The organism is Terrabacter sp. P2_E3 (genome assembly GCF_056403915.1).
In genome coordinates, this window is the sequence record NZ_JBFUEN010000010.1 from 1 (window position 1) to 113046 (window position 113046).

A 113046-nucleotide genomic window follows, 5' to 3' on the forward strand; every position below is an offset into this window, starting at 1 on the left:
TCAGCGGTAGAGGGCTACGACGATGAGGGTCTGGGCCACGTGGTAGGTCACGATGACCGTGAGCGGCGCCCAGCGGCGCTCGTGGACGAAGCGGTCGTGCCCGAGCACGGTGTCGGAGACGACGAAGACCAGACACCCCAGGAGCAGCAGCCAGTCGCCCGTCCCCGCCGCGACGAGCACGAGCACGAAGAGGACGAGCTGGTAGACGAACACCGGCCCCTTCTGCGGCCCGGAGTGGCGCACGATGTCCCGGCCGGCCTTCGCGTGGAGGACCGCCAGGAAGGGCACGGCCACGAGGACCGGCCACGGGAAGCCCTCCGCCCGCACCGTCTCGAGGATGGCCCAGACGTAGGCCAGGTGGGCCACGAGGAAGGCCCCCAGGCCGACGAGGAAGCGGGTCTCCGTCGCGTGCAGCAGCGCGACGTCGCCGATGAGGCAGAACGCGAGCGCCACGATGACGGTCAGCAGCGGCGGTGAGCCCGGCACCCGTCCTTCCCAGTAGAGCGACCACGCCAGCCCCATGAGGAGCAGCACGACGAGCGGCTTGGTGATGCGCTCGACGAGGTGGTCGCCGCGCAGGACGGAGCCCCAGTTGATGAGCGCCGTCACCCCGAGCGCCACGCTGGTAACCCACAGATGGGTGGTCACGGACCCACATTCCCAGCCGCGGCTCAGGTTCGCCGCGCAGACACGCTGCGGACGTCCACCACCTGTCGAGACGAATCGGCGTTCGTCCAGTTCTCTGCCAGACTCGTCCAATGCCCATGCGCAAGTTCCAGCACACGGTGACCGCCGACGACACGTCCGCCCAGGTCGGCAGCGGTGACCTCGACGTCCTCGCGACCCCGCGCCTGATCACGTGGTGCGAGAACGCCGCGTTCCAGGTCTGCAAGCAGAACATCGACGCCGACCACACGACCGTCGGCACCATGGTGAGGCTCGAGCACGTGAAGGGCAGCGCGGTCGGCTCCGAGATCACCGTGCTGTGCGCCGAGCCGATCAACGACGGACGCCGCCTCGTCTGCCACGTGACCGTCAAGGACTCCGACGGCGAGGAGATCGCCAAGGGCGAGTTCCACCGTGCCGTCGTCGACCCGGACCGCTTCATGAGCAAGTGCCAGCGGGTCCACTGACCCGCAGCCACCTCCCAGCCGCGGTTGCCACGATGACCGCGTGACGTCCGGACTGCTCGGTGCGCTCCTCGCAGCGCTCGCGTACGGCGCGGCCACCGTGCTCCAGGCCGTGGGCGTACGCCGGGTCTCCGCGCTGCCTCCCGGCACCTCCCTGCGCGAGCGGGTGCGGGCCGGCCGGCCGTATGCCGTGGGCCTCGCCCTCGACGGCGTCGGTTTCCTCGCGTCCGTGGCCGCCTTGCGCACGCTGCCGCTCTTCCTCGTCGAGTCCGCGGTCGCCTCGTCGGTCGCCGTCACCGCGGTGCTCTCGGTCGTCGTGCTCGGCATGCGTCTCGGGAGGGCCGAGGTCGTCGCGCTGCTCGTCGTCGTTGCCGGGCTCACCGGGCTCGCCCTGACCGCGGAAGCCGGACCGGCCGTGCGCCCCGGGCCCGGCGCGACCTGGTGGCTCCTCGCAGCAGCCGCGGTCGTCGCCCTGCTGCTGGTCGTCGGGACCGTCGACCACGACCGACGACGGGGGGCCGTCGTCCTCAGCGTCGGCGCGGGCCTCGGCTTCGGAGGCGTCGGCGTGGCGGCCCGACTGCTCGAGGTCCCCCCGTCGGCCTGGCAGCTCGCCACGGACGGAGTCGCCTGGGCCCTCGTCGGCCACGCCGTGCTGGCGACCGTCGCCTACGGTCTGGCCCTGGCCCGCGGCCGGGTCACGACCGTCGCGGCCCTGACGTTCGCCACCGAGACGGTCGTCCCCGCCCTCCTCGGGGTGCTCCTCCTCGGCGACCGCGTCGCGCCCGGGCAGGGTCCCGTCGCCGCGCTCGCCTTCGTCGCCACGCTCGGCGGCTGCATCGCCCTGGCCGGTCGCGCCGAGCCCCCGGGCCCCGCCCGCCGGGACCCGGGCGACGACGCGAGCGGCCCGGCCGCCGTGCCCGACGTGTCCCGGCAGCGCTGACCTGCGGTCACCGACGCCGCAGGCGCTCCATCTCGGTCTCGATCTGTTCCTCGGTCGGCGCATCGACGACGTAGGCGTCCACGGCGTTCGCCACGACGCCGATGCCCCAGCCGGCGATCGGGAAGACCGGCCAGAAGAAGCCTGCCCCGGTCATGGCCCAGATCAGGACGAGCATCCCGTTGACGAGCACGTAGATGAGCAGATGGACGCGGAAGTCGGCCTTCTTCTTGAGCCTGCCGAGCGCTCTGCCGCGCAGATCGACCTCCGTCACAGCGCGGTCGATCGTCGGATCGGGCTCATCGTGGTGGGGTTCGACCGGAAGCTGGTTCGCGGTCATGGTCGTCACCGCTCCTTCGCGGGCCGCCGCGCAGGAACTCTGCGCAGCTCCCTGCTTCCAGCGTAGGCCGGACCCGAGCGGCCGGCCGGCGAGCGTGCGGGACGTCACCGTCGCACACGGCCTGCGGGGCTCACGAGCGGTCAGAGCACGTAGGCGTCGCCGTCGCGGTGGAAGCCCAGGCTCTCGTAGTACGGCTCGACCATGTCCGGCGGTGTCAGCACCCGCCGGAACCCGCGCCGTCGGAACGGCCCCTCGGGACCGAAGACGAACTCCCCCGGCGTGACGTCGCGGTGGCGCGGCGTCACCCAGTCGAGCAGCAGCTGCGCCGTGTGCTGGCCGGCGTCGCGCATGAGGACGACCCCGACCGTCTCGTCGCCGCGGAGCACGAGGTAGGACGGGTCCCCCGCGAACGGGTCGTGCACGAACGCCGGGTTGTAGCGCCGGATGTCACCCTCGTGCACCCGCAGCACGTGCCGCAGGTAGGTGTCGTCTCCGGCGACCTCGAGCACCTCGTAGACGCCGGAGTCGTGCTTCTCACGCGACATGCGCGCGAGGTAGTAGACGTTGATGCCGGCGAGCACGACGTTGAGCCCGACCATCGGCCAGACGTGGTTGACCGCGTTGTAGGCGATGAGGACGACGCACCCGACGAGGTTGATGATCCTGAGCCGGCGCAGCTGCGTCTGCAGCAGCGACCAGACGAGGATCGCCGACCCGATCCAGCCGACGGCCTCGAGCCACCAGGTACCCATGGGCGCGACCCTAGCGCCCGGGGCGACCCGGCCGGCCGGGATTCAGGGTGGTCCGCGTCGTCCGGACGCGGACCACCCCGAGGCCGCGGCTCAGGCGTCGGGCGCGACGAACTGCGGCAGCACCGCCTCGAACCGGGAGTCGAGGGTGAGCGACGGGAGGACCTGCCCCTGCTTCTGCGCGTCGGCCGCGACCGACGCGCCCCACGACGAGGCGCGCAGCCGCTGGTCGGGCGTGCCGTGGTGGCCGGCGCTCGTGAACGCGCAGTCACCCACCTGGTAGAAGGACTGCTCGGCCTCGAGGACGCGCCTGGTGTTGAGGGCGAGGCCCCGCTTGTGGGTGACGAAGTACGTCCCGAAGGCGTCGGCCATCAGCTCGGTGCGACGGGTCGCCTCCGGGCCGGTCAGCGGCGAGGCGAAGAGGTTCTTGTCGTACTGCACGTGGTGGCCGTACTCGTGGCCGAGGACGGCGCGTGGCCCGACGTCGCCGACACCGATGGCGCCGAGCGCGTCGAGCATCCCGTCACCGAAGATCAGCTTGTCCGGCAGCGAGGAGATGACCGGGTCGGGGTCGCCCACCCCGCTGAAGGCGAACGCGTTGAGGGTGAAGATCGGGCTGGCCCCGCCGTCGAGGCCGGGGTCGGACGTGACGACGTCGACGACGATCGCCGCGAGCTCGGCCGCATGGGCCTCGGAGACGCCGTAGAGCACACCGATCAGACGGGCGAGCCGGGCGGGGTCACGCATGACGTCGCCGTGCATCGCCATGAGCTGGATGTCGGTGCCGTCGGTGTCCCAGAACTTCTGGGCCGCCCGGAACGAGCTCGTCAGCTCGTTGCGCGAGTCCTTCGTCAGGGCGTAGGCCGGGTCGCCCGTCGACCCGAAGAGCAGGGCGTCGTAGGTCGGGAAGTCGAAGCCGCCGAGCATTGAGAGCACGAACAGGCTCGACGGGTCGATGCGGGCCACGACCCCGTCGACGTACGCGTCGAGCCGGGTCGGCGCGCACTGGTAGTGCGTCGGGTCGATGGCGCGCCCCAGTGCGTCCTGGGCCGCGGACGGCTCCACACCGAACCTCTCGAGGGCGCTCACCTCCCGGGCCCGCCAGTCGGCGGGCAGGTGCGCCCGTGCCGCGGCGAGCAGCGCGGACGCCCTCGGGTCGGTCGTCGTGCCCGAGACGTAGTCGTAGGTCTGGCCGTCGGCGGCGACGGACGCCGAGACGCTCCGGCTCTGGGCCTGGGCAGCGGGAGCCGCCGTGGCGACCGCCGCCCCGGTGGCCCCCGAGATGGCCAGCGACGTGACGAGAGCGATCGTCCTGGTCGTGGTCCTGCGCACGTGAGAGCTCCTTCGTGTCGTGCCCCGGCCCGGTGCCGGGGCGACGCGCCCATCATCACCGCCGGGGCCGACACCGGCCCCCGAAACACCGCATATCCGGGTGAACGGCGCGATGCGTCTCACCCCGCGGGAGCGTCGTCCCCGCCCGGGGTCTCGGCCGCCTCGTGCCCGACGAGCTTGAGTCCGACGACCGCGGCGACGATCCCGACGAGCAGGACCACCTTGACGGCGGAGAACGCCTCCCCGCCCGTCGTCATCGCCCACGTCACGGTGAGCGCGGCCCCGAGACCCGTCCACACGGCATACGCCGTCCCGATGGGGATGGTGCGCACGGCGTGCGCGAGCCCGACCATGCTGAGCGCGCCCGCGACGAGGAAGACGACCGCCGGGACGGGGCGCGAGAGCCCCTCGGACGCGGCGAGCGCCGAGGCCCACACCGCCTCGAGGACGGCGCTGACGAGCAGGACGACCCACGGCATCACGCCACCGCCTTGAGGCCGGCGACGCACGCGACGAGCACGACCAGGAGGGCGACCCGGGCACCACCGAGGCGCTCCTCGCCGCGGGCGACCGCGAGCAGGACGGTGCCGACGGCGCCGATCCCGACCCACACGGCATACGCCGTGCCGGTGGGCAGGGCGGTCATGGCCCACGCGAGGCCGACCATGCTGAGCACGAGGGAGACGGCGAAGAGGACGGTCGGCCGCGGACGGCGGAAACCGCCGGACGCGGCGAGCGCGGTGGCCCAGACGGCCTCCAGCGCGCCGGACAGGATGAGGACGAGCCAGTGCACGGCGTTCCGATCTGGCCGTCTTGTCGCTGTGCGGGTACGGCTCCCTCGTCCGCGAGCGCGGCTCGCGCTCACCGACGATTCTACCGAAGGGGCGCGTCCGGGTCGAAACGACGTATCAGGAGCACCAGCCCGGCGTACTGTCGAGTGCAGGCGCGCTCCTGCGAACAGAGGATCGCCATGAGCCGTGACTATCTCGACTTCGACGTCGCCGTCACCCGTGAGGGCCAGGGGTATGCCGCTCACGTCCTCGCCTCGCCCGCGGGCGAGGCGTCGGCCCCCTTCACGCTCCCGTTCGCCGCCACGGACCTCGCCCAGTTCATGATCGCGGTGGGACCGCCGCGGGTGTCCTCGAGGCGACTCGTGCCCGCCGAGGCGCGCGTCGTCGACGTCAAGGAGTACGGCCGCCGGCTCGGTGACGCTCTGCTGTCGGGCGATGTCGGGCGGGCCTTCCGCGAGAGCCTGACGACCGCCACCGGCCAGGGCAGGGACCTGCGGCTGCGGCTGCGGCTCGACGCCGTGCCGGACCTCGACCCGGTGCCGTGGGAGTACCTCTACGACTCGAGGCTCGGTCGCTTCCTCACGCTCTCGCAGGAGACGCCGATCGTCCGTCTGCTCGACTCGCTCGAGCGCCCACCGGTGGTCCACGTCGATGCGCCCCTGCGCGTCCTCGTCATGATCTCGAGCCCGAGCGACATGCCCGAGCTCGCCGTGGACCGCGAGCGAGAGCTGCTCACGGCGACGACCGGCGACCTCGTCAAGAGCGGCCGCCTCAGCGTGACGGTCCTCGAGGACGCGACCCTGACCGGCCTCCAGCGCGCCCTGCTCGACGACTTCCACGTCTTCCACTTCATCGGCCACGGCGGCTTCGACCAGCAGGCCCAGGAGGGCGTCCTCGTCCTCGAGCGCGAGGACGGCACGGCGCACCGGGTCTCCGGAGCGCGGCTCGGGACGCTGCTCCACGACGCCCGGACCATGCAGCTCGCCGTCCTCAACGCGTGCGAGGGCGCACGGACGTCGGGACGCGACGCGTTCTCCGGCGTCGGCCAGGCCCTCGTACGCCAGGGTCTGCCGGCGGTCGTCGCGATGCAGACCGAGATCTCCGACCGGGCCGCTCTCGTCTTTAGCCACGAGTTCTACTACTTCCTCACCCGCGGACTGGGCATCGACGCCGCGATCTGCGAGGTGCGCAAGGCGATGGCCGTCTCCGACGAGGCCTCGGAGTGGGGCACCGCCGTGCTGCTGCGGTCGGGCGCCGACCAGCCCTTCTCGTTCACGACGAGCGCCACCGCCGCGACCGAGCGGCCCGACAGCCGGCTCGAGTCCCTCTACGACGCCGCGAAGGGCGCGTTGCTGGCCCGCGCCCCCGCGACAGCCCTCCCGCTGCTCGAGCAGATCGCCGCCGAACATCCCGACTACGAGGACGTCACCCAGCTGCTCGAGCGGGTGCGGCCCGAGGCCGTGCCCGCCGACGACGGCCTCACGGGGCGGCCTCGCCGCGACCCCGTGCCGCTCACCCAGCCGATCCCGCAGCCGGATACCCAGCCCGACACCCAGCCCGACACCCAGCCCGACACCCAGCCCGACACCCAGCCCGACACCCAGCCCGACACCCAGCCCGACACCCAGCCCGACACCCAGCTGGACACGCGACGGGTGGCCCGTCCCGAGCCGCAGCCGGACCCTCGGCCGGACCGGCGGGGGGACGACGCGCCCCCACCACCCGACCCGCACCCCCGCCGCAGGGGCAACGGCTTCGTCCGCAGCCTCATCGGGCTCGTCGTCCTCTTCGGGCTCTTCTGGCTCGGCGCGACCCAGGTCCCGAAGTGGTTCAAGGGGGCCACGGCCGCCGTCACGAGCGCCTGCGGCCCTGCGCCCGCGGCCGCGAACGCCCCGGCGACGACGTTCGTCGCCGGGTGCGCCACGAGGACACCGGCCATCGACGGTGACTTCGCCGACTGGGACGGCGTGCCCACGGCCCCGATCCCGCACGTCGTCGCCCAGGTGGGCACGCCCCAGCCCGAGTTCGGCGGCGACTGGCAGGTCGTCTGGGACAGCGGCGCGCTCTACCTGCGCGTGCACGTCGTCGACCCGGACATCCGCAGCGTCAACCTCGCCACCCCCGGTGCCTGGTTCAACGGCGACGGCTTCTCCTTCGAGTTCGGCCCGGACGCCCGGAGCCTCGACCCGAAGGCCACGACGCGACGCGGCCAGGACGTCCACGTCATGGTGGGACTGTCCCGTGACGCCCCGACGTCCGGCGTCGCCTCGATCAACCCGGCCGGCCGCGGCACCTTCACCACCGGCACACGCCACCCCGAGATCACCGTCGGGCGGGCCGACACGCTGACCGGCTACGACCTCGAGGCCCGGGTGCCGTGGTCGGCCCTCCAGCTCAGGAAGGCTCCGGTCCGCGGCTCCGTCTTCTCCATGAACGTCAACCTCAGCGACGCGACGAGCGCCCCGGCCACGTGGAGGCTGCGCACCATGAAGAGCACGAATGCCGCCCGCACCGCCGACACGCAGGGCTTCCCGCACGGCTGGCAGACGATCACCCTCGCCGACGCGGCCTCCTGAGACGGCCGCCTCAGATGGCCGGACGCCTGCTCGCCCTCCTCGTCGGGATCGACGCCTACCCGACACCGATCCCGCCCCTGTCGGGCTGCGTCAACGACGTCACCGGCTTCGCCGACGTCCTGCGCGACCGCGTCGGCGAGGACGCCCTCGACCTCGTCGTGCTCACCGACGGCCAGGCCACGCGGGCGGCCGTGACCAGCCGACTCAGCGAGCACCTCGGCCGCGCGGGCGCCCAGGACGTCGCGCTCTTCTACTACAGCGGGCACGGTTCGCAGCAGACGACCCCCGAGGAGCTCTGGTCCATCGAGCCCGACCACCGCAACGAGACCCTCGTGTGTGTCGACAGCCGCTCTCCCGGCAGCTGGGACCTCGCCGACAAGGAGCTCGCGGCCCTGCTCGACTCGATCTCGGCGACCGGCTGCCACACGCTCGTCGTGCTCGACTGCTGCCACTCGGGTGACGGCACCCGGGACGCCGACGAGGTGGTGCGCCTCGCGCCCCCTGACCCGCGACCCCGACCCGCGTCGACGTTCGTGGGGCTCGGCGACGCGACGGCCGGCGCACCCACCCGGAGCGCTGCGCGCTGGACACCCGCAGGCCGTCACGTCCTGCTCGCGGCCTGCCGGTCGTCCGAGAAGGCGAAGGAGGTCACCGTGCTCGGCCGCCAGCGCGGCGCCCTGTCGGCGGCGCTCGAGGCCGCCCTGCTCGGCAGCGACGGGCGCCCCTCCTACCGCGACGTCCTGCGGATGGTGACCGCCGACGTGACGAACCGGGTCACCGACCAGCACCCGCAGGTCGAGACCGCCGACGCGACCGAGCTCGACCGACCCTTCCTCGGCGGCGCGATCCCTGCCACACCGAGGCCGCTCACCCTGAGCCGGCTGCCCGACGGCTGGTCCATCGACTCTGGCGCCGTCCACGGCGTGCCCGAGCCCATCGGTGACGACACGACCGAACTGGCCGTCTACCCGCTGACCGGCGAGACGTCCGGGTCGCCGCTCGCCACCGCGCTCGTCACGAGGGTCCTGCCCGACCGCAGCCTCGTCCGCCTGACGCCCGCGCTCGACGAGGCGTACGTCTACCGCGCCGTCGTCACGTCGATCCCACTGGCGCCGCTGCGCGTCGGGGTCGTCGGCGACGCCGCGGGGACGGCGGCGCTCCGGACCGCCGCCGACGCCGCGGACGAGACGCTCGTCGACCTCGTCGAGGGTGCGGGGGACGGCGACGGCCCTGCGGACCTCCTCGTCGAAGCCACCCCCGACGGCTTCGTCATCACCCGTCCCGGCGTCACGCGCCCCCTCGTGCCCGTCGTCGCGGGCGAGGCCCGCGAGGAGCGCACCATCCTCGCCCTCGAGCGCGTGGCCCGCTGGCTGCGCCTCTCCGCACTCACGAACCCCGCCACGCGCCTGCCCGACGCCGCCGTCCGCGTCGAGGTGGACGCGGGCACCGGGACCGTCAGTGCGGGCGGCACCCTGCCGATCGCGTATGCCGGCACGGACGCGCCCCGCTTCACCGTCCGTCTCGCGAACACCACGTCCACCCCCCTCTGGGCGGCGCTCCTCGACCTCACCGAGACCTACGGCATCTTCACCGACGCGTTCCCGGCCGGATCGGTGGCGCTCGGCCCCGGCGAGGCGACGAGCGTCGACCTCGTCGGCCAGGTCGACGACGCGCTGTGGGAGGCGGGCACCGTGTCGTTGCGCGACCAGCTCATGGTCGTGACGAGCACGCTCGAGTTCGACCCGAGATCGCTCGAGCAGGAGGAGCTCGACGTCAGCGCCGTGCCGGCGGCCGGGACGACGAGGAGCGCCGACGAGCCGCCGGCCCTGCGCTCCAACCTCGAGCGCGTGCTCGGCGGCACCCGGACGCGGCGCCTGGGGCCGCGCACCGCATCGGCGGCCGTGGCCGACTGGCGCACCGACTCGGTCTTCGTCGTCACGACCCGCCCACGCGAATGAACTCGCACCCGGGACGGAAGAAGGGCCAGACGGCGTTCCGTCTGGCCCTTCTTCGTTGGGTGGAGCTGAGGGGACTCGAACCCCTGACCCCCTGCATGCCATGCAGGTGCGCTACCAGCTGCGCCACAGCCCCTTGCGGGTGTCACCTCGTCGAAGCGACTGCGTAACCATAGCGGGTCTCCGGCCGAGAGCCAAAATCGGGGGCGGCCTTTCGGGTCAGACGTTCCAGGGCCCCAAGTTCCAGCCGCTGATGCGCCACCGGGTCACCTCGGAGAAGCTCTTGCCGGCCTCGACGAGCTCGATCCAGTGGCAGTTGTCGAGCCCGCGGAACACGGCGTCCGACACGTCCTGGTCGAGCCCCACGAGGGCGCTGGCCGCGACGCGTGCGGACACTCCGTGGGCCACGACGACGGCGGTCTCGCCGGGGAGCAGCTCCCGGGCGACGTCGCGCAGCGCGGCGCCGGCACGCTCGGCCACCTGCGCCCGGGTCTCGCCCGTGACCCCGCGAGGGGTGTCCTCCCCCCGGTCGAGGGCGGCGATGACGTCCGGGTAGCGCTCACGCACCTCGTCGGCGTGCATGCCCTGCCACTCCCCGACGTGCACCTCACGCAGGCGGGCGTCGAGACGCACCTCGCGGCCCGTCAACCCCGCGATGGCGTCGGCCGTCGAGGCCGCACGCCGGAGGTCGCTCGACACGATGAGTGCCGGCGCGTAGGCGGCGAGGTGCGGGGCCGCGGCCTCCACCTGCTCGTGGCCGCGGTCGGACAGCTCGGTGTCCTTGTGGCCCTGCCAGACGCGGGCTGCGTTGTCGACCGTCTCGGCGTGCCGGACGATGACGATGCGGCGCGGCCCGACGGGGGGCACGGACCCGGCTGCGGTCACGCCTGGTCGACCTCGTCGACCTCGTCGCTCCCATCGTCGGCTCCCGGACGGGCCGGCGCCTCCACCGTGGAGAGGTCGATCTCGGGGCAGTCCTTCCAGAGGCGCTCCAGCGCGTAGTACTCGCGCTCCTCCTCGTGCTGGACGTGGACGATGATGTCGCCGAAGTCGATGAGGACCCAGCGGCCCTCGCGCTCGCCCTCGCGGCGGATCGGCTTGCTGCCCAGCTCACGCAGCCGGTCCTCGACCTCGTCGACGATGGCGCCGACCTGCCGCTCGGACGGTGCGGAGGCGATGACGAACACGTCGGTGAGCGGCATCTGCTCGCTCACGTCGATGGCCATCACCTTCTCGGCGAGCTTCTCCTCGGAGGCCAGGGCGGCCACCTTCGCGAGCTGGATCGAATGGTCTGCTGCGGTCACGAATCTCCTCGGGGCGGTGCCGACGACAGGTGCGTCGGCACGGTGCCTGCGCTCGCCAGGTCGGCGGCATACAAGCGGTACTTGTTGATGTACTGGACGACCCCGTCGGGCACGAGGTACCAGACCGGGGCGCCGTCGGCGACGCGCGCCCGGCAGTCGGTGGAGCTGATCGCCATGGCCGGCACCTCCTGCAGCGTGACCCGGTCCTCGGGCAGCCCCTTGTCGGACAGCTCGTGGCCGGGACGGGTGACGCCGATGAAGTGGGCCAGTTCGAAGAGGTGCTCGGCGTCCTTCCAGGACAGGATCTCGGCCAGGGCGTCGGCGCCGGTGATGAAGAACAGCTCGTCGTCGGGCCGCTCGGTCCTGATGTCGCGCAGGGTGTCGATCGTGAACGTCGGCCCGGGCCGGTCGATGTCGACCCTGCTGACGGTGAAGCGCGGGTTGGAGGCCGTCGCGATGACGGTCATGAGGTAGCGGTCCTCGGCGGGCGAGACGTGACGGTCCGCCTTCTGCCACGGCTGACCCGTGGGGACGAAGACGACCTCGTCGAGGTCGAAGCGCGACTGGACCTCACTGGCGGCCACGAGGTGGCCGTGGTGGATCGGGTCGAACGTCCCGCCCATGACGCCGAGGCGCATGGTCAGTGGTGGGCCCCGTCGGATCCGCTCGTGCTGCCGTGCGTGCCCTCACCCCGGCGCGGCGACTGCACCTTGTAGGCGGTGTTGCGGAAGCTCCACGTGACGGCGAGCGCCACGAGGAACAGCGAGAAGGTGATGAAGAAGTAGGCGATCACCGGCATGGGAAGCTCGCGGGCGGCTTCCTCCCCCTCGGTGACGAGTGCGAGGACACGATCAGACATGCGCCCAGCCTAGCGCCCGCCCGCCCCGGCCGACGCAGCGCGTGCCCACCGGGGTCGTATGCCGTCCGCCCTGCTCACTCGGCACGCGGCGCCGCCTCCCCGCTCGGGACGGGCGCCTGCGCCTCCGCGCGTCGCAGCCAGTCGTGCCCGACCGTCGCGAACGGCTCGTCGCCGGCCACGACGGCCGCGTGGACGAGGTCGCGCCACCGTTCGGCGAGGGCGACGACCTCCTCCGGGTAGTCGAGCTCGACCTGGTGCTGCGCGAACTCGTCCTCGTCGTCGACGTAGAGGTGACCGTCGCGGGTCAGCACGACGTCGAGGTCGAGGTCCACCATCGTCACCTCCCACTCCGGTCCGCCGTCGGCGGCCTCGCGGCGCTGCCAGACCGGATCGGTGGTCATGTCGACGTAGACGTTGATCTCGCGGTGGGCCGGGTAGAAGCCCACGACGAACGCCCCCTCGTGCGGCACGAGGGAGACCCAGCCGCTCGACTCGACGAACTCGACACCGGGACGCACGCACCGCGTGCCGACCGGTGCGTACCACCAGTGACCGTGCTCGTCGGACCCGAGATAGCGACCGTCCCACTCCCAGTGGCGGCCACCGCCCCACTTCGTGAAGCGCCCGGCGACGGCCGTGCCGGGCTCGAGCCCGCCCGGCGGCATACCTCGTCGGGACGGACGGTCGGCGGCGGCAGAGGTCACGCCCGGCACGCTACCGGCGCCGCGGCGGGCGTGCAGCGCACGAGCAGGGACGTGCAGGGGACGTGCAGGTACAGCACGCGCACAGCGAGGTGACAGGCACAGCCCATCCGCGGCCGTACCCTAGAACCCATGGTTCCCGAGTTGTCCGTGGTCATCCCGATGTACAACGAGGAGGAGGTGCTCCCCCTCCTCGTCGAGCGGCTCCGACCGCTCCTCGACGGCATGGGCACCACCTACGAGGTCGTCGCCGTCGACGACGGCAGCAAGGACCTGACGGCCGCGCTGCTCCAGCGCTACCACCGCGAGTGGTCCCAGCTGCGCGTCGTGCGCCTGCGCGCCAACGCCGGGCACCAGGCCGCGATCTCCGCCGGCCTCGTCAGCGCCCTCGGCGACTACGTCGTCACGATCGACGCCGACCTGCAGGACCCGCCCGAGATCATCCCGCAGATGCTCGCGGCCGCGAAGGACGACGGCGTCGACGTCGTCTACGGCGTGCGCAACGACCGCTCGACCGACACGTGGTTCAAGCGGGCCTCGGCCCAGGCGTTCTACAAGCTCATCGGCCTGATGTCGCAGACCTCGGCCCACGCCGACGCCGGCGACTACCGCCTCATGTCGCGCGCCACCGTCGACGCGGTCAACAGCCTCCCCGAGCACAACCGCGTCCTTCGCTTCATCGTGCCGGCCCTCAACTTCCCGTCCGACACGGTCGAGTACAAGCGCGAGGAGCGCGCGGCCGGGGACTCGAAGTACCCGCTGATCAAGATGATCAAGCTCTCGCTCGACTCGCTGACCGGCTTCTCGACGGCGCCGTTGCGGCTCGCGACGTTCGCCGGCTTCGGTGGTGCGGTCCTCGCCGTGCTGCTCGTCCTCTACACGCTGATCTCCCGGTCGCAGGGCCACACCGTCGCCGGTTGGACCTCGACCGTCGCCATCGTCGCGGGCGTCGGCGCCGTCCAGCTGGTCTGCGTCGGCATCCTCGGCGAGTACATCGGCCGGATGTACGGCCACATGCAGGGCCGCCCGACCTACTTCATCGCCTACGACTCGATGACGACCGACATCGGCGCGCACGGTCCGACCGACACTCCCCTGCCGGCTCAGCCGAGCGGGGAACACATCCTCACGACGTCGGACGAGTCGGAGACCGACACCGTGACGCTGCTCGACCCGACAGCCGACCCCACGCCCCAGCCCACGCCGCAGCCCACGCCCCAGCCCACGCCCCAGCCGGCGTCGCAGCCGATGCGCACTCAGCTGCGCGGCTGAGCGCGCACGAGGAGGCTGACGCCGGGCAGGCCGCCGACGGGCAGGTAGCGCTCGGCGGTGATGATCGTGCGCAGCCCGAAGTTGACGACCGGGTGGAGGTTCTCGAGGTCCGAGCCCGAGCTCGTCCGGCGGCGCATCGCCACGACGGGACGCAGCAGCACGTTCCACGACCGCACGTCGGTGACGTCGAAGCCGCCGCGGTCGAGCAGGTCGAGCAGGCCCTCGCGGGTGTAGCGGCGTACGTGGTCGACGGCCTCGTCGTGCTCGGACCACAGCTTCGGGTCGGCCGGCACGGCCAAGAGGTAGGTGCCGGTCGGCTTGAGCACACGGCGCACCTCGGCCACCGCGGCGTCGTCGTCCTCGAGGTGCTCGAGCAGGTCGAAGGCCATGACAAGGTCGAGCGAGTCGTCCGCGAGCGGCAGCCGGGTCGCGTCGCCGCGCAGCGTCGCGAGCCCTCGACCGTGCGCCACCTCCGCGCCGTCCGAGCCGTACTCGAGGGCGACGGCGTCCCAGCCGTGCTCGCGCAGGACACGGGTGTTGCCCCCGCCCGCGGCGCCGATGTCGAGGGCACGTCCGGGCACCAGCCCCGAGATGGCCTTGGCCAGGAGGTGACGCCGCTCGCGGTACCACCAGTGGTCGTCCTCCAGCTCAGCAAGCTTGCGGACCTCGGTGCCTTCCATGGTGCGCCATCATGCCACCCGGGGTCGGGGGCTGCGCCGGCACCCGTCAGCGCGTGTGGCCGTCGCCCTCGACGATCCACTTCGTCGTCGTCAGCTCGGGCAGGGCCATCGGCCCGCGGGCGTGCAGCTTCTGCGTCGAGATGCCGATCTCGGCGCCGAAACCGAACTCCCCGCCGTCGGTGAAACGGGTGCTGGCGTTGACCATGACCGCCGCCGCGTCGACCTCCGCGGTGAAGCGCCGGGCCGCCGCCCGGTCCTCCGTGACGATCGCCTCGGTGTGTCCGGTGCCGAACCGACGGATCCGGTCCATCGCCTCGTCGAGGTCGTCGACGACGGCCACGCTCATCTCGAGGCCGTGCCACTCGGTGCCGAAGTCGGCCTCGCTCGCGATGGCGTATGCCGCCCCGGCCGCCTCGGCGTACGGCGTGACCTCGGGTGCCACGTGCAGTCGCACGCCGGCCCCCGCGAGGTCGGTGAGCGCCTTGGGCAGGAAGTCGTCGGCGACGTCACGGTGGACGAGGAGCGACTCGGCCGCGTTGCAGACGCTGGGGCGGTGGGTCTTGGCGTTGAGCGTGATGGCCCGGGCCTTGTCGAGGTCGGCGGCCCGATCGACGTAGACGTGGCACACCCCGACGCCGGTCTCGATGACGGGGACCGTCGACTCGCGGACCACCGTCTCGATGAGGTCGGCCCCGCCGCGCGGGATGACGAGGTCGACGTGGCCGCGCGCCGTCATGAGGGCCCGCGCCGCGTCGCGGCCTCCCTCCTCGAGCAGGGTCACGGCGTCGACCGGGAGGCCCTGCTCGGCGAGCGATCCGCGCATCGCCTCGACGAGCGCGTGGTTGCTGCTCGCCGCGGCCGACCCGCCGCGCAGGAGGACCGCGTTGCCGGACTTGAGGGCGAGGCCGGCCGCGTCGACGGTGACGTTGGGCCGCGCCTCGTAGATCATCCCGATGACGCCCATCGGCACGCGCACCTGGCGGATCTGCAGCCCGTTGGCGAGGGTCGACCCACGGACGATCTCTCCGACGGGGTCGGGCAGGGCCGCGACGTCGCGCAGGGCCTGCGCAACGGCAGCCACGCGGGTCTCGTCGAGGCGCAGCCGGTCCTGGAGGCTCTCGCTCATCCCCGTGGCTCGACCACGCTCGATGTCCTCGGCGTTGGCCTCGATGACCGCGGGTGCGGCGGCGTCGACGGCGTCCGCGAGCAGCAGCAGGGCCGCGTCCTTCTCGGCACGGGACATGAGGGCGAGCCGTCGTGAGGCGGTGCGGGCGCGCTCCGCCAGGGCCGTCACGTGCTCGACGACGGCGGGGTCGATCGTCTGGGACATGCCTCCAGCGTAGGTCGTCGCGCACCCGGACGACCGACCGTCTCCGGGGGCTGGACCGGAGGTCCGCGACGGACAGCCCTGCGTGGTCCCACGGCCCGTCACTAGAGTTCGAGGTGTGTCGCCCCACTCCGTCATCAGCACCGCTCGACGGCTCGTCGTCAAGGTCGGCTCCAGCTCGCTGACCGGCGTCGACGGCGGCATCGACCACGGCCGGCTCGTGGCTCTGGCGAACGCCTTGGCGCACAAGCACCTCGACGGCACCCAGATCGTCCTCGTCAGCTCCGGTGCCATCGCCGCCGGCATCCACCCGCTCGGCCTGAGCGCCCGACCCCGTGACCTCGCGACCCAGCAGGCAGCCGCCTCGGTCGGCCAGGGCGCCCTGCTCGCCGGCTACACGCAGGCGTTCGCCGGACACGACATCACCGTCGGTCAGGTGCTGCTCACTGCCGACGACGTCACGCGACGTACGCACTACGCGAACGCCCGACGCACGCTCGAGCGGCTCCTCGACCTCGGCGTGCTGCCGATCGTCAACGAGAACGACACCGTCGCCACGAGCGAGATCCGCTTCGGCGACAACGACCGGCTCGCCGCCCTCGTCGCCCATCTCATCGACGCCGACGCGCTCGTGCTCCTCTCCGACGTCGACGCCCTCTACGACGGGCCCCCGAGCCGCCCCGGGGCCCAGCGCATCCCGGTCGTCCGCGGCCCGCAGGACCTCGTCGGCGTCGAGATCGGGGGCAGCGGCTCGAAGGTGGGGACGGGTGGCATGACGACGAAGATCGAGGCGGCCCGGATCGCGACCGCCGCGGGCGTGATCACCACGGTCACGGCCGCGGACCGGGTCACCCAGGTGCTCGCCGGCGAGGACGTCGGCACCTTGTTCCTGCCGATCGGAGTCCGCGGACGGTCGAGACGGCTCTGGCTCGAGCACGCGACGACCGCGCGCGGGCGGCTCATCATCGACGACGGCGCCGTCACGGCCTTGGTCCAGCGCAAGAAGTCGCTGCTCCCCGCCGGCATCACGGCCGTCGAGGGCACCTTCCACGACGGAGACCCCGTCGACGTGTGCTCTCCCGACGGCACCGCGATCGCCCGCGGTCTCGTCAACTACAGCTCGTCCGAGCTCCCGTCCTTGCTGGGACGGTCGACGAGGGAGCTCGCCCGCGAGCTCGGCCCGGAGTACGAGCGGGAGGTCATCCACCGCGACGACCTCGTCGTCATCTGACGACGAGCACCAAGGCGCTCCGTCACGGTCCGCCCGAGCGGTAGCGCCGGCCGGTGCAGGCGCGGCCGACGGTCCGGGGACGCCCCCACCCGTCGGCTGCCCATCCGCGCGGTGGCGCAGGCGCCCGCTCGTGCGCGGCATCGAACCCTCCTGTCCGTGGCCGCACCCCGGACGCGCGAGTGGCCGCGCACGCCCCYGGCGGGGGCGGCCCCGCCCCCGCGCCCGCGCACCTCCATCTCGGCGTACTTCGCCGCGTTGTACTCACGGCTCGTGACGGTCCCGATGTAGCCGAGGACGAAGCCGAGCGGGATCGAGATGATGCCCGGGTTGTCGAGCGGGAACCAGTGGAAGTCGACCCCCTGGAGCATCGACGGGCTCTTCTTCGTCAGCGGGTCGATCGGCTTGCCGGAGACGACCGGGCTGAAGATGATCAGCGTGATGGCGCTGATGAGGCCGCCGTAGATGCTCCACAGCGCACCCCTGGTGTTGAACCGCTTCCAGAAGAGCGAGTAGAGGATCGTCGGCAGGTTCGCGCTCGCGGCGATGGCGAAGGCCAGCGCCACGAGGAAGGCGATGTTCTGGCCGAGGGCGAAGATGCCGCCGATGATGGCGATGGCGCCGAGGACGAGCGCTGCGATGCGCGCGACCTTGACCTCCTCCTCGGGGGTGGCGGTGCCCTTCTTGACGACCGTGTTGTAGATGTCGTGCGAGAGGGAGGCGCTCGCGGTGATGGTCAGGCCGGCGACGACCGCGAGGATCGTCGCGAAGGCGACCGCCGAGATGATCCCGAGCAGGATCTCGCCGCCGAGCTCGAAGGCGAGCAGCGGGGCGGCGGAGTTGACGCCACCGGGTGCGGCCTTGATGGCAGCGGCGCCGACGAGGTCGGCCGCCCCGAAGCCGAGGATGAGCGTGAAGATGTAGAAGATGCCGATGAGCCAGATCGCCCAGACGACGGAGCGACGGGCCTCACGTGAGGTCGGGACCGTGTAGAAGCGCATGAGGACGTGCGGCAGGCCGGCCGTGCCGAGGACGAGCGCCATCGACAGGGAGATGAAGTCGACGGGGTTCTTGTACTGCAGACCCGGCTGGAGCAGGTCCTTGCCGCCGGCCTCCTGCGACGTGGCCGTCGCCTCGCCGAGCAGGTTCGACAGGCTGAGGCCGAACTTGGCGAGGACCCAGAACGTCATGATCGCCGCGCCGATGATGAGCAGCACGGCCTTGATGATCTGCACCCAGGTCGTGCCCTTCATGCCGCCGAAGATGACGTAGAAGATCATGAGGATGCCGACGACGACGATGACGAGCCGCTGGCCGACCGCCCCTTCGATGCCGAGCAGGAGGGCCACGAGGCCACCGGCCCCCGCCATCTGGGCGAGCAGGTAGAAGAACGACACGACGAGCGTCGAGATGGCCGCGGCGATGCGGACCGGGCGCTGGCGCAGCCGGAAGCTGAGCACGTCGGCCATCGTGTACTTGCCGACGTTGCGGAGCAGCTCGGCCACGAGCAGCAGGGCGACGAGCCACGCCACGAGGAAGCCGATGGAGTAGAGGAACCCGTCGTAGCCGTTGATGGCGATGGCGCCGGCGATGCCGAGGAACGAGGCCGCCGACAGGTAGTCACCGGCGATGGCGATGCCGTTCTGACGGCCGGTGAAGGCACGTCCACCCGCGTAGTACTCCGCGGCGCTGCGGTTGTTGCGCGACGCCCGGATGACGATGGCGAGGGTGACGACGACGAAGAGGGCGAAGATGCCGATGTTGATCGCCGGGTTGCCGACCGTCGTCGCCGCGGGGACCAGGGACGGGGCGGAGGTGAGGAGCGCGCTCACTGCTGCACTCCCATCTTCTGGGCGAGGGCTTCGGCCTCGGGATCGAAGACGCGGTCGGCCCAGCGGGCGTAGACCATCGTGATCGTGAAGGTCGAGACGAACTGGAGGAGGCCGAGGATCAGGCCCCACGTGATGTTGCCGAGGACCCGCGTCCCCATGAAGTCCTTCGCGAAGACGGACAGCAGGACGTAGAGGAAGTACCACGCGAGGAACAACGCGGTCAGCGGGAAGACGAACCTGCGGAACTTGCTGCGCAGCTGGTCGAACTCGGGCGAGTTCTGCATGGCGACGTTGGGATCGTCGACCACGCGCTCTGGAGCCTCTTTGCTCACTGGGCCACCTCCGGGGCGGTTGGGTCGTGCCTGGGTGCTGGGCGTTCAGCGCGGTCCTGCCGCCGCCGCTCCCCCGGACGGTCCCGTGGTGACGTCGACGCCCCTGTCGCTCCGCGCTGCCGGCACAGGGCCGGCGAGAGCCAAGGTAGGAGCCCGCGCCGTGCCCCGGCAGGCGCAGCGTGGGCGGCATCGCCCAGCGGCGCAGACGGCTCGCCGTGCGCGGGATCAGCTGCGACGAGCGGTCGTCCCGGGGCGACGAACGGTCTCCCCCGTGCTGCCGTATGCCGGGTGCTGCGTCCCGTCGGACGCCCCCTCCGCGGTCGGCGGGCGCCGGTACCAGCGCTCGGGGTGGAACGAGCCCCGGTTGAGGTCGACGTTCTCGGGGGCGTGCAGCCGGACCATCGTCTGCGCGACGTGCTCCGGGGTGCTCGAGCGGGTGGCCAGCGACACGAGCACCATCGTCGCGAAGGCCAACGGCACGCTGACGGCCGCGGGCTGGGTGAGGACGACGCCGAACCAGCCACCGGTGGCGATGCCGAACGTCGTCGTGACGACGGCTCCCATCGAGAGAGCGCCCCCGACGACGAGGCCCGAGATCGCCCCACGCGAGGTGAGCCCCCGCCACCAGATCCCGAGGAGGAGCATCGGGCAGAACGTCGACGCGGCCACCGCGAAGGTCAGCTCGACCGCGTGGGCCACGGGGACGCCGGCCGAGACGACGGTGAGCACGAGCGCGCCGGCCACGACCGCGACCGTCGTCAGGCGGAAGGTGCGGATGCCCTGGCGGTGCCCGGCGCCCCAGCGCACGAGGTCCTGGCTCACGACGCCGGCGACCGACACGACGAGGCCGGTCGACGTCGACAGGAACGCGGCGAACGCCCCCGCGGCGAGGACGGCGGTGAGGCCCTCTGCGACCGGGCCGTCGAAGAGCCGGCTCGGCAGCTCGAGCACGACCGAGTCGGCGCGGCCCGCGGCGACGAGGTCGGAGGCGACGTAGCGCCCGATGACGCCGTAGACGACGGGCAGCAGGTAGAAGCCGGAGAGGAGCACGAGGACCGCGAGCGTCGTCCGCCGCGCGGCCCGGCCGTCGGGGTTGGTGTAGAAGCGGACGACGACGTGGGGAAGGCCCATCGTCCCGAAGAAGGTCGCCAGGACGAGGGAGTACGTCAGGTAGAGGGCGTGGTCACCCTGGAGCGGCTCGACCCAGTCGGTGACGAACACCGCGCCGGCGGCGGGGTCGTCGCTGCGTTCGCCGACCGCGCCGAGCAGGAGGAAGAGGGGCGTCAGCAGGGCGAGCAGCTTGAGCCAGTAGTGGAAGGCCTGCACGAGGGTGACGCTCCGCATGCCGCCGGGGAGGACGTTGAGACAGACGACGACGGCGACGGCGAGCTGCCCGACCCACGACGGCGCCCCGGTCAGGGTGCGCAGCGTCAGGCCCGCGCCCTGGAACTGAGGGATGAGGTAGAGCAGGCCGATCGCGACGACGAGCAGGCTCGACGCCCGGCGGGCGACGACGGACTCGAGGCGCAGCTGGGCGAAGTCGGGCAGCGTGTAGGCCCCCGACCGGCGCAGGGGCGCCGCGACGAACACGAGCAGCAGGAGGTAGCCCGCGGTCCAGCCGATCGGCAGCCAGAGCATGTCGACGCCACGCGCGAGGATGAGCCCGGCGACCCCGAGGAACGATGCGGCAGAGAGGTACTCACCGCTGATGGCCGAGGCGTTGAGCACCGGGCTGACGCCGCGGGAGGCGACGTAGAAGTCGCTCATGGTCCGCGAGAGCCGCAGCCCGAACGCGCCGACCGCGAGGGACGCGATCGAGACGAGGACGACGGCGACGATGCTCGCGGCGTTGTTCACCGGTGACGCACCCGGGTCACCGGCCGTCGAGCAGGTCGCTGAACGTGGCCTCGTTGCGCTCGGACCGCCGCACGTAGAACGCGCCGAGGCCGATGATCTCGGCGAACGCGACGACCGTGAGCAGGATCCACGGCAGCGGCACCCCGAGCAGGTTGATCCCGGCAAGGCCGGGGACGGCCGTGAAGAGCAGTGGCAGCAACCCGAGCGTCAAGGCGAGCACGAGCAGGACGCCGAGGGCGAGGCGGAGCTGGCTGCGCATGAGCGAGGTGATGTAGACCTCGCCGAGCCGGGTCTGCTCGTCGATCTCGGATGCGATCGAGACGTTGCGGGTGCGCGCGGCCGACGTGCGGGGGCTCGTGACGCGGACCCGCGCTCGGGGGGCCTCGGGCGTCATGACCCACCGCGCCCGAGCGGCTGGGCACGTCGCACGAGCAGGTCGCGCAGCGCACGCGTGTGGCGCCGGCTCACGACGAGCTCGTGGCCACCGACGACGACGGTCGTGCGCCCGCCCTCGGTGCGCCACTCGGTGATGTGGCCGAGCGCGACGAGCGAGGACCGGTGGATGCGGACGAACCCCGCCTCGCGCCACTGGTCGGCGAGGGTGGTGAGCGGCACCCGGACGAGGTGGCTCTCGCTCGCCGTGTGCAGGCGGGCGTAGTCGCCCTGCGCCTCGACGTAGAGGACGTCGGAACGCGCCACGAGCCGGCTCACCCCGGCCAGCTCGACGACGATGGTCTCGTCGCCCGTCGCCGCGGACGTCTCACGCCCGTGGATCTGCCGGACGACGCGGCGCACCGCCTGGTCGAGCCTCTCGTCGCGCACCGGCTTGAGGACGTAGTCGACGACGTTGAGCTCGAACGCGTCGACCGCATGCTGCTCGTGGGCGGTGACGAAGACGATCGGGGGCTGGGTCGTGAAGCGCGACAGCACCCGCGCGAGGTCGAGGCCGCTGAGGCCCGGCATCTGCACGTCCATGAAGATCGCGTCGACCTGCCCTTCGTGGAGCACGCGCAGCGCCGCCTCCCCCGACCCGGCCGGCACGACTTGGCGCACGCACTCGTGGCGGCCGAGCATCCACGTGAGCTCGTCGAGGGCGGGTGCCTCGTCGTCGACGGCCAGCACCCGCAGCAGGGGCGCGAGCTCGGTGTCCGGGGTCGTGGTCACACGTGCACCCCCGGACGGAACTTCGGCAGCCGGACGACGACCTTGGTGCCGGCGCCGGGCGCCGTCTCGACGACGAGACCGTAGTCGTCGCCGAAGGCGGTGCGCAGGCGCTCGTCGACGTTGGCGAGGCCCACGGAGTCGCTGCCCGGGTCGCCCGCGAGGACCCGGCGCACCCGCTCTGGGTCCTCGCCGACGCCGTTGTCCTCGATCGTCACGACGCACTCGTGGTCGGCGTCCTGCGCGAGGATGCTGATCTCACCGCTGCCTGCCCGGCCCTCGATGCCGTGCTGCACGGCGTTCTCGACGAGTGGCTGGAGACAGAGGAACGGCACGACGACGGGGAGCACCTCGGGCGCGACGCGGACCGTCACGGTGAGCCGGTCACCGAAACGGGCCTTCTCGATGACGAGGTAGGCCTCGATGGACCGCAGCTCCTCTGCCAGGGTCGTGAACTCGCCGTGCCGCCGGAAGGAGTAGCGGGTGAACTCGGCGAGGTCGACGAGCAGCTCCCGGGCCCGCTCGGGGTCGGTGCGCGTGAACGACGCGATCGCGGTCAGCGAGTTGTAGATGAAGTGCGGGCTGATCTGCGCCCGGAGGGCGCGCACCTCGGCCTCCATGAGCCGGGTCCGCGAGGCGTCGAGCTCGGCCAGCTCGAGCTGTCCGGAGACCCAGCGCGCCACCTCGTTCGTGGCCCGGACGAGACCCGCCGAGGCACGGCCGGTGAAGACCTGCAGCGTCCCGACGACCTTCTCGTCGACGTCGAGGGGCGCGACGATCGCCTGGCGCACGATGCACGAGGGCTCGGCGCACGCGACGTCCGCACCGTCGACGACGGTCGTCCGGCCGTGGCCGAGCGTCCCCGTGGAGATGACGACGGGCTGGTGGGCGTGGTGCGAGCGACCGCCCTCCCATGCGAGCAACGCGCTCGTGTCGGTCATGGCGACCGCCGGTGCTCCGAGGAGCGACCGGAGGTGCTTGAGCGAGCGCTCGGCGGCCGCCGGCGTCAGGCCCATCCGCAGCGGGGGCGAGGCCAGCAGAGCCGTGTGCAGGGTGCGGTACGTCGCCCGGTCGGCCTCGGTGCCGAGGTGACCGCGACGCAGCAACGCGCCCCACGAGCTCATGCCGACACTGTAGGCGGTCACCCCGCGCCGGGGGCGCCGTCCTCGCGACCCGCGGGACCGACCCCGACCGCCCGGCGGAAGACACCCCGCGACGGGGCGAGAGTGGACTCAGGCGTCGTCGCCCTCGTCGGCGGCGACGTGCCAGAGGCCCGAGCGACGCTCGGCCTCGAGCTCCTCCTGCGTGGCCGCGCGGGCGGCGTAGCGGTCCTTCTGGGCCTCGCGCTTCTCGTCACGGGTGGGCCGCGAGGACTCCGCGAGCCGCAGGTCGGTGCCACGGGTGCCGAGCAGCTCGGCGCCGGCCTGCAGGGTCGGCTCCCAGTCGAAGACGACGGCGTCCTCAGCGGTACCGATGACGACGGTGTCGCCGGCCACGGCGCCGACCTTGTAGAGCTCCTCCTCGACACCGAGACGGCCGAGCCGGTCGGCGAGGTAGCCGACGGCCTCGTCGTTGGAGAAGTCGGTCTGGCGCACCCAGCGATAGGGGCGCTCGCCGGCGACCCGGAAGATCGGCCCGTCCGGACCGTTCTCCTTGACGATGCTGAAGCCCTTGTCGTCGACGGACTTGGGGCGCAGCACGACGCGCTTCGGCACGGCGGCCTCGGCCTCGATCTCGGCGCGGGCGGCATCGACGTGGCGGGCCATCGCGAAGCTCAGCTCGCGCAGGCCCTGGTGGGCCACCGCGGAGACGATGAAGACCTCGATGCCGCGCGCCTCGAGGTCCGGCTTGACCATCTCGGCCAGCTCGCGGGCCTCGGGCACGTCGGCCTTGTTGAGCACCACGATCCGGGTGCGGTCGGCGAGCGGCTTGCCGCCGAGGTCGGCGTCGGGCACGTAGAGCGACAGCTCGTTCTCGATGACGTCGAGGTCGCTCATCGGGTCACGGCCGGGCTCGAGGGTCGCGCAGTCGATGACGTGGACGAGGACCGAGCAGCGCTCGACGTGGCGCAGGAACTCGAGGCCCAGGCCCTTGCCCTCGTGCGCGCCGGGGATGAGACCCGGGACGTCGGCGACGGTGAAACGGGCCGAGCCAGCGGTGACGACGCCGAGGTTGGGCACGAGCGTCGTGAAGGGGTAGTCGGCGATCTTCGGCTTGGCGGCCGACAGCACCGAGACGAGCGAGGACTTGCCGGCGCTCGGGAAGCCGATGAGCGCGACGTCGGCGAGGGTCTTGAGCTCGAGCACGACGTCGACCTCCTCACCGGGCTCGCCGAGGAGCGCGAAGCCGGGCGCCCTGCGGCGGGCCGACGACAGCGCCTTGTTGCCGAGACCGCCGCGGCCGCCACGGGCGATGACGTGCTCGGTGCCCATGCCGACGAGGTCCATGACGATGCGCCCCTCGCCGTCCTTGACGACCGTGCCTTCCGGAACCGACAGCACGAGGTCGTCGCCGTCGGCGCCGTTCTTCTCGTCGCCGGCACCGGGCAGGCCGTTGACCGCCTTGCGGTGCGGGTGGCGGTGGTAGTCGAGCAGGGTCGTCGCCTGGGGGTCGACGCGCAGGATCACGGAGCCGCCGTGCCCGCCGTTGCCGCCGTCAGGACCGCCCAGCGGCTTGAACTTCTCGCGCTTGACGGAGGCGACGCCGTGCCCCCCGGCGCCGGCGCTGAGGTGCAGCACGACGCGGTCGACGAAGGTCACAGCCATGGGGGTCACTCTTCCAGATCAGGGTGGGCGGACGGCATACGCAGGTTGCGTACGCGGTGTGCCCGGAAAGGCGGAAGGGCGGGCCACGCGGGCCCGCCCTTCCGGTACACACTCAGTGGGTGATCAGGTGATCACTCAGCAGCGGCCGTCTCCGGCTGCTCGATGTTGACCGTCTTGCGGCCGCGCTTGGAGCCGAACTTCACGGCGCCGGCGACGAGGGCGAAGAGCGTGTCGTCGCCACCGCGACCGACACCCTCGCCCGGGTGGAAGTGCGTGCCGCGCTGACGGACGAGGATCTCGCCCGCGTTGACCTTCTGGCCACCGAAACGCTTGACGCCGAGGAACTGTGCGTTCGAGTCGCGACCGTTGCGGGTCGAGGACGCACCCTTCTTGTGTGCCATGTCAGTCCTTCTCTCGTGAGTCTCTGGGTTCCGGGTGGATCACGCGTTGATGGCGGTGATCTTGACCTGGGTCAGCGGCTGACGGTGGCCCTGACGCTTGCGGTAGCCGGTCTTGTTCTTGTACTTCATGATGACGATCTTGGGGCCCTTGGCGGCCTTGACGACCTCGGCCTTCACCGACACCTTGGACAGCTTGTCGGCGTCGGACGTGACCGTGGTCCCGTCCACGAGGAGCAGCGGCGTGAGCTCGATGGCATCGCCGGGCTGACCCGTCACCTTGTCGACGAGCAGGACATCGCCCACCGACACCTTCTCCTGGCGACCGCCAGCGCGAACAATCGCGTACACAGTGAAACTCACTCTCTCATCAAGGGTTGGTATCGCCGCTTTCGGCACCGGCCCGTCAACACGGGCCCGGTGGGCGCACCAAGGGAAAAGATTACCGGCTGGGAGGTCCCACCTCCAAACCGAGGTCAGGCCCCGCCGGTGCTGCCCGACTCGCCGCCGGACTCGTTGCTCGCCCGCGGCGGGCCGGCCGGGGCGACCACGCGGCCCCGACGACGGCGTCCTCGGGTCGCGGGCGCCGCCGCGGCAGCCGCCTCGGGCGCCTCGGGCGCCTCGGGCGCCGAGTCGTCCGTGGTGTGGTCGGAGACGGTCGTGGTGCCGGTCGTGGTGTCGGCGACGTCGGACTCGAGCTCGACGTGCGTGCCACCCTGGGTCGCCTGCTCGTCGGCGGGGTCGACGTCGTGCGCGTCGTCTCCCGACCACGGGCCGTCATCCTCGGGGAAGGCCTTCCCGCCGTGGACCTCGGCGCTCATCTCGGCGACGGCCTCGGCGGCCGCCTCCCCCGCGGGCTGGCCGGAGGCGCTCTTGAGCGCGGCCGCGTGGGCCGCTGCCGCGATCTGGGCGGCCGTGGGGCCGTTGCTCTTGGACTCCGCCTGCGGTGCCTGCTGCGACTGCTGGCTCGCCTGCTGCCCGCCGTTGCCCTGGGCGCCGCCGGGGCTCGAGGCTTGGCCGGCGCCCTGGCCGCGGCCACGACGACGGCTGGTGCCACCACCTCCGCCGTTGTCGCCCTGGCTCTGCTCGTGCGCGTGGGCGCCCTTGTCGACGGGGTCGGTGTGGATGATGAAGCCGCGGCCGTTGCAGTGGTCGCACGTCTCGGAGAAGACCTCGATGAGGCCCGACCCGACGCGCTTGCGGGTCATCTGGACGAGGCCGAGCGAGGTGACCTCGGCGACCTGGTGCTTGGTGCGGTCCCGACCGAGGCACTCGAGCAGGCGACGCACGACGAGGTCGCGGTTGCTCTCGAGGACCATGTCGATGAAGTCGATGACGATGATGCCGCCGATGTCGCGCAGCCGGAGCTGGCGCACGATCTCCTCGGCCGCCTCGATGTTGTTCTTGGTGACCGTCTCCTCGAGGTTGCCGCCCGAGCCGACGAACTTGCCGGTGTTGACGTCGACGACCGTCATCGCCTCGGTGCGGTCGATGACGAGGGAGCCGCCGCTCGGCAGCCAGACCTTGCGGTCCATCGCCTTGGAGAGCTGCTCGTCGACCCGGTGGTGCGTGAAGAGATCCTCCTCGGCGGTCCACTTCGTGACGCGGTCGGCGAGGTCGGGCGCGACGGAGGAGATGTACGGGTGGATCTCGTTCCACGCCTGGTCGCCGGCCACGACCAGCTGCTTGAAGTCCTCGTTGAAGACGTCGCGGATGACCCGGACCGTGAGGTCGGGCTCACCGTGCAGGAGCATCGGGGCCTGTCCGCCGGTGACCGACCCGGCCGCACCGTTCTTCTTCTTGCCCTTGCTCTTGCCGGCGCGGGGGGTGGACGCAGCCTCGGCCTTGGCCTGGATGTCCTCCCACGTGCGCGTCAGTCGCTCGACGTCGGCACGCAGCTCCTCCTCGCTGGCCCCCTCGGCCGCGGTGCGCACGATGACGCCGGCCGAGTCCGGCACGACGTCGCGCAGGATCTTCTTGAGGCGCGCGCGTTCGGTGTCCGGCAGCTTGCGGCTGATCCCGGTCATCGAGCTGTTGGGGACGTAGACGAGGTAGCGACCCGGCAGCGAGATCTGCGAGGTGAGGCGGGCGCCCTTGTGGCCGATCGGGTCCTTGGTGACCTGGACGAGCACCGTCTGGCCCGAGCCGAGGGCGTTCTCGATGCGCTTGGGCTGGTTGGCCTCGAGGCCGGCGGCGTCCCAGTTGACCTCACCGGCGTAGAGCACGGCGTTGCGGCCCTTGCCGATGTCGACGAAGGCGGCCTCCATCGAGGGCAGGACGTTCTGCACGCGGCCGAGGTAGATGTTGCCGGCCATCGAGACGTTCGTGGCCTGGTCGATGTAGTGCTCGACGAGGACGCCGTCCTCGAGCACGCCCATCTGGGTGCGCCCCTCCTTGTTGCGCACGACCATGACCCGGTCGACGGCCTCACGGCGGGCGAGGAACTCGGCCTCGGTGATGATCGTGCGGCGGCGCCCGGCCTCGCGCCCTTCGCGACGGCGCTGCTTCTTGGCCTCGAGACGGGTCGAGCCCTTGACGGCGACCGGCTCGTCGCTCTGGCTGCGCGGCTGGCGCACGCGGGTCGAGACGTTGGGGGTGTCGTCACCGGACTCCGGGGCGGAGCCGGCACGGCGGCGGCGACGGCGACGACGGCTCGAGCCGCCCTCGTCGTCGGAGTCGCCCTCGGAGTCGGCGTCGGCGTCGGACTCGGCGTCGTCCGCGCCATCGGCGGACTCGCCGCGAGCGTCGGCCGAGCGCCGGGAGTCGCGGGAGTCGCGCTCGTCGGTGTCGGACTGCTGGTCCTGCGCGTCGTCGTCGTCGGTGGCGCGGCCCCGGCGCCCCTTGCCGCCGCGGCGGCGGCGCGAGCGACGCGGGCTGCTCTCCTCGTCGGTCTGCTCGTCGGTCTGCTCGTCGGTCTGCTCGTCGACGTCGGTCTGGTCCTCGTCGGCGACGGTGGGCTCGTCGTCCTCGACGTCGGGGGTCGGCTCCTCCGCCTCGGGCGGGGGCGTGCCACGGCGTCGACGCGTCGGCACGGCCTGGCTCGCGTCCGGGGCCTGGAAGAGCACGCTGAAGCTGGGGACGACGGCTCCCTGGCGGTCGTCGTCGGAGTCAACGCCGGAGGCAGCGTCGTCGAGGTCCTCGGACTCGTCGAGGGCGTCGACGTCGATGAGGGCGGAGAGGTCGATCGCCCCGGGGTCGGCGGCCGTGTAGGTCGCCGTGCTCGCGTCTGCGGGGCTCTCCGTGGTCGCGTCGTCACCCGAGAGCGCGCCGGCGACGAGCTCCTCGACGGCAGCGTTGGCCCGGTCGGCCTTGGTGCGCGATCCACGCTTCGTGGCCCGGGCGGCTCGCGGTGCCCTCTCGGCCCTGGGGGCCTTCTCGGCCGGCGCGGCCTCGGCGGACTCCTCGGAGACCTCGGAGACCTCGGCGACCGGGCTCGGCCCGTCGGTGTCGGGGGCCGGCTCGATCGGCGCGGCGACCGTCGCCTTCTTGCGCGTCGCGCGCTTGCGGGCCGGACGCTTGGTCTCAGGGACGGCCTCAGCCGGGGCGTCGCCGACGGAGACTCCCTCGGGTGCTGCGGCGACCGCGGGCTCGTCGGTGGAGGCCTCAGCGGTCGGGTCGGCCGGAGCTTCGGCCGGAGCCTCGGCGGAGGGCACGATCGTCGTGGCCTTCTTCGTGGTGCGACGCGTGGCGCGGCGACGCGGCGCCGGCGCGTCCGTGCTCTGCTCGTTGCCCTGGTCGGAGGGGAACAGCGTGGCTTCGTCGCCGGTGGTGGTGTCGTTGGGTGCCATCAGGCAGCCTCCCGTCAGGTGCGGTGTGACCCACACGCGGCCGGGGCCGTCGACACCGCACGAGTGCGGTTGCAGTCGTCGCGCCGCGTCTGCGACGGGACGGAAGTCGTCTCGCTACACCCGAAAACGGTTCGCGCTGGGCGCGGCCCCGTGATCGAATGCCGTCGGCGTCCTGGTCGGCAACCATTTCGTCGTCATGACCTGGCAGGTCATTCCAGCGGGTCGGTCACCCGCACGTTTGCGGTGTCGAGCGGTCCCTGCGCCAGTCGCGTCACCAGTGGGGGGCGCGGAGGCTGCAGGTCGGCGATCTCACGCAGCGCGGTCAGAATGTCGTCGGGGCGTACAGCCGGTGTGGTGTGCCGTACGACCATGCGCAGTATCGCACAGTCGGTCCCGACTTCGTGAGTCGTGACCGTGTCGCCGAGCGCGTCGCCCGGGCTCAGGACGCGTGCGGCCACGATCGCGCCGCGCACGTCGAAGGTGCGCGGACCGGACTTCGTCAGCCGGGTCACCTCGGCCGTGTCGCGCTCCATGAGAGCCTCGACGGCAGCCTCGAGGACCTCGAGCGGCACCCCGGCGAACTCGAGCAGCCAGTCGCTCGCCTCGAGACGGTCGGCGAGCGCCCCTGGGGTGGCCTCGACGACCTGGAGGATGTCGATCCCCTCGGGCAGGGCCTCGTCGAGCGCGGCGCGGACCGACTCGGGCTCGACGCGCTGGGTCACCGAGATCTCGAAGTACTCCGCCTCGCTGCCGGTGCCGGTGGCCGCGGCGTTGGCGTAGCTGATCTTCGGGTGCGGGTGGAAGCCGGCCGAGAACGCCATCGGCACGTCCGCCCGGCGCAGCGCGCGCTCGAGCGCGCGCTGGAAGTCGCGGCTCGAGGTGAACCGCAGCCGCCCCCGCTTCGTGTAGCGGATCCGGAGCTTCTGGACCGCGGGGTCCGGAGCCGGACCCTCGGGGACGCGCTGACGTGCCTGACGAGCCATGCCGGAAGGCTACCGGCGTCGGGTCGTCGCCCCGAACGTCCTCACCCCGGACCGGCTCACTCGGTCGGGAACCCCCGCTGCTCGTCGGCGCGTCGCTGCCGCTCCAGCGTGTCGGCCTCGTCGAGGCGGGTCGCCTCGGCGAGCGTCGGCGCGGTGCCGCCCATGCTCGCGGGGAGGAACTTGAGGTCGGGGCCCGTCAGGGGCTCGTAGGCCGCCCGGGCGACCGCGAGCAGGTCGGCCATGACGGCCTTGTACTGCTCGGTCACGGCCACGGGGTCGGCATCGGGCGCGACGGCGATCGGCTCCCCGACGTTGATGAGGATCGGGACGTTGGTGCGGCCGAGCCGCTTCGGGTGGCCCTTGGTCCAGACCCGCTGCGAGCCCCAGATCACGACGGGCAGGATCGGGACACCGGCCTCGACCGCCATCCGGGCCGCACCGGTCTTGAACTCCTTGAGCTCGAACGAGCGCGAGATCGTCGCCTCCGGGAAGACGCCGACGATCTCTCCGGCGCGGAGCGCGTCGACGGCGGTGGCGTACGACGCCGCTCCCGCGGTCCGGTCGACCGGGATGTGCTTCATGCCGCGCATCAGCGGACCGCTGACGGCGTGCGAGAAGACACCGTCCTTGGCCATGAACCGCACGAGGCGGTCGGACTTCTGGGCGGCGAGCCCGGCGTAGGCGAAATCCATGTAGCCGGTGTGGTTGATCGTCATCACCGCTCCCCCGGTGCGCGGGACGTTGTCGTCGCCGAGGACGGTGAACTTCAGCCCCTGCATCGCGAACACCCCGCGGGCGAAACCGATGACGGACGAGTAGACGGGCTCCATGGGGACACTCTGCCCTGCGCCGCTCCGCTTCGGCACGCCGATGGGCCGATCGCCCCTGCCGACGAACACGGGATGACCGTGATCGCGTGCGCGGCCGTGACGCACGCCACGCCGGTCGCGACTCTTGACGTGCCGACCCGCTGCGGTGGCGCGCGGACCGACGGACGGCATACGCGCGTGGTCCGACCGTGCCGGTCGGCCGGGGGAAAGCCGGTCGAGGGCACCCCGGCGCGCATGGAAGGATTGGGCGCATGACTGACACACCTGCACCCACGACCTCGCGGATCCCCGAGCGACCCACGCTCGACGGGCTCGAGGAGAAGTGGATGCAGGTATGGGCCGACGAGGGCACCTACGCCTTCGACCGCGAGAAGGCCCTCGCGCTCCCCCGCGACCAGGTCTTCGCCATCGACACCCCGCCGCCCACGGCGAGCGGCAGCCTGCACGTCGGCCACGTCTTCAGCTACACCCACACCGACTGCATGGCCCGCTACAAGCGGATGCAGGGCCTCGAGGTCTTCTACCCCATCGGCTGGGACGACAACGGCCTGCCGACCGAGCGCCGGGTGCAGAACTACTACGGCGTGCGCGGCGACGCGAGCCTGCCCTACGAGGAGGGCTTCATGCCGCCCTTCGAGGAGGGCGTCGACGCCAAGGGCAAGGCCATCAAGGCCGCCGACCAGCGCCCGATCAGCCGCAAGAACTTCATCGAGCTGTGTGACGTCCTCACCGTCAAGGACGAGGTGACCTTCGAGTCGCTCTTCCGTCGCCTCGGCTTCAGCCTCGACTGGGACATCTCCTACCGCACCATCGACGAGCGCTCGCGCGCCGTGGCGCAGCAGGCCTTCCTGCACAACCTCGAGCGCGGCGAGGCCTACCAGAGCGAGGCCCCGGGCCTCTGGGACGTGACGTTCCAGACCGCCGTGGCGCAGGCCGAGCTCGAGGCGCGCGACTACCCCGGCGCGTACCACCGGGTCGCCTTCCACCGGGACGGCGGCGAGCCGGTCTTCATCGAGACGACCCGACCCGAGCTCATCCCGTCGGTCGTGGCCCTCATCGCGCACCCCGACGACGAGCGCTACCAGTCGCTCTTCGGCACGACGGTCACGTCGCCGCTCTTCGGCGTCGAGGTGCCGGTGGTCGCGCACCGCGCCGCCGAGATGGACAAGGGCGCCGGCATCGCCATGTGCTGCACCTTCGGCGACCTCACCGACGTCATGTGGTGGCGCGAGCTGCAGCTGCCGATCCGGTCGCTCATCACCCGCACCGGCCGCCTCCAGGCCGAGACGCCCGAGTGGCTCGCCGGCGGCCCGGGCGAGGCCCTCTACGCCGAGTCGCTCGCGACGAAGACGACGTTCAGCGCCCGCGAGGCCGTCGTGGCCGCGCTGCGCGAGTCCGGCGACCTCGACGGCGAGCCGCAGAAGACCCAGCGCAAGGCGAACTTCTACGAGAAGGGCGACAAGCCGCTCGAGATCGTCACCTCGCGCCAGTGGTACATCCGCAACGGCGGCCGCGAGGAGGCGCTGCGCTCCAAGCTCGTCGGCATGGGTGACGAGGTCGACTTCCACCCCGCCTTCATGCGCTCGCGCTACAAGAACTGGGTCGAGGGCCTCAACGGCGACTGGCTCATCTCGCGCCAGCGCTTCTTCGGCGTGCCGTTCCCGGTCTGGTACCCCGTCGACGTCGCGGGTGAGGTCGACCACGACCACCCGCTGACACCGCCCGCCTCGGCGCTTCCCGTCGACCCGCAGATCGACGTGCCCGAGGGCTACGAGGAGTCCCAGCGCGGCCAGGCGGGTGGCTTCGTCGCCGACCCCGACATCATGGACACGTGGGCCACGTCGTCGCTGACGCCGCAGATCGCCGCCGGCTGGCCGGTCCGCGAGGGCGCCGCCGACGGCGACCGGCTCGGGTCGGACGAGGCGCTCTTCGCGAGCATCTTCCCCTACGACCTGCGTCCCCAGGGGCACGACATCATCCGCACCTGGCTCTTCGCCACGGTGACGCGCTCGTACTTCGAGCACGGTGTGGCGCCGTGGAAGCACGCCGCGATCAGCGGCTGGATCCTCGACCCCGACCGCAAGAAGATGAGCAAGTCCAAGGGCAACGCCGAGACGCCCGAGGACGTCGTCAAGGCCAACGGCGCCGACGCGGTGCGCTACTGGGCGGCCTCGGGTCGCCTCGGCACCGACGCCGCCTACGACACCGGCCAGATGAAGGTCGGGCGCCGGCTCGCCATCAAGGTGCTCAACGCGAGCAAGTTCGCCCTCGGCTTCGGTGACGTCGACGGCGACCTTCGTGCCGCCGTGACCCACCCCCTCGACCTCTCGATGCTCGCGGCCCTCGCCGACGTCGTCGACAAGGCGACCCAGGGTTTCGAGGGCTGGGACTACACCCGCTCGCTCGAGGCCACGGAGACCTTCTTCTGGACGTTCTGCGACGACTACCTCGAGCTCGTCAAGGACCGCGCCTACGGCGGTCAGGGCGACGAGGCCGCCGCGAGCGCCCGTGCCGCGCTGCGCCTCGCCCTCGAGACGCTGCTGCGCCTGCTCGCACCGTTCCTCCCCTACGCCACGGCCGAGGTCTGGTCGTGGTTCGGCGAGGGCTCCGTGCACCGCCAGTCCTGGCCGACCCGTGACGAGCTGCCCTCCGGTGGCGAGCCCGCGCTCCTCGCATCGGTGGGGTCGGCGCTGGCGGGCGTGCGCAAGGTCAAGTCGGAGGCCAAGGTCGGCATGCGCGCCGAGGTGCGCACCATGACCCTCGTCGCCCCCGCCGCCTCGGTCGCCCACGTGCGGGCGGCCGAGTCCGACCTGCGGGCCAGCGGCCGCATCAGCGAGCTGGCGTATGCCGAGGGCGAGGTCGTCGAGGTGCGTGACGCCGAGCTCGTCCCCGTCGAGAAGAAGCCCGCCCAGGGCTGACCCACCGAGCGACCCGTCGGTCGTCTGCCGCCCGGACCTATCGGGACGGCAACGATCGGCCGGCTCGGCGACCGTCGACGAGCCCGCTGGCATAGGGTCACTCGCATGTCGAGGCGGGGGGCTCAGGTCACCATCGTGGGTGGCGCCGTCGTCATGGCCGCTCTGGTCGTGGCCGCGCTGGGCCAACCCGTGCCGTTGCTGTCCCGCCCGCTCGACGCGCAGACGTTCACGCCGCTGCCGACCCTGACGTCCCTGCCTCCCTCCGCGACGCCGCCCCGGTCGACGTCGACGTCGACGTCGACGCCCTTCGACCCATCTCCCGTGCTCGTCACCCTCGTCCAGATCGTGCTCGTGCTGGCAGCCCTCGTGGTGCTCGTCGTCCTCGCGCAGCTGGTCCGGTCGCTGCTGCGCCGGCGCCCGCACCTCGAGCTGCACGAGGAGCCCGACTTCGCGATCCCGCTCGTGCCCACCGAGCTCCTCGAGGAGGCGCGGGACCGGCTGCGGGACCTGGAGAGCGGCGAGCCCCGCAACGCCATCGTCGCGGCCTGGCTCGGACTCGAGACCTCCGCCGCCGCGACCGGACTGCCGCGACTGACCGCCGAGACGTCGACGGAGTACACCGAGCGCGTCATCGGCGTGTGGCCGGTCGACTCCGCCCGGCTGGGCGACCTCGCCGCCCTCTACCGCGAGGCGCGCTTCTCGGTCCACGACCTCGGCGAGAGCCACCGTGACCGGGCGATCGCCGACCTCCGGGTCCTCATCGCCGACCTCGAGCAGGTGGCTTCGCGGCAGGCTGCCGAGCGTGGCGCGTCGGCGGCCGCGCGGGAGGAGTCGTCGTGAGCAGCCAGCCGGACGGCATACCTCCTCGGACCCGGCGCGAGGCGCGCGAGGCGCGCGAGGCGCGCGAGGCGCGCGAGCGGGCAGCGGCGTCGGCCGGACGGCCACTCCCCCGCGGCGCGGTCCGCCGGGCGCCCTCGCGGACCCGGGAGATCGCCCTGGCGCTGCGCCCGTGGCGTCGTCGACTCGTCGGCCTGTTCCTGACGTGGGTGGTCCTGGCGGCACTCACGGCGGGGCTCGGTCTCGCACCGGACGTGCCCGTGCTCCTCGTGATCCTGCTCGCCGCCGCGCTGCTCGTCTGGCACCTCATCGACCACACCGCGCCGCAGCACCTGACGGTCTGGCCCCTCGTCGACGGCGACCTCGGCGGGCACTCGCGCGGCAACGACTTCCGCGTCACCAACCTGGCGGGACGGCTCGAGGCGGCCAACACCCGCCGCGAGGGGCGCGAGAGCGTCGTGCACGACCTGCACCTGCAGCTGCAGGTGCTCATCCGCGAACGGCTCTACGCCCGGCACGGCATCGTCGCCGAGGAGGAGCCGAAGTGGGCCCAGGGTGTGACGCCACCCGAGCTGTGGGACCTGCTCGTCGGCCTGCCCCCAGCCGACCTGTACCGTCCCCAGCGCCTCGACCCCATCCTCCGACGAATCGAGCAGTGGTAGCGCATGACCGAGATGAACCTGACCCGGGTCAGTGAGCTGAGCGGTGCCGTCCTCGACGAGGTCGACCGGGCGGTCGTCGGCAAGCGCGAGTCGCTGCGGCTCGTCCTGTCCGGCATCCTCGCCGGCGGGCACGTCCTCATGGAGGACTTCCCCGGCCTCGGCAAGACGCTGGCGGCACGCAGCTTCGCCCAGACCCTGGGGCTCGACTTCAAGCGGGCCCAGTTCACGCCCGACCTGCTGCCCGGAGACATCACCGGCTCGTTCATCTACGACCAGCGGTCGGGCGAGTTCGAGTTCCGCGCGGGGCCCCTCTTCGCCGGACTTCTCCTCGCCGACGAGATCAACCGGACGCCGCCGAAGACCCAGGCGGCGCTCCTCGAGGCGATGCAGGAGAAGCAGGTGACGGTCGAGGGCCGCACCTTCCAGCTGCCCCGCCCCTTCCACGTCCTCGCGACCGCGAATCCCGTTGAGTACGAAGGGACCTACCCGCTCCCGGAGGCGCAGCTCGACCGCTTCCTCATGCGCATCTCGTTCGGCTACCCGACCCTCGACGAGGAGTGGGAGATCCTCTCGAACCGGATGGCCCGCCAGCGCGAGGAGCAGGAGCTGCGCCGCATCGTCGACGCGGAGCAGCTGCTCGCCATGCAGGCGGCCATCGAGGCGACGGCCGTCGACGAGTCGGTCGGGCGCTACTGCGTCGCACTGACCGCAGCCAGCCGCACCCACGCCGACGTCCTCATGGGCGCCTCTCCCCGTGGCGCGCTCGGCCTGCTCCTGTGCGCCCGGGCGTATGCCGTCGTCGACGGTCGCGACTACGTGACCCCCGAGGACGTCAAGGCCGTGGCCGTGCCGGTCCTCGCGCACCGCATCACCGTCAAGCCCGAGCTGTGGATGAGCAACGCGTCGGGGCGCAGCATCGTCGAGAGCCTCCTTCGGACGGTCGCGACCCCGTCGGCCCGGGAGCACCTGGCACCGGGACCGGTCGCCGACTCGTCAGCGGGCCCGGCGGCTGGCGGCTGAGAGCCCGTGCAGCCCTGGCGCCCCCACCGGACAGCCACGCGCCGACTCGGCGGGTGGGAGCCGACCGCTGCCCACCAGCGGGCGATCCTCCTCGCCGCCGGCGGCGCGATCGTCGCCGTCGTCGGTCGCCGGGCCGACCTGCTCGTCATCGTGGCGCCGCTCGTCGTCGCTGCGCTGTGGGGCCACCTCGCGCGGCCACGCACCGAGGTGACCGCGACGGCGCGACTCGGCGACTCGACGCTGCGCGAGGGGTCGGCGACCGGGGTCTACGTGACCACCGAGCCAGCCCTGCACGACGTCCACGGCGTCGTCACCCTGGCCCAGGCCCCGTGGGTCGAGCGCAAGCCGTCGAGCGGGATCGCCGAGCTCGAGGACGGGGCCGCGACGCTCGGGCTGCGGTCCACGCGCTGGGGACGACGTCGCGTCGGCACCGTCAGCGTCGCGCTCGTCAGCACGTGGGGAGCCTTCCGCGCCGGCCCCGTCGACCTGCCGGACCTCGACTCCGCCACCCTCCCCGTGCCGGCTTCCTTCGACGCGAGCGCCCCGACACCGCACCCCCGCGGCATCGTCGGGCTGAACCGGTCGAACCGGCCCGGGTCCGGCTCGGAGTTCAACACGATCCGCCGCTTCCACCCGGGTGACCGGCTGCGGCGGATCCACTGGCCCGTCTCGATGCGGACGGGGGCCCTGCACGTCACGTCGACGTTCACCGACGAGGACGCCCACGTCTTCCTGCTCGTCGACTGCTTCAGCGACGTCGGCCCTCGCGAGGGCATCGACGGACGCCCGACGAGCCTCGACGTCACGGTGCGGGCCGCCGGCGCGATCAGCGAGCACTTCCTCCGGAGCAACGACCGGCTGACCCTGCGCACCGTCGGCGCGGCCGAGGTCCCGACCCTCGGCGTCGGCTCCGGCACGAACCACCTCCGGCGCGTGCTCGACACGCTCGCCGCGATCTCGCCGGCCACCGAGCGACGCGACACCGGCGAGCACGCGATCCGCGGCGTCGACCCCAACGCCCTGTGCCTCGTCCTCTCACCGCTCATCGACCCGACGATGGTGACGCTGGCCCACACGCTGGCGGCGCGCGGAATGACCGTCGTCGTCGTCGACACGTTCCCCGACCACCTCGTCGCCGACCCGTCGAGCGTCTACCAGGCGTTGGCCTGGCGGATCCGGCTGCTGTCGCGCGACGCCGAGGTGCACAACCTCCGGCTGCGCGGTGTCCCGGTCGTGCCCTGGCGGGGCGCCGGCTCCCTCGACCAGGTCCTCCGCGACATCGCGCGCCGGGCGTCGGCACCACGGATGGCGAGGCGGTGACCGTGCGCGCACCTGCTGAGGACCCGCTGCCCCAGGAGCTGCTGCGGTCGACGCGTCCGCCGTCGGTGGCCCGCCGCGTCCGGCTGCGCCGGACCGTGCGGTTCGGCGCCGGACCCGAGTGGTCGCTGAGCCAGCTCGGCGCGACCGGCGCGGCGATGGGCGGTGTCGCCGTCTACCTCGCGAGCCTCTCCCTCGCGGTCGGCGGGTTCGACTCCCTCTGGTGGGCGCTCGTGCTGCTGCCGCTGGTCACGATGGCCTGGGCCGGCTCGGCGGCTCCTGCCGTCTACTGGACCCTGCTGCTCTACGGGTGGTTCACGCTGACCCCGGCGGGGAGCTTCTCGTGGTGGTCGCTGCCGGCCGCCGCCGGCTGCGTCGTCGGCCATGCGGCGACCGCGCTCTCTGCGTCGTCACCACCGGCCGGGTCGTTCACGGCCGCCACCACCCGTCGCTGGGTACGCCACACGGCCCTCGCCTTCGCGGCGGCCGTGCCCGTCGCCATCCTCGCGGGGCTGCTCGCCGGACGTTCGCCGGGACTCGTCCCGGCGGCATACGTCATCGGGCTCGGCGGGGTGGCCGCCGGCCTGTGGTTCGTGCGCACGAGCCCGCCCGTCGAGCGGGTCTGAGCCGTTCCGTCCGTCGGGGCGGGACGGCCGGCCAGGTCGACGCACCGAAGGCTCGACACGTGGTTTGCCAACAGGCCCGTCCCGATCTACTCTTTGATGAAACGAAACAGTTTCGTTTCATCGGGGTGGGGCCGGGGTGAGCATGAGCACGACCAGCGCGAGCACGACGGACGCCGCACACGCGAGCCGTCCGCGTGTCGCCGGCGACCGCGAGGTCGAGATCCTCGAGGCCGCGATCGACGTCCTGCGCGAGAGCGGCTACGACCGGCTCACGTTCGACGCCGTCGCCACGGCCGCACGAGCGTCCAAGGCGACGCTCTACCGACGCTGGCCGCACAAGCGCGACCTCGTCATCGACGCCGTCGGGCTCTTCATCGACTGCCCCGCCGAGCAGGACCCCCACACCGGGAGCCTGCGCGGCGACCTGCTCGCCCAGGCCTGCGCCGACGGAGGCCTCGACGACGAGGTCGTCATCGGCACGTGGGGGGCGCTGCTCCCCGTCATCCACCGCGAGCCAGAGCTGGCGCGCGGCATCCACGAGCGGTTCCTGGCCCCGAAGATCGAGGCCACCCGCACCATCTTCGAGCACGCCCGAGAGCGCGGTGAGGTCGGCGCCGACGCCGACCTCGACACCCTGCTGATGATCCTCCCGTCCCTGTCGATCCATGAGGCACTGCTCTCCGGACGTCGACCCGGGCCGGACCGCATCGCCGAGTTCGTGGACAGCGTCGTCCTCCCGGCCTGCGCCGCCACCCTCGCGCCCGCGCCCAGCACTCGCTGAGCCGGCCGCGTCGGGGCGACCCACCACCACACCTGCATGCCTTCGAGAGGAACACCCATGTCTTCGACCACGGTCGATCAGGTGGACGAGCCCCAGAGCGACTTCACCTCCCACGACACCCCGCCGAAGCGCCTCGGCCTGGCGCTCTTCGTCATCTGCGCCGCCCAGCTCATGATCGTGCTCGACGGCACCATCGTGAACATCGCGCTGCCCCACATCGAGACCGACCTCGGCTTCAGCCAGGCGAACCTCCAGTGGGTCATCACCATCTACACGCTCGCCTTCGGTGGCGTGCTGCTGCTCGGCGGTCGCCTCGGTGACCTCTACGGCCGGCGTCGGCTCTTCTTCTGGGGCATCGTGCTGTTCACGCTGGCCTCGCTCGTCGCCGGCGTGGCCCAGAACGAGGCGATGATGCTCGCCGCCCGCGCCGTCCAGGGCCTCGGTGGCGCCCTCGCCGCCCCCAACGCGCTCGCGCTGATCACGACGACCTTCCCGGCCGGCAAGGAGCGCAACCGCGCCATGGGCGTCTTCGCCGCCATGTCCGGTGCCGGCGCCGCCATCGGCCTCATCCTCGGCGGTGCGCTGACCGAGATCGACTGGCGCTGGAACTTCTTCATCAACCTGCCGATCGGCATCGTCGTCGCGATCCTCGCCCTCCGCATCCTCACCGAGTCCGAGGACGGCGGCGGCACGCTCGACATCCCCGGCGCCATCACCTCGATCGCCGGTCTCTCCTCGCTCGTCTACGGCCTGACCCACGCCGCGAGCACCTCGTGGAGTGACGCCACGACAATCACCTACCTCGCCATCGGTGTCGTCCTGCTCGTCGCCTTCGTCGTCATCGAGACGCGGGTCAAGCACCCGCTCCTGCCGATGCGCATCCCCGGCGACCGGACCCGCGGCACGTCCTACTTCGTCATGCTCATCGTCGGCGCCGGCATGTTCGCGATGTTCTACTTCCTCGGCATCTACATCCAGACGATCCTCGGCTACTCGCCGCTCAAGACGGGCCTCGCGTTCCTGCCCTTCTCGGTCGGCATCGTCGTGGCCGCGCAGCTCGCGTCGTTCCTCATCGCCAAGGTCGACCCGCGCTGGATCTCCGGCGCGGGCGCGGGCTTCGCTGCGCTCGGCATGTGGGGCTTCACCCACCTGACGCCGCAGAGCACGTATGCCGCCGACCTGCTGCCGTGGATCGTCGTCCTCGCCTTCGGCCTGGGCCTGATCTTCGTGCCGCTCACCCTGACGGCCGTCCACGGCGTCGCGCACGAGGACTCCTCGGTGGCCTCGGCCGTGCTCAACACGATGCAGCAGGTCGGCGGCACGCTCGGCCTCGCGACGCTGAGCACGATCTTCGTCAACAACATGGGCGATAAGGTCGCCGAGCTGACCGCGAAGCTGCCGCAGGGTGGCCCGGCTCCCTCCAAGGAGCAGCTGGCCGCGGCCCAGAAGATGATCGCCGACGAGGCGTTCACCTACGGCGCCAGCCGCGCCTACCTCGTCGCGGCGATCATGATCGCCGTCGCGGGCGTCGTCACCCTCGTCGCGCTCCACGTGCGACACGAGGAGCTCGCGACCGACGGCGCGGCCCCGGCCCACATGGGCTGACCTGCTCGACCCATCGAGAGGCCATCGAGAGGCCATCGAGAGGCCATCGAGAGGCCATCGAGAGGCCACCGTTCATGCGAACGGTGGCCTCTCGCCGTGTCAGGGGTGGGGATCGGCCCAGACGGCGGCCCAGGGCACGTCCCAGCCGGCGATGGCGAGACGGCGCTCGACGAAGGCGTGCTCCGGGAGGTCGACGACGCGCCCGACCGACGGCTCGTAGACGTCGAGCTCCTGCTCCCCCGTCGGCGGCAGGACGAGCACGACGTGCCGCGGCGCCCAGGCGTTGCCGACGTAGAGGAGCGCTGGACGGCCGGGACGCACCCGGGCGCGGAGGGCGGCATACGTGTGCCGGAGCCCGACGCGTCCGCGCTGGCGGAACCACGCGAGGTCGTAGTCGGCCTCGGGATCGGCGGCGCCGTACTCGAGCTCGTTCAGCGCGCCCCACGGGGGCGTGCCGAGCGCCCGCGGCCACGGCAGCTGCAGCCGGCGTCCCGCGCCGACCACGGCATTGGTGCGGGAGGCGACGACCTGCTCGTAGGCGGCGAAGCGCTGGGCCTCGGTGCCACCGTCCGGCACGTCCCCGTCACGCGCATCCTTGCGTATGCCGTCCCGGATCCACTGCGCGAACATCGGGTTGGCGAGCATGCGGGCGACGGTCAACGAGGCCGACCCGCACGTCGTGCTCGTCTGCTGCACGGGCGCGTGGTCCCCGGCCACGAGCCGGAAGGGGGCGACCACGGGTCAGCCTCCGTTCACGCGGACGCGGCGCGGGCGGTCATGAGGGTCAGGCAGATTCCTTGCGCGGACGCTTGGCCCGCGGCTCGGCCTCGCGACGCACGATCGTCGGGTTGACGTTGTCGAGCACGACTTCGCGGGTCACGACGACCTTGGCGATCTCGTCGTCGCTCGGCACGTCGAACATCACGGGGAGGAGGACCTCCTCCATGATGGCGCGCAGTCCGCGGGCGCCCGTGCCGCGCAGCAGCGCCTGGTCGGCGACCGAAGCGATGGCGTCGTCGGTGAACTCGAGGTCGACGCCGTCGATCTCGAACATCTTCTGGTACTGCTTGACGAGCGCGTTGCGCGGCACCGTGAGGATGTTGACGAGGGCCTGCTGGTCGAGCGGCGCCAGCGTCGTCAGGACGGGCAGGCGGCCGATGAACTCGGGGATGAGACCGAACTTCAGCAGGTCCTCGGGCATGACGTCCTGGAAGCTGTCGCCGAGGTCCTTGGGGTTGTGCAGCGGCTGGCCGAAGCCGAGGCCCTTGCGACCCGAGCGCGACTCGATGATCTTCTCGAGGCCGGCGAAGGCGCCGCCGACGATGAAGAGCACGTTGGTCGTGTCGATCTGGATGAACTCCTGGTGCGGGTGCTTGCGCCCGCCCTGCGGGGGCACGGACGCGGTCGTGCCCTCGAGGATCTTGAGCAGGGCCTGCTGGACACCTTCGCCGGACACGTCGCGCGTGATCGACGGGTTCTCGCTCTTGCGGGCGATCTTGTCGACCTCGTCGATGTAGATGATGCCCGTCTCGGCCTTCTTGACATCGTAGTCGGCGGCCTGGATGAGCTTGAGGAGGATGTTCTCGACGTCCTCGCCGACGTAGCCGGCCTCGGTCAGCGCCGTCGCGTCGGCGATGGCGAACGGGACGTTGAGCATCTTGGCCAGCGTCTGCGCGAGGTACGTCTTGCCCGAGCCCGTGGGGCCGATGAGAAGGATGTTCGACTTCGCGATGTCGATGTGGTCGTCGTCGCGCTTGACGCCCTCACCGGCCTGGATGCGCTTGTAGTGGTTGTAGACGGCGACGGCGAGCGACTTCTTGGCGACGTCCTGGCCGATGACGTAGTTCTCGAGGAAGTCGAAGATCTCGCGCGGCTTCGGCAGGTGGTCGAGTCCCAGCTCGCTGCTCTCGGCGAGCTCCTCCTCGATGATCTCGTTGCAGAGGTCGATGCACTCGTCGCAGATGTACACACCGGGACCGGCGATGAGCTTCTTGACCTGCTTCTGGCTCTTCCCGCAGAAAGAGCACTTGAGGAGGTCTCCGCCTTCTCCGATGCGTGCCACCGATTCGCTCCTGGTTCGTCGGCGCCGAACGCTGGGGTGCACCCGGCAGGCCCCAACCTAGGGGCCGACTCCTATTAGACGACGAGGTGGCCCCCTCCCGCTCGCGCAACGCCGCTTGTCCGCTGATGGCGGACAAACGACGAGGCTGTCACTTGAACGGCGTTCCATTCGAATCGCGCTGTGGCGCATCGTCGCTGCCATCGGTCCGGCCACGCCGCCGACGGGTGAGGAGCCCGAGACCGATCGCCAGCGCGAGACCCCCGAACGTCACGACGAGCAGCCCCACGAGCGCGATGACGAGCATCGTCGTCAGCGACATCCCTCCGCCTCCCACGTCGACAGCCGCAGCACCGGGGAGCACGGCGCCGTCCGCAGCCGGCGCCCGGGCCGGACCGGCGGCAGCCATGAGGGCTCCGGCAGCATCGGTGCCGGTGGCGACGACGTCCTGGCAGCCGGTGGCCGTGAGCTCGCCGCCGGACTCGACGAGGGCGAGGACGTAGCTCCCGCCCGAGCTCACGAGGTCGGGACTCTCGGTCAAGGCCCGGACGTGCGTGGTCTGCGGCGCACTGCCCCGGTGCACCGCGCTGACCGCAATGGTCCAGGCGACCGGACGCGGGTTGTGGTCACCACCCGGGTCGTCCACCGCGGTGACGCGGCCGGTGAGCACGACGTCCGAGTCGGCGACCACCTGGGCGGGCTCGCGGCCCGCGCACGAGGCGAGCGCGGACGAGGGGGTCGCCACCAGCCCGATGACCACGAGACCGACGAGCGCGACCAGCCGCACGACATACGTCCTCATGACGCGCAGCGTAGGGCGCGAGCTCCCGACGTGCCGCCTCGCCGGTCGCGCCGTGGCTGGATCGTTGCGGTCAAGCGGACGCCCCGACCGCAAACATCCCGCCACGGCGGGACCCACGCTCATGCCGGCTCCCGCAGGTCCTCCGACGTGCTCGGGAAGTGCCGCCGCCACTCGTCGTCGACCGGCGGGACCGGCATGCCACGGCCCCGCATCGCCGCGCGAATCCTGGACAGGGTCGCTGCCGGTGTGCGGTGGAGGTCCTTGGCGATGACGACGACGATGCGCCAGTCGTTGCCGTCGAGCCACTCGCGCCGGTCGCGGTCGGAGCCCCACTGCGTCTGCGAGTCCACGTGCTGCCACCCGTCGTACTCGATGACGAGGCCGTCGTCCGGATAGCTGAGGTCGAGACGGAACCGCACCTCACCGTGGGGCCAGTGGATCTTGTGGTTGACCACGGGTTCGGGCAGGCCCGACAGCACCATGAGCATGCGAAGGCGCGACTCCATGGCCGAGTCGACATCGGCGCGCACCAACCGTGCAGCCTTGCGAGCCAGCCGCCCACCCGTCCCTCGATGGGCGGTCGCTGCCTCGACGAGCAGGTCGACCGTCACTCGCTTCCGCCGCACGAGCGAGTCGCCGAGCACGACCAGGTCGACGAGGCTGAGCACAGCGGCGAGGTCGAGGAACGTCTGGACCGGGGTCGTGACGGGGAGGCCACGCCACCTCGTCGCCCGCTTCGGGCGGCCGCACCGATGGGTGCGGATGCCCTCGACCTGCGGACGGCGAGTAGGACAGGTCAGGTGCACGAAGCCGTCGTCCGGAACGACCGCTCCCCACAGGCGCGCTGCGCTGTGGTGCGAGACCGTTGCGTCCGGCGCGACGAGGAGGGCTCCCCTCGCCAGCAGGAGCGGCGTGAGCTCGGCCTCTCGGTCGACGTAGACGTCGTGGAAGAGCCGTCGAAACCGTGACGTGCGCAAGTGCCAGTCGGTGACGCCAGGAGGCCGCTGACCTCGGCGGAAGGGCTGTGCAGTCGGCATGCCCGATCGTTGCGCGGTCCGGACGGCGTTCGCAGAAGTCGTCCACAGGCCTCCAGACCCCTGCCGTGGTGGGATGATCGCGGCCGCAGCGCCCGGTCCGCCGCAGAGATCCAGCCACGGCGGGACGAGGGCGGGTCAGGCGGACGTGAGGTCGCGGACGATCGCGACGTACTGCTCCTGCGCCGCCTCCGGGGCCGTGCCCGAGAGCTTGGCCCACGCGTCGTACTTCGCGCGCCCGACCGGGTTGGTGAAGCCGGGACGCGACCCGCTCACGTCGCCGGCCGTCGCCTGCTTGAAGAGGCCGTAGAGCCGCAGCTTGACCTCGTTGCCGGGGTCGGTCGTCAGGCCCTTGACCGACTCGACCGCCTGCTCGAACTCCGCACTCGCCATGACCGCACCTCCACGCTCGACACCAGGTTCACCGAACATCCAAGCAGGTACGCCGAGGGCCGGGTCCCAGCGGAACCCGGCCCAGCGGCACACGTGCTCGTGACGAGCGGGAGGTCAGTCCTCGAGCGAGGCCTTGCGCGAGGCGAGGACCTCGTCGATGAGGCCGTAGGTCTTGGCGTCCTCGGACGACAGGATCTTGTCGCGCTCGATGTCGCTGCGGACCTGCTCGGACGTGCGCCCCGTGTGGTGCGCAAGGGTGTCCTCGAGCCACGTCCGCATGCGCAGCACCTCGTTGGCCTGGATCTCGATGTCCGAGGCCTGGCCGTAGTCGCCGCCCGAGAGCGCCGGCTGGTGGATGAGGATGCGGGCGTTCGGCAGGGCGAAGCGCTTGCCCGGTGCACCGGCGCCGAGGAGCACGGCGGCGGCCGAGGCGGCCTGTCCGATGACGAACGTCTGGATGTCGGGCCGGACGAACTGCATCGTGTCGTAGATGGCCGTCATGGCCGTGAACGAGCCACCCGGGCTGTTGATGTACATGAGGATGTCGCGGTCGGGATCGAGCGACTCCAGCACGAGCAGCTGGGCGATGATGTCGTCGGCCGAGGCGTCGTCGACCTGCACGCCGAGGAAGATGATGCGGTCCTCGAAGAGCTTGTTGTAGGGGTCGGACCGCTTCATGCCGTAGGAGGTGCGCTCCTCGAACTGCGGCAGGATGTAGCGGCTCGAGGGCTGGGCCACCGCGAGGCGGTTGGTGGGTTCGATGTTCATGCGTGTCTCCAAGTCCTGGTCAGGCCGCGGTCAGTTCTCGGCCTTGGCGTCGGCCTGGCCGACACCCTTGCCCTCGACCGCCTGGTCGGAGCGGCTGAACACGTGGTCGACGAAGCCGTACTCCTTGGCCTCCTCCGCGCTGAACCAGCGGTCGCGGTCGGAGTCCTTCTCGATCTGCTCGACGGTCTGTCCGGTGTGCTCGGCGATGAGCTGCGCCATCTGCTTCTTGACGTAGAGCATCTGCTCGGCCTGGATCTTGATGTCGGTGGCGGTGCCGCCGATGCCGCCCGAGGGCTGGTGCATCATGACGCGGGCGTGGGGCGTGGCATAGCGCTTGCCCTGCGTGCCGGCCGACAGCAGGAACTGGCCCATCGAGGCGGCCATGCCCATCGCGACGGTGGCGACGTCGTTGGGGATCCAGTTCATCGTGTCGAAGATCGCCATGCCGGCGGAGATCGAGCCGCCGGGGCTGTTGATGTAGAGCCAGATGTCCTTCTCAGGGTCCTCGGCCGAGAGCAGCAGCAGCTGCGCGGCGATGGCGTTCGCGTTGTCGTCGCGCACGTCGGACCCGAGGAAGATGATCCGCTCCTTGAGCAGGCGGTTGTAGATGTGGTCGTCCAGACCACCCGGCATGCCGTTGCCGTTGGCGGAGGTCTCCGAAATCACCGTGTCTCCATCGTCGAAGTGGTCCAGCCTCTCGCCACGGGATGTGGCGCCTGGCTGGCTCGTCACTGACCCTAACGCCCGACCCCTCGGCCAGATTTCCCGAACCGCGCCGTGTTCGCCGTGAGCGCACAAACCTGAGCGGGAGGGGCGCAACCACACGCACGGACCCCACCGGTCGTATGCCGTCCGGCGGGGTCGGTGGGCCGAGCGCGGTCAGTCGGTCAGGCCGTTGTCCTGGCCCGAGTCGCCGAGGTCGGAGGCGTCGCTCTCGGGGCCGGTCTGCTCGGACGCGTCGTCGAAGGAGCCGTTGCCGCCGGCCTGGTCGAGCGAGCGGTCCCGCGGCTCGTCGACGGCGTTGCTGCCGTCGAGGTTGCCGCGGTCGGCGTCGTCGCCCTGGCCCTGCGGCGCGGGCCCGTCGCTGCCGTCGTCGTGCCCGGGGACGTTGGTGCCGTCGGCGTCGGTGCTGTTGATGTCGGTGTCCGCCATGCCTGCGGCCGACTCGTCGGTGCTGCTCATCTCTGGCTCCCTCGTCGAGGTGCGTGCCGCCGGACGGCGACCGTAGGCCACGTACCCGGGCCACCGGGTGGACAACCGCGGGGACACCAGCGGGGCCACGCCGTCGGTCGGACCCGGACACGGCGTGAGGCCGGCTCCCGAGCGGGAGCCGGCCTCACGGCGTTCGTGGTGGTGACGGTCAGGCGTCGGCCTTCTCGGCCTTCGCCTCGTCGGTGCCCTCGGCGGCGTCGACAGCCTCGTCCTCGTCGCCCTCGGTGCCGGGGACGGCCTCGTTGAGGTCGATGACGTTGCCGGCGGTGTCCTTGACGGAGACCTTCTCGAGGACCGTGGCGAGCGCCTTGCGGCGGGCGACCTCGGCGACCATGGCGGGGATCTGACCCTCCTGGTCGAGCGACTGGGCGAACTGGTTGGGGTCCATGCCGTACTGCTGCGAGCTCATGACGAGGAACTCGATGAGCTCCTGCTGCTCGACCTTGACCTCTTCCTTCTCGGCGATGGCGTCGAGGACGAGCTGGGTCTTGAGGCCCTTGCGGGTGCTCTCGCCGACCTCGGCACGGTGCTCGTCGTCCTCGAGGCGACCCTCGCCCTCGAGGTGGCTGTGCACCTCGGCCTCGACGATGCTCTCGGGGATCGGGACCTCGATCTTCTCGAGGATGGCCTCGAGGAGCTGGTCGCGGGCCGCGACGCCCTGGGCGAACTTGGCGTCGACCTCGGCCTTGGCCGTGAGGTCGGCCTTGAGCTCGTCGAGCGTGTCGAACTCCGAGGCCAGCTGGGCGAACTCGTCGTCGAGCTCGGGCAGCTCGCGCTCCTTGACCGCGGTGACGGTCACGGTGCAGCTGGCGTCCTGGCCCTCCTGGTCGCCACCGGCGAGGGGGGCGGTGAACTGCTTGGTCTCGTCGGCCGTCATGCCGACGAGCGCCTCGTCGAGGCCCTCGAGCATGTTCTTGCTGCCGACCTCGTAGGAGACACCGGTGACCTCGTCGATCTGCTCGCCGTCGATCTCGGCGGACAGGTCGATGGAGACGAAGTCGCCGTCCTGGACGGCACGGTCGACGCCCTTGAGCGTGCCGAAGCGGGCACGGAGGTCGGTGAGGCGCTGCTCGACGGCCTCGTCCTCGACCTTGGCCTCGTCGACGGTCAGCTCGATGTCGCTGAAGTCGGGCAGGTCGATCTCGGGACGCTTGTCGACCTCGGCCGTGAAGACGAAGTCCTCGCCGTCGGTCGCGGGCACCTGGAGGTCGGTGATCTCGGGCTGGCCGAGCGGGCGAACCTCGTTCTCCTCGAGGGCCTGGCCGTAGAACGTCGGAAGGGCGTTGTTGACGGCCTCCTCGAGGACGGCCGCACGGCCGACGCGCTGCTCGATGATGCGGGCCGGCACCTTGCCCTTGCGGAAGCCGGGCACCTGGATGTGCTCACCGATGTGCTTGATGGCCGCGTCGAGGCTCGGCTTGAGCTCCTCGAACGGGACCTCGACGGTCATCTTGACCCGGGTCGGGCTGAGGGTCTCGAGCGCACTCTTCACTGCGGGGTACTCCATAGGGGCTGGTGCCGACGTGGTCGTCGACGGTGAACGGACGGGCCAGCGCACCATGCTATAGGCCGCGCGGCGGATGGCTAAATGCGCGGATCGTCCGCCGGGCCCCCGCGCCTATGCTCGGGAGCCATGAGCACCCCTCCCGGCCCCTTCGCCTCCCCCGAGAGCGCCGCCCTGCGCCCGATCCAGATGGTGTCGGTCGCGGTCGGCATGGGAGCCCTGATGCTCAGTGCCGTGCGGATCCTCGTCGACCCGTCGGCGCCCCTGCCGTCACCGTGGGCCGTCGGCATCGTGCTTGCCACGCTCGTCGGGTCGGCCACCCTGATCCGCTACGTCGGGTATGCCGTTCCGGCGCTCCCGCACGGCCTGCCGCGCGAGAACGCGGAGACGACGAGCCTGCGCTACTTCACGTCGACGACGACCCTGCGCACCGCGCTGGCCGAGGCCCCCGTGCTCGTGGCGTTCGCGTGCTCGTTCGTCTTCACCCCGCACTCGTGGCTGACCCTGCTCATCGCGCTGCCGGGCGGGCTCGCGCTCTTCTGGGTGCACGGGTGGCCGTCGCCGCGCACGGCTGCCGCCGTCGAGGCCGGTCTCGAGGCCGACGGCGCCGAGAGCTGGCTCAGCGAGGCGCTCGGCTTCCGCTGAGCCCGAACTGACGTATGCCGTGTGGCGCGGGCTGAGGGACCGGCGCAGTCAGTCGACGGTCCCGCCGCTGCGCCAGTAGAACCCGTCGGCCCGGTCGAGGAAGCCCTCCTCGACGAGGTAGCGGCGCAGGGCCGCGACGTCGGGGTGGAAGGCGCGCAGGCGGTTGTTGACCTGGCTCTCGTCGTAGCGCTCGCCCGGCTCGAACTCCTGCGACAGCAGGTCGAGGACGACGAGGCGCTTGCGGATCTTCGTGGGGATGCTCGTCAGGGTGCCGTCGGCGGCGAGGAACGAGCGGAGGACGGCGTCGCGGTCGCGGAGGGCGTCCTGCAGGTCTGGGCGGAACATGCGACCCACGCTAGGAAGCGGGGCGTGCCGACGCCAAGGGAGTTTTGGAGCGGGCGACGAGAATCGAACTCGCGTGATCAGTTTGGAAGACTGAGGCTCTACCATTGAGCTACGCCCGCGGGGCACCGGTCTTGCCGGCGATCCGAGGCGTCAGCCTACTGGTTCGCGCCCGATCCACAGAAATCGACCCGCCCGCGCCGCGTGGGAAGAGGTCGGTTCGCCCGCCGGTTGTCGGCTACGATTCCGACGCCACGGGGTGTGGCGCAGCTTGGTAGCGCATTGCGTTTGGGACGCAAGGGCCGCAGGTTCAAATCCTGTCACCCCGACTTCGCGAAGCGGGGAAGGAAGCCGACGCAGTCGGCCCTCCTTCCCCGCTTCGCTGCGTCGGGGAGACAGGATGCCGGGAGGCCGAGCGGCGCGGCGAGGAACGAGCCGCCGCAGCGAGGCCGGCGTCCTGTCACCTCCGAGAGGCAGCCACGCGGCTCGGTCCGAAGGTCGTGGAGATCATCCGGCACCAGGCGCCGAAGGAACTCCTCGACCTGCCCGGCTGACGGTCGCGCGGCTAGGGCAAGAGGTCCAGGCGCAGCTCGTTGATCGTCCGCCCGGCCGCGATCCCCTTGGCCTCGAAGCCGTCCCGTGGCCGCCACTGCGGCCGGTCGATGCGATGGGCCTCGAAGCGCGGGTGCGCCGCGACCTCGGCGAGCGCGTGCTCGGCGTAGAAGTCCTGGTCGGTGGCGATGAGCACGTGGCCGCGCGGCTTGAGCACGCGCGCGAGCAGGTCGAGGTTGGCGGGGCTGACGAAGCGCCGCTTCGTGTGCTTCTGCTTGCGCCACGGGTCGGGGAAGAAGAGGTGGACGGCGTCGAACGTGGCATCGGTGACCCGCTCCTCGAGGAAGAGCACGGCGTCGCCGATCTCGACACGCAGGTTCGGCACCCCCGCCTCGTCGGCATCGGCGAGCATCCGGGCGAGTCCCGGGGTGTGGACGTCCATGGCGAGGATGTCGCGCTCGGGGAACGCGGCGGCATACGCGATCGCGGCGTGGCCGTGGCCGCAGCCGATCTCGAGCACGACGGGGGCGGTGCGCCCGAACGCGGCAGCGGGCTCGAAGGGCCCGTCTGGCACGGAGCGCGCGGGCGCGAGCCGCTCGACGCGGTCCTTGGTCAGGGACGACAGCCGGCCCCGGCGCACGAAGGTGCGGACGCGCGCGGGCGCGACGCCGGGCGGCAGGTCGGGCACGACGTGCTCCTTGCGCCGGTCGGGGCCGGCCTCGCGGGTCGGCGTCGTCGCTTCGCTGGGGTGCTCGCTCACGCAGGCATCGTAGTGACGGGCGGCGTCCACCCGAAGTTCGCGGCGGCACGCCTGCTCCGAGGAGGCCCGCGGGGCTACGGTGACAGGTGCACGGGGGCCACGAGACGGTCCTCGACGACGGAAAGGCTAGTCATGGGCGTCTTCGACAACATGAAGGACAAGGTCAGCGGGCTCGTCGACCAGCACGGCGACCAGGTGGGCGACGGCGTCGGCAAGGCCGGCGACCTCGTCGACGAGAAGACGGGCGGCCAGTACGCCGAAAGGGTCGACCAGGGTCAGGACGGCCTGAAGAACGCGCTCGACGGCCTCGACGGCCAGGACGACGACATCAACTGATCGTCACGGCGCCGCGCGCCGGGACGCGAGAGGCGGTGACCCGGCCGGGTCACCGCCTTCGTCGTGCACCGACCGGGCCCCCGGAGGGTCGCGACCGGTCAGGTGCGCCAGATCGTCACGACGGCGCGGTCGTCGCCGAGACCGGCCGCGGCCTGGTCGCAGAGCCGCTGGGCGAGCCCCTCGAAGCCGGTGCGGATGAACGACTCGGCGCGGCCGAGCATGCGGTCGATGCCGTCGACGAGGGCCTTGTCGCGGGCCTCGATGACCCCGTCGCTGTAGAGCACGAGGGCGTCGCCGCGACGGATCGTGCCGGTCTCGCGGGGGTACTCGGCGTGGTCGATGACGCCGAGCAGCGGCCCGCGACCACCGGAGAGCATCCGCCAGCGGCCCGACCCGGCCGCGAACTGCGCGGCGGCGGGGTGGCCGGCGTAGCCGATGGTGAAGTTGCCGGTCTCGAGGTTGACGGCGACGTGCACGGCCGTCGCGAAGCCCTCGGGCCAGCGCAGTCTCAGCAGGTGGTTGTTGGCGGACTGGAGGAAGCCCCGCTCGCTCATCTCGCCGAGCAGGCCCCCGAGCGCGCCGGAGAGGAGCAGCGACCGGGCCCCGACCTCGCGACCCTTGCCGGAGACGTCGACGAGGGCGATCTCGAGGGTGCAGCCGTCGGTGGAGCGACTCGCGACGACGAAGTCGCCGGCGAAGCTGTCGCCGTACGCCGACTCGAGCGCGACCTCGGCTCCCCACTGCGCGGGCAGCGGCGGCAGCTCGCCCTGGGCGCGGAGCCGGTCGCGCATGTCGACGAGCATCGACTCACCCGTGACCCCGACGACGCCGACCTGGGCCCTGGCGTGCGAGAGCCAGATCATGAGCAGCATCGTGACGACGGTGACGATCTGCGCCCCCGTGGTGGTCGGCTTCACCGGACCGAGGTAGGCCCCGAGGATCGCCATGGCTAGGAAGAGGCCGATGTAGACGACGAGCAGGTAGCGCGGCTCGAGGAACAGGCCGGCGGCCACGACGATGAGGCCGTAGACGCCCCACGGGACCACCGTCGGCCACACGAAGACGGCCGCCGTCGCGATGATGCTGAGGAGCAGGAACGCCGTGACGACGACCCAGGGGGCACGGCTGAGCCACGGGCCCAGGAGTCGGAGTCGTCGCATCGGTCCGGCAGCGTAGCGCGGGCGTCGAGAGACGGAGCTCTCGTTGTGGGCCACGTGCCTCCCTTGCGGCGATGAAGGGGGACGGCGGACGTCGCGACGTCAGCGTGCGTCCGAGTCCGGCAAAGCCGGCAAGTCCCCCGTGGTCTCGTACGCGGAAACCATACCCAGACGACGGCTGTGGCGCGCCTCATCGGTGAACTTCGTCGCCACGAAGGTGTCGACGATCTCCTTGGCGACGTCGTCGGCCGTGAACCGCGCGCCGATCGAGACGACCTGCGCGTTGTTGTGCTCGCGCGCGAGGCTCGCGAGCTCGGCGTTGTAGGCGAGCGCCGCCCGGATGCCGCTGACCTTGTTGGCCGCCATCTGCTCGCCGTTGCCCGACCCCCCGAGCACGACGCCGAGCGAGCCCTCGTCGGCCGCGACGGCCTCGGCCGCACGGAGCACGAACACCGGGTAGTCGTCCTGGGCGTCGTACGTGAACGGGCCGTGGTCGACGACCTCGTGGCCCGCGTCGCGCAGGTGCGTGGCGAGGGACTGGTGGAGCTCGTAGGCCGCGTGGTCGCCGCCGATGTGGATGCGCATGTCCGTCCTTGGGTGCGTCGAGTGGGGAAGGGTCAGGTGAAGATGGGACCGAGAGTGCGGGTGCGCTTGAGCTCGAAGAAGCCGGGCGTGCTCGCGACGAGCACGCAGCCGTCCCAGAGCCGGGCGGCGTCCTCGCCCTTGGGCGCGGGCGTCACGACGGGGCCGAAGAAGGCGACGCCGTCGACGGCGATGATCGGCGTGCCGACGTCGGTGCCGACGAGGCTGATCCCGCGCTTGTGGCTGCGGTGCAGGGCCGCGTCGTGCTTCTTGTGGTGGGCCTCCTTCGCCAGGTCGACGGGCAGGCCCACCTCCTCGAGCGACTCGCGGATGACCTCGTCGAAGTCGTTCATCTTGCGCAGGTGGATGCGGGTGCCCATGGCGTCGTAGAGCGGCTTGATGACGGAGTCACCGTGCGCCTCGACGGCGGCGATGATGACCCGGACCGGGCCCCACGCCTCGTCCATCCGTGCCCGGTAGGCGGCGTCGAGGTCGTGACGGTGCTCGTTGAGGACCGCGAGGCTCATGACCGACCAGGTCACCTCGATGTCGCGCAGCGTCTCGACCTCCATGAGCCAGCGGGAGGTCATCCACGCCCACGGGCAGATCGGGTCGAACCACATCTCGACGGCGTCGCGGCTCGTCTTCGGGCTGTCCTTCGCATCGGCCATGCGGCCCATCATGGCACTGCCACCTGCCCGCCCATCGCGGTGGTGGACGGGTCGGGGTTCCGTGCGAGGATGGCCCGCGACGACGGCGTCCGACCGACGATCCGTCGCGCCCCCAGCACCCTTCCCAGGAGGTCCCTACGTGCCCGGCAAGAACCTGACCCGCGACGAGGCGGCGAGCCGCGCCAGCATCCTGCGCGTCGACTCCTACGACGTCCGTCTCGACCTGACGACGGGTCCGGACAACTTCCACACCGTCACCACGGTCACGTTCACCTGCTCCGAGCCCGGCGCCGACTCGTTCATCGACCTCATCGCCGACTCCGTCGAGAAGGTCACGCTCAACGGCGTGGACCTCGACCCCGCCGAGGTCTTCGCGGACTCCCGCATCGCCCTCGCCGGCCTGGCCGCCGAGAACGAGCTCACCGTCGACGCCACCGGCCGCTACACCAATACCGGCGAGGGGCTGCACCGCTTCGTCGACCCGGTCGACAACGAGGTCTACCTCTACACGCAGTTCGAGGTCCCGGACTCCCGGCGGATGTATGCCGTCTTCGAGCAGCCCGACCTCAAGGCGTCCTTCCGCTTCACGGTGACCGCCCCGGCGCACTGGAAGGTGATCAGCAACTCCCCCACGCCCGCCCCGCAGGCCGCCGGCGTGGCCGACGGCGTCGAGCGCGCGACGTGGTCGTTCGAGCCGACGCAGCGCATCTCCTCGTACATCACGGCACTCATCGCCGGCCCCTACGACGAGGTCCGTGACGAGGTCGAGACCCGCAAGGGTGTCGTGCCGCTCGGCGTCTTCTGCCGCAAGTCGCTGACGCAGTACCTCGACGCCGACAACATCTTCGACTGCACCAAGAAGGGCTTCGCGTTCTTCGAGGAGGAGTTCGACCAGCCGTACCCGTTCGAGAAGTACGACCAGATCTTCACGCCCGAGTACAACATGGGCGCGATGGAGAACGCCGGCGCGGTGACCTTCGTCGAGGTCTACATCTTCCGGTCCAAGGTGTCCGAGGCGAAGATCGAGCGCCGCGCCCTGACGATCCTGCACGAGCTGGCCCACATGTGGTTCGGCAACCTCGTGACGATGAAGTGGTGGGACGACCTCTGGCTCAACGAGTCGTTCGCCGAGTGGGCGTCGACGACGTGCCAGGCCGAGGCCACCGAGTGGACGAGCGCGTGGACGACCTTCGGGACGTCGGAGAAGGCGTGGGCCTACACCCAGGACCAGCTCTCCTCGACGCACCCGATCGCGGCCGACATGCGCCACCTCGAGGACGTCGAGGTCAACTTCGACGGCATCACGTACGCCAAGGGTGCGTCCGTGCTCAAGCAGCTCGTCGCGTACGTCGGGCGCGAGCCCTTCGTGGCCGCGCTGCGCGAGTACTTCCGCAAGCACGCGTGGGGCAACACGACGCTGGCCGACCTGCTCGGCGAGCTCGAGAAGGCCTCGGGCCGCGAGCTGACCGAGTGGAGCAAGCTGTGGCTCGAGACGGCCGGCGTCAACACGCTGCGCCCCGTCTTCGAGGTCGACGCCGACGGCCGCTACAGCTCGTTCGCGGTCACGCAGACCGCGACCGAGGAGTACCCGACGCTCCGCCCCCACCGCATCGGCATCGGGCGATATGCCGTCCGGCCGGGTCAGGGCGGCGACGTGCTCGAGCGCATCGGTTACGACGAGGTCGACATCGCGGGAGAGCGCACCGACCTGGCCGAGCTCGTCGGCCAGGAGCAGCCGGACCTGCTGCTGCTCAACGACGACGACCTCGCCTACGGCAAGATCCGCCTCGACGAGCGGTCGCTCGCGACGGCGCTCTCCCTCCCCCGCGGTTTCACCGACTCGCTGCCGCGCTCGCTCGTGCTCGGCGCGACGTGGGACATGACGCGCGACGGCGAGATGCCGGCTCGTGACTTCGTCCGCTTCGTCCTCGAGTCGATGCCGGGCGAGACGGACTCCACGCTGCTGCGGGTCCTGCTCGGCCAGGTGTCGACGGCGGCCCGGCTCTACACGGCTCCGGAGCACCGGTCCGAGGTGTCGGCTCTGCTGTCGTCGTCCCTGCGCTCGCTCGCCGAGACGGCCGAGGCCGGCAGCGACGCCCAGTTCCAGCTCGTCGAGGCCTGGGCGGGCTCGACGTCCGACCCGGCCGACGAGGCTCGCCTGCGCGCGCTGCTGACCGGGACCGAGACGCTGCCGGGCCTCACCACCGACACGGAGCTGCGGTGGACCTTCCTCAAGGCCCTCGCGGCCCTCGGGGTGGCCGACGACATCGAGATCGCGACCGAGCTCGACCGTGACCCGACGGCCACCGGCAAGGAGCGCGCCGCCGAGGCGCTCGCCGCGCGACCGACCGCCGAGGCCAAGGCCGACGCCTGGGCCAAGGCCGTCGAGCGCAACGACCTGTCCAACCAGATGGTCGAGGCGGTCAGCGCCGGCTTCCGACGCAGCCGCGACCTGACGCTGCTCGAGCCGTACGTCGAGAGCTACCACGCGATGCTCGTCGACGCGTGGGCCGAGCGCAGCGTCGCCATCGGTGAGCGGGTCGTCGGCGGCTTCTACCCGTTCTCGCTCGCCAGCCAGGAGCTCAAGGACGCCTCGGACGCGTGGCTCGCGGCCAACGCCGACGCGGCGCCCGGCCTCGTGCGCACGGTCGCCGAGAACCGCGACACCATCGCGCGCGCCCTCGTGGCGCAGGAGCGCGACCGCCGCGGCTGAGCCCGTGGTGCGGGGCCGTCCGGACGGGCCGCCCCGCACCCAGGCTCCGCCGAGCCCGACTCCGAGCCTTCCTGATCGACCCTGACCGAGACCCTTGACGAGACCCTGACCGAGACCCCTGTGATCGACGCCTTCACGAACCTGACCCCTTTCGGCTCCACCCCGACACCCAGCCCGCCACCCGCCCAGGACCCAGCCATGACGCTTTCCGTGCCCGACCTGTCGACCCTGACGTGGGCCGGGGTCGGCGACTGGCTCGCCGGTGCGCCGTTGCTGATCCTGACGACCGTCGTCCTCGGTGTCGTCGCGCGCTGGGTGCTGCACCGGCTCATCGACCGGGTGGTCGCGACGGCGACGTCCCGGCGGGCGGAGCACCTCGCGAGGATCCCCGGCGCCGGGCGGGCGCTGCAGGCGGTGGGCGGCGTCGCCAACGCCCGCCACGTGCAGCGCACCGAGACCGTCGGAGCCCTGCTCAAGAGCATCACGACGTTCGTCGTCTTCGGGATCACCGCGCTCACGGTGATGTCGCTCGTGGGCATCCCCCTCGGGCCGATGCTCGCCTCCGCCAGCGTCGGCGGCGTGGCCCTGGCCTTCGGAGCCCAGAGCCTCGTCAAGGACTTCCTCTCCGGCGTCTTCATGATCGTCGAGGACCAGTACGGCGTCGGCGACGTCATCGACACGGGTGAGGTCGTCGGCACGGTCGAGAACGTGTCGCTGCGCGTCACCCAGCTGCGCGACGCGGGCGGCATGACGTGGTACGTCCGCAACGGCGAGATCATCCGCATCGGCAACAAGACGCAGGGCTGGTCGACGGCGATCGTCGACGTACCGATCGCCTACGACCAGGACGTCGAGAAGGCGATCACCGTGATCCGCGACGTCGTCGGCGTCATGGACGACGACGACGCCTTCAAGAACATCCTCCTCGAGGAGCCGAACGTCGTCGGCGTCGAGTCGATCGCGAACGGCGTCATCACGATCCGCATCATCGCCAAGACGATCGCCAACGAGCAGTTCGGCGTGCAGCGCGAGATGCGCGAGCGGGTCAAGGCGGCCTTCGACCGTGCCGGCGTGCGCAGCCCCCAGCCCGTCATGCCGCCCTACGGCGGGGCGGCCCCGCAGTGACCGCCGGCACCGCTCTGGGAGACTGGCCGACGTGACGTTCTACGACGACTTCGGTGGCCACGAGACCTTCGACCGGCTCGTGCGCGAGTTCTACCGCGGCGTCGCGGAGGACCCGCCGCTGCGTGCTCTCTATCCCGAGGAGGACCTCGGACCGGCGCAGGAGCGCCTGCGGATGTTCTTCGAGCAGTACTGGGGCGGACCCACGACCTACTCCGAGCAGCGTGGACACCCGCGGCTGCGGATGCGCCACGTGCCGTATGCCGTGACGCCCGACATGCGTGACCGCTGGCTGCTGCACATGATGAACGCCGTCGACACGCTCGAGCTCTCCCCCGAGAACGACGACCGGCTGCGTGACTACCTCACCCGGGCGGCATACTCCCTCGTCAACGCGCCGGGACCCGACGGCACCTTCTGAGCACTGCCTCACACTCCCGGGGACTCACAGCAACTCACAGCACATTCACGGGTCACGGTCCTCGAGCCGGGTGTTCTCTGGAGTCAGGTGTTTCCACGGTCGGACCACGCGTCCGACGACGACGGAGGGATGCGGCATGGTGTCGATCAACAAGAAGGTGGCGGGCGTCGCCGTGGTGGGTGCCGCGGCAGCCGCCATCGGACTCGGTGTCTCACAGGGGGCCCGCGCCGACGACGCCACGACGACGACGACCCCCACCCCGACAGTGACCTCGACCCAGGGAGACCCCACCCAGGGCACGACCGACAGCACGCCGGGCAACGGGCGCGGCTGGGGCCCCGGTGGCCGCCACGGCGGCATGGGACCGGGCATGGGCAAGGGCGTGGACCTCGCGGCGCTCGCAACGAAGCTCGGCGTCGACCAGACCAAGCTCGAGGATGCCCTCAAGACCGTGCGACAGGACCTCAAGGCCAAGCCCACTCCCGGGCAGGGCACGGCGACGAAGCCCGACCCCGCGACGATGCAGGACGAGCTGGCGACGAAGCTCGCGAGCGAGCTGGGCATCGATGCCGCCAAGGTCAAGGCGGCGTTCGCCGACCTTCGCGCTGCGCACGAAGCCGATGAGCAGAAGGCGTTCGACGACCGCCTCGCGCAGGCCGTCAAGGACGGCACGCTGACCCAGGCGGAGGCCGACGCGGTCAAGAAGGCCGCCAAGGCCGGCGTCATCGACATGCACGACGGACCCCACTGACGGTGGGCTGACTGCGCCGACGCAGGGCGTCACACGGGTCCCGGGTGACGCCCTCAGCGTGTCGCGAGGTGCGCCCGCAGGGAGGGCACGACGTGGTTGCGCAGGAGCGGCGCGAGGTCGGCCGGCAGCTCGTCCTCGAGACCCAGCCAGCGCTGCTCGGCGATCTCGGCGAGCGGCGCCGGGGAGTCCTCGGGGAGCAGGTGGGTGACGTAGACCGTTGCGTCGACCCAGGCACCCGGCTCGTTCGCCGCGACGTCGTGGAACCGACCCAGCGGCTCCCCGACACCCGACACGTCGAGTCCGACCTCCTCCATCACCTCGCGGACGGCCGCCTCGCGCGCGGACTCGCCCGGGTCGATCTTGCCGCCGGGCAGCATGAACCGCGTCGAGCCGGCCTTGCGGACGGTGAGCAGGTGGCCGTCCCTCACGAGGCAGAACGCCGCGGTGACAAAGGTCGTCATGCCCCCGACGGTAGTGCCGACTCCTCGGCGGTCTGCTCCCCGGGCTCCCAACGCACCCGGTGACCCGTGATCCAGGCGCTCGAGCGCTCGGTGACGACGAAGCGGAAGACGAGCCGCATCATCGCGTCGCGGACCGCGCGGCCGGCCCGTCCCGGGATCTTCGAGCTGCTGCTGCGCGCACCGGCGGCGACGATGCGCTCGACGCGCGCCCGTCGCGCGGTGTCGTATGCCGTCAGGGCCTCCTCCACCGTGCCTGCATCGCGCAGGCACGTGGCGAGGACGACGGCGTCCTCGAGCGCCAGGGCGGCTCCCTGACCCGAGCTCGGGGACGGCGCGTGCGCGGCGTCGCCGATGACGACCATCCGGTCGCGGTGCCAGCGGGCGACACGCGGCAGGTCCTGGGTGTTGTCGGCCCAGAGCTCGAGCCGGCCGCTCCGCACGAGGTCGGCGGCAGGCCCGGCGTCGGCGGCGAGCAGCCCCTCGAGGTGGTCGCGCCACTGTTCCGGGGTGCGCGCCGCGCGTTCGGCCGGGGTGATCGCCGGGCCGGGGACGTTGACGAACCACACGACGTCGCCGTCTGGCGTCGGGTGGGCTCCGAAGAAGGCGCGCGACCCGAAGACGAAGTGCCACTCCCGGGCTGGGAGGGCGCCGGCGATCGACGTCGCCTCGGTGATGCCTCCGAAGTTCGTCAGCCCGACGTAGCGCGCCGGAGCGGCTTCGGGATCGATGGTGCGACGGACCAACGAGCGGACACCGTCGGCGCCGAGGAGCAGGTCGCCCTCGAGCGTCGACCCGTCCTCGAGTGTCACCGTGACCCCGTCGGGGCGGCTCGCCACGTGCACGACCCGGCTGTCGTGACGCACGTCGATCCCGCGTCGCCCGGCCTCGTCGAGGAGAGCCGCGGCGAGGCGGGAGCGCTTCATGGTCACCGCGACGGTGCCGTCGTCGAGCGGCACGCCGAGGCTCATCGTGCCGAGCACGCGACCGGTGGCGCCGACCATGACATTGCGCTCGCTCGGGAAGCCGATCGGTGCGACGAGGTGCCGTGCGCCGAGCAGGTCGAGGGCGTGCAACCCGTTCGAGGCGAGCGTGAACCACGACCCGGCCTCGCCGTCGGACCGTGGCCAGGCCTCGAGGACGACGGGCTCGATCCCGGCCTGCTGGAGGGCGAGCGCGGCGGCCGGACCGGCGATGCCACCTCCCACGACGAGAGCCTTCATCTTGATACCCTTCCTTACGAGAATCGAATGTTTCGAGATTCGAAAGGTAAGGCCGATGTCGTCCGTCCGTCAACCCCCTGACCCCGGCAGGCGCGAGCAGCTCGTCCACGCGCTCGGGGACGCGATGCAGCAGTACCAGCGCTCGGTGCAGGCCTTCGACGACACCGTCGGGCGGGCCCTCGGCCTCGGACCGGCCGATCTGCGGTGCCTCGACTGGCTCGTCGACGGCCCGAAGTCCGCCGGCCAGCTGAGCACTGCGACGGGCCTGCGTCCGGCCGCGACGACAGCCCTCATCGACCGGCTCGCCAAGCGGGGCCTCGTGCGGCGGACGCGCTCTGAGGCCGACCGCCGCACCGTGCTCGTCGAGATGACCGAGCTCGGTCAGACGCGGACGTGGGAGGCTTACGGCCCGCTGGTCCGGGCCGGCCAGCCGATGCTCGACGAGCTGGACACCGAGCAGCTGGAGTTCATGGGCGACTACCTCCGCCGGATCACGGCGCTGACCGACGAGCACCGGACGCTGCTCGCTCGGCACCCACCCGAGCCCGCCTGACCGACGCCACCCCACGGCATACGCCGTCTGGTTCGCGCGCACGACGTGGCGGGCTCACCGGGTCGTGGGCGGACCCGCCTCGACGCGGCGGCGCACCTCGGCAAGACCGCGCGGCCCCGGCTCGAGGTCCCACCAGCTCTCGATCCACCACGTGGCGCCGGCCTGCTCCCAGGCGGCCGGCTGGGCGGGCTCGAGCGCGGTGAACGAGCCCCACGAGTCGGCCTCGATGACGACGTCGTAGGGCTCCGGGGCCAGACCCGCCTCCGCACGGAGCCGGTGCACCGCATCGACGACGGCCGCGAACGCCTCGACGGTCTTGGGCTGCCCGTCGGGCGGATGGATCGCGGGGATGAGGCCCTGCCAGCGCGCCGCCCGCTCGAGCGAACGCTGACGCCCACCCCCGGGCGTCGGTGCCCCGACGACCCAGACGGGCGGGTGGGGACGCTGCGGCGTCGGAGGCGGGAGCATGAAGTCGTTGGGCCCGGCGCTGTAGTGCTCACCGGCGTACGTGAAGGTCGAGGCGTCGCCGAGCAGGCCGGCGTAGATCGCCAGGCACTCGTCGAGCTTGCGGGCGCGCACCGCACGACCCTCGTCGGCCTCGAAGGCCGTCCACCCGGGGTGGAGAGCGCCGAGACCGACCGACATGAACGCCCGTCCGCCGCTGATCCGGTCGACCGAGCCGACGCGGGAGGCGAGGTCCCACGGGCGGTGACGGGAGGCCGGCGTCAGCAGGGTGCCGAGCCGGATGCGCTCGGTGACCATGGCGGCCGCGCCGAGCTGCACCCACGCGTCGACGCCGTAGAGCGCCTCCCAGCCGAGGACGGCGTCCCATCCCCGCTCCTCGCCGAGCCGCGCCAGATCGGCGAACTCACGCTCGGTGGCATACGGGACGACGAAGCCGCTCTTCATCCTCCGTTCCTACCAAGGGGCGGTGACAGCCGGCCACTGGCGACGCGTTGCAAGAAGTTGCAGAACTTTCTTTGAGTTTTCGGCGTGATGCGGAACGATGGTGGCCCGTGACGCGATCAGCAACCCAGACCCTGAACCACCCGGCGCGCGACCTCGAGATGCGCGAGGACGCCACCCCCGTGCACGCCGCGGACCGCCCGGACGCCGCTTGGTGGCGCCAAGCGGTGATCTACCAGATCTACCCGCGCTCGTGGGCCGACAGCGACGGCGACGGCATCGGTGACCTCCCCGGCATCACCTCGCGCCTGCCCCACCTGCGCGCGCTTGGCGTCGACGCCATCTGGCTCTCGCCGTTCTACACCTCGCCGCAGGCCGACGCGGGCTACGACGTCGCCGACTACCGCGACATCGACCCGATCTTCGGCACGCTCGCCGATGCCGACGCGATGATCGCGCGCGCCCACGAGCTCGACCTCAAGGTCATCGTCGACATGGTGCCCAACCACTCCTCCGACGAGCACGTGTGGTTCCAGGCCGCCCTGGCCGCCGGCCCCGGCTCGGCCGAGCGCGAGCGCTACATGTTCCGTGAGGGACGCGGTGAGCACGGCGAGCTGCCCCCGAACAACTGGGAGTCCGTCTTCGGCGGAGCCGCGTGGACCCGGGTCACCGAGGCCGACGGCAAGCCCGGCCAGTGGTACCTCCACATCTTCGACACGAAGCAGCCCGACTTCAACTGGGAGCACCCCGAGGTGCGCGCCGAGTTCGAGTCGATCCTGCGCTTCTGGCTCGACCGCGGCGTCGACGGCTTCCGCGTCGACGTCGCCCACGGCCTCATCAAGGAGCAGGGCCTGCCCGACACCGAGGAGGAGCGCACGACGATGCTCGGCCACTCCGAGCACGAGCACGGCCTCGAGGGGCTGCACGAGGCCGCCCCCGTCGAGGAGGCGCCGCGGATCGACCACACGAAGCGCAGCCCGATGTGGGACCAGGACGGCGTCCACGAGATCTACCGCGCCTGGCGCCAGATCCTCGAGTCCTACGGCACGCCCGACCGCATCCTCTGCGCGGAGGCGTGGGTCGAGCCGCAGGAGCGCGCCGTCGCCTACGTCCGTCCCGACGAGATGCACCAGGCGTTCAACTTCGACTTCCTCACCGCCTCCTGGACGGCCGAGGACCTGCGCGCCGTCATCACCTCGTCGCTGCACGCCGCGGACTCCGTCGGCGCCCCGTCGACGTGGGTGCTGTCCAACCACGACGTCGTGCGCCACGCCTCGCGTCTCGGCTTCGCACCGGGCACACCCCGCATGAACGGCATCTCGGCGACCGACCCGCAGCCGGACCGCGCGCTCGGCCTGCGCCGTGCCCGCGCGGCCACCTCGCTCATGCTCGCGCTGCCCGGTGGCGCCTACATCTACCAGGGCGAGGAGCTCGGCCTGCCCGACTCCACCGACATGCCGGCCGAGTTCCGCCAGGACCCGACCTTCGCCCGCACCCACGGCGCCGAGACCGGCCGCGACGGCTGCCGCGTCCCGATCCCCTGGTCGGTCCACGGCCCCTCGCTCGGCTTCGGCCCGAGCGACAGCACGTGGCTGCCGCAGCCCTCCGTCTACGCCGACTACGCCGTCGACCGCCAGGAGGGCGTGGCCGGCTCGACCCTCGAGCTCTACCGCTCGCTCCTCGCCGCGCGCCGCGAGCTGTCCCTCGGGACCGGCTCGCTCACGTGGGTCGAGGGGTATGCCGGCGACGTGATCGCGCTGACCAACGGCTCGTCCCGGCGTGACCGGGTGCTCGTCGTCGCCAACCTCGGAGCCGAGCCCATCGCCCTCCCCGAGGGCGCGGAGCTCATCGTGGCCTCCGGGCCGCTCGAGGACGGCCTCGTCCCGACCGACACGACGGTCTGGGCCCGCTGGTCCTGATGTCCTGACGACGGGTCCACGACCCGCCCGCACGTGAGGCCCCGTCCTGCTGGACGGGGCCTCACGGCATACCCGGGCCTGTGGATGACGGCGGAGACGGCGTCGCCGGCCCTCCTACGGTCGGGGCATGACGCGCTACGCCATCGACTTCGACGGGGTGTCCCGGGAGCGGCTCGTGCTGGCGCACGACCCGGCGGAGCTGCGCGAGTGCGCGTCGCACGTGGCCACGGCGACCGCCGGCGCGATGGCCTCGACCGGCGACGAGGGCGACGTGCTGAGGGTCGAGCTCGACCGCTTCCGAGTGGTCCATGCCCACGCACTCGACGCCGTCGCCGATGCTGCCGGCGCCCTGGCCCACCGGCTCGACCGGTCGACGGTCGAGGCCCGGTCGGTGGAGCTCTTCGTGACAGCCGGGTTTGCTGGTGTAGCGGCGAGCAGCACTGTGAATCTTGGTGATCCGGTCAGCACAGTGATGCCGTGAGTCGCGTCCACGAGGTCGGTCACGTGTCCGCGGCGATTCCCGGCGACGCTGCACTTCCCCTGCCGACGGGTGACGTCGTGGGTCTTCGTGCCGCGGCGCGCTCGCTCGGCCGAGCTGCGTCCCGGGCGCGTGCGACGGCCACGGTGCGGGGGACGCTGGGACCGCGGCTCTCGGCCGTCTGGACCGGGGACGCGGCGACCGCGGCTCGCTCGGAGGCGGACGAGCTGGGCGCCCGCGCACGCCGTGTCGTCGAGGCGCTGCCCGACGCCTCCCGCTCGCTGCTGACGTATGCCGCCGCGCTCGACCACGCCCAGGCGCGCATCCGCTCGTTGCAGCGGCAGTGGGACGCTCTCGACGCCGAGCACGCGCTGGCTCTCTTGCGGATCGCAGCACTCCCCGATCCGACGGGTGCCATCGGGGTGCTGGTCACTGAGCGGGCTCGGTCGGAACAGGCGGAGGGGCGGGTCCGACTGAGCCGGACGTACGCCGGCGTCCTCGACGACCTGCGCGCGACGGCTCGGCGCTGCGCGGGACTCGTGGCGCGCGCTACCGACGTGACGTTCCCGTCCGGGGCCTCGGCCAGTGCGGGACGGGTGCGCTCTGCTGTCACCGGCGGACTGTGGTTTGCCGACGGCGTGGTCGCAGCGCGGGCATCGCGCGACGCTGCTCTCGCCGACGGCCTGATGGCACGCACGGTCATGGCCGGGGGTCGCGCGTCGGGCGGGCTCACGGACGCCGAGGTGGCCGAGCTGGCGACGCATGTCCGTGCACGAGCGGACGACCCGGGCTACGCGCAGGCGCTGCTGTCGGAGATCGGGGCCGACGGACTCGCCAGGGTGCTCATGGCCGCCGGTGTGACCCGGAGCGCGTCAGGTGCAGACGTCGACACCGTCCGTGAGCTCCTCGGGGCGTTCGGCTCGCTCGTCATCACGGGCACGAGTCACGGAGCGCCCGTCGGGACCGACCCGCGGACGCGCGCCCAGCTGGCCTCCGGGGCGGCCCTTCTTGCAGACGACCTCGTCGCCGCTGTCGACACGGTCCAGGTGGACCCCGTGGGAGGGGGCCGGGCGACCGGGGCGTGGCTGTTGGGCCAGCTCCTCTCGGGCGCTCGGACCTCGGGTGACCGCCGTCGCCTACCCGGGCGGTTCGCGCGACGTGCAGCCGCCGCGGCCGCCACCGCCGAGATCGCTGAGACGCGCGATGACGACGTCGCCCTGGCGCACGGGACGACGCTCCATGCCGACGCCGGAGCGACGTTCGCGTCGTGGTTCGACGACGGCTCGCGCACCGGTGACCCCGTCCACACCCTGCTCTGGCACGTCGGCGACGATCCCGCCGAGACGTCGGCGCTGCTGGCCGAACCGCTGCCGGACTCGGAGGTTCCTGCCGGCGCCCTGGCCAACAGCCGGGGTGACCGGATCACCCTGGGTGAGTACCTCGTGCGTCGATGGGTCGCCTACGAGGCCAACGGGATCGAGAGTCATCCCGATCTCCGGCTCTCGACGGACGCCGACCTCGCGAGACTCCTCTCGAGCGTGTCGACCGCGACCGACGAGGGAGCCGCCGAGACCCGGTCGCGGGTGATGCTCGAGGTCTCCCGCACCAGCACCCACGCGATGCTCGAGGCCTCGACCACGCACCTCTACTCGGGTGCCACCGCGCCCCTCGAGCACCTCGTCGCCGACTGGCTCTCGGCGATGCGTCAGAACGTCGACGCCGCCCTCTCGACACCACTCCTGGGCGCAGCACCTGCCACGGGCTACGTCCGGCAGACCTCAGGGGGCATGGAGCCGTGGCTCGACGCCGAGGAGCTGACCGGAGTGGTCGGCGCCCTGGCCGTCGACACCGGGATGGGCTTGCGCGCCAAGGACGCCGGCGCGGCATACAGACGACTCGTCGACCGAGCGCTCCGAGCGGCGCAGGACACCGCGGAACGTGGTGGCGACGTGCGTCGCGATGTCGTTCGGCTGGGCTTCCTCGACCAGGCGGCCTCCGCCGCGCTCGTGGCCGCCGCCCGACGGCAGGACGTGCTGAACCGCTCGGCCTGGCAGGGACTTGCTGAGGCCGGTCACGTCATCGAGGAGATCCGTCGCGGGAGCCTGGCGGGCTTGGCGTCGACGGTGCGCACCTACCTCGACGGCGGGACGATGCGCACGGCCGACGACGACCTCGTCATCGCACTGATCCGCTCCGACGTCGAGCTGGCGCAGACCGAGCTCGACGACGCACGACGGGCCCAGCTGGTGACGCGCATCGGTGCGGTCACCGGCGGTCGCGCCGACGTGCTCCCGGCCGTGCAGCTCGGAGCCGCCCGCGCTCCCCTGCTCCTGACGGTCGCCGAGCTCCGGGCGGCCCGCGACGCCGAGATCCGTGCTGCGTTCGACGCTGCCGTCAAGGACGGCTCGCGAGGCGGCGCCACCTCGGCCGCGGACCGCCTCAAGCAGCGCACCGCCCCCGCCGACCGAGTCCACGTCGTCGACCCATCCGTCGGGAGCCCAGCCCGTCCACTCGGCACGGTCGACGAGACCCTTGCCAGGGACGTCGCCCCTCACGAACGAGCGACTGCTACACGACTTGCGGCCCACGGATACGACGTCACGTTCCTGCCGGCGACCGGGCAGGGCAAGTCTGCCGATGCTCTCATCAACGGTGAGCGCTGGGAGTTCAAAGGAGTGAAGGGGAAGGGCAAGAGCACCGTGGTCGGCCTGCTCAGACAGGGGCGTAGGCAATCCCCACGGATGGTCCTGGACATGGCGGAGTCAGCGTTGTCGCTCGAGGAAGTCCTGCGCCAGGTCGACTACACACTGCGTCGTTACGATGGCATCACCGCCATCCGTGTCATCACCAAGGACGAGCGCATCGTCGAGAGGAGACCGTGAAGTGTCCGGATGGATGATCAACATCGACCTAGCTGTCGATGAGGTCGTACCCCTCCTGCAGGCGATGCCGGGTGCCCAAGCGGGTGGAACGCCCCCACCTGCTGCCGTGGTGTGGGAGGACGAGAGCTCGATCGAGATCTGGGACGCGTCCCCTGATGCAGGTACGGACATCAGCGTCTATGACTTCACGGAACGACGTGGATGGGTGGTCTTCGACTTTCTGGTCGACCGCACCGCTGCGAACATCTGGATGATGGACGATGGCGGCTTGCTGTTGAGCGGGCGAGGTGTCGACCCGGAGGGGCTGGGTCTGGACCTGGCGACGAACCGCACCCCGGTCGGGGTCATCCACCGCGACGACGACGGCGAGACCTCCGAGTGGAGTCCGCTGAAGAACAAGCGGGACGGCATCCTCGAAGACACCGACCGCTGACGGGCCGGTGGATCGCGGGGCACTCCGGGTCGGGAGCCCATCGGTGCACCCGCTGGCGCGCTGAACGGCCCGAATGGCTCCACGCCACCACCTGGTGACCCATCTGTGACCAGCTCTCGCCACGCTACCCACGGCGGTTCACTGATCGCACGCGGGGCGAGTGTCCTTGACCTAGCATGGGCCTGCCGCAGCGCGCGGCCAGCGGTTCGAGACGACGTCCGGGGGGCGGGATGGACCTGCGCGACCACGATCGAGGCAGGCTTCGGCGCGGGATGCGAGGAGTCGCGCTTCATACCAGTCGAGGCTCCGTGGCGGAAGCGGCTGGGCTCGCAGTGACCTGCGTGCGAGCAACCGCTCGGTCTGGCGTGGCTCGAGCGTGAGTGCAGCCGACGGTCGACGGCGCCTCCACGCGTATGTCCTCGCAGCAGATCCCTGGTGGCTCGAGGAGAGCGTCTCGAGCTACTACGACATCGTGGATCGCATCGTGGTCTCCTACGATGAGGACTCCCTTTCCTGGACCGGCACCCCGCTGCCCGTCGCCGAATGCCTCGACCGGCTGCGCTCCGTCGATCCCCTCGGCAAGCTCGACTTCAGGCCGGGACGCTTCTCGCACTCCGACCGTTCCGCGCTTGAGAACGACACCGCGCAACGCCAGGTCGCTCTCGACCAGGCATCCGATGGCGCGGACTGGGTGCTTCAGCTCGACACCGACGAGGTGCTGCTCGACCCCCATGCTCTCTTGGCTGCCATCGACGAGGCAGAGTCCCGCGCGTGCGGAGCGGTGGAGTACCCGGCCCGCTACCTGTACGCCCGGGCCCGCTCCGGCTGGATGTTGGAGGCCACCCGCCCGTTGTGGCGACGACGTGCCGGCTACCCCGGGCCGGTTGTCATCCGCCCCGGCGCCACACTCGTCCACTGCCGCCAAGGCACGCTGCCGATCCTGCGGGTCGACATGTCGGCGGTCAACACCGATCCCACGCATGCGCGGAATGCAATCGTTCACCGGGTGGTGCGTCCGGACCAGGCGATCCTTCACTACAGCTGGGTGAGGGACGACGACTACATGACTCGCAAGGCCGCCTGGTCGGGCCACAGCGACACGTACACGAAGATGCTCCGCAGCTGGCGATGGCGCACGCGCCGTCCCCTGCTGGCCGTCGCGCTCGGCTGGCTGCGAGCGGATCACGAGTGGCACAGGATCACACGGCTGTCGCCGGACCGACGGTACTGGAGAGGCGAGCATGAGTAGCCGACTGGTCTTCGTGAACAACAGCCGCGAAACCTTCACTCCGACGCACAGCGGGGCGATCGCGACGTGCATACGGTCCGTCAGCGAGCGGGCTCTGCTCGATGGGGTGCGACCGACGATCATCACCCGAGCCCACTCGTCCGTGTCGCAGACCGTTCCGTGGGGCAGCACGGTGGTCCTGCCGGCGATTCCGCCACCCCGCAGCGGGTTGGCCGGCAACGTTGACCGTGCTGGACGTCGACTGACCGGTTGGGCGCGGCCGGATCAACGGTCCTACGCGAAGGAGGTCGCGAGGGTGCTCCAGGGCGAGGCGCTCGACAGCGTCGTCCTGAGCAACGACCCGGAACTGGCCGTGTACCTTCGACGCCGGTTCCCGACGGTGCGCGTCGTCCACTGGTTTCACAACTTGGAGGTCTCGTCGGACCGATTTCGTCGGATGTATGCGGCAGACTCCGGCATCATCTCGATGGCGGTCAGCGCCTACCTGGCGCGGGCTGTTGAGCAGGTGTACCGGTTGACGCCCGGTCGCGTCCAGGTCAACCTCAACGGGGTCGATGTAGCGCGCTTCGCGGGCGCTGAGCGGCCAGAACGGGTTCCCGTCATCGGATTCGTCGGCCGGATCGCCGTGGAGAAGGGCGTGGACGTCCTCTTAGATGCTGCGACGCTGATCTCTGATCGCGGAATCGCCTTCTCGCTTCAGGTGACGGGAGACACCAACTGGGGAGAGAGGCACGGGAACTCCTACCTCGACAGCATCGAAGCGCGTATCACGTCGCTGAGGGCCCGTGGCGTCACGGTCAACACGCTTGGTCACGTCACTCACGCGGAGCTCCCGGCGGCGCTCGCAGCATCCGACATCCACGTGCTCCCGTCGCGTTGGGACGAGCCCTGCGCACTCGCGCTTCTGGAGGGAATGGCAAGCGGTCAGCCCGTGGTCGCCAGCGCAACGGGCGGATCGCCGGAGATCCTGGCGGGATCGGGCGCTCTCTTCAGCCGGGAGGATCCGTGCGCACTCGCCGGTGACCTCGAGCGTCTGCTCCGCGATCCAGGTCTACGCCGCCGCCGCGGAGTCGACGCACTGGTGCGCGCGCGGGAGCTGACGTGGCAGGCGACCTGGCAGCGCCTCGACGCACTACTCAAAGGGAACTCACGATGAAGCCCGACGCCACTGCTCCTGACGTGTCGGTGCTCATCTGCACTCGCAACCGTGCGGCTCGTCTCGCTACGTCGATCGAAGCGGTACTGCGATCAATGGACGTGGCTCAGGCCTCCGGGATCTCCAGCGAGCTGGTCATCATCGACAACGGATCCACTGACGCCACACCGAGCGTCGTCGCCGCCGCGGCCGAGGATCCCCGCGTCCGCCGAACGGTGGAGGCCCAGGCCGGCATCGGCCGTGCCCGCGAGCACGGCTGCACCATCGCGCGTGCGCAGGTGATTCTCTTCACCGACGATGACGTCATTGTGCCGGGCCCGTGGGTGCTCACCATGGCTCGCGCGATGCTCGACGGTGACGCGGACGTCGTCAGTGGCGGCATAGCCATGTCGGAAGGACTGTGGCGTCCGTGGATGACACCGACGCTGGCGGCGCGGTACTTCGCCCACAATCCGACCCCGCCTCTCAGCAACCCCGGACTTGCGGGCGCGAGCATGGGCATCACGTCCGAGGTGGCGAGGCGGATCGGGTTCGATGATCTGCTGGGAACTGCCCGCTGGCCCGGGGCGGAGGACGTCCTGCTGTACGTGCAGGCGCTCGAAGCCGGTTACCGCGTTCGCGGAGTGCGCGACGCGCTGGTCGAGCACCGCTTCGACGAGTCTCGCCTCGACGCTCGGCGGCTGCGTGGCATCGCCGAAGGCTATGGGCGGTGCGACGCCTACTACTTCCATCACTGGCTCCATGTTCGACTGGCGATGCCGCGGGTGCGGGAACTGAGCCACCGACTCAGGTACGCCGCACGATGCGTTGTCGCGGGCCGCGACCCGTACGACGAAGTTCTGCTCGACCGGCGACGATCGAGCGCCTTCCATCGCGAGCTGCGCCTCCTGCGTGACCAGCCCCGGCGGTACGCGTTCCGCGGGGTGGGCAGGGTCGGTCGGCCCGTGCCCGACGACGACCTCGCGGCGAGCTTCGAGGGTCCGACACGCTTCCGACAGTCTGGAGAGATCTGACATGCTCACCATCGCGGTCGTCATACCGACGTACAACCGACCTGGACGGGTGGTCGACTGCCTCCGCCACCTCGAGCAGCAAAGCCGGCGTCCGGAACGGATCGTCGTGGTCGACTCGTCGTCGGACAACAGGACCAGAGATGCCCTGAGGGCCTTCCCCGACGTGGTCTACGCCCGCAACCCATTGGGTCGCGGTCATACTCCGGAGTCGCGAGCCATCGGAGTCTCGCTGTGCTCGGAGGATGTGATCGCCTTCCTGGACGACGACGCCAACGCGCGCACGGACTGGCTCGTCGAGCTCGTGCGGAGGTACGACGACCCCACGGTTGACGGCGTGGGCGGGAGCGCGCTCAACGGCTACCCCGGTGAGCGCGAGGAGGGCATCGGCTCCATCGGTTTGCTCCTGCCCGACGGACGACTCACCGGCTTCTTCGCCTCGGACCCGGGCCGCGACGTCGACGTCGACCATTTGCTGGGGGCGAACATGTCGTTCCGCCGGCGGGCCATCGAAGCCGTGGGCGGCATCCATGGGGGCTACCCGGGGACGTGCCTACGTGAGGAGAGCGACCTTGCCCTGCGCGTACGCCAGCAGGGCGGACGCCTCGTCTACACCCCCGACGCGATCGTCGACCACCTGCCCGGCGAGTACGCCAAGGGGAAGCGGTTCGACCGACGGTACGTGTACTTCGCGAACCGGAACACCGTGGTCCTGTTAGGCAGGGTGTACGGGATCGGTTCGCCAATCGTGGGGAGGTATCTCGGACTCGCATCACGTGAAGTCCTGGATGAGCTACGACGCTCGGTCCGCGCGCTGAGCTCCGCTCCGCGTGTCGGGGCCACTGCGACCGCTCGGACCATGGTCGGCGGCGTCACGCGGGCCGCTGCGGTTGCCGCCGGGGTCGCGGCGGGCTTCCCCGCAGCCATGACCGGCATCCGACGCGACCGCGCCGCCATGCGGCGCTGAACGCATGCGCTTCACGTTCGTGTTGCCCGTCGACGAGTACTTCACGCCCGGCTGGTCGGGAGCCGTCGCGACGGTGACCCGGCAGCTCGTCACGGAGCTGGGCCTCATGGGACACGAGTGCGTGGTGCTCGCACCCGACGACGGCGAGGACGTGTATCCCGACCTGTCCGTGACGCGACTGGACTTCGGGCCGGCACATCCACGGCCCGTCGTGGCCCGCAAGCTCGCCAGCCTGGCGGCACGCGTGCGGGGCCTCCCCCGATGGGACTACGCCGCCTACTGGTCAGCGGTCCGACGGGGACTCGACCGAGCCCCGCACGGTGATGTCGTCATCGCGAACGACCCCGTCACGGCAACCCGGCTGGCTCGTCGCGACCGGAAGGCGCGAGTCGTGCTCTGGCTGCACAACTTCCCGGACAGCCAAGCCACCGAAGCGCTGCGCGACGTTCCCGACGAGGTGCTGGTCCTCGCCGTCAGCGAGGCAGTGGCGCGGGCCACGGCAACCGGCTCGGACGGCCGCGTTTCGCCACTGGTGGTCCACAATGGCGTCGACACGCGCCTGTTCCACCCGCCGAGCGAGCCGCCGTCTGGTCGTCCGCTGCGCGTCGTCTGCCACGGACGGATCGACCCGAACAAGGGCCAGGATGCGGCCGCCCTCGGCGTGGCGATGTTGCGTCAGGAGGGCCGCGACGTCGAGTTGACCGTCATCGGCGAGCTGCGCACCTTCGGATTCGATCAGGCCGTCGCCGACGCGTACGCCTCTCGGGTCGCCGACGCGGTGGCCCTCGCAGGGGGACGGATGCTCGGATGGATGCCCCACGACCAGCTCGCCGTGGAGCTGCGCACGTACGACATCGCCTGCGCGCTGTCGCGCGTGGAGGAGCCGTTCGGCCTCGCAGCCCTGGAGGCAATGGCATCGGGATGCGCGGTCGTCGCGACCTCGAAGGGCGGGCTGCCCGAAGTCGTCGGATCGGCCGGGGTGATGGTCGCACCTGACTCACCGGAGGAGGTCGCCGCAGCGATCCGCGGCCTGAGCGACCTCGAGCGGCTCCGCGACGTACGAAGGGCGTGTTCGGAGCGCGCTGCAGGCCTGACGTGGAGTGCGACCGCGAACCGGTTCCTCCAGGTCCTCGGCGAGCCTCGCCGAGCGCGTGCCGCCACGCGCGCAACAGACCGGCCATGCACCGATCCCGTGAGGGGCGACGGCACGGGCACGACCGGGTGAGCGCTCCGATCCGCTGGTGCGACGCCGGAGTCGCGTGAACACCGCGCCGGACGGATCCGGAAGGACGTTGCGGTACCGATAATGTCGGCGGCATGGTGACGACACGGGCCTACCTCGCACACACGCCCGTGGCGCTGGCCCACCGAGGCGGCTCGCTCTACGCGCCGAACGTCGGGCTCGAGAACACGATGACGGCCTTCGGCAACGCCGTCGACCTCGGATACACCCACCTCGAGACCGACGTCCACGTCACCCGCGACGGCGAGCTCGTCGCGTTCCACGACACGAGGCTCGACCGGGTCAGCAACGCTCGCGGGCGCATCCGCGACCTGCCCTGGTCCGAGGTCTCGCACGCCGAGGTCGGCGACGGCGGGCACGTGCCGTTGCTCACCGACGTCCTTGACGCGTGGCCCGACATCAGCCTCAACATCGACCTCAAGGCGCCGGGCACGGCCGAGCCGCTCTGGCGCATCATCGAGGAGCGCGGGCTGCACGACCAGGTCTGCGTCGGCTCGTTCTCCCAGCGCAACATCTCGCACTTCCGCCGCCTGTCCCGCGGCACCGTCGCGACTGCGGCGGCCCAGGTCGGCACGGCCCTGGCCCGCTTCGGACCCGGCGTCCTGACCTCGGTCTTCCGCACGCCGGCGGACGTCTTCCAGGTGCCTCCGTCGATCCCGCTGCGCGGACGGTCGGTGCCCGTCGTCACCCGTCGCCTCGTCGACACCGCGCACCGCTTCGGCAAGCAGGTCCACGTCTGGACCATCGACGACGCCGACGAGATGCGGCGGCTGCTCGACCTCGGCGTCGACGGGCTGGTCAGCGACCGCATCGACGTGCTCAAGGACGTCCTCCTCCAGCGCGGCGCGTGGACCGGGCACGCCTGAGCCGCCTCCCCGCGCCACGTCGCGACCCCGCCGCACCCCCGACCGCGGCGGACGGCATACGCCATCGGGTCAGCGGACGAGGACGTGCCCCCGCGACGTGCTGAGGCGCGTCCACCGGCCGTGGGCCGCGATCGACGCCGGCTCGCCCGGAGCCGTGAAGCCGAGCACGTGCGCACCGAAGGCGAGTCCCGCCGCGATGGGCGGCACGGTGTCGCTCATGGCACCCCAGGTCCGCCGCCGGAGCGCGTCGACCGCGTGACCCCCGGCGTTCTCGGGAGTGCCCTCGGCGACCTGCGAGATGCCTTGGCGCGCAATGGAGTCGATGGCCCCACCGTCGAGATGGCCAACCGGCTCCCAGCCGTCCCGCGGGGGCGTGAGCCCGCTCCACGGAGCGCGGACGGTCGTCGGCGGGACGCTCAGCAGGGCGCTCGCGCCGTCGCGGGCGAGACGGTCGGCGACCGACGCGAAGGACACGGTCGTGTCGACGGCGTCGGAGGGCGCGATCGTCACGACGCGCATGCCGAGGACGGTGCCGTCACCCATGAGCCCCGTGCCCTCGATGACCGCCACCGTGGTGACGAGGAGAGTGCCGAGCACCTGGAGGCGCACGGCACCGTCGGGGTTGGCGCGGCTCGCCCGGGCGAGGTAGGTGCCGAGGTCGGCGAGACCGCGTGGGTCGCCGAAGTCGATCTGCGGCGTGCCGGTCACCGGCGTCGCTTCCGGAAGGGCGCGGGACCGCCGACGTGGACCTGCACCGACGCGCTCTCGTCGGGGCGCATGCGCCGCGGCGCCTCGCTCGCGAAGTCGTAGAGCGCGAGCTCGGTCTCGGCGACGGCGTAGACCGGCCGCTCGCCCTCGCCGACACCGTCGGGGTCGGTGACGATGTAGGCGACGTCGAAGCCCGCGCCACCCACTCGCGAGACCCACATCTGGATCTCGACGGGGGCGTGTCGGAATCCGAGGGGGCGGCGGTACTCGATCTCGTGGCGCGACACGAGCACGCCCTCGTCGAGCAGGGTCTTGTCGCCCGCTCCCCCGCCCTCGAACCAGTCGCGGAACGCGATGACGCGCGCATCCTCGAGCAGTCGCAGGAACTGCACGTTGTTGATGTGCGCGTAGGCGTCCATGTCGGACCAGCGCAGCGACACGTGGGCGGCATACGGCGTGGCCTGCGGTTCGGTCTCCGTCATGCCCCCATCCTTCCAGCCGCCTGTCTCGCCGCTCGTCCACATCCCCTTGGTGGGACGCGGGCCCCTCCACAGCCCGGGTATGCCGGTCGGCCCGGTCGGTGGGGACCCGTAGGTTGGATGCCATGACGTCACCCCCCGCCGCTCCCCCCGTTGCCGACGTCGACCCCGCCCTGCGCGAGCGGGCCACGACCGCGCTGCGGCGCCTCGTCGGTCGCGACGACGTCGACTTCCGCGACGGGCAGCTCGAGGCCGTCAACGAGCTCGTCGCCGGTCGTCGGCGCGTGCTCGTCGTGCAGCGGACCGGGTGGGGCAAGTCCGCTGTCTACTTCGTGTCCACCGCGCTGCGCCGTGCCGAGGGTGCCGGGCCGACCGTCATCGTCAGCCCCCTCCTCGCGCTCATGCGCGACCAGATCGCTGCCGCCGAGCGCGCCGGCATCAAGGCCGTCACCCTCAACTCGACGAACGCCGACGAGTGGGGCGCCGTGTCCGGCGCCCTCGCCAGGGGCGAGGTCGACGTCCTGCTCGTCAGCCCCGAGCGCCTCAACAACCCCCGGTTCCGCGACGAGCAGCTGCCCGCCCTCGCCGAGTCGTGCGGGCTCCTCGTCGTCGACGAGGCCCACTGCATCAGCGACTGGGGTCACGACTTCCGCCCCGACTACCGCCGCATCCGCGACCTGCTCATGACGCTGCCCGAACGGACGCCGGTCCTCGCGACGACGGCCACGGCCAACGCGCGCGTGGTGACCGACGTCGTCGAGCAGCTCGGCGCTGGTGGCCGTGACGTCCTGACCCTGCGCGGCCCCCTTGCCCGGGCGTCGCTGCGGCTCGGGGTGCTGCCGCTCGCCGCACCAGAGCAGCGTCTCGCCTGGCTCATCGCGCACCTCGGTGAGCTGCAGGGGTCGGGCATCGTCTACGCCCTGACCGTGGCCGCTGCCGAGGACGTGGCGGTCGCGCTGCGCGAGGCCGGCCACAAGGTCGCTGCTTACACCGGCCGCACCGAGCCCTCGGAGCGGATCCGCCTCGAGGAGGCCTTGCGCGACAACGAGGTCAAGGCCCTCGTCGCGACCTCGGCCCTCGGCATGGGCTTCGACAAGCCCGACCTGGGCTTCGTCCTGCACCTCGGGGCACCGTCGTCACCCGTCGCGTACTACCAGCAGGTCGGGCGAGCCGGCCGCGCCACGGAGCGCGCCGACGTCCTCCTCATGCCGGGGCCCGAGGACAAGGACATCTGGCGCTACTTCGCGTCCGCGTCCATGCCCAAGCAGGACCAGGCCGATGCCGTCGTGCGCGCCCTGTCCGAGTCCCCCCGGGCCCTGTCGACGGTCGCCCTCGAGTCCATCGTCGACGTGCGCCGCACGCGTCTCGAGCTGCTCCTCAAGGTCCTCGACGTCGACGGCGCCGTGCACCGCGTGCCCGGCGGATGGACCGCCACCGGTGAGCCGTGGACCTACGACGCCGAGCGCTATGGACGCGTCACCGAGGCGCGCGAGCGCGAGCAGCAGCTCATGGTCGACTACGAACGCACCGACCGCTGCCGCATGGCCTTCCTCCAGCAGACCCTCGACGACGACTCCGCCGAGCCCTGTGGGCGGTGCGACCGGTGCACCGATCCCTGGTTCGACACGACGATCCCCGAGGCCGCCGTGAACACCGCCCGCTCGCGCCTCGAGCGCCCCGGCGTCGTCCTCGAGTCCCGTGCGCAGTGGCCGTCCGGCATGGACCGTCTGGGCGTCCCGCTCAAGGGCAAGATCGCGCCGTCGGTCTCGATGCAGGAGGGCCGCGCCGTCGCCCGCCTCAGCGACCTCGGGTGGGGTCAGCGGCTCCGTGAGCTGCTCCGCGGCGAGGACCGTGAAGTCCCCGCCGAGGTCGTCCGCGCCTGTGTCGACGTGCTCGCCGGGTGGGGGTGGCAGGAACGGCCGGCGGCCATCGTCTCCGTGCCGTCGCGTCGGCGCCCGCTGCTCGTCGAGTCGCTGGCCGCCGGCCTCGGACAGCTGGGACGGCTCCCCTACCTCGGTGCGCTCGACCTCGTCGAGGGCGGCCCCGTCGGCGAGCCCGGCGGCAACAGCGCCTTCCGGCTCGCCAACGTGTGGGGTCGGCTCGCCGTCGGCCCCGAGCTCGCGGCCTCGCTCAACGGCGTCCCGGGTCCGGTCCTGCTGCTCGACGACGTCAGCGACTCACGGTGGACGCTCACGGTCTGTGCCGGGCTGCTGCGCGAGGCCGGTGCGCCGGCCGTCCTGCCGATGGCCCTGGCGATGGAAGGGTGACGCGCGTCGCGGGCAGCAGCGAGCACTCGTCCGGGGCCACTAGGGTCGACCTGTGAGTGCCGACGCCCCCGCCGAACCGCGCCCGCTGCCCCCACTCGAGGACCTCATCGAGGTGCTGACCCTCCGTGACGTCGGCACCGCGCAGATCGCCGTCACCGACGTCCAGGGACGTGACGCCGCGGAGTCGATCGGCGCATCATCCGCCCGGGTCTTCGAGGGGCGCAGCCAGAAGATGCCGCACGGGCGCGTCTTCGGGGGTCAGGTCCTCGCCCAGTGCGTCATGGCCGCCGGCATCACCGTGCGTGACCTCAACGACGGCGACGGCGCGCGGCCGATTCACTCGCTGCACGGCTACTTCATGCGGCCGGGCGACGACACGCTGCCGATCCGCTTCGCCGTCGAGGAGATGCGCGACGGCAACTCGTTCTCGACCCGCCGGGTCCATGCAGTCCAGAAGGGCGCGCCCATCATGTCGATGGTGTGCTCGTTCCAGGAGCGTGCAGGGGGTCTCGACCACCAGAACGCGATGCCGCAGGTCGCCGGACCCGACGGGCTCACGTCGCTGGCCGACGCGTTCCGCGGCGTCGACCACCCCGGCGCCCGGCACCTCGCCGAATCGCGACCGATCGAGCTGCGGCCGGTCGAGAGCAACATGTTTCTCGACGCCGGGCCCGAGCAGGTCGCGACGAACCACGTGTGGATGCGCGCCATCGACCGCCTGCCCGACGACCCCCTGCTGCACGCCGCGGTCCTGGCCTACTCGAGCGACTACTCGCTCCTCGAGCCGGTGCTGCGCCGGCACGGTCTGGTCTGGACCGACCGTCGCCTGCGGGTCGCGAGCCTCGACCACTCGATGTGGTTCCACCGCGACGTGCGCGTCGACGAGTGGCTGCTCTACGCCCAGCAGTCTCCGTCGGCCGTCAGCGGTCGCGGCCTCTCGATCGGTGAGATCTTCAGCCAGGAGGGCACCCTCGTCGCCACGACGGCCCAGGAGGGCATGGTCCGCGTCAAGGAGTCGTGACGCACCGGGGTGGGCTCCGCCAGATCGACCGGCAGTGGGCCCTGCCCCCTCACTCGCTCGCTCGTCCGCCCGCTCGCGTCAACGCTCGGTCTCACTCGAGTGACCTCTTGACACCACGCCTACCACCGAGGGTGGGACCAGAGGGACGTGGCGGCCACTCGAGCTGCTGGTGGTGGGACCAGGGAGACGTGGCGGCCACTCGTGTGGCGTCTGAGGTCAGGCGGTCGTGCGCAGGACGGCGACGTCGTGGCCGTCGAGGCTGACACCGTGCGAGTCGACGATCGGCGACCGCCCCCACGAGGCGAGCACGTGCTCGACCTCGCCCGCGAACGGGACGACGCCGGCGCGGCCCGCGAGGTTGGCCACCACGTGCACCGACCCGCGCGACAGGATCATCCAGCGGGCAGTCTCGTCGAAGGTCACCGTCGTGGCACGCAGGTCACCCGAGGCGACGTCCGGCTGCGTGCGCCGGACCTTGATGAGCTCACGGTAGAAGTGGAGCATCTCGTTGTGGCCCGGCGCATTCGGCTCGCTCCAGTCGAGCACGCTGTGCGCCCGGGTCGCGGGGTCCTGGGGGTCGGGGACATCGGCCTCGTCCCACCCGTGGGCGGCGAACTCGGCACGTCGGCCGGAGCGCACCGCGTCGGCCAGCCATTCCTCCTCGAAGGAGGTGAAGAACGCGAACGGCGTGCTCGCACGCCACTCCTCGCCCATGAAGACCATGGCCGTGAACGGGGAGAGCAGGTAGAGGGCGGCGCCGATCGCCTGCTGCCCGGGCGAGACCTGGTCACTGATGCGGTCACCCGTCGCGCGATTGCCGACCTGGTCGTGGGTCTGCAGGTAGGCGAGGAACTCGTGCCCCGAGCGCGTCTCGGGGTCGACCCGCGCGCCCCAGCGCTCGCCCCGGAAGGTGGAGACCCGACCGTCGTGCAGGAAGGCGTCGGTGAGTGTCTTGGCCAGCACCGAGATGGCGCCGCCCTCGGGCCACGCCTCGTTGCCGCCGGCGAAGTCGGCGTAGTAGCCCTGCGTCTCGCCGGTCAGGGCGACGTGGAGGGCGTGGTGGATGTCGTCGTCCCACTGGGCCGTCATGCCGCGGCCGCCCTCGGCGGTGGGCGTCACCATGACGGCGTCGTTGAGGTCACTTTCGGCGATGAGGTCGAGTGGCCGGCCGAGCTCGTCTGCGAGAGAAGCGGTCTCGCCGGAGAGCTGGGCGAGGATGTGCGGCTCGGACGTGTCGCGCAGCTCGTGCACGGCATCGAGCCGAAGCGCGTCGACGTGGAAGTCGCGGAACCACCGGACGGCGTTGTCGACGACCCAGCGGCGCACCTCGTGGCTGCCGTCCGCGTCGAGGTTGACGGCGGGCCCCCATGGCGTCGTGTGGGTGTCGGTGAAGTAGGGCCCGAACTCGGCGAGGTAGTTGCCGGTGGGACCGAGGTGGTTGTAGACGACGTCGAGGCACACGCCAAGGCCCCGGACGTGGCACGCGTCGACGAAACGCTGGAAGGCTGCCGGGCCGCCGTACGTCTGCTGGACGGCATACGGCGCGACCCCGTCGTAGCCCCAGCCGTGTGTGCCGGCGAAGGCGGCGACGGGCATGACCTCGACGATGTCGACTCCGAGCTCGACGAGGTGCTCGAGGTGGGCGATCGCCGCGTCGAAGGTGCCCTCCGGCGTGAACGTCCCGATGTGCAGCTCGTAGACGACGCCGCCGAGGACGCCACGGCCGTCACGGGTGCCGCGCCACTCAGCGTCACCCCAGGTGTGAGCCGCCGCGTCGAAGGTGCGGCTTGCCGCGTGGACACCGTGCGGCAGCCAGGCACTCCGCGGGTCGGGCCTGGGGTCGCCTCCGTCGATGCTGAAGGAGTAGTCCAGGGTGACGTCGTCCGGGCGCGGCCACGTCCACCAGCCGCCGTCGCCGGCGGTCATGGCGTGCCGCTGCGCCGCCGAGGTCGGCTCGGCGCCGGACCCGTCGACCCGGGCGAGGACGACGTCGACCCGTGACGCTGATGGCGCCCAGACGCTGAGGCTCTCGGGGGTCATGACTCGTCCCGTACCCGCACGAGCAGCGCGACGGGCAGGCCGTCGTCACCGACGAGGTCGGCGAGGCGCGTGCGCCCACCGTCGAAGGTGCGCGCGGACACGACGTCGGACCAGCGCCCCTCGGGCAGGTCGAGGGTGGCGTCCCCGAAGCCGCCGGCGTCGGCGAGCCGGCCGGCGAGCCGCGTCACCACGGTCACGACCTCCACGTCGTCGCCCGTGCCCCGACCGAAGGCCACGGCGTGCTCGGAGCCCGTCGCGACCGGGACATACGTTGCGTCCTCACCCGTGAAGCACTCGGGCCACTCGCGGCGCGTGCGCAGGGCGGCCGTGGTGACGAGCAGCTTCTCGTCGTCGAGGTCCGCCGGGGCACCGCCGCCGTCGAGGCGGGCGAGCCGGTCGCGACGGTCGTCGTAGTCGACGAGCCGCCGGTTGTCGGGGTCGACGAGCGACAGGTCGACGAGGTCGGTCCCCTGGTAGACGTCAGGCACGCCCGGCATCGTCAGCTGGACGAGCTTCTGGCCGAGGACGTTGGCACGCGTCTCGCGCCCCGTCGAGTCGACCCAGTCCTCGACGTGGGCCACGATCTCCGGTGTCGTGACGACGCCCGAGACGAACCGCTCGACCGCCGACTCGTAGGCCTCGTTCGGCTCGGTCCAGCGCGTGAAGAGCTTCGACTCGCGGATCGCCTTGAGCGCGTAGGCCTGCAGCCGCTCCTCACTGATCGGCCACGCCCCGACGAGGGTCTGCCAGAGGAAGTACTCGGTGAGCGTGTCGAGCTCCTGGGCGCGGACCGGTGTCGCCAGCTCTCGTGCCGCGCGCACCCAGGTCGCCCACGCCTCCGGTCGTTCCGCGAGCACGAAGAGCCGCGCCCGCACGTCCTCGGACCGCTTCGTGTCGTGCGTCGAGAGCGTCGTCATCGACTGCGGCCACTCACCGAGCAGGTTCTCGGCGAACCCGTGGAAGGCGGACGTCGGCAGGCCCACCCGGGTCGGGTCGCCGCCGACCTCGTTGAGCCCGACGAGCCGGACGTACCGGTAGTACGCCGTGTCCTCGATCGCCTTGGCCATGGCGGGACCGCACGTCTGCTGGAACCGCACGACGAACTCGTCGCGCGCCGGGTCGTCCTGTGAGTCCCCCTCGCCGAGGGCGAGGTCGACGAGACCTTCGACGCACGCGCGGTCGAGCGAGTCGTAGCGGGATCCGGCTCCCTCGACGACGGCAAGCTCGAGCGGCTCGGCCGACAGACCTTCGCGTGGGTGGCCGGGGCGGATGTAGACGCGGTAACGGTCCATGCCGACGAGCATCGCCTCGAGCACCTCGCGAGCGGCGACCTCCTCGAGGTCCGGCCGCGCCCGCGCGACGAGTCGCATGAGCCGGCTCACCTCGGTGGCAAGCATGACCTGGACGACCCACCGCTTCGACTCGGTGACGATGTCCCCGAGGTCCTGCCGCTCTCCGAGCAGCTCGGTCGACAGGTCGTCGAGGGGTTCGGCCCCGGCGGGGTCGACGAAGAGCCCGCCGATGCGCAGCAGCGCGTCGTAGCCGGTGGTGCCTGCCGTCCGCCACGAGTGCGGCAGGTGCTCCTCGCCCTCGAGGATCTTCTCGACGACGATCCACGCGTCACCGGTCGCTTCGGCGAGTCGCTCGAGGTAGCCCTCGGGGTCGGCGAGGCCGTCCGGGTGGTCGATGCGCAGCCCGTCGATCGCGCCGGAGCGGATCCCGTCGACGAGGAGGGCGTGCGTGGCGTCGAAGACCTCGGGCTCCTCGACCCGCACCGCGATGAGCGACGTGACGTCGAAGAAGCGGCGGTAGTTCAGCTCGGAGTCGCCGACCGTCCACGACGCGAGGCGGTAGTGCTGGGCGTCGAGCAGCTCACCGATCGGCAGCCGCGGGTCCGTGCCGGGCGCGAGCGGGAAGACGTGGTCGTAGTACTGCACGACCGCCTCACCCTCGTGCTCCCCCACGGAGATGTCCCCCGCTGCGAGAACCTCGTCGAGCGGCGCCCCGAGCACCGGCATGAGGAGGTGCCCGTCCTGGGCGTCCCAGTCGACGTCGAACCACGTGGCGTATGCCGACTGCCGGCCCTCGCGGAGCACCGACCACAGCGGGCGGTTGAGCGAGAGCGGCGTCGGTGTCGTCATGTGGTTGGGCACGACGTCGACGACCACGCCGAGCCCGGCCTCGTGGGCGGCCTCGACGAGGCGGGCGAAGCCGGCGTCGCCGCCGAGCCCTGCCGCCACCGACGTGTGGTCGGTGACGTCGTAGCCATGCTTGGATCCGACGGTGGCCTGCAGGATCGGCGACAGGTAGAGGTGCGTGATCCCCAGTGCCGCAAGGTGTTTCACCTGCGCGAGCGCGTCGTCGAGGGTGAAGTCCGGCTCGAGCTGGAGCCGGTGGGTCGAGACGGGTGCGCTGGCATACCTCACGCGGTGGCCTCCTCCGTGACGCCCGGGATGATGGGCGAGACGATCTCGCGCGGGCACCTCAGCACGACGATGCTGCGGGGCTGCACCTGGATCTGCCACGTGGCGTCGAGGTGGTTGGCCTCGACCTCGTGCAGGGCCGTGTCGATGACCGGGATCCACTCGGCGCCGTACTCCTCGTCGGGCAGCGTGAAGGTCAGCGGCTGGTCGTGGGCGTTGAACATCACGAGGAACGAGTCGTCGAGGATCTGCTGGCCGCGCGGGTCCGGCTCGGGGATCGCCGAGCCGTTGAGGAAGATCATGAGCGACTTGGCCAGGCCGTTGCTCCAGGCCTCCTCGTCCATGTGCTGTGCCTCGGGCGTGAACCAGGCGATGTCGCCGAGCTCGCTCTCGCCACCGTGGTCGGCGTTGCCGGCGAAGAACCGGCGGCGCCGGAACACCGGGTGCTCGCGCCGCAGCTTGACGAGCGACTGGGTGAAGACGAGGAGCTTCTGGTCGTCCTCGTCGAGGACCCACTGGATCCACGAGATGTCGTTGTCCTGGCAGTAGCCGTTGTTGTTGCCGCCCTGCGTGCGACCGAGCTCGTCGCCGTGCAGCATCATCGGCACGCCCTGCGAGAAGAGCAGCGTCGTGAGGAAGTTGCGCTGCTGGCGCAGCCGCAGGTCGCGGATGACCGGGTCGTTCGTCGGCCCCTCGACACCGCAGTTCCACGAGCGGTTGTGGCTCTCGCCGTCGTTGTTGCCCTCGCCGTTGGCCTCGTTGTGCTTGTCGTTGTAGGACACGAGGTCGCGCAGGGTGAAGCCGTCGTGCGCCGTCACGAAGTTGATCGAGGCGATCGGCTTGCGGCCCGAGTGCTCGTAGAGGTCGCTGGATCCGGTGAAACGAGAAGCAAACTCGCCGAGGGCACCACCCTCACCGCGCCAGAAGTCGCGCACCGTGTCGCGGAACTTGCCGTTCCACTCGGTCCAGAGCGGCGGGAAGTTGCCGACCTGGTAGCCGCCCTCGCCGACGTCCCACGGCTCGGCGATGAGCTTGACCTGGCTGACGACCGGGTCCTGCTGGATGAGGTCGAAGAAGGCCGACAGCTTGTCGACCTCGTGGAACTGGCGGGCCAGCGTCGCGGCGAGGTCGAAGCGGAAGCCGTCGACGTGCATCTCGGTGACCCAGTAGCGCAGGGAGTCCATGATCAGCTGCAGCACGTGCGGGCTGCGCATGAGGAGGCTGTTGCCCGTGCCCGTGGTGTCGTAGTAGTGGCTGAGGTCGTCGCTGACGAGGCGGTAGTAGCTGTTGTTGTCGAGCCCGCGGAAGGCCAGCGTCGGGCCCATGTGGTTGCCCTCGGCCGTGTGGTTGTAGACGACGTCGAGGATGACCTCGATGTTCGCCGCGTGCAGCGCCTTGACCATGGCCTTGAACTCGAGCACCTGCTGCCCGCGCTGGCCACCGGCGGAGTACTCGTTGTGCGGGGCGAGGAAGCCGATGGTGTTGTAGCCCCAGTAGTTGGACAGGCCGCGGTCGACGAGCGGCGCGTCCTGGACGAACTGGTGCACGGGCATGAGCTCGATGGCGGTGATGCCGAGGTCGCTCAGGTGCTTGATCATCGCCGGGTGCGAGATGCCGGCATAGGTGCCGCGGATCTCCTCCGGGATCTCCGGGTGAAGCATCGTCAGGCCCTTGACGTGGGCCTCGTAGATGATGGTCTCGTGGTACTCGTGGCGCGGCGGGCGGTCGTCGCCCCAGTCGAAGAACGGGTTGATGACGATGGAGTGCATCGTGTGGCGCACGTTGTCGTCGGTGTTGATCTTCGTCGTCGTCGCTGCCTTGGCGTCGCCGAAGGTGTACGAGTAGAGCGACTGGTCGTTCTCGGCCTGGCCCTCGATCGCCTTGGCGTACGGGTCGAGGAGGAACTTGCTCGGGTTGCAGCGGTGGCCGTTCGCGGGGTCGTAGGGTCCGTGCACGCGGAAGCCGTAGCGCTGCCCGGGCTGCACGTAGGGCACGTAGCCGTGCCACACGAAGCCGTCCGTCTCAGGCAGGTCGAAACGCGTCTCGTTCAGGTCGTCGTCGAGCAGGCAGAGCTCGATACGTTCGGCGACCTCGGAGAAGACGGCGAAGTTGACCCCCGAGCCGTCGTACGTCGCTCCGAGTGGGTAGGGCTTGCCCGGCCAGATCTCCATGGACCTTCTTCCGTCGTTCGGTCGCGGCAACGCCGCGGCGCCACGGCGTGGCGACCTGCGGACGACGGTGGCCGCACAGCGCATTCTCCCCTGCCCGGGCCCGTCGAGCGCAAGCGGCCGTATGCCGGTCGGCGCGCCGTGCCGCGACGCGCCGTCCGGGCGGGGTGGAGAAAGGCGCTGCTCAGCCGGAGCGTCCCTGCTTCCAGTACCCCATGAAGGCGACCTGCGGACGGGGCATGCCTCCCTCGCCCACGAGGAGGCGCCGACAGGCCTTGACCGTGTCGGAGTCGCCGGCGACCCAGGCATACGTGTCGCGATCGCCTGGTCGGGGCCGCGCCCGCCGGGATGCCGTGACGTCGTCACCCGAGGAGCTGTGGGCCGGCGTCTCCCACACGGCGTCGTCGAGGTCGGTCGATGGGCCGAGGGACGAGGCGTCGGCGACGGCACGCTCCGGGTGCAGGTCCAGGCGCTCGCGCAGCACGGCGAGGGTCTGCTCGCCCCTGGGGCGGGCCCCGCGAGCGATCCAGTGACGCTGGATCCCGGCCGGGAAGCGGACGTCGAGGAAGTCCGTGGCGTCCGGCACCTCCACGACGGCCACGCCCCGGGTGCAAGCCGGCAGGGACTCGACGATGGACGCGAGCGCAGGCAAGGCCGTCTCGTCGGCGACGAGGAGCAGTCGCCCCGCGGCGCCCGGGTCGAACTCGATCCCTCCGAAGGCGTGTTCGTGACCGCGGCGCGGGGCAAGCAGGCCGACCTCGTCGCCGACGGCGGCTCGCGCCGCCCACGTGCCGGCGGGACCGGCAGCCGCGCCGCCTGCGCCGAGCGGGTTGGCCGCGCCGAGCGGGCCGTGACCGTGCAGCACGAAGTCGACGACGAGCTGGCGGTCGTCGCCCTCCCCCTCGACGCCGCGGGCCGTGTAGGTGCGCAGGTGACCACGGTCGGCCTCCGGCAGCGCGAGCCACGCGGCATACCACCCGTCGGGGTCGAGGAGCGCGCTCGGCGCCGGCCTCCCCGGCGACGGGATGAGCAGCTTGACGCGTTGGTCGAGCGTGGGCCCCTCGGGGCCGAGGTGCTCGAAACCGTTGCCGCCCAGACGGATCCGGACGAAGGACGGACTGAGTCGCTCGACCCGTCGGACGACGGCGGTCAGGAGCAGGACGGGGCTGACGGCGGTGGTGGTCACGAGGTGGCTCCGCTCTGGTGGTGGGTGGAGGTGGGCACGACGAGCGGCGAGCCGGTGACGGGGTCGGCGATGACACGGCTGCGGAGGCCGAAGACCTGCGCCACGAACTCCTCGTCGACGAGGTCGGCCGGCGCGCCGCTGCCGACGAGACGGCCGTCGCGCAGGGCAACGACGTGGTCGGCGTAGCGGGCCGCCAGATTGAGGTCGTGCAGCACCATGACGACGGTCGTCCCCCGGCTGCGGTTGAGGTCGCGCAACAGGTCCAGGACGTCGACCTGGTGCGCGAGGTCGAGGTAGGTCGTGGGCTCGTCGAGGAGCACGACGTCGGTCTCCTGGGCGAGGGTCAGGGCGATCCACACGCGCTGTCGCTGGCCGCCGGACAGCTCGTCGACGGGTCGCTCGGCGAGCTCGATGGTCCCGGTCGCCCGCATGGCCCTGGTGACAGCCTCGTCGTCGGCCCGCGACCACCGGCGGACCAGTTTGCGGTGCGGGTGCCGGCCGCGGCCGACGAGGTCGACGACGGTGATGCCCTCGGGCACGGGCGGGCTCTGCGGGAGGAGCGCGACGTGGCGGGCGAACCCCTTGGGCCGCAGCGACCAGACGTCGTCGTGGGCGCCGTCGGAGGCGAGGTGGACGCTGCCCTCGGTGGGGCGCAACAGACGTGCGAGCCCGCGCAGGAGGGTCGACTTGCCGCAGCCGTTGGGCCCGACGACGACGGTGATCCTGCCCGCCGGCACGTCGAGGTCGAGGTGCTCGACGACCCGCCGACCGTCGTAGGAGAGGGTGAGGTCGCGGGCACGCAGGGCCGTGCCGTCCACCGGGGTGGGGGCGAAGGTCGTGGAGGTCATGTCAGGCCTTTCCGGCTCGGCCCGCGGTGACGACGACCGCGAGCATGAGGGGTGCGCCGAGGGCGCCCGTGACGACGCCGACGGGGAGGTTGACGTCGGGGATGAGGTAGTCACCGGCGAAGTCCGACAGCACGACGACGACGGCCCCGATGAGCGCCGCCGCCCACAGCGAGGGGCGCCCACCGCAGAGGCGTCGCGCGATCGGCCCTGCCAGGAAGGCGACGAACGCGATGGGACCGGTCGCGCTCGTCGCGACGGCGGCGAGGGCCACGGCGACGACGAGCCCGAGACGAGCCCGACCTGCGGGCGCCCCGAGGGTCGCCGACAGGTCGTCCCCGAGCTCGGCGAGCCGCATCCACCGCGCGCACACCGCGAGCAGGGGCGCGAGCACGAGCACCGCGACCGAGAGCATCCCGATGACGGGCCACGTGGCGCGTGCGAGGCTCCCGGTGAGCCAGACGAGGGCAGCCTGCGCGTCCTGGATCGAGGTGCGCGTCATGACGAACTGGATGACGCTCGACAGGAGGGCGGCGACGCCGATGCCGACGAGCACCATGCGCTGGCCGGCGAGCGTGGTCCCCCGACCGACGGCATGCATGAGCAGGCCGACGGCCACCGCACCGACGAGGGCTGCGGCCGGCAGCCAGAGGCCCTGCGCGTCGAGGAAGGTCAGGGCGATGACTGATGCGGCGGACGCGCCGACGCTGATGCCGATGATGTCGGGGCTCGCGAGCGGGTTGCGCAAGGTGGTCTGGAACATCGCACCCGCCGCCCCGAACGCCAGACCCGCGAGGAGCCCCAGCAGGGCACGCGGCAGCTTGGCCTCCATGACGATGAAGGAGGCGCCCGGAGCGTCGGGGAGCGCCTCGCCCCGGAGGATGGGCAGCAGGTCGGTGAGCGCGACGACGTAGTCGCCGAGGAGCACGCGGACGAGGACGGCGGCGACGGCAGCCACCGCGAGGGTCGCGATGACGAGGCGCACCCGACGCGCGGGACGCCTGCGGGCTCGCACGACGCGGGCGAGGTCGGCGGGTTCTTCCGCGGCAACGGCACGCGGGTCGGCGCAGGCCCCGGTCGGGGTGAGCACGTCGGCGGTCACAGGCTCGCCATCCGTCCGCGGCGCACGAGCACGACGAAGAAGGGCACGCCGATGACAGCGGTCATGATGCCGGCCTGCACCTCGCTCGGCCGGGCCACGAGCCGTCCGACGATGTCTGCGGCGAGCAGCAGGATCGGCCCGGCGGCGAGACACACCGGGATGACCCGCCGGTGGTCGGGGCCGACGACGGAGCGGGCGACGTGCGGCACGACGAGGCCGAGGAAGCCGATCGGCCCTGCGAGCGCGGTCGAGGCGCCGCAGAGGACGGCGACGCCGACGGCGACGGTGGCCCGGGCGAGGATGACGTTCTCGCCGAGACCGCGGCCCAGGTCGTCGCCCAGCGCGAGGGCGTTGAGCCGGCGCACGGCGAGGAGGACGACGACGAGCCCCACGGCGAAGAACGGCAGCACGGTGACGACGAGGTCGAGCCCCCGGCCCCCGATGGTGCCGACCTGCCAGAAGCGGAAGGAGTCGAAGGACTGCTTGCTCGAGACGAGGAGCCCGGACGACCAGCTCGCGAGACCAGCCGCGACGGCGGCCCCGGCGAGCGTGAGGCGCAGGGGCGATCCACCACCGGCGAGCCCGGCGAGCGCGTGGACGAGGACGGCCGCGAGGCCGGCACCGGCCATCGCCCACCAGACGTAGCCGCTGAGCGAGCCGACGCCGAAGACCGAGATCGCCACGACGACGGCCAGTCCGGCGCCGGCGTTGACGCCGAGCAGTCCCGGGTCGGCGAGAGGGTTGCGGGTCAGCCCCTGCATCGCCGCGCCCGCGACGGCGAGGGCCGCACCGACGAGGACGCCCACGACCGTCCGGGCGACGCGGGCCTCGACGATGCCGCTGTCGGCCACGCCGTCGCCGTGGCCCGTGAGCACCTGCACGACGTCGCCGAGAGGAATCGCTGTGGATCCCAGCACGATCGACGCGACGACGGCCATGACGAGCACGACGAGCAGGGCGAGCAGGAGGGCTGCGAGCCCGGGGAGGGTCGCCTCGCCGGGGGCCACCCGCTCCTCCCGTGCTGCGGTCTGGGTGGCGCTCATCGGGCGGCGTCGGCCTTGTCGGCCGCGGCCGCCACGAGGGGCACGAAGAGACGGGTCATGTAGGGGATGGACAGCGGCGTCGGCGAGCTCATCGTCAGACCGACCTTCTGGTCCTTCGTCGCGACGAGCGCACCCGCCTTGATCGCGGGCACCTGGCCGACGAGCGGGTCCTTCCTCATGACCCCGACCTCGGAGTCCTCGGTGATGTACGTGAGGAAGACGTCGGCCTCGAGCGTCGAGGCACGCTCGGCGCTGACGGTCAGGTAGAACTCCTTGGAGCCCTTGGCCTGTTCCTCGACGACCGGCGCGTTCTTCATGCCGAGCTCGGTCAGCATCTGCGGCCGGAGGTCGCTCGGGGTGTAGAAGCCGATCTGCGACAGGTCGGTCGGGGCGACGTAGCCGTAGATGAAGGTCTTGCCGGCGAGCTGCGGGTACCTCGCCTTGGCCGCCTCGAGCGCCCCGACGGTCTTCGCCTCGACGGCAGCCGCCTGCTTCGAGCGCCCGAGCGCCTTCCCGATCGTCTCGAGCGAGTCCTGCCACGGCGTGCCGTAGGCGACCTCCGGGTAGGCGACGACGGGTGCGAGCTTGCTCAGCTTGTCGTACTCGTCCTTCGTGATGCCGGAGTTCGTCGCGAGGATGAGGTCGGGCTGCAGCCGGGCGATCTCCTCGACGGGGTTGCCGTCGGCGTCGTCGAAGCGTGTCGGCGCGGTGCCGCCGAAGGTGGCCAGCTGCGCGTCGAACCAGTCCGTCGAGAGGTTCGCGTTGCCGCCCCACGTCACCTTGGGGGCACCGACGGGGGCCACCCCGAGCGCCGCCACGTGGTCGGCGTCCGACCAGCCGAGGGTGACGACCCGCTGCGGCTCCTTCGTGATGGTGGCCGTCCCGAAGGCGTCCTTCAGGGTGACGGGGTATGCCGTCGGGTCGGCTCCCGTGGCGCCGGACCCTGCCGCTGCTGCGCCCGCGGGGGTCGGGGCGGAGCCCCCGGTGGGTCCGGTGGTGCAGCCGGCGAGGACGAGGGCCGCGGCGACGGCGGCGAGGAGGGCGGTGCGAAGTCGCGACACGGTGGGATCTCTCTGTCGAGTCGACGAAACATTAGGTGAGGCTTACCTTAGTAAGCCTCACCTAACTGATGTCAAACCCGACCCGGCATGCGTCCGGCCCCGTGCGCTCGCACGGGGCCGGACGGCATACGTCGTCGTCGAATCGCCTTGCGGCGGAACGAATCTCCTAGAGGGCGCCACCCAGGGTGACGCCACCGTCGATCGTCAGCGTCTGACCGGTGACCCACGACGCGTCGCCGCTCAGCAGGAAACTGACGGCGCCCGCGACGTCCTCGGGCAGGCCGAGGCGCTTCATCGGATAGGCGCGGACGACCTTCTCCTCGCGCCCCTCGTAGAGCGCCTCGGCGAACTTCGTCTTGACGACCGCGGGGGCCACGGCATTGACCCGCACGTCGGGACCGAGCTCGTAGCCGAGCTCGGTCGTCAGGTGGATGAGCGCCGCCTTGGACACGCCGTACCAGCCGATGACGCCGCTCGCGCCCTGGCCGGCGACGGAGGCGAGGTTGACGACCGACCCCGGATGGGCCTCGTCGCCGAGCCCGGCCGCGACGGCCTTCTTGATCCACGAGAAGGCGGCGACGACGTTGACGTCGAGCACCTTGCGCGCGATGTCGAGCCCGGTGTCGAGCATCGGCCCGTAGACAGGGTTGATGCCGGTGTTGTTGACGAGCAGGTGCAGCCCGCCGAACGTCTCGCGCGCCGCGCTGATGACCTCGTCCTGGTGGTCCTCGTCGGCTGCGTTGCCGGCGATGCCGAGGGCGTGCTCCGGACCGCCGAGCGTGGCGACCGCCTCGGCGAGCGCGTCCGGCTTGCGCGCCGTGATGACGACCTTGGCCCCCTCGGCGACGAGGCGCTCGGCGATGCCGAGACCGATCCCGCGGCTGGCACCGGTGATGATCGCGACGGCACCTTCGTGGCGCCCGCCGCGTGCGTCGGCCGCCATCAGAAGCCGAGGTCCCGGCCGATGAGCTCCTTCATGATCTCGTTGGAGCCGGCCCAGATCTTCGTGACGCGGGCGTCGCGCCAGGCGCGGGCCACGCGGTACTCGTTCATGAAGCCGTAGCCGCCGTGCAGCTGGACGCAGTGGTCGAGCACGTCGTTCTGCACCTCCGAGCTCCACCACTTCGCCTTGGCGGCGTCGACGGCCGAGAGCTTGCCCTCGGCGTGGGCCGCGATGCAGTCGTCGACGTAGGCCTCGGCGACCTCGATCTTCGTCACGAGCTCGGCCATGAGGAACTTGTTGTGCTGGAAGGCGCCGATCGGCTGGCCGAACGCCTTGCGGTCCTTGGCGTACTGGATCGTCTCCTCGAGGATCGCCTTGGCGTGCGCGACGTTGGAGACGGCGGCGCCGACGCGCTCCTGCGGGAGGCGCTGCATCATCGAGATGAAGCCCATGCCCTCTGGGCCGAGGCGGTTCTCGTCGGGAACGCGGACGTTCTCGAAGAAGAGCTCGGCCGTGTCGGACTCGTCCATGCCGACCTTGTCGAGCTTGCGGCCGTTCTCGAAGCCCTCCATGCCGCGCTCGACCATGAGCAGCGTGATGCCCTTGGCACCCTTGGACGGGTCGGTGCGCGCCGCCACGATGACGAGGTCGGCCTGGTAGCCGTTGGTGATGAAGGTCTTGGAGCCGTTGAGGATCCACGAGTCACCGTCCCGCACGGCGGTCGTCTTGAGCGCGGCGAGGTCGGAGCCACCGGAGGGCTCGGTCATGGCGATGGCGCAGATGAGCTCACCGCTCGCCATGCCGGGCAGCCAGCGCTGCTTCTGCTCCTCGGTGCCGAGGTCGACGATGTAGGGCGGGCACACGTCGGAGTGGATGCCGAAGCACGAGCTCGTCGCGGCGTTGAAGCGCGACATCTCCTCGGCGACGACGGCGTTGAAGCGGTAGTCGTCGACGCCGGCGCCGCCGAACTCCTCGGGGATGTCGAGGCCGAAGAAGCCCTGCTTGCCGGCCTCGAGCCAGATGTCGCGCGGGATCGACTTGCCCTCGATCATCTCCTCGGCGCGCGGCGCGAGCGTGCGGGCGACGAACTCGCGCGCGGAGGCGCGCATCGCCTCGTGGTCCTCGTCGTAGATGTTGCGGGGCATAACGTCCTCCATCGGGCGTGCTCACGGGTGCGATGCGCTGGTACCCGTCGGTAACTAAGCGCTTGCTTAGTTTCCCTCCCCTGCGGCATGCTGTCAACGTGCCGCAGCCCACCACGACCCCGCCGTCCGTCGGCGCCCGGACGTCCGACCCCGACGCTTCGACCGTCGAGCGGCTCCTCCAGGCCGCGGCCCACGCATTCGCCGACAAGGGCTTCCACGCCACGACCACCCGTGACATCGCCTCCGGGGCCGGGCTCTCGCCCGCCGGGGTCTACGTCCACTTCGGCTCCAAGGAGGAGCTGCTCTTCGCCCTGAGCCGCAGCGGCCACGAGTCCGCGCTGCGCCTCCTGCGCTCGGCCATCGCCGAGGGCTCGACGCCCGCCGAGGAGCTCGTCACCGTCATGGCGCGCTTCACCGAGTGGCACGTCGAGCAGTACCAGGTGGCCCGCGTCGTGCAGTACGAGCACCACCACCTGACCCCCGAGCACCACGCCGAGGTCCTCAAGCTGCGCAAGGAGATGGACTCCCTCGTGCGTGACGTCCTCGACCGTGGGGTGGCCGACGGCACGTTCTCCGTCGACGACAGCGCCGACACCGCGCTGGCCCTGCTCTCGATCGTCGTCGACGTGGCCCGCTGGTACTCCCCGACGATCCGACGCAGTCCCGCCGAGATCGGCGCGACGAACGCCGCACTCGCGCTGCGGCTCGTGGGCGCCGGGCACTGAGCGTGCCCCCATCGTGACCTCGGCCGTCACCGGCCACTCGGTGCTCCAGGTGCCGGTGCCGGCCCTCGAGCCGTTCGTCCTCGCCCGCACGCGGCACTACGACGCCGACTACGTCTCGGCAGACCCGGACTTCGTCCACGCGCACGTCACGGCGCTCGCGCCGTTCCTCGACCTCGAGTCCCTGACGCAGACAGCGCTCGACGTCGTCGCCGAGATCGCCGCAGCGACAGAGCCTTTCGCGTTCACGCTCGAGGCCGTCGACACCTTCCCCAACGGGATCGTCCACCTGCTGTCCGAGCCGTCGGCGCCCTTCGCCGCCCTCACCTCGCGGCTGTGGGACGCCTTCCCCCAGTGCCCGCCGTATGCCGGTCGCTTCGGTGACGTCGTGCCGCACCTGACGCTCGACGCCCTCTCCGACGTGGTCACCGAGGAGTCGACCCGCAGGCTGGCCGCTCCCCGTCTCCCGGCCCGCTGCCGGGCCGAGCGACTCGACCTCGCGTGGTACGAGCCGGGCGCCTGCAGGGTGCTCCGGTCCTGGCGCCTCACCGGCGCCTGAGACGTCAGCTCGTCGTCGAGCCCATCGCCGACGTCGGCGTCACGGGGGCGGCGGCGCCCTCCTCGGGCGCGGCGGCGCCCTCCTCGGGCGCGGCGCCGTCCTCACGCGGCGGCGCTCCCGCAGGGCCGAGGTCGATGGTCAGCCGGGGCAGGAAGAACTGGACCAACGGGCCGATCGTCACGGCATACAGCACGGTGCCGAGGCCGACGGGTCCACCGAGCAGCCAGCCGACCGCGAGCACGACGACCTCGATGGTGGTGCGGACGAGCCGGATCGACAGCCCGGTGCGCCGCGCGAAACCCGTCATGAGCCCGTCGCGGGGGCCGGGACCGAGCTGGCTGCCGATGTAGAGGCCACCGGCGACGCCGTTGAGCACGATGCCGGACGCGAGGAGCGCCACCCGGGCCGACATCGCCTCGGGCGGCGCGATGAGGGCGAGACCCGCGTCGGCGGCGAGGCCGATGACGACGACGTTGGCCACGGTGCCGAGACCGGGCCACTGTCGCAGCGGCACCCAGAGCAGCAGGACGAGCGCACCGACGATGATCGTCACCTGCCCGAAGGTCAGCGGCACGTGCGTGGCGATCCCGGCATGGAAGACGTCCCACGGGTCGAGGCCGAGCGTCGAGCGGATCATCATCGCCATGGAGACGCCGTAGAGCACGAGTCCCACGAGGAGCTGGACGACCCGGCGCGGGAGGCGGCCGGCACGCAGCTGCTGCCGCGGAGTGAGGTTCGCGAGGGGGACGTGGCGTCTCATACCGTCCATGATGCCGACCAGTGGACTGCCTTTTAAGGGCCAGTCGTGGGACAGTGGACCGGTGCGCACCATCTCGGCCCGGTCACTGGCTCTGCTTCTCGGGTCCGGTCCTCTCCCCCGGCCGGCCTATCGCGGCCTCGCCGACGGCATCCGCCGGCTCGTCTCCGACGGACGGCTCCTCGTCGGGACGCGGCTGCCGAGCGAACGCACGCTGACGACCGAGCTGGGCCTGAGCCGCACGACCGTCGGTGCGGCCCTCGACGCCCTGCGCGACGAGGGGTTCGTCGCGACGCGGCGCGGCTCGGGAAGCGTCGTCTGCCTCCCGGCCGGGCCCTCGGGCCTCGCGCTTTCGCAGGCCGGCCTCATCCCCACCGACGTGCCGCCGGACGTCATCGACCTCACGTATGCCGCCCTCCCGGCCGCCGCCGGTGTCACCGCGGCCTACGAGCGGGCCCTTCTCGAGCTGCCGCGCTTCCTCGCGACCGCAGGCTACGACCCACGCGGGCTGCCGGAGACACGCGCCGCGGTGGCCGCCTGGTTCGAGGGCCGGGGGCTGTCCACCTCCCCCGACCAGGTCGTCATCACCTCCGGTGCGCACGGCGGACTGTCGGCCGTGCTCCGCTCCCAGCTGGACACCGGTGACCGGGTCCTCGTCGAGAGCCCCACCTACCCGAACGCCATCGTGGGGGTGCGGCGTTCGGCATACCGCGCAGTGCCCGCGCAGCTGACGGCGACGGGGTGGGACGTCGAGGCGATCGAGGTCGGGCTGCGTCAGAGCGGTGCTCGGGCGGCATACCTCATCCCCGACCACCAGAACCCGACCGGACTCGTCATGGATGCGCCCACGCGACAGGCGCTGGCCGGCGTGCTGGCCCGGGCGAACACCGTCCCGGTCATCGACGAGACGTTCGTCGAGCTCGGCCTCGACGACCCGGACGGCGCGGCACGAGCGGCGCCCTTCGCGGCCTCCTCCCCCGCCGCCCACACCCTCGGCAGCGCCGGCAAGACGTGGTGGGGCGGCCTGCGCGTCGGCTGGGTGCGAGCACCCCGCGGTGGTGCCGAGGCCGTCATCGAGGCCCGCCACAGCCTCGACCTCGGCACGGCGATCCTCGAGCAGCTCGTCGTCACCGACCTGCTGCGGCAGGGTGAGTCCCTGCTGACCGAGCGCCGGCGCGAGGCGCGATCCCGGCGCGACGCCCTCGTCACGGCCCTGCGCCAGCACGTCCCCGACTGGCGCCTCACGGTGCCCTCGGGCGGCCTCAACCTCTGGTGCGAGCTGCCGGAGGCCAGGGGCGACGAGCTCGCTCGGGTCGCCGAGTCCGCCGGCGTCCGGCTGGCCCGCGGTGGACAGTTCGGGGTCGAGGGCGGTTTCACCCGCTGGGTCCGGGTGCCCTTCTGCGTCGCACCCGACGAGGCCGACGAGGTCGGCCGACGGCTCGCCACCGCCTGGCAGCTCGCGCTCGGCGAACGCCCCACGACTCGCGAGGTCACGCCCCTCATCGCCTGACCGTGCCAGCGCCTCGGGGCTGCGAGACTGGCCCGGTGAGCAACGACGGAACCGGGCGCATCACCTCCTGCCGGTGGGAGCACGGCAAGGTCGTCGACGAGGGCTTCCCGCTCGAGGACGTGTCCGAGCTGCTGGGTCGCGAGGACTCGCTCATCTGGGTCGACCTGTGCGAGCCGGACCACGCCGGCCTGCGCGCCCTGTCCGCGGAGCTCGGGCTCGACCCCCACGCCGTCGAGGACGCCGTCTCCGCCGGCGAGCGACCGAAGGCGACCCGGCACGCCAAACACACCTTCCTCACCGTCTATGCCACCCGGCTCGAGCCCGGCGGCACCTCGACGGGCGCCAACGGTCCTGAGCCCCTGGGGCCGGAGTCCCGCCTGCGCACGGCACGGATCTCGGCGTTCGTGTTCCCGGGCGGCATCATCACCGTCCGCGGCAGCGACGAGGTCGACATGCAGCAGGTGCTCGACCGGTGGAACGACGACCCCGAGCTGCTCGCGCTCGGCGTCGGAGCACTCGTGCACGGGCTGCTCGACACCGTCGTCGACGGGCACTTCGAGGCGATCCAGCAGCTCGACGACGCGATCGAGGACCTCGAGGACCTCCTCTTCGACGAGAGCGGCCGCACGCACGCCGTCCAGGTGCGCACCTACCGGCTGCGCAAGGAGCTCGTCGAGCTGCGACGTGTCGTGCTGCCGATGCGCGACGTCGTCAACGCGGTGCTCCGGCACCGGGGTGAGCTCGACCAGCGGCACACCGAGCTCGACGGCTTCTACGACGACCTCTACGACCACGTCCTCCGGGCCGCCGAGTGGACCGAGTCGCTGCGCGACATGGTGACGACGATCTTCGAGACCAACCTGTCGCTGCAGGACGCCCGGCTCAACACGGTGATGAAGAAGCTCACCGGCTGGGCCGCGATCATCGCCGTCCCGACCGCCGTGACGGGATGGTTCGGCCAGAACGTGCCCTACCCCGGTTTCGGTCGACCCTGGGGCGTCCTCTTCAGCGCGGCCGTCATCGCCGGCGTGGCCGTCACGCTCTACGGCGTCTTCCGGCGCAAGGGCTGGATCTGACGCGAGAGGGCCGGGATGCGTGCATCCCGGCCCTCTCGTCGACGGCGTCGCCCTCGCTCGCGGTCAGTCGCGCGTCAGCTTGCGGTAGGTGACGCGGTGCGGACGGGCGGCCTCCGGACCGAGGCGCTCGACCTTGTTGGCCTCGTAGGACTCGAAGTTGCCCTCGAACCAGTACCAGCTGGCGGGGTTCTCCTCGGTGCCCTCGTAGGCGAGGATGTGCGTCGCGACGCGGTCGAGGAACCACCGGTCGTGGGTGATGACGACGGCGCAGCCGGAGAACTCGAGCAGCGCGTTCTCGAGGGAGCCGAGGGTCTCGACGTCGAGGTCGTTGGTCGGCTCGTCGAGGAGCAGCAGGTTGCCGCCCTGCTTGAGCGTGAGCGCGAGGTTGAGACGGTTGCGCTCACCACCGGAGAGGACGCCCGAGAGCTTCTGCTGGTCGGGGCCCTTGAAGCCGAACTGCGACACGTAGGCCCGTGAGGGGATCTCGACGTTGCCGACCTTCATGTGGTCGAGGCCGTCGGACACGATCTCCCAGAGGTTCTTCTTCGGGTCGAGACCCTCGCGGCCCTGGTCGACGTAGGAGATCTTGACGGTCTCGCCGATCCTGACCTCGCCACCGTCCGGCTCCTCGAAGCCGACGATCGTCTTGAAGAGGGTCGACTTGCCGACGCCGTTGGGGCCGATGACGCCGACGATGCCGTTGCGCGGGAGGGAGAAGGAGAGGTTGTCGATGAGGACGCGCTCGCCGAAGCCCTTCTTGAGGTTCTTCACCTCGATGACCGTCGAGCCGAGGCGCGGGCCCGGCGGGATCTGGAGCTCCTCGAAGTCGAGCTTGCGGGTGCGCTCGGCCTCGGCCGCCATCTCCTCGTAACGGGCCAGACGTGCCTTGCTCTTGACCTGACGACCCTTGGCGTTGCTGCGGACCCACTCGAGCTCTGTCTTGAGCCGCTTGGCCAGCTTGGCGTCCTTCTTGCCCTGGATCGTCAGTCGCTCGGACTTCTTCTCGAGGTAGGTCGAGTAGTTGCCCTCGTAGGGGTAGAGGCGACCGCGGTCGACCTCGGCGATCCACTGGGCGACGTTGTCGAGGAAGTAGCGGTCGTGGGTGACCGCGATGACGGCGCCGGGGTAGCCCTCGAGGTGCTGCTCGAGCCAGAGGACCGACTCGGCGTCGAGGTGGTTGGTGGGCTCGTCGAGCAGCAGCAGGTCGGGCTTCTGCAGGAGCAGCTTGCAGAGGGCCACGCGGCGGCGCTCACCTCCGGAGAGGTTGGTGACGGGCGAGTCCGGCGGCGGGCAGCGCAGGGCGTCCATCGCCTGCTCGAGCTGGCTGTCGAGGTCCCACGCGTCGGCGTGGTCGATGTCCTCCTGCAGCTTGCCCATCTCGGTGAGCAGCGCGTCGTAGTCGGCGTCGGGGTCGGCCATCTCGGCCGAGATCTCGTTGTAGCGGTCGAGCTTCGCCTTGATCTCGCCGGCGCCCTCCTCGACGTTGCCGAGGACCGTCTTGTCCTCGTTGAGGGGCGGCTCCTGCAGGAGTATGCCGACGGTCGCCCCGGGGGCCAGACGCGCCTCGCCGTTGCTCGGCTGGTCGAGTCCGGCCATGATCTTGAGGATCGTCGACTTGCCGGCGCCGTTGGGGCCGACCATGCCGATCTTCGCGCCGGGGTAGAAGGACATCGAGACGTCATCGAGGATGACCTTCTCGTTGTGTGCCTTGCGCGCACGGGTCATGGTGTAGATGTACTCGGCCATGCGCAGAAGGCTATCTGTCAGCGAGCGCGGCACCGAATCGGTGTCCGCGCTCGCGGACCTCGTCGGCGTCAGGCCGTGAGCCTCTCGACGACCTCGTAGTCGTCGGTCTCGGGATCACCGGTGGCGAGCACCCCGCCGGCGTCGTCGCGCGCCCCGTCGGCCGGGTCCGCGCCGGGGTCGTAGTCGTCGTCGACGACCCCGTCCGCGTCGACGTGGGCRGGACGCTGGTCGGCGACGGCCGACTCGCCCTCGGTCAGGGCGCGCACGGACGCCTGGACGTCGGGGTCGGCCGTGCGGTCCTGGCCGAGCGCGGCCGCGCGGCTGACGCGCTCGAAGCTCGCGCGTCCCCACGACAGGTCGTGACCGACGTGGTCGGCGTCGATCTCGGGCGAGGTGCGCGGCTGGCCGTCGTTGCCGACGTACTGCTTGATCGACAGGTTGCCCTCGACGATGACCGGCTGGCCCTTGCGCAGCGCCGAGGCCGCATTGGCCGCGAGCGCGTTGAACGCGATGACGCTGTAGAAGCTCGTGTCCCCGTCGACGAAGCGACCGTCGGCAGTGCGGCGGTAGGGCGTCGTGGCGACGCGGAAGGTCGTGAAGATGCTGCCGTTGCGGCCGTGTCGCTCGACGGGCTCGGTCACGACGTTGCCGTGCACGGTGATGCGGGTCTCGTTCATCGCTGCTCCTCGGAGGGTTCCAGGGGCGGCCTCGCGCCGCCTGCACCCACCCTCGGACGCAACAGGCCCGGGCGACAGCGGACGTCAGCCGCCTGTGGACACCAGGACTCCGGGCCGGGGGGATGTGGACAGCGCCCCCTGCGCCCGGGGGCGCGTCAGCCGGCTGCGGCCTCGAGGTGCTCGCGGGTCTCGCGGTGACGCAGGAGGACCTCGTCGACGGGGATGAGGATGTGCTCGTCGGCCACGGCCGCCACGGACTCGGTCAGCCGCTTGCCGACGACGGTCCGCCGGTGCCGAGCCCCGACGCGCGCCCACCACCGGGACAGGATCCCGAGCCCGACACCGATCAGCACGCCGACGACGAGCATGACGAGCGGGAGCGGCAGGATGCCGACGGCGGGGGTCTCGGGGCGCGGGAGCTGCAGCAGCGCGAAGGCCCACAGCACGGCATACCAGATGAGCCCGGCCAGGGCGACGAGACCCAGCACCCACTGGAGGATGTTGACGACGAACCACCAGACCGGCCGGCGAGCGCGAAGGGAGGTGCCGATGACAGCACGGTCGAGCGAGTCGCTCAGCGCGCCGTCGCCGCCGTCGACGGCGTCCTCGACGGCCTGGGCCCAGCGGACCGGCAGCCCCTCGGACGCGTCGCGCACGAAGCTGCGCGTGGCCAGGTCGACGGCAGAGGCGGTCGACACGGTCGGGGCCGGGATCGACGACCGGCCGAGCACGGCACGCACGTCGGCGCCGTCGATCTCGACGGGGATCGGCGGCCGTCCGCCGGTGCGGTCGAGACGGAGACGACGGAGCGGGTCCGAGGCGAAGCCCTTCGTCCATCGGGCGAAGAGCCAGCCGGTGTGCGCGAACGCCTCGCGACGGTAGTCGCGCGCGACGGCGTCGAGGACGATGGGGACACCGGCCGCGCGAGCCAGCGAGGCATCGAGGGCCTCGCGCGGCACACGGCCCACGTCCGCCTCGGAGTCGGCGACCCCGGGACGCAGCTTCGTCGCGGCACCGACGACATCGGCCTTGAGGCGCTGACGCGAAGCGGCATGTCCGGCAACGGCATTCGCCAGTCGCTGCTTGAGCTCGGGAATCCCCTGGCCGGTCAGGGCGGACGTCGCGAGCACCTTGGCGTCGGCGACTCCGTCGGCCACGAGGAGCTTCGTGAGGTCCTGGGTGAGGACCTTGACACCCTCGGCGGTCAGACGGTCGGCCTGGTTGAGCACGCCGAGGGTGACGGCGTCGTGGTGCGACAGGAGGCTCACGAACTCGTCGTGCAGGCGGGCGTCGGCGTACTTCTGTGGGTCGGTCACCCAGACGAAGACGTCGACGAGCTCGAGCACGCGCTCGGCCTCACGACGGTGCTCGAGCTCGCGGGAGTCGAAGTCCGGCAGGTCGAGGAGCACGAGCCCGTCGAGGGAACCGGCGACCTGGACGGGCCTGTCCCCCGCATCGGCCGACGACTCGACGACGTGACGGGAGGCCACCACCAGCCACTCGAGCAGCTCGGACGCGTCGGCGTCGCCCCAGAGGCCGGCCGTCGGGCGGGACGTCGTCGGGCGACGGGCACCGATCGTGGCGACGTCGGCGCCGACGAGGGCGTTGAAGAGCGAGGACTTGCCGCTGCCCGTCGCCCCGGCGAGGGCGACCACCGTGTGGTCACCGGCGATGCCGGAACGCTCGACGGCCCGGTCGACGACCCGTCGCGCGACCTCGACGCCCGAGGGGTCGAGCTCGTCGGCACCCGACACGAGCGCCATCGACAGCTCGGTCGTGCGCGTGCCCAGCTCGGCCGCCGAGACCGTCGCCACCCGGGCGCGGCCCATCCTGATCGGGCTCATCGCGCAGCCTTGACCGCTGCAGCGGCCGCGGTCAGGTGCTCGGTCTGGTCGGTGTCGACGTGCAACGTCGTGACAGCTCCTTCGTAGCGGGCGAGCTCGGCGGCATACAGCACGTCGACGCGCGCGGTCAGCTGCTCGCGGGCCTGGCGCGCGAGCTCTCGGACGGCCTGGTCGCCGAAGACGGCCTCGAGCAGCTTCTGGCCGACGACGGCCGTGCCGCCCGCGATGCCGACCTCGGCGCCCGTGATCCCAGCCGTGCTCGCGAAGGTCACGAGCATGAGGACCACGCCGAGACCGTTGACGCCGTAGGCCATGATCCGGGCCGTCGTGCGGCGGTCGCGGCCCTCGTCGCGGACCATCTGGAGGATGTCGCCCTGCCAGTCGCGGACGAGGCGCTGGATCCGCTTGTCGAGGTCGGTGCCCGAGCGCGCGAGGGCCGGGTCGGCGGTGAGCAGCTGGTCGCCGCCGGGCAGGGTGCGCCACGAACGCGAGATGGCGCCCGCCGCGAGCTCGGCGCGGTTGACCACGAGGGACTCCACACCGGACTGGAGCGCCTCGCCGAGGTGGTCGGCCCGGGCCGGCTCTCCCTTGAGGAACGACGTGAACCGGTCGCGCACCCTCGAGACGGTCGACTCGACCTGCCGGAAGAACTCTCCGGTGCCGACGAACTCCTGCCAACGGGCGAGCACCTCGCCGCGCAGCAGCGTGCCGTCGAGCATGCCCGCGTGGACCTGCGCCCTGGCCTCGTCGTAGGCCGCTGCGGCCGCGTCGACGAGCGCCCGGCCCGCCGCGGTCTGGTCCTCGGAGGCGGCCACGAGCGACTGGGTGCGGGTGTCGAGCGAGACCAGCGCCCCCTGGAGGGTCTGGCGCACGACGTCGGCGCGAGCCTGCGCATCACCGGCGAGAGCCGCGAGCCAGCCCCGCAGCCGTTCGGTCTGGTCGGCAGGCAGCAGGCCGTCGACCAGCTCGGACTCGACGACCGTGAAGATCGGCGCCTGGTCGAGCCCCTGCTCGCGCAGCATCGACGCGAAGTGCGTGCGGATCTCGTCGACGGCGCCGGCGGGCACGCGGTCGAGGACGACGGCGACGGCGGTGCCGCGTTCGAAGGCCTCGCGCAGCAGCTCCCACGGGACGGCGTCGGCGTAGCGGGCGGCCGTCGTGACGAAGACCCAGAGATCGGCGGCCGCGAGCAGCTGCGTCGCCAGGTCACGGTTGGCCTCGACGACGCTGTCGATGTCGGGCGCGTCGAGCAGGGCCAGCCCGGCGGCGACCTCGTCCGTCGAGACGAGGCGCACCGCGCCCGGGCCGTCCGACGACGAGTGACGACCGGTGATGCGGGCCAGGGTCGGCAGGATGCGCGGACCCGAGAACCACGCGGCGTCGGAGGGGTGGTGGATGAGCACCGGCGAGCGGGTCGTCGGCCGCAGGACGCCGGGCAGGGTCACCTCGCGCCCGACGACGGAGTTGACGAGCGTCGACTTGCCGGCGCCGGTCGAGCCGCCGACGACGGCGAGGAGCGGGGCGTCGAGCGAGGTCAGGCGCGGGATGACGTAGTCGTCGAGCTGGTCGAGCAGACGGGTGCGCGCCAGGCGCGCAGCCGGGGCCGACGAGAGGTCGAGGGGCAGGGAGGCGTCGGAGACGGCAGACCGAAGTGCCTGAACGCTCGCGAGGAGACGGGCATTGCCCACCCCTGAATCACCTGCCACGCCCGTATCCTTCCGTGTCGCACTGGCACAACCAAACTGAAAGGCGGCGCGCCTCTACGACATACCCCGAGTCGTGACCTGAGAGTGCCACGCGGGCACCGGATCCGCCCGGTGGACACGGGCGTCCGGCCGCTCACTCGTCCGGCCGACCAGCCCGTTCCCGGCGCTCGGCCGCCACGGCACGGGCGACGTTGCCGTGGAGGTGGTCGGCACCGAGCCGTTCCATGACGCCGTCGAGCTCGAGCGTCGACCGCACCGAAGCCTTGAGCCTGGCCAGCCGCAGGACGACCCCGGAGTCCTCGGCCAGGTCGAGCACGTCGGCCAGCTTGGCCGACCCCTGGGAGTCGACGTAGTCGATGCCGCCGCAGTCCAGGACGATCCCCTTGACAGCCGGGTCCTCGTGGATGACCTCACGGACGCGGTCCTCGAGGGCGTCGGACGTGGCGAAGAACAGCCCGCCGTCCATCCGGATCACCACGATGCCGGGGACCGTCTCACCGTCGGGGTGGTCGGCGAGGTCGCGGTAGACGTCCGTGCCCGGCTCGCGTGCGAGCGTCGGGATGTGCGGTCGGGTGGAGACCTTGATGAGCCAGAAGATCGACAGCGCCACCCCGATGATGACGCCGGCCAGCACGCCGAAGACGAGCGCGCCGAGCAGCGCCGCGACGGCCACCGCGAAGTCGAAACGCTTGACACGGAAGAGGCGTCGCATCTCCGGGAGATCCATCATCCCCATGACGACGGCCTCGATGATGATGGCGGCCAGCACCGGCTTGGGCAGGTCGGAGAAGAGCGGCGCCAGGAGCAGCAGCGTCAGGAGGACCGCGAATCCCGTGGTGAGCGAGGCCAGCCCCGACTTGGCGCCGGAGTGGTCGTTGAGCGAGCTCGCCGACAGGCTGGTCGAGACGGGCATCCCCTGCAGGACGCCCGAACCGGCGTTGGCGAACCCCTGCGCGACCGACTCCTGGTCGATGTCGATCTGGTAGCGGTGCTTGGCGGCGAAGGCGCGCGCGTCGCCGGCGGTCTGGGAGAAGCCGATGAGCACCAGGGCGAAGGCCGCCACGGCCCCGACTCCGACGTGGTCCCACATCAGCTGCATGTCGGGCAGCACGAGGGTGGGCAGACCTCGCGGCACGTCTCCGACGAGGGCGACGCCGTGGTCACCCAGACCCAACAGCCACGAGGCGAGCAGACCGCCGACCACCAGCACGAGCGCACCCGGCACCTTCGGCGCGACGACGCGCAGACCGAAGACGACGGCCAGCGAGAGGACGCCCACCAGCACCGTCGTGCCGTGCGCGTCGCCGAGCGTCGTGAACCACGACCGCAGCTCCTGGAGCGGGTTGCTCCCCGACACCTTCGTGCCGGTGAGCTTGGGCAGCTCGCCGATGACGACGTCGATCGCGGCCCCGAAGAGGAATCCGGTGACGACGGCACGGGAGAGGAACTGGGCGATCCACCCCATCTTCAGCACCGCGACGAGCAGGTAGAGGACCCCGGACGCGAGGGTGATCCCCGCGACGAACGACGCGACGGCCTTCTCGTCGGCGATGCCGGCCGCGAGGACGGCGCTCGCCGCGACGGCCGCGAGTCCCGAGCTCGGCCCCACCGAGATCTGCCGGCTCGTGCCGAAGATCGCGTAGAGGATCGCCCCGGCGGCTGCCGCGTAGAGGCCGTTCTGCACGGGAATCCCTGCGATGCCGGCATAGCCGAGGTTCTTCGGGACGACGAGCGCGAGGACGGTGACGCCGGCGATGAGGTCTCCCCTGAGCCAGCTGCGGTCGTACGAGCGCAGCCAGCCGATGATGGGGATCCTGCTGACTCCAGAAGCTCGATCCGACATGAGCGCGCCGCCCTCCCGTCAGGCGCGCGGGCGACACCGGGGGCGGTGCGATCCATCACACGCCGGCTGACGCCTCCAGCATCGCAGCCGACGACGGAGCGCGCCGGGTATTCCGGCAGGCCGGTGCACAGTGCCCCCGGCAGGACTCGAACCTGCGACCAAGAGATTAGAAGGCTCTTGCTCTATCCGCTGAGCTACAGGGGCGGGTCGCCCGATCCGGGCGCCGTCCAATGATAGGCACCGCGAGGCGCCGCGCCGGCTCAGGTCACGGGCGAGCCGACGAAGTCACGACGGTGCGACGTGATCGCCTCGAGCAGCACCAACTCGCGCTCCGACGCCCCGTCCTCGGCGGTGCCGTGGACGAGCCGCGAGCGCAGCAGCGCCAGGTCGCTCGCGCTGTCCTGGAAGGCGTCCATCGACCGCTTCGCAGGGCGACCGCCGTTCTGCCGCGCCCAGGCCCGCGCCGCACGACGCAGCCGCAGGTGGGAGAGCATCGTGACCTCGGCGTGGGTGAGCCAGCCGGCGTCGGCGTACGGCGAGAGGTAGCGCCCGATGAGCCGACCCTCCCGCCGACGCAGCCAGAGGAGGAAGCCGATGAAGGCGAGGAAGAGCGGCACCTGGTAGGAGACGTACGCCGCGAAGAAGCCGTCCATCCCCGCGAGCGCCGAGAGGTTCCAGAGGCCGTGGAGCAGCATGGCGCAGAACCACCCGGCGAGGATCGAGACGATGCGCACCGCCGGACGTCGGGCGGACACGGCGATGCCGATCCCGATGCCGGTCAGCGACGTGAAGAGCGGGTGACCGAACGGACCCATGAGCCCACGGACGAGGAAGGTCGACGTCAGGCCCTCACCGCCGTACTCGTTGTAGGCCTGCCCGAGGTAGAGGATGTTCTCGCTGAAGGCGAAGCCCGCCCCGATGAGCCCGGCGTAGACGATGCCGTCGATGATCCCGTCGAACTCGCGCCGACGGAACAGGTAGATGAGCAGGATGCCGAGGCCCTTGAGCGTCTCCTCGGTGACCGGCGCGAGGTAGACGGCACCCGTCTCGAGCGGGTCGGTCCAGCGCGCCTCGACGAGCATCTTGAGGCCGAAGGTGTTGAGGAAGAAGGCACCGACGACGGCGACGAGCGCCCCCCAGAGGAAGGCGAAGACGATGTAGCGCGCCGGCTCCGCCTCGTAGCGGTCGAGCCAGAGGAAGGTCGGCACGATGACGAGCACCGGGATGATCGCCATGAGCGCCGACGTGACGATCGTCTGGGTCGTGAGCCGGTCGCCGAGGATGCCGAGCAGGATGAGCAGGCAGACGAGGAAGACCGACGCGGCGACGCCGATGGTGAGCGCGGTGCGCAGCATCGGTCGCCGGGTCGGGTTGCGCGCCGGGCTCCATTGCTGCTCCTGCCCGCCCGGGCTCGCGCCAGTCCCCTGTGTCGTCACGTCCCCTGAGGTCATGAGGGCAGGCTAGTGCAGCGCTGTGGCCGCCGACCGGGGCTCGTCCCCCTCAGCCCCTATGGTGGACCGGTGAGTGACACCAACCACCGAGCCATCGCTGACCGGATCATCTGGATCGACTGCGAGATGACGGGCCTGTCCCTGAAGTCCGACGCCCTCGTGGAGGTGGCCGCCCTCGTCACGGACTTCGAGCTCAACCAGCTCGGCGACGGCATCGACGTCGTCGTCAAGCCGCCGGACGAGGCCCTCGAGCAGATGGACGACTTCGTCCGCGACATGCACACGAGCTCGGGTCTCATCACCGAGCTCGACTCCGGGGTCACGCTCAAGGAGGCCGAGCACATCGTCCTCGACTACGTCCGCACCTTCGTCCCCGAGCCGCGCAAGGCCCCGCTCGGCGGCAACACCGTCGCGACCGACCGCGGCTTCCTGTCGCGCGACATGCCCGTGCTCGAGTCCTACCTGCACTACCGCATCATCGACGTCAGCTCGATCAAGGAGCTCTCGCGCCGGTGGTACCCCCGGGTCTACTTCAACGCCCCCAAGAAGTCCGGTGGGCACCGGGCGCTCGCCGACATCCGCGAGTCGATCGCCGAGCTGCGCTACTACCGCCAGGCGGTGTTCGTGCCGCAGCCCGGCCCCGACAGCGCCACCGCCAAGGCGCTCGCGTCGCCTCACGTCATCGAGCACTGAGCGCTCCGGAGCAGCCCTTCGGGCGATGACGTATGCCGTCAGCGGTGCCGTCGACGGGGTGGTCACGAGCACCTCACGAGAGCCTGTAGCATTGTCGACGCCGTGACACGGCGCCGAGCCCTCGGGCCCGGCTCGTGTTGTGCATGGTGGGTGTAGCTCAGCTGGTAGAGCACCTGGTTGTGGTCCAGGTGGCCGCGGGTTCAAGTCCCGTCACTCACCCCAACGGTCCTGCTCGTCAGGACGAACGCATGGCCCGGCTCCCCGAGGGGAGCCGGGCCGTGCTGCATCTCGGACCGGTCCCGGGCTGAGGCAGTCCGGCGCCGATAGGCTCGTGCCAGCCGCTCACACCGGCCCGCAGCCCGCAACGCTGCTCTGCGGTCGCTTCCCCGACGACCCCGAGGTGACCCATGAACGACCCGAGCGCGCCGTCGGTGGACGCGCGGTTCTCACCGTCTGCCGGTCAGACCCTGGGCGTTGAGTGGGAGATCGGTCTGCTCGACCCGGCCACGCTCGACCTCACCTCGCGCGCTGTCGAGCTGCTCGGCCTCGCCAACGGACCCGAGGACACCGGTCACGCCCGACCGACGAAGTCGCGGTCGACCGTGACGCAGGAGCTGCTGCGCAACACCGTCGAGATCGTCACGGGCATCTGCGCGAACGCCGAGGAGGCAGCCGCGGACCTCGCCGACGGACTGGGGCGCGTCCAGCGCGCGGCCTCCGAGCTCGACGTCCTGCTCTACGGCGGCGGCGCGCACCCGTTCGCCCGGTGGGAGGACCAGGAGGTCACCGAGGGCCAGCGCTACGCGACGCTCATCGACCGCACCCAGTGGTGGGGCCGGCAGATGGTGATCTTCGGGGTCCACGTCCACGTCGGCGTCCGATCCGCCGCGAAGGTCTGGCCCCTCGTCAACGCCCTGCTGACCTACCACCCGCACCTCACGGCGCTGTCGGCGTCCTCCCCCTACGGCTCGGGGGCCGACACCGGCTACGCGAGCAACCGCACGATGCTCTTCCAGCAGCTGCCGACAGCCGGCCTGCCCTTCCAGTTCGAGACGTGGGCGCAGTACCGCGCCTACCTCCACGACGTCTTCACGACCGGGGTCGTCACCGACGCGAGCGAGCTGCGCTGGGACGTCCGGCCGTCGCTGCGCCTCGGCACCATCGAGGTCCGGGCCTGCGACGGCTTCTCGCGCCCGCAGGACGTGGCCGCCGTCGCCGCCCTCATCCACTGTCTCGTCGCCCACCTCGAGCACCAGCTCGACGAGGGCGTCCTCGCCCGCCCGCTGCCCCCGTGGCACGTGCAGGAGAACAAGTGGCGGGCGGCCCGCTACGGGCTCGACGCGATCATCATCCGCGACGCCGACAACACCGAGGTCCACGTCGTCGACGACATCCACGACCTCCTCGAGCAGCTGCAGCCGACCGCGCGGCGCCTCGCGTGCACGCGTGAGCTCGCAGGGATCGAGGACATCCTGCGCGACGGCGCGGGCTACCAGCGGATGCGCGCGGCCGTCATGGACGACGGCACCGGCGACCTGAGGGCCGCCGTGCGCGCCATGCTCGTATCAGACGGCCGGTGACGTCCGCGGCGGCCCGGCGGGAAAGCTCGTCCGCTACTCCCCGACCGTCGCCATCGCCGTGCGTGCGGTCTCGCCGTCAGTGTCGGGCGGGAGCACCGTGAGGACGAGCCTGCCGTAGTTGCTCAGTGACAGCAGGACGTGGTCGGGGAAGCGACTGTGCTCGAACCAGCCGAGGTGCGTGATCCCGATCGGGCTGCGCACCGTGCGAGGTCCGTCCTCCCACCCGGCACGCTCGTAGCCGAACCGTGCGATCCGAGCGCGGGTGCGGTCGTGCACGGCGACGTCGAGCAGCGGCACCTCCACTCGGAGGTCGCTCGACCTCGGCCACCACACGCCGTCGGAGGCACTCACCCCCGGATGGGGCGACAGGGCGAGGCGACTCGTGAGCTCGTCGAGCGGCGGCCCGGCCGCGGCCTTCGGGAGGGAGGTGTCGATGGGCGGGGACAGGGGCATGGCGTTCACGGTGGCTCCTCCGGGAGCATGACGAGATGGGTGGCCGCGGCTCGCTCGTCACTTCCTGCCCTGGAGGACCGACGCCGCGCAAGGGTCGGGCCTCTGCTGCCGACGGGGCACCCTGACCGGGTGACCCTGTCTCCACTTCAGCGTACGCCCGCGGCGACGCACCGGCGCCTCCGCGGCATACCGCACAATGGGGTCATGCTCATGGGGAACAAGAAGGCCCAGCGGATCACGGTCGGTGTCATCATCGGTGTCATCGTCGTCAGCCTCGCGCTGTCACTCATCTCGACGGCGAGCGCGACCCCGTAGTCACGCGAATCCGCCCGCAGCACCGGGTCGCCCGGTCGCTGCGAGGGTCCTGGTGCGGGGCTCGGGACACCTCCGAGCGACCGATTTTGTCCCTGCGCGGGACGGCTGCTAACGTTTCCCCTCGTTGCGCCGCTAGCTCAATTGGCAGAGCAAGTGACTCTTAATCACTGGGTTCGGGGTTCGAGTCCCTGGCGGCGCACTTCAAGACCCCCGTTCGGAGCGATCCGGACGGGGGTCTTCCCTTTGTCCCTCTTGATTCGCGTATCAGGCTGACAGCGCCGCGCCTCCCTTGGACGATGGAGGTTCCACCCGGGGCGCGGGTGACCGCGTCGCCGGCTCGAGGGGAGATGCGATGAGCGGCTGGGACGACGAGCTGGACCGAGGCGACCAGGGCGAGCGGGAGGTCACACCCGACCTGCCGTGGACCGAGGAGCCACCACCCCCGGGCGGCGGCGACCGCGGCGTCACGGTGCGCGGGCCGGGAGCGAGCGTCGGCAAGGCGCGCGCCTTCACGACGTACCTTCCCGTCGGGATGTGCTGCAACTTCGTGTGGAACTGCATCGCCGCTCCGCACACCTTCGGGCTGGCCGACGCCAACGCCGCCTGGGCACGCGCGGCGCAGCGCCGCGGTGGCACCGACGCCCCTGCGGGCGCCCCCGTCTACTGGGCGGGCGGCAAGCACGGCCACATCGCCCTGTCCGTCGGCGCGGGCCGGGTCCGTTCGACGGACTGGCCCGCCAAGGGCAAGGTCGGCGAGGTCGACATCGACGTGATCACGAAGGCCTGGGGCATCACCTACCGAGGCTGGTCGGCAGACTTCGCCGGCACCGCGATCCCCGGGCTGGGCGCGGGCCAGACCGCGCTGGCCGGTGGTGGCGGCGGCGCCGTCGACGACGAGGCGATCCGGCCGGGCAAGCGCAACCCCTCGGTCCGGCGCTTCAACCAGGCGCTGTGGGACTCGATGCCCGCCGACTACCGCGCCTCTCACCAGAAGGCGTGGATGAGCGAGGCCTCCGACCTCTACGGACCGGTGTCGCAGCAGGTCTGCTTCGACAAGTACGTCATGCTCAACCAGAAGGACGCGAAGAAGTGGCCGCTGCCGAGCAAGCCGGTGTGGCCCGGTCCGGGACTGCTGCGCAAGCTCGGGCTGCGCCCCGACTGACGCCCGACCGACGCCCGACCGATGCCCCGACCGACGGAGCGAGCCTCAGAGGTAGAGGCCGGTCTGGCCGTCCTCGACGCGTCGCGCCGCGACGGCGTGGATGTCGCGCTCGCGGAGCAGGACGTAGTCCCTGCCGTGCAGCTCGACCTCGCCGCGGTCCTCCGGGTCGAAGAGGACGCGGTCGCCCAGCTCGACCTGGCGCACGTTGACGCCGGTGGCGACGACCTCGCCCCACGCGAGGCGCTTGCCCACCGACGCGGTCGCGGGGATGAGGATGCCGCCGCCGGAGCGCCGCTCGCCCTCGTTCTCGAGGGAGACGAGGACGCGGTCGTGCAGCATCCGGACGGGCAGTCGGGCCGCCGCTGCGGCAGCATCCTTCCTGGCCACGGCAGTGGGTGGGCCGGCCGGCCGGATCAGCGCCGGCGACGCAGGAGGCCGACGGCGACCACGACGACGACGGCTGCCGCCACGACGGCGCCGATGCGCTCGATGCGCAGCTCGCCGTCCTCGGTGTGGGTGGCCGCGGCGAGGCGCAGCCTGAGGCCCTGCACCTGACGCTGGGCGATGACCTGCGGCTGGGCGCGGTAGGCCAGCTCGTTGACGGTGCCCTCGAGGCGCGCGCGGGCGGCCTGGATGTCCTGCTCGATCCGTGCGGTGTCGCTCATCTGGCTTCCTTTCGGGGGACGGTTGCGACTCTAGTCGGCGATGCCGAGGTCGCGACGGAGCTTGGCCACGTGGCCGGTCGCCTTGACGTTGTAGAACGCATGGCGGACCTTGCCCTCCTCGTCGACGACGAACGTCGACCGGATGACGCCCTCGACGGTCTTGCCGTAGAGCTTCTTCTCACCCCAGGCGCCGTATGCCGTGTGGACCGCGAGGTCCTCGTCGCTGAGCAGCGGGATGGTGAGGTGGTCGCGCTCGCGGAACTTCGCCAGCTTGGCCGGCTTGTCCTTGGAGATGCCGACCACCTCGTAGCCGTCCCTCTTCAGCGAGTCCAGCGACTCGCTGAAGTCGCAGGCCTGCTTGGTGCAGCCCGGCGTCATGGCGGCCGGGTAGAAGTAGACGATGACCTTGCGGCCCGCGAAGTCGGCGAGGCTGACGGTCTGGCCGGTGTCGTCGGTGAGGCTGAAGGCAGGCGCCTGCTCGCCGGGCTCGAGTCGTGCGGTCACGATCTGCTCCTTCGTCGTCATGTCTGCCGGGCTCGTACCCGGTCCGGACACGAGGTCGGTCCGGCTGGTGCGGACGGCGGGACTCGAACCCGCACACCTAGGGCACAGGAACCTAAATCCTGCGTGTCTACCAGTTCCACCACGTCCGCTCGCGGGGTGCGCGGCCCCCACTGTAGTTGGCGGCGCCCGGGTATCAGGAGCCGCCGTCCGCGCTCCGTCTCCCATGACCCACGGACGAGGAGGTGCGTCATGGACAGGACGAACGCATCGGTCGGGGCCGCGCTCGACACGACGACGTGCCCGGAGTGCGGAGCCCTCGCCGAGGTGACGGAGCGCACGGTGCTCGAGAGCACCGACGGGCCCGTCGAGCACGCACGGGTCCTCTGCGTGGCCCGGCACTGGTTCCTCCTGCCGGCCGCGTCCCTGTCGAGCCCACCCGCACGCTCACCGGTCAGGACTAGCCTGCGCTCATGAGGCGCAACATCGGCACGGGCGGTCCGTGGGAGGGCGTCGTCGGCTACTCGCGGGCCGTCCGCGTCGGGGACACCGTGCACGTGGCGGGGACCACGGCGATCCGCGAGGGCCGGGTCGTCGCGCCCGGCGACGCGTACACGCAGGCCAAGGTCGCGCTCGAGATCGTCGTCGAGGCGCTCGCCGAGTGCGGGGCCTCGCCCGCGGACGTCGTGCGGACCCGGATGTTCGTCACCGACATCCGTGACTGGGAGTCGGTGGGTCGCGCGCACGGCGAGGTCTTCGCCGACGTGCGGCCGGCCTCGACGATGGTCCAGGTGACCGCCCTCATCGACCCCGACCTGCTCGTCGAGATCGAGGCCGAGGCCGTCGTCGGCTCAGGGACCCCCGGCGTCACTCCACCCTGACGTTGACGACGTGGATGCCGGTGGCGCCGTCGGGTGCGGGCGGCTCCTCGAGCGGCGACTGCACCTGCCCCTTGGCGTCGTAGGCGCGCACGCGGATGTCGTGGCTGCCCGGCGTCGCGTCCCACTCGTAGACCCACTGGCGCCACGTGTCGATGCTCGCGTCGGCGGCGAGGCGAGCCTCGGTCCAGGGCTGCTGGTCGACCTGCACCTCCACCTTGGAGATGCCGGTGTGCTGCGCCCACGCGACCCCGGCGACGGCGACCGTGCCGGCCTTGACGCTCGCCCCGGCCTTGGGGACGTCGATGCGCGAGGCCGTCTTGATCGGTCCGGTCGACGACCAGCCACGCGGCGTCCAGTAGGCCACGTCGGCGGCATACGTCGTCACCTTGAGCTCGGTGACCCACTTCGTCGCCG

The 113046-nt window shown here is 71.5% G+C and carries 107 protein-coding genes, 7 tRNA genes, 1 pseudogene and 1 riboswitch (1 of these 116 only partly in view); of the genes and pseudogenes, 45 read left to right on the plus strand and 70 right to left on the minus strand.

All coding sequences use genetic code 11. The annotated features are described in order from the left end of the window. A complete protein-coding gene (locus tag AC1DW8_RS14760; protein WP_157623527.1) occupies nt 1-648 on the minus strand; it encodes a lysoplasmalogenase in 648 nt (215 codons plus the stop codon). Nucleotides 649-758: 110 nt separating this feature from the next. Between AC1DW8_RS14760 and AC1DW8_RS14765 the strand changes: the two genes are divergently transcribed. Both AC1DW8_RS14765 and AC1DW8_RS14770 read left to right on the plus strand, forming a co-directional pair. Beyond that, nucleotides 759-1133 (plus strand): thioesterase family protein, encoded by a 375-nt coding sequence (locus AC1DW8_RS14765; RefSeq protein ID WP_056827198.1) that lies wholly within the window; start codon nt 759-761, stop codon nt 1131-1133. A 40-nt stretch (nt 1134-1173) separates the two neighbouring features. Next, nucleotides 1174-2070 carry a hypothetical protein gene (locus AC1DW8_RS14770; protein WP_478094964.1) on the plus strand — a complete coding sequence of 299 codons (897 nt, stop codon included), beginning with the start codon at nt 1174-1176 and terminating at the stop codon, nt 2068-2070. A gap of 7 nt (nt 2071-2077) precedes the next feature. Here AC1DW8_RS14770 and AC1DW8_RS14775 read toward each other — a convergent pair whose 3' ends face one another. The 5 genes from AC1DW8_RS14775 to AC1DW8_RS14795 all read right to left on the minus strand — a co-directional run bounded on the left by AC1DW8_RS14775 (nt 2078) and on the right by AC1DW8_RS14795 (nt 5281). After that, nucleotides 2078-2515, minus strand: a complete 438-nt coding sequence (locus tag AC1DW8_RS14775; protein ID WP_478094966.1) for a 2TM domain-containing protein — start codon at nt 2513-2515, stop codon at nt 2078-2080. Between the two features lie 32 nt (nt 2516-2547). After that, entirely contained in the window at nt 2548-3159 is a 612-nt protein-coding gene (locus tag AC1DW8_RS14780) for a YgjV family protein (RefSeq protein WP_056776015.1), read from the minus strand. Between the two features lie 90 nt (nt 3160-3249). After that, nucleotides 3250-4488, minus strand: coding sequence for a neutral zinc metallopeptidase (locus AC1DW8_RS14785; protein ID WP_478094968.1), 1239 nt, complete (start codon nt 4486-4488; stop codon nt 3250-3252). Nucleotides 4489-4607: 119 nt separating this feature from the next. Further along, nucleotides 4608-4967 carry a DMT family transporter gene (locus AC1DW8_RS14790; RefSeq protein ID WP_056776011.1) on the minus strand — a complete coding sequence of 120 codons (360 nt, stop codon included), beginning with the start codon at nt 4965-4967 and terminating at the stop codon, nt 4608-4610. Next, nucleotides 4967-5281 (minus strand): DMT family transporter, encoded by a 315-nt coding sequence (locus tag AC1DW8_RS14795; RefSeq protein WP_056776010.1) that lies wholly within the window; start codon nt 5279-5281, stop codon nt 4967-4969. The genes AC1DW8_RS14790 and AC1DW8_RS14795 overlap by 1 nt, the downstream gene beginning before the upstream one ends. A gap of 9 nt (nt 5282-5290) precedes the next feature. Beyond that, nucleotides 5291-5354, minus strand: a riboswitch (guanidine-III (ykkC-III) riboswitch). Nucleotides 5355-5458: 104 nt separating this feature from the next. Here AC1DW8_RS14795 and AC1DW8_RS14800 point away from each other — a divergent pair. Next, a complete protein-coding gene (locus AC1DW8_RS14800) occupies nt 5459-7855 on the plus strand; it encodes a CHAT domain-containing protein (RefSeq protein ID WP_478094970.1) in 2397 nt (798 codons plus the stop codon). A gap of 14 nt (nt 7856-7869) precedes the next feature. Beyond that, nucleotides 7870-9813 (plus strand): caspase family protein, encoded by a 1944-nt coding sequence (locus AC1DW8_RS14805; RefSeq protein WP_478094972.1) that lies wholly within the window; start codon nt 7870-7872, stop codon nt 9811-9813. Nucleotides 9814-9873: 60 nt separating this feature from the next. On the opposite strand, the gene AC1DW8_RS14810 is transcribed toward AC1DW8_RS14805, so the two are convergent. From AC1DW8_RS14810 to AC1DW8_RS14835, 6 genes are all read right to left on the minus strand, one after another. Further along, nucleotides 9874-9946: transfer RNA gene (locus tag AC1DW8_RS14810), tRNA-Ala, on the minus strand. A gap of 83 nt (nt 9947-10029) precedes the next feature. Next, on the minus strand, nt 10030-10695 hold the full coding sequence (locus tag AC1DW8_RS14815) for a histidine phosphatase family protein (protein WP_478094974.1): 666 nt from the start codon (nt 10693-10695) through the stop codon (nt 10030-10032). Continuing rightward, complete coding sequence (gene rsfS / locus AC1DW8_RS14820) at nt 10692-11114, minus strand: ribosome silencing factor (protein ID WP_478094976.1); 423 nt, start codon at nt 11112-11114, stop codon at nt 10692-10694. The genes AC1DW8_RS14815 and rsfS overlap by 4 nt, the downstream gene beginning before the upstream one ends. Continuing rightward, nucleotides 11111-11752 carry a nicotinate-nucleotide adenylyltransferase gene (gene nadD / locus AC1DW8_RS14825; RefSeq protein ID WP_056776002.1) on the minus strand — a complete coding sequence of 214 codons (642 nt, stop codon included), beginning with the start codon at nt 11750-11752 and terminating at the stop codon, nt 11111-11113. Before nadD ends, rsfS begins: the two co-directional genes overlap by 4 nt. Nucleotides 11753-11754: 2 nt before the next feature. Beyond that, entirely contained in the window at nt 11755-11973 is a 219-nt protein-coding gene (locus tag AC1DW8_RS14830) for a hypothetical protein (protein ID WP_156415552.1), read from the minus strand. Nucleotides 11974-12047: 74 nt separating this feature from the next. Further along, nucleotides 12048-12677, minus strand: a complete 630-nt coding sequence (locus AC1DW8_RS14835; RefSeq protein ID WP_478094979.1) for a DUF402 domain-containing protein — start codon at nt 12675-12677, stop codon at nt 12048-12050. 129 nt (nt 12678-12806) lie between these two features. Between AC1DW8_RS14835 and AC1DW8_RS14840 the strand changes: the two genes are divergently transcribed. After that, nucleotides 12807-13946: a glycosyltransferase family 2 protein gene (locus tag AC1DW8_RS14840; RefSeq protein ID WP_478094983.1), complete on the plus strand. Its 1140-nt coding sequence runs from the start codon at nt 12807-12809 to the stop codon at nt 13944-13946. Here AC1DW8_RS14840 and AC1DW8_RS14845 read toward each other — a convergent pair. Then, nucleotides 13931-14626, minus strand: a complete 696-nt coding sequence (locus AC1DW8_RS14845; RefSeq protein ID WP_478094985.1) for a class I SAM-dependent methyltransferase — start codon at nt 14624-14626, stop codon at nt 13931-13933. The two genes, AC1DW8_RS14840 and AC1DW8_RS14845, sit on opposite strands and share 16 nt — an antisense overlap. Before the next feature lie 46 nt (nt 14627-14672). Further along, complete coding sequence (locus tag AC1DW8_RS14850; protein WP_056827187.1) at nt 14673-15956, minus strand: glutamate-5-semialdehyde dehydrogenase; 1284 nt, start codon at nt 15954-15956, stop codon at nt 14673-14675. Nucleotides 15957-16071: 115 nt separating this feature from the next. Here AC1DW8_RS14850 and proB point away from each other — a divergent pair, with 115 nt between their 5' ends. After that, complete coding sequence (proB, locus tag AC1DW8_RS14855) at nt 16072-17184, plus strand: glutamate 5-kinase (RefSeq protein ID WP_056775994.1); 1113 nt, start codon at nt 16072-16074, stop codon at nt 17182-17184. A gap of 203 nt (nt 17185-17387) precedes the next feature. Here proB and AC1DW8_RS14860 read toward each other — a convergent pair. The 12 genes and pseudogenes from AC1DW8_RS14860 to AC1DW8_RS14915 all read right to left on the minus strand — a co-directional run. Beyond that, nucleotides 17388-19013: pseudogene (locus AC1DW8_RS14860) on the minus strand (solute symporter family protein); the annotation flags it as partial. Beyond that, entirely contained in the window at nt 19010-19297 is a 288-nt protein-coding gene (locus AC1DW8_RS14865; protein WP_200959197.1) for a DUF485 domain-containing protein, read from the minus strand. The gene AC1DW8_RS14865 and the pseudogene AC1DW8_RS14860, both read right to left, overlap by 4 nt. A 273-nt stretch (nt 19298-19570) precedes the next feature. Then, entirely contained in the window at nt 19571-21202 is a 1632-nt protein-coding gene (locus AC1DW8_RS14870) for a sodium/solute symporter (RefSeq protein WP_056775987.1), read from the minus strand. A gap of 16 nt (nt 21203-21218) precedes the next feature. Beyond that, complete coding sequence (locus AC1DW8_RS14875) at nt 21219-21596, minus strand: hypothetical protein (RefSeq protein WP_478094988.1); 378 nt, start codon at nt 21594-21596, stop codon at nt 21219-21221. Further along, nucleotides 21593-22366, minus strand: coding sequence for a LytR/AlgR family response regulator transcription factor (locus tag AC1DW8_RS14880; RefSeq protein WP_056775983.1), 774 nt, complete (start codon nt 22364-22366; stop codon nt 21593-21595). The genes AC1DW8_RS14875 and AC1DW8_RS14880 overlap by 4 nt, the downstream gene beginning before the upstream one ends. Further along, complete coding sequence (locus AC1DW8_RS14885) at nt 22363-23487, minus strand: sensor histidine kinase (RefSeq protein WP_056777628.1); 1125 nt, start codon at nt 23485-23487, stop codon at nt 22363-22365. Before AC1DW8_RS14885 ends, AC1DW8_RS14880 begins: the two co-directional genes overlap by 4 nt. Nucleotides 23488-23595: 108 nt before the next feature. Continuing rightward, complete coding sequence (gene obgE / locus AC1DW8_RS14890) at nt 23596-25128, minus strand: GTPase ObgE (RefSeq protein WP_056775981.1); 1533 nt, start codon at nt 25126-25128, stop codon at nt 23596-23598. A gap of 131 nt (nt 25129-25259) precedes the next feature. Continuing rightward, entirely contained in the window at nt 25260-25529 is a 270-nt protein-coding gene (gene rpmA, locus AC1DW8_RS14895; RefSeq protein WP_056775979.1) for a 50S ribosomal protein L27, read from the minus strand. Nucleotides 25530-25568: 39 nt separating this feature from the next. Further along, nucleotides 25569-25877: a 50S ribosomal protein L21 gene (gene rplU / locus AC1DW8_RS14900; protein WP_028785644.1), complete on the minus strand. Its 309-nt coding sequence runs from the start codon at nt 25875-25877 to the stop codon at nt 25569-25571. Between the two features lie 125 nt (nt 25878-26002). After that, on the minus strand, nt 26003-29314 hold the full coding sequence (locus tag AC1DW8_RS14905; protein WP_478094994.1) for an Rne/Rng family ribonuclease: 3312 nt from the start codon (nt 29312-29314) through the stop codon (nt 26003-26005). 209 nt (nt 29315-29523) lie between these two features. After that, on the minus strand, nt 29524-30297 hold the full coding sequence (locus tag AC1DW8_RS14910) for a TIGR03936 family radical SAM-associated protein (protein WP_056775975.1): 774 nt from the start codon (nt 30295-30297) through the stop codon (nt 29524-29526). 56 nt (nt 30298-30353) lie between these two features. After that, nucleotides 30354-31127, minus strand: coding sequence for a lysophospholipid acyltransferase family protein (locus AC1DW8_RS14915; RefSeq protein ID WP_056775973.1), 774 nt, complete (start codon nt 31125-31127; stop codon nt 30354-30356). Between the two features lie 251 nt (nt 31128-31378). Here AC1DW8_RS14915 and valS point away from each other — a divergent pair, with 251 nt between their 5' ends. From valS to AC1DW8_RS14955, 8 genes are all read left to right on the plus strand, one after another. Further along, complete coding sequence (gene valS, locus AC1DW8_RS14920; protein ID WP_478094997.1) at nt 31379-34045, plus strand: valine--tRNA ligase; 2667 nt, start codon at nt 31379-31381, stop codon at nt 34043-34045. Between the two features lie 105 nt (nt 34046-34150). Then, entirely contained in the window at nt 34151-34885 is a 735-nt protein-coding gene (locus tag AC1DW8_RS14925) for a DUF4129 domain-containing protein (RefSeq protein ID WP_478094999.1), read from the plus strand. Next, on the plus strand, nt 34882-35544 hold the full coding sequence (locus tag AC1DW8_RS14930; RefSeq protein ID WP_478095001.1) for a hypothetical protein: 663 nt from the start codon (nt 34882-34884) through the stop codon (nt 35542-35544). Before AC1DW8_RS14925 ends, AC1DW8_RS14930 begins: the two co-directional genes overlap by 4 nt. 3 nt (nt 35545-35547) lie before the next feature. After that, nucleotides 35548-36564, plus strand: coding sequence for an AAA family ATPase (locus AC1DW8_RS14935; protein WP_056775958.1), 1017 nt, complete (start codon nt 35548-35550; stop codon nt 36562-36564). A 6-nt stretch (nt 36565-36570) separates the two neighbouring features. Next, nucleotides 36571-37884, plus strand: a complete 1314-nt coding sequence (locus tag AC1DW8_RS14940) for a DUF58 domain-containing protein (protein ID WP_056775951.1) — start codon at nt 36571-36573, stop codon at nt 37882-37884. A gap of 2 nt (nt 37885-37886) precedes the next feature. Then, nucleotides 37887-38507 carry a hypothetical protein gene (locus tag AC1DW8_RS14945; protein ID WP_478095003.1) on the plus strand — a complete coding sequence of 207 codons (621 nt, stop codon included), beginning with the start codon at nt 37887-37889 and terminating at the stop codon, nt 38505-38507. A gap of 142 nt (nt 38508-38649) precedes the next feature. Next, nucleotides 38650-39288: a TetR/AcrR family transcriptional regulator gene (locus AC1DW8_RS14950; protein WP_235508768.1), complete on the plus strand. Its 639-nt coding sequence runs from the start codon at nt 38650-38652 to the stop codon at nt 39286-39288. Between the two features lie 57 nt (nt 39289-39345). Then, a complete protein-coding gene (locus AC1DW8_RS14955) occupies nt 39346-40893 on the plus strand; it encodes a DHA2 family efflux MFS transporter permease subunit (RefSeq protein WP_056775947.1) in 1548 nt (515 codons plus the stop codon). A gap of 99 nt (nt 40894-40992) precedes the next feature. On the opposite strand, the gene AC1DW8_RS14960 is transcribed toward AC1DW8_RS14955, so the two are convergent. From AC1DW8_RS14960 to tig, 9 genes are all read right to left on the minus strand, one after another. After that, nucleotides 40993-41631: a hypothetical protein gene (locus AC1DW8_RS14960; RefSeq protein ID WP_056775942.1), complete on the minus strand. Its 639-nt coding sequence runs from the start codon at nt 41629-41631 to the stop codon at nt 40993-40995. 46 nt (nt 41632-41677) lie between these two features. Continuing rightward, nucleotides 41678-42955 (minus strand): ATP-dependent Clp protease ATP-binding subunit ClpX, encoded by a 1278-nt coding sequence (gene clpX / locus AC1DW8_RS14965; RefSeq protein WP_020144518.1) that lies wholly within the window; start codon nt 42953-42955, stop codon nt 41678-41680. Between the two features lie 148 nt (nt 42956-43103). Continuing rightward, entirely contained in the window at nt 43104-43754 is a 651-nt protein-coding gene (locus AC1DW8_RS14970) for a hypothetical protein (RefSeq protein ID WP_478095010.1), read from the minus strand. Nucleotides 43755-43873: 119 nt separating this feature from the next. Continuing rightward, the gene (locus AC1DW8_RS14975; RefSeq protein ID WP_478095012.1) at nt 43874-44791 is read right to left on the minus strand and encodes a hypothetical protein; all 918 of its coding nucleotides are present in this window, start codon (nt 44789-44791) and stop codon (nt 43874-43876) included. A 135-nt stretch (nt 44792-44926) separates the two neighbouring features. Beyond that, a complete protein-coding gene (locus AC1DW8_RS14980) occupies nt 44927-45181 on the minus strand; it encodes an acyl-CoA-binding protein (protein ID WP_056775935.1) in 255 nt (84 codons plus the stop codon). Between the two features lie 114 nt (nt 45182-45295). After that, nucleotides 45296-45949 carry an ATP-dependent Clp protease proteolytic subunit gene (locus tag AC1DW8_RS14985; protein ID WP_056759361.1) on the minus strand — a complete coding sequence of 218 codons (654 nt, stop codon included), beginning with the start codon at nt 45947-45949 and terminating at the stop codon, nt 45296-45298. Between the two features lie 30 nt (nt 45950-45979). After that, nucleotides 45980-46582: an ATP-dependent Clp protease proteolytic subunit gene (locus AC1DW8_RS14990; RefSeq protein ID WP_056777619.1), complete on the minus strand. Its 603-nt coding sequence runs from the start codon at nt 46580-46582 to the stop codon at nt 45980-45982. Between the two features lie 246 nt (nt 46583-46828). Continuing rightward, nucleotides 46829-47131 (minus strand): hypothetical protein, encoded by a 303-nt coding sequence (locus AC1DW8_RS14995; RefSeq protein WP_056827175.1) that lies wholly within the window; start codon nt 47129-47131, stop codon nt 46829-46831. Nucleotides 47132-47309: 178 nt separating this feature from the next. Beyond that, on the minus strand, nt 47310-48653 hold the full coding sequence (tig, locus tag AC1DW8_RS15000) for a trigger factor (protein WP_056775932.1): 1344 nt from the start codon (nt 48651-48653) through the stop codon (nt 47310-47312). Nucleotides 48654-48794: 141 nt separating this feature from the next. Between tig and AC1DW8_RS15005 the strand changes: the two genes are divergently transcribed. Further along, the gene (locus AC1DW8_RS15005; protein WP_056775930.1) at nt 48795-49310 is read left to right on the plus strand and encodes a hypothetical protein; all 516 of its coding nucleotides are present in this window, start codon (nt 48795-48797) and stop codon (nt 49308-49310) included. Nucleotides 49311-49358: 48 nt separating this feature from the next. Here the strand turns inward: AC1DW8_RS15005 and AC1DW8_RS15010 are convergent, their stop codons facing one another. Both AC1DW8_RS15010 and AC1DW8_RS15015 read right to left on the minus strand, forming a co-directional pair. Beyond that, nucleotides 49359-49655, minus strand: a complete 297-nt coding sequence (locus AC1DW8_RS15010) for a DUF2087 domain-containing protein (RefSeq protein WP_056775929.1) — start codon at nt 49653-49655, stop codon at nt 49359-49361. Nucleotides 49656-49700: 45 nt separating this feature from the next. Beyond that, nucleotides 49701-49774: transfer RNA gene (locus AC1DW8_RS15015), tRNA-Gly, on the minus strand. A gap of 133 nt (nt 49775-49907) precedes the next feature. On the opposite strand from AC1DW8_RS15015, the gene AC1DW8_RS15020 reads away from it, so the two are divergent. Continuing rightward, nucleotides 49908-49981, plus strand: a tRNA-Pro gene (locus AC1DW8_RS15020). Nucleotides 49982-50217: 236 nt separating this feature from the next. Here AC1DW8_RS15020 and trmB read toward each other — a convergent pair. Continuing rightward, nucleotides 50218-50964 carry a tRNA (guanosine(46)-N7)-methyltransferase TrmB gene (gene trmB, locus AC1DW8_RS15025; RefSeq protein WP_478095016.1) on the minus strand — a complete coding sequence of 249 codons (747 nt, stop codon included), beginning with the start codon at nt 50962-50964 and terminating at the stop codon, nt 50218-50220. Nucleotides 50965-51096: 132 nt separating this feature from the next. Between trmB and AC1DW8_RS15030 the strand changes: the two genes are divergently transcribed. Next, nucleotides 51097-51300, plus strand: coding sequence for an antitoxin (locus AC1DW8_RS15030; RefSeq protein ID WP_478095018.1), 204 nt, complete (start codon nt 51097-51099; stop codon nt 51298-51300). 98 nt (nt 51301-51398) lie between these two features. Here AC1DW8_RS15030 and AC1DW8_RS15035 read toward each other — a convergent pair whose 3' ends face one another. From AC1DW8_RS15035 to AC1DW8_RS15045, 3 genes are all read right to left on the minus strand, one after another. Beyond that, on the minus strand, nt 51399-52460 hold the full coding sequence (locus tag AC1DW8_RS15035) for a PP2C family protein-serine/threonine phosphatase (RefSeq protein WP_478095020.1): 1062 nt from the start codon (nt 52458-52460) through the stop codon (nt 51399-51401). 99 nt (nt 52461-52559) lie between these two features. Continuing rightward, complete coding sequence (locus AC1DW8_RS15040) at nt 52560-53042, minus strand: ribose-5-phosphate isomerase (RefSeq protein WP_056775923.1); 483 nt, start codon at nt 53040-53042, stop codon at nt 52560-52562. 32 nt (nt 53043-53074) lie between these two features. After that, complete coding sequence (locus AC1DW8_RS15045) at nt 53075-53710, minus strand: mycothiol-dependent nitroreductase Rv2466c family protein (RefSeq protein WP_056775921.1); 636 nt, start codon at nt 53708-53710, stop codon at nt 53075-53077. Between the two features lie 139 nt (nt 53711-53849). Here AC1DW8_RS15045 and pepN point away from each other — a divergent pair, with 139 nt between their 5' ends. The 4 genes from pepN (at nt 53850) to AC1DW8_RS15065 (ending at nt 58717) form a co-directional block, all read left to right on the plus strand. After that, complete coding sequence (gene pepN, locus AC1DW8_RS15050; RefSeq protein ID WP_478095023.1) at nt 53850-56423, plus strand: aminopeptidase N; 2574 nt, start codon at nt 53850-53852, stop codon at nt 56421-56423. A 198-nt stretch (nt 56424-56621) separates the two neighbouring features. Further along, nucleotides 56622-57548 carry a mechanosensitive ion channel family protein gene (locus AC1DW8_RS15055; protein WP_056777613.1) on the plus strand — a complete coding sequence of 309 codons (927 nt, stop codon included), beginning with the start codon at nt 56622-56624 and terminating at the stop codon, nt 57546-57548. Between the two features lie 31 nt (nt 57549-57579). After that, the gene (locus AC1DW8_RS15060) at nt 57580-57966 is read left to right on the plus strand and encodes a globin (RefSeq protein ID WP_082619777.1); all 387 of its coding nucleotides are present in this window, start codon (nt 57580-57582) and stop codon (nt 57964-57966) included. Nucleotides 57967-58102: 136 nt separating this feature from the next. Continuing rightward, on the plus strand, nt 58103-58717 hold the full coding sequence (locus tag AC1DW8_RS15065) for a hypothetical protein (protein WP_478095026.1): 615 nt from the start codon (nt 58103-58105) through the stop codon (nt 58715-58717). 53 nt (nt 58718-58770) lie between these two features. Here the strand turns inward: AC1DW8_RS15065 and AC1DW8_RS15070 are convergent, their stop codons facing one another. After that, entirely contained in the window at nt 58771-59178 is a 408-nt protein-coding gene (locus AC1DW8_RS15070; RefSeq protein ID WP_056775915.1) for an NUDIX hydrolase, read from the minus strand. Beyond that, nucleotides 59175-60398: an FAD-dependent oxidoreductase gene (locus AC1DW8_RS15075; protein WP_478095028.1), complete on the minus strand. Its 1224-nt coding sequence runs from the start codon at nt 60396-60398 to the stop codon at nt 59175-59177. The genes AC1DW8_RS15070 and AC1DW8_RS15075 overlap by 4 nt, the downstream gene beginning before the upstream one ends. A 55-nt stretch (nt 60399-60453) precedes the next feature. Here AC1DW8_RS15075 and AC1DW8_RS15080 point away from each other — a divergent pair, with 55 nt between their 5' ends. Next, the gene (locus AC1DW8_RS15080) at nt 60454-60951 is read left to right on the plus strand and encodes a MarR family winged helix-turn-helix transcriptional regulator (protein ID WP_056775911.1); all 498 of its coding nucleotides are present in this window, start codon (nt 60454-60456) and stop codon (nt 60949-60951) included. A gap of 54 nt (nt 60952-61005) precedes the next feature. On the opposite strand, the gene AC1DW8_RS15085 is transcribed toward AC1DW8_RS15080, so the two are convergent. Beyond that, nucleotides 61006-61860, minus strand: coding sequence for an LLM class flavin-dependent oxidoreductase (locus AC1DW8_RS15085; protein ID WP_478095030.1), 855 nt, complete (start codon nt 61858-61860; stop codon nt 61006-61008). A gap of 158 nt (nt 61861-62018) precedes the next feature. Here AC1DW8_RS15085 and AC1DW8_RS15090 point away from each other — a divergent pair, with 158 nt between their 5' ends. From AC1DW8_RS15090 to AC1DW8_RS15135, 10 genes are all read left to right on the plus strand, one after another. After that, a complete protein-coding gene (locus AC1DW8_RS15090; RefSeq protein ID WP_200959193.1) occupies nt 62019-63776 on the plus strand; it encodes a glycoside hydrolase family 13 protein in 1758 nt (585 codons plus the stop codon). 127 nt (nt 63777-63903) lie between these two features. Beyond that, nucleotides 63904-64257, plus strand: coding sequence for a hypothetical protein (locus AC1DW8_RS15095; protein ID WP_478095032.1), 354 nt, complete (start codon nt 63904-63906; stop codon nt 64255-64257). Next, entirely contained in the window at nt 64254-67136 is a 2883-nt protein-coding gene (locus tag AC1DW8_RS15100) for a CdiA C-terminal domain-containing protein (protein WP_478095034.1), read from the plus strand. Before AC1DW8_RS15095 ends, AC1DW8_RS15100 begins: the two co-directional genes overlap by 4 nt. 13 nt (nt 67137-67149) lie before the next feature. Continuing rightward, entirely contained in the window at nt 67150-67569 is a 420-nt protein-coding gene (locus AC1DW8_RS15105) for a hypothetical protein (protein ID WP_478095036.1), read from the plus strand. A 376-nt stretch (nt 67570-67945) separates the two neighbouring features. Beyond that, entirely contained in the window at nt 67946-68818 is an 873-nt protein-coding gene (locus AC1DW8_RS15110; RefSeq protein ID WP_478095038.1) for a glycosyltransferase family protein, read from the plus strand. After that, nucleotides 68811-69974, plus strand: coding sequence for a glycosyltransferase family 4 protein (locus AC1DW8_RS15115; protein WP_478095040.1), 1164 nt, complete (start codon nt 68811-68813; stop codon nt 69972-69974). Before AC1DW8_RS15110 ends, AC1DW8_RS15115 begins: the two co-directional genes overlap by 8 nt. Continuing rightward, nucleotides 69971-70987, plus strand: a complete 1017-nt coding sequence (locus AC1DW8_RS15120; RefSeq protein WP_082623008.1) for a glycosyltransferase family 2 protein — start codon at nt 69971-69973, stop codon at nt 70985-70987. Before AC1DW8_RS15115 ends, AC1DW8_RS15120 begins: the two co-directional genes overlap by 4 nt. Before the next feature lies 1 nt (nt 70988). Next, on the plus strand, nt 70989-71951 hold the full coding sequence (locus AC1DW8_RS15125; protein WP_478095042.1) for a glycosyltransferase family 2 protein: 963 nt from the start codon (nt 70989-70991) through the stop codon (nt 71949-71951). 4 nt (nt 71952-71955) lie between these two features. Next, nucleotides 71956-73176 (plus strand): glycosyltransferase family 4 protein, encoded by a 1221-nt coding sequence (locus AC1DW8_RS15130; protein WP_478095044.1) that lies wholly within the window; start codon nt 71956-71958, stop codon nt 73174-73176. A gap of 92 nt (nt 73177-73268) precedes the next feature. Then, nucleotides 73269-74060 carry a glycerophosphodiester phosphodiesterase family protein gene (locus AC1DW8_RS15135; RefSeq protein WP_056775901.1) on the plus strand — a complete coding sequence of 264 codons (792 nt, stop codon included), beginning with the start codon at nt 73269-73271 and terminating at the stop codon, nt 74058-74060. Between the two features lie 69 nt (nt 74061-74129). Here AC1DW8_RS15135 and AC1DW8_RS15140 read toward each other — a convergent pair whose 3' ends face one another. Next, nucleotides 74130-74768, minus strand: a complete 639-nt coding sequence (locus AC1DW8_RS15140; protein ID WP_478095046.1) for a DUF8185 domain-containing protein — start codon at nt 74766-74768, stop codon at nt 74130-74132. Then, nucleotides 74765-75250 carry an acyl-CoA thioesterase gene (locus AC1DW8_RS15145; protein ID WP_478095048.1) on the minus strand — a complete coding sequence of 162 codons (486 nt, stop codon included), beginning with the start codon at nt 75248-75250 and terminating at the stop codon, nt 74765-74767. Before AC1DW8_RS15145 ends, AC1DW8_RS15140 begins: the two co-directional genes overlap by 4 nt. 122 nt (nt 75251-75372) lie before the next feature. Between AC1DW8_RS15145 and AC1DW8_RS15150 the strand changes: the two genes are divergently transcribed. Next, nucleotides 75373-77514 (plus strand): RecQ family ATP-dependent DNA helicase, encoded by a 2142-nt coding sequence (locus AC1DW8_RS15150; RefSeq protein WP_056775896.1) that lies wholly within the window; start codon nt 75373-75375, stop codon nt 77512-77514. A gap of 52 nt (nt 77515-77566) precedes the next feature. Next, on the plus strand, nt 77567-78535 hold the full coding sequence (locus AC1DW8_RS15155) for an acyl-CoA thioesterase (protein ID WP_478095051.1): 969 nt from the start codon (nt 77567-77569) through the stop codon (nt 78533-78535). A 216-nt stretch (nt 78536-78751) separates the two neighbouring features. On the opposite strand, the gene treZ is transcribed toward AC1DW8_RS15155, so the two are convergent. From treZ to AC1DW8_RS15205, 10 genes are all read right to left on the minus strand, one after another. Then, nucleotides 78752-80575: a malto-oligosyltrehalose trehalohydrolase gene (treZ, locus tag AC1DW8_RS15160; protein ID WP_478095053.1), complete on the minus strand. Its 1824-nt coding sequence runs from the start codon at nt 80573-80575 to the stop codon at nt 78752-78754. Continuing rightward, nucleotides 80572-83001 (minus strand): malto-oligosyltrehalose synthase, encoded by a 2430-nt coding sequence (gene treY, locus AC1DW8_RS15165; RefSeq protein WP_478095054.1) that lies wholly within the window; start codon nt 82999-83001, stop codon nt 80572-80574. Before treY ends, treZ begins: the two co-directional genes overlap by 4 nt. Continuing rightward, nucleotides 82998-85169 (minus strand): glycogen debranching protein GlgX, encoded by a 2172-nt coding sequence (gene glgX / locus AC1DW8_RS15170; RefSeq protein WP_478095056.1) that lies wholly within the window; start codon nt 85167-85169, stop codon nt 82998-83000. Before glgX ends, treY begins: the two co-directional genes overlap by 4 nt. Nucleotides 85170-85350: 181 nt before the next feature. Further along, a complete protein-coding gene (locus tag AC1DW8_RS15175; protein ID WP_478095058.1) occupies nt 85351-86352 on the minus strand; it encodes a siderophore-interacting protein in 1002 nt (333 codons plus the stop codon). Then, nucleotides 86349-87200 (minus strand): ABC transporter ATP-binding protein, encoded by an 852-nt coding sequence (locus tag AC1DW8_RS15180; RefSeq protein ID WP_478095059.1) that lies wholly within the window; start codon nt 87198-87200, stop codon nt 86349-86351. The genes AC1DW8_RS15175 and AC1DW8_RS15180 overlap by 4 nt, the downstream gene beginning before the upstream one ends. Nucleotide 87201: 1 nt before the next feature. Continuing rightward, nucleotides 87202-88299, minus strand: a complete 1098-nt coding sequence (locus AC1DW8_RS15185; RefSeq protein WP_056775879.1) for a FecCD family ABC transporter permease — start codon at nt 88297-88299, stop codon at nt 87202-87204. Next, nucleotides 88296-89342: a FecCD family ABC transporter permease gene (locus AC1DW8_RS15190; RefSeq protein WP_056775876.1), complete on the minus strand. Its 1047-nt coding sequence runs from the start codon at nt 89340-89342 to the stop codon at nt 88296-88298. The genes AC1DW8_RS15185 and AC1DW8_RS15190 overlap by 4 nt, the downstream gene beginning before the upstream one ends. Beyond that, nucleotides 89339-90403, minus strand: coding sequence for an iron-siderophore ABC transporter substrate-binding protein (locus AC1DW8_RS15195; RefSeq protein WP_478095062.1), 1065 nt, complete (start codon nt 90401-90403; stop codon nt 89339-89341). Before AC1DW8_RS15195 ends, AC1DW8_RS15190 begins: the two co-directional genes overlap by 4 nt. Nucleotides 90404-90569: 166 nt before the next feature. After that, nucleotides 90570-91346: an SDR family oxidoreductase gene (locus AC1DW8_RS15200; protein ID WP_056775872.1), complete on the minus strand. Its 777-nt coding sequence runs from the start codon at nt 91344-91346 to the stop codon at nt 90570-90572. After that, the gene (locus AC1DW8_RS15205; RefSeq protein ID WP_020144477.1) at nt 91346-92491 is read right to left on the minus strand and encodes an acyl-CoA dehydrogenase family protein; all 1146 of its coding nucleotides are present in this window, start codon (nt 92489-92491) and stop codon (nt 91346-91348) included. Before AC1DW8_RS15205 ends, AC1DW8_RS15200 begins: the two co-directional genes overlap by 1 nt. 98 nt (nt 92492-92589) lie before the next feature. Here AC1DW8_RS15205 and AC1DW8_RS15210 point away from each other — a divergent pair, with 98 nt between their 5' ends. After that, complete coding sequence (locus AC1DW8_RS15210; protein WP_056775868.1) at nt 92590-93216, plus strand: TetR/AcrR family transcriptional regulator; 627 nt, start codon at nt 92590-92592, stop codon at nt 93214-93216. 13 nt (nt 93217-93229) lie between these two features. Next, nucleotides 93230-93772: a 2'-5' RNA ligase family protein gene (locus AC1DW8_RS15215; RefSeq protein WP_056775866.1), complete on the plus strand. Its 543-nt coding sequence runs from the start codon at nt 93230-93232 to the stop codon at nt 93770-93772. 4 nt (nt 93773-93776) lie between these two features. On the opposite strand, the gene yczE is transcribed toward AC1DW8_RS15215, so the two are convergent. After that, nucleotides 93777-94532, minus strand: a complete 756-nt coding sequence (gene yczE, locus AC1DW8_RS15220; protein ID WP_056827146.1) for a membrane protein YczE — start codon at nt 94530-94532, stop codon at nt 93777-93779. A gap of 61 nt (nt 94533-94593) precedes the next feature. Here yczE and yczR point away from each other — a divergent pair, with 61 nt between their 5' ends. Together yczR and AC1DW8_RS15230 are read left to right on the plus strand one after the other, a co-directional pair. Then, nucleotides 94594-96039 carry a MocR-like transcription factor YczR gene (yczR, locus tag AC1DW8_RS15225; protein WP_056775863.1) on the plus strand — a complete coding sequence of 482 codons (1446 nt, stop codon included), beginning with the start codon at nt 94594-94596 and terminating at the stop codon, nt 96037-96039. A 35-nt stretch (nt 96040-96074) separates the two neighbouring features. Next, nucleotides 96075-97115 (plus strand): magnesium transporter CorA family protein, encoded by a 1041-nt coding sequence (locus AC1DW8_RS15230; RefSeq protein ID WP_056827145.1) that lies wholly within the window; start codon nt 96075-96077, stop codon nt 97113-97115. Between the two features lie 63 nt (nt 97116-97178). Here AC1DW8_RS15230 and ettA read toward each other — a convergent pair whose 3' ends face one another. The 7 genes from ettA to AC1DW8_RS15265 all read right to left on the minus strand — a co-directional run bounded on the left by ettA (nt 97179) and on the right by AC1DW8_RS15265 (nt 106382). Then, entirely contained in the window at nt 97179-98861 is a 1683-nt protein-coding gene (gene ettA, locus AC1DW8_RS15235) for an energy-dependent translational throttle protein EttA (protein WP_056775859.1), read from the minus strand. Between the two features lie 68 nt (nt 98862-98929). Beyond that, on the minus strand, nt 98930-99538 hold the full coding sequence (locus AC1DW8_RS15240) for a single-stranded DNA-binding protein (RefSeq protein ID WP_056775857.1): 609 nt from the start codon (nt 99536-99538) through the stop codon (nt 98930-98932). Nucleotides 99539-99693: 155 nt separating this feature from the next. After that, nucleotides 99694-101382 carry a GTPase gene (locus tag AC1DW8_RS15245; protein WP_478095068.1) on the minus strand — a complete coding sequence of 563 codons (1689 nt, stop codon included), beginning with the start codon at nt 101380-101382 and terminating at the stop codon, nt 99694-99696. Further along, the gene (locus AC1DW8_RS15250) at nt 101379-103088 is read right to left on the minus strand and encodes a dynamin family protein (protein ID WP_478095069.1); all 1710 of its coding nucleotides are present in this window, start codon (nt 103086-103088) and stop codon (nt 101379-101381) included. The genes AC1DW8_RS15245 and AC1DW8_RS15250 overlap by 4 nt, the downstream gene beginning before the upstream one ends. Before the next feature lie 133 nt (nt 103089-103221). After that, nucleotides 103222-104931: a SulP family inorganic anion transporter gene (locus AC1DW8_RS15255; protein WP_056775852.1), complete on the minus strand. Its 1710-nt coding sequence runs from the start codon at nt 104929-104931 to the stop codon at nt 103222-103224. 131 nt (nt 104932-105062) lie between these two features. Next, nucleotides 105063-105135 (minus strand) — tRNA-Arg (locus tag AC1DW8_RS15260). Nucleotides 105136-105191: 56 nt separating this feature from the next. Continuing rightward, nucleotides 105192-106382 (minus strand): PrsW family intramembrane metalloprotease, encoded by a 1191-nt coding sequence (locus AC1DW8_RS15265; protein ID WP_478095071.1) that lies wholly within the window; start codon nt 106380-106382, stop codon nt 105192-105194. A 69-nt stretch (nt 106383-106451) separates the two neighbouring features. Between AC1DW8_RS15265 and orn the strand changes: the two genes are divergently transcribed. The 3 genes from orn to AC1DW8_RS15280 all read left to right on the plus strand — a co-directional run bounded on the left by orn (nt 106452) and on the right by AC1DW8_RS15280 (nt 108655). After that, a complete protein-coding gene (gene orn, locus AC1DW8_RS15270) occupies nt 106452-107075 on the plus strand; it encodes an oligoribonuclease (protein WP_200959189.1) in 624 nt (207 codons plus the stop codon). Between the two features lie 146 nt (nt 107076-107221). Then, nucleotides 107222-107297, plus strand: a tRNA-His gene (locus tag AC1DW8_RS15275). Between the two features lie 185 nt (nt 107298-107482). Next, nucleotides 107483-108655, plus strand: coding sequence for a glutamate--cysteine ligase (locus AC1DW8_RS15280; RefSeq protein ID WP_056775848.1), 1173 nt, complete (start codon nt 107483-107485; stop codon nt 108653-108655). Between the two features lie 33 nt (nt 108656-108688). Here the strand turns inward: AC1DW8_RS15280 and AC1DW8_RS15285 are convergent, their stop codons facing one another. Then, nucleotides 108689-109108 (minus strand): DUF5994 family protein, encoded by a 420-nt coding sequence (locus AC1DW8_RS15285; RefSeq protein WP_478095138.1) that lies wholly within the window; start codon nt 109106-109108, stop codon nt 108689-108691. A gap of 441 nt (nt 109109-109549) precedes the next feature. On the opposite strand from AC1DW8_RS15285, the gene AC1DW8_RS15290 reads away from it, so the two are divergent. Together AC1DW8_RS15290 and AC1DW8_RS15295 are read left to right on the plus strand one after the other, a co-directional pair. After that, nucleotides 109550-109622 (plus strand) — tRNA-Lys (locus AC1DW8_RS15290). Nucleotides 109623-109775: 153 nt separating this feature from the next. Then, nucleotides 109776-110585: a hypothetical protein gene (locus tag AC1DW8_RS15295; RefSeq protein WP_478095074.1), complete on the plus strand. Its 810-nt coding sequence runs from the start codon at nt 109776-109778 to the stop codon at nt 110583-110585. Between the two features lie 45 nt (nt 110586-110630). On the opposite strand, the gene AC1DW8_RS15300 is transcribed toward AC1DW8_RS15295, so the two are convergent. The 4 genes from AC1DW8_RS15300 to AC1DW8_RS15315 form a co-directional block, all read right to left on the minus strand. Further along, entirely contained in the window at nt 110631-110924 is a 294-nt protein-coding gene (locus AC1DW8_RS15300; RefSeq protein ID WP_478095139.1) for a GroES family chaperonin, read from the minus strand. 74 nt (nt 110925-110998) lie between these two features. Continuing rightward, nucleotides 110999-111250 (minus strand): DUF3618 domain-containing protein, encoded by a 252-nt coding sequence (locus tag AC1DW8_RS15305; RefSeq protein ID WP_056775840.1) that lies wholly within the window; start codon nt 111248-111250, stop codon nt 110999-111001. Between the two features lie 30 nt (nt 111251-111280). After that, nucleotides 111281-111754, minus strand: coding sequence for a thioredoxin-dependent thiol peroxidase (gene bcp / locus AC1DW8_RS15310; RefSeq protein ID WP_478095076.1), 474 nt, complete (start codon nt 111752-111754; stop codon nt 111281-111283). 65 nt (nt 111755-111819) lie between these two features. Further along, nucleotides 111820-111903, minus strand: a tRNA-Leu gene (locus tag AC1DW8_RS15315). Nucleotides 111904-112003: 100 nt separating this feature from the next. On the opposite strand from AC1DW8_RS15315, the gene AC1DW8_RS15320 reads away from it, so the two are divergent. Both AC1DW8_RS15320 and AC1DW8_RS15325 read left to right on the plus strand, forming a co-directional pair. Next, complete coding sequence (locus AC1DW8_RS15320) at nt 112004-112228, plus strand: hypothetical protein (RefSeq protein WP_056827139.1); 225 nt, start codon at nt 112004-112006, stop codon at nt 112226-112228. After that, nucleotides 112225-112632, plus strand: a complete 408-nt coding sequence (locus AC1DW8_RS15325) for a RidA family protein (protein WP_056775837.1) — start codon at nt 112225-112227, stop codon at nt 112630-112632. The genes AC1DW8_RS15320 and AC1DW8_RS15325 overlap by 4 nt, the downstream gene beginning before the upstream one ends. Here the strand turns inward: AC1DW8_RS15325 and AC1DW8_RS15330 are convergent. Beyond that, on the minus strand, nt 112619-113046 hold the final stretch of the coding sequence (locus AC1DW8_RS15330; protein WP_478095079.1) for a molybdopterin-dependent oxidoreductase. It continues 1138 nt past the right edge of the window; 428 of the gene's 1566 nt are visible here — the last part of the coding sequence; its start codon lies off the right edge, out of view; the stop codon is at nt 112619-112621. The genes AC1DW8_RS15325 and AC1DW8_RS15330 overlap by 14 nt on opposite strands.

Coding starts and splice junctions, on each gene's coding strand:
- AC1DW8_RS15150 (WP_056775896.1), top strand. CDS start 75,373: ATGACGTCACCCCCCGCCGCTCCCCCCGTTGCCGACGTCGACCCCGCC.
- AC1DW8_RS14830 (WP_156415552.1), bottom strand. CDS start 11,973: ATGTCTGATCGTGTCCTCGCACTCGTCACCGAGGGGGAGGAAGCCGCC.
- AC1DW8_RS15055 (WP_056777613.1), top strand. CDS start 56,622: ATGACGCTTTCCGTGCCCGACCTGTCGACCCTGACGTGGGCCGGGGTC.
- obgE (WP_056775981.1), bottom strand. CDS start 25,128: ATGGCTGTGACCTTCGTCGACCGCGTCGTGCTGCACCTCAGCGCCGGC.
- AC1DW8_RS14990 (WP_056777619.1), bottom strand. CDS start 46,582: ATGCCGGGTGGTCTGGACGACCACATCTACAACCGCCTGCTCAAGGAG.
- AC1DW8_RS15245 (WP_478095068.1), bottom strand. CDS start 101,382: ATGAGCCCGATCAGGATGGGCCGCGCCCGGGTGGCGACGGTCTCGGCG.
- AC1DW8_RS14985 (WP_056759361.1), bottom strand. CDS start 45,949: ATGAACATCGAACCCACCAACCGCCTCGCGGTGGCCCAGCCCTCGAGC.
- AC1DW8_RS15095 (WP_478095032.1), top strand. CDS start 63,904: ATGACGCGCTACGCCATCGACTTCGACGGGGTGTCCCGGGAGCGGCTC.
- ettA (WP_056775859.1), bottom strand. CDS start 98,861: ATGGCCGAGTACATCTACACCATGACCCGTGCGCGCAAGGCACACAAC.
- AC1DW8_RS14925 (WP_478094999.1), top strand. CDS start 34,151: ATGTCGAGGCGGGGGGCTCAGGTCACCATCGTGGGTGGCGCCGTCGTC.
- AC1DW8_RS15305 (WP_056775840.1), bottom strand. CDS start 111,250: ATGAGCGACACCGCACGGATCGAGCAGGACATCCAGGCCGCCCGCGCG.
- AC1DW8_RS15280 (WP_056775848.1), top strand. CDS start 107,483: ATGAACGACCCGAGCGCGCCGTCGGTGGACGCGCGGTTCTCACCGTCT.
- valS (WP_478094997.1), top strand. CDS start 31,379: ATGACTGACACACCTGCACCCACGACCTCGCGGATCCCCGAGCGACCC.
- nadD (WP_056776002.1), bottom strand. CDS start 11,752: ATGCGCCTCGGCGTCATGGGCGGGACGTTCGACCCGATCCACCACGGC.
- AC1DW8_RS14915 (WP_056775973.1), bottom strand. CDS start 31,127: ATGGAGCCCGTCTACTCGTCCGTCATCGGTTTCGCCCGCGGGGTGTTC.
- AC1DW8_RS14780 (WP_056776015.1), bottom strand. CDS start 3,159: ATGGGTACCTGGTGGCTCGAGGCCGTCGGCTGGATCGGGTCGGCGATC.
- AC1DW8_RS15065 (WP_478095026.1), top strand. CDS start 58,103: ATGGTGTCGATCAACAAGAAGGTGGCGGGCGTCGCCGTGGTGGGTGCC.
- AC1DW8_RS15295 (WP_478095074.1), top strand. CDS start 109,776: ATGAGCGGCTGGGACGACGAGCTGGACCGAGGCGACCAGGGCGAGCGG.
- AC1DW8_RS14955 (WP_056775947.1), top strand. CDS start 39,346: ATGTCTTCGACCACGGTCGATCAGGTGGACGAGCCCCAGAGCGACTTC.
- AC1DW8_RS14800 (WP_478094970.1), top strand. CDS start 5,459: ATGAGCCGTGACTATCTCGACTTCGACGTCGCCGTCACCCGTGAGGGC.
- treZ (WP_478095053.1), bottom strand. CDS start 80,575: ATGACCCCCGAGAGCCTCAGCGTCTGGGCGCCATCAGCGTCACGGGTC.
- AC1DW8_RS14790 (WP_056776011.1), bottom strand. CDS start 4,967: ATGCCGTGGGTCGTCCTGCTCGTCAGCGCCGTCCTCGAGGCGGTGTGG.
- AC1DW8_RS15005 (WP_056775930.1), top strand. CDS start 48,795: ATGAGCACCCCTCCCGGCCCCTTCGCCTCCCCCGAGAGCGCCGCCCTG.
- AC1DW8_RS15205 (WP_020144477.1), bottom strand. CDS start 92,491: ATGCCCCGCAACATCTACGACGAGGACCACGAGGCGATGCGCGCCTCC.
- AC1DW8_RS15090 (WP_200959193.1), top strand. CDS start 62,019: ATGCGCGAGGACGCCACCCCCGTGCACGCCGCGGACCGCCCGGACGCC.
- AC1DW8_RS15125 (WP_478095042.1), top strand. CDS start 70,989: ATGCTCACCATCGCGGTCGTCATACCGACGTACAACCGACCTGGACGG.
- AC1DW8_RS15080 (WP_056775911.1), top strand. CDS start 60,454: ATGTCGTCCGTCCGTCAACCCCCTGACCCCGGCAGGCGCGAGCAGCTC.
- AC1DW8_RS15075 (WP_478095028.1), bottom strand. CDS start 60,398: ATGAAGGCTCTCGTCGTGGGAGGTGGCATCGCCGGTCCGGCCGCCGCG.
- rpmA (WP_056775979.1), bottom strand. CDS start 25,529: ATGGCACACAAGAAGGGTGCGTCCTCGACCCGCAACGGTCGCGACTCG.
- AC1DW8_RS14885 (WP_056777628.1), bottom strand. CDS start 23,487: ATGAGCTCGTGGGGCGCGTTGCTGCGTCGCGGTCACCTCGGCACCGAG.
- AC1DW8_RS15040 (WP_056775923.1), bottom strand. CDS start 53,042: ATGCGCATCCACATCGGCGGCGACCACGCGGCCTACGAGCTCCACCAG.
- AC1DW8_RS15265 (WP_478095071.1), bottom strand. CDS start 106,382: ATGACCTCAGGGGACGTGACGACACAGGGGACTGGCGCGAGCCCGGGC.
- AC1DW8_RS15285 (WP_478095138.1), bottom strand. CDS start 109,108: ATGCCCCTGTCCCCGCCCATCGACACCTCCCTCCCGAAGGCCGCGGCC.
- AC1DW8_RS14995 (WP_056827175.1), bottom strand. CDS start 47,131: ATGAGCAGCACCGACGAGTCGGCCGCAGGCATGGCGGACACCGACATC.
- AC1DW8_RS15120 (WP_082623008.1), top strand. CDS start 69,971: ATGAAGCCCGACGCCACTGCTCCTGACGTGTCGGTGCTCATCTGCACT.
- AC1DW8_RS15030 (WP_478095018.1), top strand. CDS start 51,097: ATGGGCGTCTTCGACAACATGAAGGACAAGGTCAGCGGGCTCGTCGAC.
- AC1DW8_RS15115 (WP_478095040.1), top strand. CDS start 68,811: ATGAGTAGCCGACTGGTCTTCGTGAACAACAGCCGCGAAACCTTCACT.
- AC1DW8_RS14840 (WP_478094983.1), top strand. CDS start 12,807: ATGGTTCCCGAGTTGTCCGTGGTCATCCCGATGTACAACGAGGAGGAG.
- yczE (WP_056827146.1), bottom strand. CDS start 94,532: ATGAGACGCCACGTCCCCCTCGCGAACCTCACTCCGCGGCAGCAGCTG.
- AC1DW8_RS15035 (WP_478095020.1), bottom strand. CDS start 52,460: ATGCGACGACTCCGACTCCTGGGCCCGTGGCTCAGCCGTGCCCCCTGG.
- AC1DW8_RS15200 (WP_056775872.1), bottom strand. CDS start 91,346: ATGGCGGCCGACGCACGCGGCGGGCGCCACGAAGGTGCCGTCGCGATC.
- AC1DW8_RS15325 (WP_056775837.1), top strand. CDS start 112,225: ATGAGGCGCAACATCGGCACGGGCGGTCCGTGGGAGGGCGTCGTCGGC.
- AC1DW8_RS14875 (WP_478094988.1), bottom strand. CDS start 21,596: ATGACGCCCGAGGCCCCCCGAGCGCGGGTCCGCGTCACGAGCCCCCGC.
- AC1DW8_RS14905 (WP_478094994.1), bottom strand. CDS start 29,314: ATGGCACCCAACGACACCACCACCGGCGACGAAGCCACGCTGTTCCCC.
- AC1DW8_RS15010 (WP_056775929.1), bottom strand. CDS start 49,655: ATGTTCCGCCCAGACCTGCAGGACGCCCTCCGCGACCGCGACGCCGTC.
- AC1DW8_RS15130 (WP_478095044.1), top strand. CDS start 71,956: ATGCGCTTCACGTTCGTGTTGCCCGTCGACGAGTACTTCACGCCCGGC.
- AC1DW8_RS15070 (WP_056775915.1), bottom strand. CDS start 59,178: ATGACGACCTTTGTCACCGCGGCGTTCTGCCTCGTGAGGGACGGCCAC.
- AC1DW8_RS15045 (WP_056775921.1), bottom strand. CDS start 53,710: ATGGCCGATGCGAAGGACAGCCCGAAGACGAGCCGCGACGCCGTCGAG.
- AC1DW8_RS14975 (WP_478095012.1), bottom strand. CDS start 44,791: ATGCCGACTGCACAGCCCTTCCGCCGAGGTCAGCGGCCTCCTGGCGTC.
- AC1DW8_RS14970 (WP_478095010.1), bottom strand. CDS start 43,754: ATGAGGACGTATGTCGTGCGGCTGGTCGCGCTCGTCGGTCTCGTGGTC.
- AC1DW8_RS14950 (WP_235508768.1), top strand. CDS start 38,650: ATGAGCACGACCAGCGCGAGCACGACGGACGCCGCACACGCGAGCCGT.
- AC1DW8_RS15105 (WP_478095036.1), top strand. CDS start 67,150: ATGATCAACATCGACCTAGCTGTCGATGAGGTCGTACCCCTCCTGCAG.
- AC1DW8_RS14765 (WP_056827198.1), top strand. CDS start 759: ATGCCCATGCGCAAGTTCCAGCACACGGTGACCGCCGACGACACGTCC.
- AC1DW8_RS15135 (WP_056775901.1), top strand. CDS start 73,269: ATGGTGACGACACGGGCCTACCTCGCACACACGCCCGTGGCGCTGGCC.
- AC1DW8_RS14935 (WP_056775958.1), top strand. CDS start 35,548: ATGACCGAGATGAACCTGACCCGGGTCAGTGAGCTGAGCGGTGCCGTC.
- AC1DW8_RS14845 (WP_478094985.1), bottom strand. CDS start 14,626: ATGGAAGGCACCGAGGTCCGCAAGCTTGCTGAGCTGGAGGACGACCAC.
- AC1DW8_RS14850 (WP_056827187.1), bottom strand. CDS start 15,956: ATGTCCCAGACGATCGACCCCGCCGTCGTCGAGCACGTGACGGCCCTG.
- AC1DW8_RS15320 (WP_056827139.1), top strand. CDS start 112,004: ATGGACAGGACGAACGCATCGGTCGGGGCCGCGCTCGACACGACGACG.
- AC1DW8_RS15255 (WP_056775852.1), bottom strand. CDS start 104,931: ATGTCGGATCGAGCTTCTGGAGTCAGCAGGATCCCCATCATCGGCTGG.
- AC1DW8_RS15145 (WP_478095048.1), bottom strand. CDS start 75,250: ATGACGGAGACCGAACCGCAGGCCACGCCGTATGCCGCCCACGTGTCG.
- AC1DW8_RS14910 (WP_056775975.1), bottom strand. CDS start 30,297: ATGGCTCGTCAGGCACGTCAGCGCGTCCCCGAGGGTCCGGCTCCGGAC.
- AC1DW8_RS14805 (WP_478094972.1), top strand. CDS start 7,870: ATGGCCGGACGCCTGCTCGCCCTCCTCGTCGGGATCGACGCCTACCCG.
- AC1DW8_RS14865 (WP_200959197.1), bottom strand. CDS start 19,297: ATGCAGAACTCGCCCGAGTTCGACCAGCTGCGCAGCAAGTTCCGCAGG.
- AC1DW8_RS15180 (WP_478095059.1), bottom strand. CDS start 87,200: ATGACCTCCACGACCTTCGCCCCCACCCCGGTGGACGGCACGGCCCTG.
- glgX (WP_478095056.1), bottom strand. CDS start 85,169: ATGGAGATCTGGCCGGGCAAGCCCTACCCACTCGGAGCGACGTACGAC.
- AC1DW8_RS15190 (WP_056775876.1), bottom strand. CDS start 89,342: ATGAGCGCCACCCAGACCGCAGCACGGGAGGAGCGGGTGGCCCCCGGC.
- AC1DW8_RS15300 (WP_478095139.1), bottom strand. CDS start 110,924: ATGCTGCACGACCGCGTCCTCGTCTCCCTCGAGAACGAGGGCGAGCGG.
- AC1DW8_RS15085 (WP_478095030.1), bottom strand. CDS start 61,860: ATGAAGAGCGGCTTCGTCGTCCCGTATGCCACCGAGCGTGAGTTCGCC.
- AC1DW8_RS14980 (WP_056775935.1), bottom strand. CDS start 45,181: ATGGCGAGTGCGGAGTTCGAGCAGGCGGTCGAGTCGGTCAAGGGCCTG.